A 114,022-nucleotide genomic window follows, 5' to 3' on the forward strand; every position below is an offset into this window, starting at 1 on the left:
TGCGCACTGTTGGCGCCCACCGAGGTGCTGGCCGCCCAGCACGCCCGGTCCGTGCGGTCGGTGCTCGGCCCGCTGGCCACCGCGGGGGAGCTCGGCGCGCCCGACGGTGCCACCCGGGTGGCGTTGCTCACCGGATCGATGTCGCCACAACAGAAGCGTCAGGTGCGTGACGAGATCGCCACCGGCGCAGCGGGTATCGTCATCGGCACGCACGCGCTCATCCAGGAGTCGGTGGAATTCCACCAGCTCGGCTTGGTGGTCGTCGACGAGCAGCATCGATTCGGGGTGGAGCAGCGGGACCGGTTGCGGGCCAAGGCAACCGGCGGCATCACGCCGCACCTGTTGGTCATGACGGCCACCCCGATCCCGCGGACCATCGCGCTGACGGTGTTCGGTGACCTGGAGACCTCGACGCTGCGGGAGCTGCCGCGGGGCCGTCAGCCCATCGTCACCAATGCCGTGTTCACCAAGGACAAACCGGCCTGGCTGGACCGGGTGTGGGCCCGGATCCGCGAAGAGGTGGCCGCCGGCCGGCAGGCGTATGTGGTGGCCTCCCGCATCGACGAGACCGAGAAATCGGCCAACGAACAGGGCCCGCCGCCCATCACGGTGCTGCAGCTGCTCGACTTCCTGCGCGGCGGCCCGCTGTCGGACCTGCGGCTCGGTCTGATGCACGGCCGGCTGCCCGCCGAGGAGAAGGACGCCGTGATGAGCGCCTTCCGGGCCGGCGAGATCGATGTGCTGGTGTGCACCACCGTCATCGAGGTCGGGGTCGACGTGCCCAACTCCACCGTCATGGTGGTGATGGATGCCGAGCGGTTCGGGATCAGTCAGCTGCACCAGCTGCGGGGTCGGATCGGCCGCGGCGAGCATCCCAGCCTGTGCCTGCTGGTGTCGCGCACCCACGAGTCGAGCAAGGCCGGCGAGCGGCTGCGGGCCGTGGCCGGCACCCTGGACGGTTTCGCGTTGGCCGATCTGGACCTGCAGGAGCGCAGGGAGGGGGATGTGCTGGGCTACAGCCAATCCGGCAGGCGGATGACCCTGCATTTCCTGTCGCTGGCCGATCACCGGCAGCTCATCGAAGAAGCACGCGAATTCTGCCAGAGCGCCTACGAGGCCAATCCGCGCCGACCGGGGCTGGACGTGCTGGCCGCCCAGTTCACCGACACCGAACGCGTGCAGTACCTGGACATGTCGTGAAGCGGTGGGGGCCGCTGGCCGCGGGGGTGGTGCTGGCGGTCGTCGTCGCCGTGCAGGTGCTCACCCAGCCCGACGGTGAGCGCCTGGCGCGCGCCGACATCCCCACGGTGGCTCCGGGTGTCGACGTGCTGGCCGGGATCCCGGAAATCCCGGTCCGGGTGCGCGGGCACGACTACCGGCGGGCCGCCTTCGGTGACGCCTGGGATGACGACAACGGCGCCCCCGGCGGCCACAACGGGTGCGACACCCGCAACGACATCCTCGATCGCGACCTGGTCGACAAGACCTACGTCGCGATCACCCGCTGCCCGACGGCGGTGGCCACCGGGGTGCTGCACGACCCGTACACCGATGCCACCGTCGCGTTCGTCCGCGGGAACCAGATCGGTGCGGCGGTGCAGATCGACCACATCGTCCCGCTGGCATTGGCCTGGGACCTGGGCGCCCGGGACTGGCCGCAGGCGCAGCGGCTGCGCTTCGCCAACGACCCGGCCAACCTGATAGCCGTTGCGGGACAAGCTAATCAGGACAAGGGTGACGCCGAGCCCGCCCGGTGGATGCCGCCCAACCACGCCTTCTGGTGTCAGTACGCGGTGCAGTTCGCCGCGGTGCTGCGCGGTTACCGACTGCCGGTGGATGCGCCGTCGGCCGCCGTGCTGCGCGAGGCGGCCGGCACCTGCCCTGCCGGCTGAGGTTTACGGCGGGAAGACCTGCTTGATGCTGCCGTCGGGATTGACCTGCATGAAACCGGTACCCGGTGCCGTCGAATGGACGGCGAGCTCCAATCCGCCCCCTGTACCAGCCCCCGTCGCTTCGCTCGCCCCGGTGCCTTCCACGATCAGATACACCCCGCTGCCGTCCGGGGCGCCGAGTTTCTGGGGCGCGTCGGCCAGCGTGGCGGCCACCCCCGGCACGTTGATGGCGCCGAGGTCGGCGAGCACGTCGAACGAACTGGTGCTGGTCGCCGAACCCCACTCCTGCCAGCCGTCGCCGCGGTACATGAAGCTGTGCTCGACGTGCGAGTTGGTCGGATCGACCCGGTCCAGGATCGCGTAGGTGGGATAGACCACCAACTGGAAGCCCATGGTGTCGGCGAATTTCGCGCGGATGGTGTCCAGCAGCGCGGCCAACCCGTCGGCGGTCTGCAGTTGCGACGGCTTCTCGGCGGCCTGGGTCGCGGTGGGCACGGTGGGCGAATACGTCGGGGAGGCAGTCGGTTTGGGGCTTGCTGCGGTGGAGGTGCGCGACCCGGCGGTGGGTGCGGCGACCTGCTGACCGGAATCCTGCGACCGCGCGTTGAGCACGAGCACGACGGCGACCGCGGCGACACCGAGCATGCCCAGCAGACCGATCGGGATGAGGATCGCCGGTCCGCGCCACCACGGCTGCGTGGTGGGGGCGGGTTGCCAGGCCGGTGCCGGCGCGGCGGGCCACTGCTGGTGGGACATCGGCGGGGTGGCCGGATAGGGGACCGGGGGCGGTGGCGGTGGCCAACTGCCCGCGGCGGTCGGTTGATCGTGAGCGGCGGGCGCCGGTGCGGCGGGTGCGGTCAAGGCGGCGCGGGCGGCCGCGGCCAGATCCCTGGTGGTGGCATAGCGGTGGTCGGGGTTCTTGGCCATCCCGGTGGCGACGACCTGATCCATTCCGGGCGGCACCCCGGGCCGCAGCGTCGACGGGCGCGGCGGCGGCAGGCTCAGATGGCCGGCGACCTGGCGTTCCATGCTGTCGCCGGGAAACGGCTGCACCCCGGTCAGGCATTCGTGCAGCACACAGGTCAGCGCGTAGATGTCGGCGCGGGCGTCCGAGCTGTCGGTGGACAGCCGCTCCGGGGCCATATAGGCCAGCGTGCCGATCGTCGAGCCGGTGCTGGTGAGCTTGGTGGCCCCGGCCGTGCGGGCGATGCCGAAATCGATCAGGTAGGCGAAGTCCTCGTCGGTCACCAGGATGTTCGACGGTTTCACGTCGCGGTGCACCAGCCCGACCCGGTGCGCGGCGTTGAGCGCCGCGGCGATCTGCTCGACGATGGCAACGGCGCGCTGGGGCGACAGCGGGCCGTCCTGCAGCAGCTCGTGCACGGTCTTGCCCTCGATCAACCGCATGGTGACGTACAGCCGGCCGTCGATCTCGCCGAAGTCGTGGATCGGGACGATGTGCGGCTCGTCCAGGCCGGCCGCCATCTGGGCCTCACGGCGGAACCGCCGCTGGTAGGTGTCGTCGTCGGCGAGGTTGGCCGGCAGCACCTTCAGCGCGACCACCCGGTTCATGGTGGTGTCGAAGGCCTGCCACACCTCGCCCATGCCGCCCCGGCCCAGCACCCTGACCAGGCGGTACCGGCCGAACGGCGTTCCATCCACGGGCTAACCATAGGAGGCAATCGGCTCGGCTGCCAGCAATCGCTCAGGGTGCGGTGTCTTCGCCTTTGGTGCTGTAGCCCTTGGTCATCCAGTACACGGCCCGGTCCAGGGTGGGCAGGATGTCGGTGATGGCGATCTCGCCGGCGGTGTACCGGCCGATCAACCCGTGCACCAGGCTCAGCAGCACGGCATCCAGGTCGGCGATGAAGTCGGCGTCGACCCCGGCGAGCAACTCCATGCCCGCGGGGACCACGACGTCCAGGCCCCGGCGCAGCAGCCGCTGGCCACCCGGTGCCGAGCGGGCCCGGAAGAAGGCCCGCAGCATTCCCGGATGCTTCTCCCACGGCTCGAAAATGGTTCGCAGCAGGTGCATTTGCGCTTCGTAGAGGGACTCGTCGGGGGCGCGGCGGTGCGGCGTGATGCCGGCGTAGCGGTGTTTCTCCAGCCAGGCCTCCAGCGCGGCCAGGATGAGCTCGTCGCGGGTGGGGTAGCGCTTGTAGATGGTGGCCAGCGATGTCTTGGCCCGCCGCGCCACCTCGCGCAACTGGACGGCGTCGTAGCCGTCGGTTTCCAGCATGGCCGCCACGGCGCCCAGGATCGGATCTAGTCCGGGATCGTCCACGAGAACCCCCTTGCCGCCACTGAGTAACCAGGTTACCGTACCGGGTGTAACACGGTTACTGGGCAATGAAGCGAGGGATCGATGGGCACTCTGGACGGCAAGGTCGCGTTCATCACGGGGGTGGCACGCGGCCAAGGGCGAAGCCACGCGGTGCGGCTGGCCGCCGACGGTGCCGACATCATCGGCGTGGACATCTGCGCCGACATCCCCTCCAACGGCTACCCGATGGCCACCCGGTCCGAGCTGGACGAGACGGTGGCACTGGTTGAGGCGCAGGGCGCCAAGATGATCGGTGCCGTCGCCGATGTGCGCGACTTCCACGCGCTTAAAGCCGCGCTCGACGACGGGGTGGCCCACTTCGGGCGGCTCGACATCGTCTGCGCCAACGCGGGGATCGCCGCCATGGCGTTCCGTGAACTGACCGACGACGAGGACCTGCAGATGTGGTCCGATGTCGTCGGCGTCAACCTGATCGGCTCCTACCACACCGCCAAGGTGGCCATTCCACACCTGATCGCCGGCGGGCGTGGCGGGTCCATCGTCTTCACCAGCTCCACCGCCGGGCTCAAAGGCTTCGGCGGGATGCAGGGCGGTGGCCTCGGTTATGCGGCATCCAAGCACGGCATCGTCGGCTTGATGCGTACCTTGGCCAATGCGCTTGCGCCACACAGTATCCGGGTCAACACCGTGCACCCGACGGCGGTCAACACCATGATGGCCGTCAACCCGGCCATGACGGAGTTCCTGGAGAACTATCCCGGTGGCGGTCCACACCTGCAGAATCCGATGCCCGTCTCGCTGCTGGAGCCCGAAGACATCAGCGCGGCCATCGCCTACCTGGTGTCCGATCAGGCGAAGTACGTCACCGGGATCACCTTCCCGGTCGACGCCGGCTTCTGCAACAAGCTGTGAGAGCCGCCGGTAAGCGCGTCCTGATCACCGGCGCGGCCCGCGGTATGGGGCGTAGCCACGCGATCAGGCTCGCCGAAGAGGGCGCGGACGTGATTCTCGTCGACATCTGCGCATCCCTGCCCGATATCGAGTACCCGCTGGCCACTCCCGACGAATTGGCCGAAACCGCCCGGCTGGTCGAACAACTCGGCCGCCGCGCGGTCAGCCACATCGTCGATGTGCGCGACGCCGACGCGCTGGCCGCCGCGGTGGCCGACGGTGTCACCCGGTTGGGCGGGCTGGACGCCGCGGTCGCCAATGCCGGCGTGCTGACCGCCGGAACCTGGGACACCACCACCGCACAACAGTGGCGCACCGTCGTCGATGTCAACCTGATCGGCACCTGGAACACCTGCGCCGCGGCGCTGCCGCACCTGGTCGACCACGGCGGGAGCCTGGTGAACATCAGCTCGGCCGCCGGGCTCAAGGGCACCCCGCTGCACACCCCGTACACCGCGACCAAACACGGCGTCGTCGGACTGAGCCGGGCGCTGGCCAATGAGCTGGCCGCCGTGAACGTCCGGGTCAACACCGTGCACCCGACCGGGGTGGCCACCGGGATGCGACCGGATTCGCTGCACCACCTGCTGGCCGAGCAGCGCCCCGATCTGGCACCGCTGTTCGGCAACGCCCTGCCGATCGTGATGGCCGAGGCCGTCGACATCAGCAATGCAGTGCTGTATCTGGTGTCCGACGAGTCGCGGTATGTCACCGGCATGGAGTTCAAGGTCGATGCGGGGGTGACGCTGCGATGACCGAACAGGGCCGGCGTGCCTTCGCCGATGTGATGACGTTTCCCGCGCCCGAGGAAACCAGCCCGGCCACCGAGGGCCTGCTGGACTACGTCTATGCCCAGGTGTGGCAGCGCCCGGAGCTCACCAGACGGGACCGGCGGTTCGTCACGCTGGCGTGCGTGGCGGCGGCCGACGCCGAGGGTCCGCTGCGTGATCACGTGTACGCCGCACTCAACAGCGGCGACGTCACGATCACCGAAATGCAAGAAACTGTCCTGCATTTCGCGGTGTACGGGGGCTGGCCCAAGGCCTCGCGATTCAACATGGTGGTGGACGAACAATGGGAGCGCATCCACCGCGAGCGCGGTGAGACGGTGCCGCCGCCGCAACCGTTGCTGCCGTTGGGTACCCCGAGTGACCCGGAAGCCCGGCTGGCGGTGGGCGAGCAGGCCTTCCGCGAGATCAACTGTCTGCCGTTCGCGCCGACCCGGGACAATCCGTACCAGGGGGCCGGCATTCTGAACTTCGTCTTCGGCGAGATGTGGCTGCGGCCCGGGCTGGGCATGAAGGAACGCAGGCTGGTGACGGTGGCCTGTGTGGCGTGGCAGGACGCGCCGTACCCGATCCTCAGCCACGTGTACGCCGCGCTCAAGAGCGGTGACGTGTCGTTCGACGAAATGGACGAGCTGGCACTGCACTTCGCTGCCTACTACGGTTGGCCCAAGGCCTCGCACCTGAACCAGGTGATCGGCGAGCAGAAACAACGGGTGCTCGACGAGTGGGCGGCCGAAGCCTCATGACCGTGCCGGCGGGCCTGCTGATCGGTGGTGACCGGGTGCTCTCGGACACGCTGTACGAGCACGTGTTCCCGGCGACCGGCCGGCCGAACGCGACGGTGGCGCTGGCCGGTGCGGCCGAGATCGACCGGGCCGTCGGCAATTCCTGGGATGCGCACCGCGAATGGGTGTCACTGACCGTGGACCGGCGTCGCGACCTGATGATCGACCTGGCCGATCTGCTGCACGAACACCTCGAGGAGATGGCCCTGCTCAACGTGCAGGACTATGCCGTGCCGATCTCGTACGCCGGCACGGCGGTGCTGTTGGAGCGGTTCCTGCGGCACTTCGCCGGCTATGCCGACAAACCGCACGGCCTCAGCACGCCGGTCAACGGATGCTTCGACGTCAACCTCGTGGAGCGAGAGCCCTACGGTGTGGTGGGCGTCATCGCCCCGTGGAACGGTGCGCTGGTGGTGGCCGCATCCTGTGTGGCCCCGGCACTGGCCGCCGGGAATGCGGTGGTGTTCAAACCATCCGAGCTCGCCCCGCTGGCCGCACTGCGGTTCGGCGAGCTATGCGTGCAGGCCGGGTTGCCGCCCGGGCTGGTGAACGTGCTGCCCGCCGGCCCGGCCGGCGGGGACGCGCTGGTCCGCCATCCCGGGGTACGCAAGATTCATTTCACCGGCGGCGGCACGACCGCTCGCGCGGTGCTGCAGTCGGCGGCGGTCAACCTCACCCCGGTGGTGACCGAATTGGGCGGCAAATCGGCCAATATCGTGTTCGCCGACGCCGATCTCGATGCGGCCGCGCAGATGTCGGCGCATCAGGGTCCGCTGATGCAGGCCGGGCAGAGCTGCGCGTGTGCCAGCCGGATCCTGGTGCACGACTCGGTCTACGACGAGTTCGTCGAGAAGTTCCTCGCCGTGGTGACGGCCGCCCGCATCGGGGACCCGTTCGACCCGGCGGTGCGGATGGGCCCGGTCGTCAGTCAGCACGCACTGACCCGGATCCTCACCGCCATCGACACCGCCGTCGCCGAACCAGCAGGCGAGTTGCTGGTCGGTGGCCGGCGCCTGGGCGGGGCACTCGCGGACGGCTTCTTCCTGGAGCCCACGGTGTTCGGCGACGTCGACAACGCGTCGCAACTGGCCCGCACCGAGACCTTCGGGCCGGTCGTCTCGATCATCCGGTTCGGCACCGACGAGCAGGCGGTGGCGTTGGCCAACGACACGCCCTACGGCCTGAATGCGTTCGTGCACACCAGGGATCTGCAGCGGGCGCATGTGACGGCCCGCCGGCTGGAGTCCGGCTCGGTCTGGATCAACACCTTCAGCGAGATCGCCCCGCAAGGCCCCTATGGCGGCTACAAGCAGAGCGGGTTCGGGCGCACCGGCGGGGTGGACGGCCTGCACGAATTCCTGCAGACCAAGAACATCCGGATCGCCATGCCGCGCTGAGCCCGCCGCTGTGGCCCCGGCCGAGGGACGGGGTGTTCGGGGCGGCGTGCGGGCGCGACAGTCCGTATCGGTCCTACACCTGGGAAACGCTGTCGCTGTTGACGCGCAACGCACAAGCGCGGCTGGACGCGCTGGGCATGCCCACGCATGTGGCCGAAACCCGCTCGCGCATCGCGCTGGCCGCGTTCCAGGGATTCATCATCGAATACTTCACCGCCGACGAGCCGTCCGTCGTGGACGAGACCTTCGCCCGCTTCGTCGACGAGTTCCTGCTCGCGCCTTTCGGCCCGTCAGCGCCCGACCGTGGACGTGGGTGAACCAGGTTCTCCGACGTCGGTGTCGGCTGGGACGGATCCGACCGTTTGTGGATTGGCCGATCCGGGGTATGCCGAGGGGGCAGCCGTCTGCCGCTCGAGAGAGGGAAGACCCGAATGACCGAAAAGTATGCGACCACCGATGCCGGTGCCCCGGTTCCGAGCTTCGAACACTCACTGACCGTCGGACCGGATGGGCCGATCCTGCTGCAGGACCATTATCTGATCGAGCAGATGGCCAACTTCAACCGCGAGCGCATCCCGGAACGCCAACCGCACGCCAAGGGCGGCGGCGCGTTCGGCTCGTTCGAGGTGACCCACGACGTCAGCGCGTTCACCCGGGCGGCGTTTCTGCAGCCCGGCACCAAGACCGACATGGTGGCCCGGTTCTCGACGGTGGCCGGTGAGCGTGGCAGCCCGGACACCTGGCGCGACCCGCGCGGTTTTGCGCTGAAGTTCTACACCTCCGAGGGCAACTTCGACATGGTCGGCAACAACACCCCGGTGTTCTTCGTCCGGGACCCGATGAAATTCCAGAACTTCATCCGGTCCCAGAAACGCCTGCAGTCGAGCAACCTTCGCGACCATCACATGCAGTGGGACTTCTGGACCTTGTCGCCGGAGTCCGCGCACCAGGTCACCTGGCTGATGGGGGACCGCGGCATCCCCAGAACGTGGCGGCACATGAACGGCTACTCCAGCCACACCTACAGTTGGCTCAACGCCGCCGGCGAGTTGTTCTGGGTCAAGTACCACTTCAAGACCGACCAGGGCATCGAGTTCCTCACCCAGGAGGAGGGCGACGAGATGGCCGGCGTCGACGGGGACGCCCATCAACGTGACCTTTTCACCTCGATCGAGGGTGGCAACTTCCCGAGCTGGACCCTGCACGTCCAGATCATGCCGTTCGAGGATGCGAAGACCTACCGGTTCAATCCCTTCGACCTGACCAAGGTCTGGCCGCACTCCGACTACCCGCTCCACGAGGTGGGTCGAATGACGCTGAACCGCAACGTCACCGACTACCACGCCGAGATCGAGCAGGCCGCCTTCGAGCCGAACAACCTGGTTCCCGGCACCGGACTGAGCCCGGACAAGATGCTATTGGCCCGCGGTTTCTCCTACAGCGACGCACACCGACACCGGCTCGGCGTGAACTACAAGCAGATCCCGGTCAACACGCCGAAGGTGGAGGTACACAGCTACTCCAAGGATGGCGCGATGCGGATCCGCAACGTCACGGATCCGGTGTATACGCCGAACTCGATGGGTGGCCCCGGCGCCGACCCGGCACGCGCCGCGGAGGTGCACTGGGCCGCCGACGGGGGCATGGTCCGCACCGCCTACGCACTACGCGAAGAGGACGACGACTGGGGCCAGGCCGGCACGCTGGTGCGCGAGGTGCTCGATGACGACGCCCGGGAGCGCTTGGCGCACAACATCATCGGGCACGTCTCCAAGGGCGTCAAGGAGCCGGTGCTGTCACGGGTAGTCGAGTACTGGCGCAACGTCGACCCCGATCTCGGCAAAAAGGTCGAGGAGGGTGTGCGCGGCGGGCCTACCGGTTAGCTGCCGGTGTAGGTGGCGGGGTCGGGACGGTACCGGGTGCCGTCATCGAGAGCGCCGAGGGCTTCCATGTGCGTGGCGGTCAGCTCGAAATCGAACACGTCGACGTTCTGCGCGATGCGCTCCGGTGACGACGAGCGGGGGATCACCACGTTGCCCAGCTGCAGGCTCCACCGGATGAGCACCTGCGCCGGGGTCTTGCCGTATTCGGCCGCGATGGCCGTGACGGCCGGATGCTCCAGCAGCTTGCCGACCCCGAGCGGGCTGTAGGCCTCGGTGACGATGTTGTGCTCGGCGTTGACGGCCCGCAATGCCGCCTGGTTCAGCAGCGGATGCAGCTCGATCTGGTTGATCACCGGGCTGACATAGGTCAGGTCGATGATGGTGGACAGCTCCTCGGCGCCGAAGTTGCACACCCCGATCGACTTGGTGAACTTCTCGGCCTGCAGCCGCATCAGGCCGCCCCAGCTGTCGACGTACTTGCTGGTGTCCCCGCCGGGCCAGTGGATGAGATACAGGTCCAGATACTCCAGCCCGAGGCGCTCCAGGCTGGCCTTGGCGGCGTCCTGGCTGGACTGGAAGCCCTGGTCGGCGGTGGCCAGCTTGGTGGTGACGAAGATCTCGGCGCGCGGCACACCCGATGCCGCGATGGCCCGCCCAACGCCCGCCTCGTTGCCGTACGAGGCGGCGGTATCGATAAGGCGCACACCGATTTCCAGTGCGGCCGATACCGCACGCTCGGCATCGGCGTCGGAGAGTTCTCCCACACCGACGCCCAGCGCCGGGATCGTGTTTGCATCGCTGAGCCCGATGTTGGGCACCGCAGCGGCCGAGGTCATGTCACCTACCCTGTGAAATTGAACGTGCGTGGATCGGGTCCCAGCCGCGTCCCGTTGTCGAGCGTGGCGATGGATGCGATGTCGTGGTCTCCGAGTTCGAAATCGAACACGTCGAAATTACTCGCGATCCGGTCCGGGTTCACCGACTTCGGGATGACGATATTACCCAGCTGGATGTGCCATCTGATGAGTACCTGGGCAGGTGTTTTACCGTGCGCTTCGGCGATCGCGGTGACCACGGGATCGGACAGCAATCCGCCCTGGCCCAGCGGGCTCCATGCCTCGGTGGCGATGCCCAGTTCGGCGTGCAGGTCGCGCAGCTCCTGCTGGGGCAACCGCGGGTGCAGTTCGATCTGGTTGACCGCGGGGACGATCCCGGTCGCGTCGATGAGGGTGCGCAGATGTTCGGGCGCGAAGTTGCTCACGCCGATCGACCGGACCCGGCCCTGCTCGCGCAGCTGGGCCAGCGCCTTGAAGGACTCCACGAACAGGTTCGCCTCGGGCACCGGCCAATGGATGAGATAGAGGTCGACGTAGTCGACACCGAGCCGTTGGGCGCTCGTGTCGAACGCCGCCAGCGCCTTGTCGTAGCCCTGGTCGGCGTTCCACAGCTTGGTGACGACGAAGATGTCGTCGCGTGCCACGCCGGACGCTTCGAGGGCGTGGCCGACCTCGGTCTCGTTGCCGTACACGGCCGCGGTGTCGATGTGGCGGTAGCCCGTCGCCAGGGCCGCTTCGACGGCGCGCTGCGTCTCATCCGGCGGCGTCTGCCAGACTCCCAGACCGACGGTGGGAATCGAGTTGCCGTCGTTGAGCGCAATCGTGGGTTGGGTAGGGGAAGTCATGACGCAGAGTCTGCCAGCACGTCGCGATCCGGGGCGGGTCAGGCTGATCACCGCCAGTGCCATGGGGCGCATCGGGATACCGGTGATGGCTAGAATTCCCGACCCGGTCAAGCGGCTGCTGCTCGGGCGCCGCATGGTCACCGTCGACGGCAACACGCTCGACACGTCACTGCAGCTGATGCTCACCGCGCAGCGGCTGTCCAAGGTCTCCGGGCTGGTCGCCAGTTCCGACGTGGCCGTCTCGCGCAGCCAGCTGAACCGGGCCAGCAAGGCGTTCCGCTCACCGATCGTGGTCGCGGCCCGCGACTTCACCATCGCCGGCCCGGCCGGGGCGATCCCCGTGCGGCATTACCGGGCCGCCGACGGCGCCCCGCTGCTGGTCTTCTATCACGGCGGCGGCTTCGTCCTCGGCGGCCTGGACAGCCACGACGCGTTGTGCCGGCGGATCAGCCGCGACGCCGGCGTGCACGTGCTGAGCGTCGACTACCGGCTGGCGCCCGAACACAAGGCGCCCGCGGCGGCCGAGGACGCCGACGCCGCGTATCGCTGGGCACTGGAGCACGCGGCCGAGCTCGGCGCCGATCCCGACAAGGTGGCCGTCGGCGGGGACAGTGCCGGCGGCAACCTGGCCGCGGTGGTCACCCAATCCGCCCGGGCCGACGGGGTGCGGCTGCCGGCACTGCAGTTCCTGCTCTATCCGGTCACCGATTTCGGTGCCACGACGGTGTCCAAGACGCTGTTCGCCGAGGGGTACTTCCTGAGCAGGGCCGATATGGACTGGTTTCACAGCCACTACCTGGAGGGCGCGGCGGTCGACGGCTCCGCTCCGCGGGTGGCGCCCCTGCTGGCCACCGACCTGTCCGGGCTGTCGCCGGCGCTCGTGGCCACCGGCGGTTTCGACCCGCTACGCGACGAGGGCCGGGCGTACGCGGCGGCCCTCGCGGCGGCCGGGGTGCCCGTCGACTGGCGTGAGTACGGCTCGCTGGTGCACGCCTTCGCGAATTTCTTCCCGCTCGGAGGTGGTAGTGAGGCGGCGATCGCCGATCTGACCTCGGCGCTGCGGGCCCATTTGAGCCGGTAGGCTGCATCCGTGGCGAACAAACCCAAGAAGCAGGCCAGTTACGACCTCAAGGCCGCCGACCGCAAGCGCAATCTGCTCATCCAGATCGGATTGACCTCCGTGGTCGTCGTGTTCGCCGTCGCGCTGGTCCTCTACATCGTGATGTCCGGTGACAAGAAGCCGCCGGCCGGTGAGGCCAAGTCCATCCGGGTGACCTCGAGCAAGCTCATCACCAAGGAGGGCACGTCCGAGCCCAAGGCCGTGCTGTCCATGTACGAGGACTTTCTGTGCCCGCACTGCGGCGCGTTCGAGAAGCAGTTCGGCCCCACGGTGAGCAAGCTCATCGACACCGGTGCGGTGGCCGCCGACTACTACATGGTCGCGATCCTGGACGCGCCGAGTAACCAGAACTACCCGTCCCGGGCCGGCGCTGCCGCCTACTGTGTCGCCGACGAATCGATCGACGCGTTCCGCCGCTTCCATGCCGCGATGTATGCGCAGCAGCCCAACGAGACGGCGTCGAGCTTCCCGACCAACGAGCAGATCATCGAGACCGCCCGCCAGGCGGGGGCCGCCGGTAAGGTGCCCGACTGCGTCAACAAGGGCAAGTACGTCGACCTGGTGCAGGGCTTGGCGCAGGCGACCAAGATCAACTCCACCCCGACCATCCGGATCAACGGCGAGGACTACCAGTTCAGCACGCCGGACGCGCTGGTCGCCAAGGTCAAGGAGATCGTCGGCAACGTGCCGGGGCTCTGATGACCGCCGCAGCTGCTACTGACGAGACCGACGTCGAGGTACCCGACGACCGGGTCCGCCCCGCGAGCGCCTGGTGGGTGCTCATCGCCGGCATCGTCGGACTGACGGCGGCGCTGACGCTGACGATCGAGAAGATCGAGATCCTGATCAACCCGGCCTACGTGCCGTCCTGCAGCATCAACCCGGTGCTGTCCTGCGGATCGGTGATGATCACCAAGCAGGCCTCGGTGTTCGGCTTCCCGAACCCGCTCATCGGCATCGGCGCGTTCAGCGTCGTGGTGGTGACGGGGGTACTCGCGGTCGCCAAGGTGCGCCTGCCGCGCTGGTACTGGATCGGGTTGACGATCGGCAGCGCGCTGGGCGTGGTGTTCGTCCACTGGCTGATCTTCCAGAGCCTGTACCGGATCGGCGCGTTGTGCCCGTACTGCATGGCCGTCTGGGCGGTGACCATCCCGCTGTTCGTGGTGGCGGCGTCCATCGCCGGGCGCGGGGAGACCGCCACCGGCCCGGCCCGGCTGCTCTACCAGTGGCGGTGGTCGCTGGTGGCGCTCTGGTTCACCTCACTGGTGTTGATGATCCTGGTGAGGTTCTGGAATTATTGGTCAACCCTTTTGTAACACCGGGGTTACGGCGAGAAAGTTAGGGTTCACCTCGTGATTTCCAAACTCTTGGTAGCCAACCGCGGTGAGATCGCGATCCGCGCGTTTCGCGCCGCGACCGAACTGGGCATCGCCACCGTGGCGGTGTATCCCTTCGAGGACCGTAATTCACTGCACCGGCTCAAGGCCGACGAGTCGTACCAGATCGGGGTGGAGGGTCATCCCGTCCGGGCGTACCTGTCGGTGGATGAGATCATCCGGGTGGCCAAGCACGCCGGCGCGGATGCGGTGTACCCCGGTTACGGCTTCCTCTCGGAGAACCCGGAGCTGGCCTCGGCGTGCGCCCGGGAGGGGATCACGTTCGTCGGCCCCAGTTCCGAGGTGTTGGAGCTGACCGGCAACAAGGCGCGTGCGATCGCGGCGGCCAAGGCGGCCGGGCTGCCGGTGTTGGCGTCGTCGGAGCCGTCGTCGTCGGTGGCCGAGCTGGTCGCCGCGGCGGCCGATATGGAATTTCCGCTGTTCGTCAAGGCGGTCTCCGGTGGCGGGGGCCGCGGTATGCGTCGGGTTGCCGAGCCGGGCGCGCTGGCCGAGGCGGTCGAGGCCGCGTCGCGGGAGGCTGAGTCGGCGTTCGGCGACGGCCGCGTCTACCTGGAGCAGGCGGTGATCAACCCGCGGCATATCGAGGTGCAGATCCTGGCCGACGGTGCCGGCAACGTCATGCACCTGTTCGAGCGCGACTGCAGTGTGCAGCGCCGCCATCAGAAGGTCATCGAGTTGGCCCCTGCGCCGAATCTGGATCCGGCGCTGCGGGCGAAGATCTGCGCCGACGCGGTGGCGTTCGCCCGCCAGATCGACTACACGTGCGCGGGCACCATCGAATTCCTGCTCGATGAGCGGGGCCGGCACGTCTTCATCGAATGCAATCCCCGGATCCAGGTGGAGCACACGGTCACCGAAGAGATCACCGATGTGGACCTGGTGTCCTCGCAGCTGCGCATCGCCGCCGGCCAGACGCTCGAGGAGCTGGGCCTGAGCCAGGACAGCGTCGCGATCCGCGGCGCGGCCATGCAGTGCCGGATCACCACCGAGGACCCGGCCAACGGTTTTCGGCCCGACACCGGCCGTATCACTGCCTACCGGTCCCCGGGTGGTGCGGGTATCCGGTTGGACGGCGGCACCCACACCGGTGCCGAGATCTCCGCGCATTTCGACTCCATGCTGGTCAAATTGACCTGTCGGGGAAGGGATTTCGGCATGGCGGTGGCGCGGGCCCGGCGCGCGCTTGCCGAGTTCCGGATCCGCGGCGTGTCGACGAACATCCCGTTCCTGCAGGCGGTGCTCGACGATCCGGATTTCCGGGCCGGTCGGGTGACGACGTCGTTCATCGACGACCGTCCGCAGTTGCTGACCGCCCACACGCCGGCCGACCGCGGTACCAAGATCCTGAACTACCTGGCCGATGTGACGGTCAACAAGCCGCACGGGGAGCGCCGGTCGGCGGTGTACCCGCAGGACAAGCTGCCCGATATCGATCTGTCGGTGCGCCCGCCGGACGGTTCCAAGCAGAAGCTGACCGAGCTGGGCCCGACGGGGTTTGCCGACTGGTTGCGCGAGCGCCCGGCTCTGGGCGTCACCGATACGACGTTCCGGGATGCCCACCAGTCGCTGCTGGCCACCCGGGTGCGCTCGTCCGGGCTGCTGCGGGTGGCGCCGTATGTGGCGCGGATGACCCCGCAATTGCTGTCGGTGGAGTGTTGGGGTGGCGCGACTTACGATGTGGCGCTGCGGTTCCTGAAAGAGGACCCGTGGGAGCGGCTGGCCGCGCTGCGCGAGGCGATGCCCAATATCTGTCTGCAGATGCTGCTGCGGGGCCGTAACACCGTCGGCTACACCCCGTACCCGGAACTGGTCACCACGGCGTTCGTCGAAGAGGCCACCGCGACCGGAATCGACATCTTCCGGATCTTCGACGCGCTGAACAACGTCGATTCGATGCGCCCGGCCATCGACGCGGTGCGCGCGACCGGCACCGCCGTTGCCGAGGTCGCGATGTCCTACACCGGTGACCTGTCGGACCCGGGCGAGGATCTCTACACCCTCGATTACTACCTGCGGCTGGCCGAGCAGATCGTCGAAGCCGGGGCGCACGTGCTGGCCATCAAGGACATGGCCGGGCTGCTGCGGCCGCAGGCCGCCACCAAATTGGTCGGTGCGCTGCGTGCCCGGTTCGACCTGCCGGTGCACGTGCACACCCACGACACTCCCGGCGGGCAGTTGGCCACCTATCTGGCGGCGTGGACGGCGGGCGCGTCGGCGGTGGACGGGGCGGCCGCGCCGCTGGCGGGCACCACCAGCCAGCCGGCGCTGTCGGCCATCGTGGCCGCCACCGCGCACACCGAGTTCGACACCGGTCTGGATCTGGGTGCGGTGTGCGAGCTGGAGCCGTACTGGGAGGCGCTGCGCAAGGTGTATGCGCCATTCGAATCGGGGCTGCCAGGGCCGACGGGGCGGGTGTATCACCACGAGATCCCGGGCGGTCAGCTGAGCAACCTGCGTCAGCAGGCCATCGCACTGGGGCTGGGCGACCGGTTCGAGGAGATCGAGAACGCCTATGCCGGTGCCGATCGGGTGCTGGGCCGGCTGGTCAAGGTCACCCCGTCGTCGAAGGTGGTCGGCGACCTGGCGCTGTCGTTGGTGGGTGCGGGTGCCACCGCAACCGAGTTCGCCGCCGACCCGGATCGGTTCGACATCCCCGACAGTGTGATCGGATTCCTGCGCGGGGAGCTCGGCGACCCGCCGGGGGGCTGGCCGGAGCCGTTGCGCTCCAAGGCGTTACAGGGTCGCGGGGAAGCCAGGGCGGAGACACCGCTTTCGCCGGAGGACGAGGCGCTGCTGGCCGCGCCCGGCCCGAAGCGCCAGGCCACCCTCAACAGGTTGCTGTTCCCCGGCCCGACAAGGGAATTCGAGGCGCACCGCGAGGAATACGGTGACACGTCCTCGCTGAGTGCCAATCAGTTCTTCTACGGGCTGCGCCAGGGCGAGGAACACCGCGTCGAGCTGGAACGCGGCGTGCAGCTGCTGATCGGGTTGGAGGCCATCTCCGAGGCCGACGAACGCGGTATGCGCACGGTGCTGTGCATCCTCAACGGGCAGTTGCGCCCGGTGCTGGTGCGCGACCGCAACATCGCCACCGACATGCCCGCAGCGGAGAAGGCCGACAAGGCCAACCCCGATCACGTGGCCGCACCGTTCGCCGGCGTGGTCACCGTCGGGGTGAGCGCCGGCGACACCGTCGAGGCGGGCCAGACCATCGCGACGATCGAGGCCATGAAGATGGAGGCCGCGATCACCGCGCCCAAGGCCGGCACCGTCGCCCGTGTCGCCGTCAACTCCACCGCACAGGTCGAGGGTGGGGACCTGCTGGTGGTGTTGGGCACGGCGGGCAGGAGCGAAGCGACCGGGGGATCAGCCTGACCCGGATCGTCGCGGGGCGCTACGGCGGGCGCCGAATCACGGTGCCAGTCAAGGGCACCCGGCCCACCACCGACCGGGTCCGCGAGTCGCTGTTCAACGTGCTGGCCGCGCGGATGGATTTCGACGGCGCCGTGGTGCTCGACCTGTACGCGGGGTCGGGTGCCCTCGGCCTGGAGGCGCTGTCCCGCGGGGCGGCCGGCGCGGTGTTCGTCGAATCGGATCGCAGGGCGGCGGCGGTGATCACCGCCAACATCGCCGCGTTGCTGGCCCCCGGTACGGTTCGGTGCGCGCCGGTGGCCAAGGTGCTCGCCGGCGCCCCGGCCCGGCGGGTGGATCTGGTGTTCGCCGACCCGCCGTACGACGTGCCCGCCGCCGAGGTGGAGGCGCAGCTTGCCGCGTTGCTCGGCAACGGTTGGGTGTCGCCCGGAGCGCTCGCCGTCGTCGAACGCGCCGCGGGCGGCCCGGCGCTGCGCTGGCCGGACGGTTGGGAACGCGTCGACGAGCGGCGCTATGGCGACACCCGGCTGGAGTTCGGCATCGCGTAACGTCACCGAGCATGAGTGGCGCCGTCTGCCCCGGATCCTTCGACCCGGTCACCCTGGGCCATATCGACATCTTCGAGCGGGCCGCGGCCCAGTTCGACGAGGTGGTGGTGGCGGTGCTGGTGAACCCCAACAAAACGGGCATGTTCAGCGCCGAGGAACGCATCGAGCTGATCCGCGAGTCCACCACGCACCTGCTGAACCTGCGGGTGGAATCCGGCACCGGCCTGGTGGTCGACTTCGTCAAGCAGCGGGGCCTCACCGCCATCGTCAAGGGTCTGCGCACCGGCACCGATTTCGAGTACGAGCTGCAGATGGCGCAGATGAACAAGCATGTCGCCGGGGTGGACACGTTCTTCGTGGCCACCACGCCGCGCTACTCCTTCGTGTCGTCATCACTGGCCAAGGAGGTCGCCGCGCTCGGTGGCGACGTCAGTGACCTGCTGCCGGAGCCGGTCAACGTGCGGTTGCGGGCCAAGCTGCACGGTTGAGCCCGGGCAGCGGCGGGTAAGCCTGGGGTGACGCACAGCCCAGCGCGTCATACCCGATCCCGACCGTTTACGGAGGTTATGCCCGTGGTCGAAACATTTGTCCAGTCGACCGATGACGTCGTGCGGTTCCTCAAGGATCAGCACAACTTGATCAAGGATCTGTTCGAGGAGGTGCTGTCCGCCTCCGAGCCCAAAGCCAGGGAGCGCGCCTTCACTGACCTGCGGCAACTGCTCGCGGTACACGAGACCGCCGAGGAGATGGTGGTGCATCCGCGGGCCCGTCGCGAGGTCACCGGTGGTGACGCGATCGTGGACGCGCGGCTCAAGGAGGAGCACGGTGCCAAGGAGCAGCTGTCCAAGCTGGAAGGCATGGACGTGGCCTCCGACGAGTTCCTCGAAGAGCTGACCCTGTTCCGTGCGGACGTGATCAAGCACGCCGAGCGGGAAGAGACCGAGGAGTTCAGCCGGCTACAGCGCAAGCTGAGCGCCGAGGATCTGGGCCGGATGGCCAAGGCGGTGCAGGCGGCCGAGGCGATCGCGCCGACGCGCCCGCATCCCGGTGTCGAGTCGCCGGTGCTGAACTACGTGGTGGGACCGTTCGCGTCGATGCTCGACCGCGCCCGCGACGCCCTGGCTTCGGCGATGCGGTAGTCGGCGACGCGACACACCGCAACAAAACTCCAGTCACAGGCGTAACACCAGGCACACTGGTCACTAACAACTACGCCTGGAGGGTGTTGCCGTGTACCGAGTGTTTGAGGCGCTTGACGAACTCAGTGCGATCGTGGAGGAAGCACGCGGCGTGCCGATGACGGCCGGTTGCATGGTGCCCCGTGGTGACGTCCTGGAACTGCTCGACGACATCAAGGACGCCATCCCCGGCGAACTCGACGACGCCCAGGACGTGCTCGACGCCAGGGACGCCATGCTCAACGAGGCGCGCGAGCACGCCGATTCCACGGTGGCCTCCGCCAACGCCGAGGCCGACTCACTGCTCAACCACGCCCGCAGCGAGGCCGACCGGATGATGGCCGAGGCCAAGTCGCAGGCCGACCGGATGGTCGCCGAAGCCCGCGCGCACGCCGATCGGATGGTCACCGAGGCCCGCGACGAGGCCTCCCGCATCGCCGCCGCGGCCAAGCGTGAATACGAGGCCAGCACCAGCCGCGCCAAGACCGAAGCCGACCGGCTCATCGAGAACGGCAACATCTCTTACGAGAAGGCCGTGCAGGAAGGCATCAAGGAGCAGCAGCGGCTGGTGTCGCAGACCGAGATCGTGCAGACCGCCACGGCCGAGGCCACCCGGCTGGTCGACTCCGCGCACGCCGAGGCCGACCGCCTGCGCGGTGAATGCGATATCTACGTCGACAGCAAGCTCGCCGAGTTCGAGGACTACCTCAACGGCACGCTGCGCTCGGTGAGCCGCGGCCGCCACCAGTTGCGGACCGCCGCGGGCACGCACGACTACGCGACGCGGTAGCTCGCCTTCGCTCGTATCCGACGAAATGGTCGCCCTCCCGCGGTGGAGGCGACCATTTCGTCGGTTTTCAGCTCGTTGCGATCCTCACAGCTGGCCATGCCGGGGCGGTTTCGTCCCCGACAGCGTGTAGCGGCCGATGTGCTGCACCTTCCACCGCGTGGCGTCGTGCAGCGTGTGGGTGCGGGCATCGCGCCAGTACCGCGACAGGTTCGCCGAACCGGAGGCGCTGCGGGTGCCACCGAGTTCGAACAGTGTGCTCGACGCCTCCAACGACGCCCGGGTGGCCGCCACCTTCGCGACCGCCACCGCGATGGAGGCCTCGGCCGCGCTGTCCGCGTCCAGGTGTGCGGTGGCGTGGTCCACGGCCCGGCCGGCCTCGGCCAGCAGGGCCAGCGCGCCGCGAACCGTCACGGTGAGATTCCCGGCGATCTGGATCAGCGTCGGATCGTCCACCGCCGCCGGTTGTTCGGCCTCGAAATGTGCCCGCGCCCGTGCCGCTTGCCTGACCCCCTCGGCAAGTGCGGCGGTAGCGATCCCGGCGTCCAGGGCGGTGTGGAACAGCTGAGCGCGGGCGCCGTACACGGTGGGCTGCGCGAAGATCGGCGTGAACGGTATGACCTGGGCGGCCGGCACCGCCACCTCGTCGAGCGTCACCGTGCCGGAGGCGGTGGTGCGCTGACCCATCCCGTCCCAGTCGTCCACGACGGTCAGGCCCGCAGTGCCCGCCTCGACGAAGGCCAGGGCCTTCGGCGTCGACGAGGTGGGTGTCTGCGCCGGATCCTCCGGGCGGGACGCCCGCACGATGACCCAGTCGGCGAAAAGCGCGCCGGTGGAATAGTACTTGCGTCCCGACAACCGGTAACCGCCGTCACCGGCGGGCAGCAGGACCGTGGTGTCGACGTCGATACGGCCGGAGCGCTCGGACTGTGCGTTGGCGAAAAGCGCTCCGTCGAGCACCTTCTCGTAGAAGAACTCCCGCTGCTCCGGAGTGCCCTGCAGCCGGACCGCCTCCAGGAAGGTGTAATGCGAGTGCGGGATCTGCGCCAGCGAGGCGTCGGCGTGCGCGAGCAATCGGAACACCTCGGCGATCACCGAAGCCGGAGCGTCGATGCCACCGTGCTCGACGGGAACCGACAAGGCAAGCAGCCCAGCCTCTTTGAGCGCCCGCACCAGCTCGTGCGGCAGCTCGCGGCCGGCATCGCGGGCCGCGGCCCCCGCTGCGAACACGTCGGCCAGCTCGGCCGCGACGGCCAGCGCCTGGTCGGCGTCGACGATGCGCGCAGCCGGGGCGAGCGACGTCACCGCGCCGAGCCCACGAACGGGATCGACACGCTGGGCGCCTCATCGGCCCCGGCGTTAAAGAGACCGCGCCGGCGCAGGATCGGCACCACGCCCTCACCGAACCAGAACAATTCCTCCAGGTGCGGATAGCCGGAGAAGATGAACTCGTCGATGCCGATCTCGGCGTACTCGGCGATCCGGTCGGCCACCTCGGTGTGGCTACCCACCAGCGCGGTGCCCGCGCCGCCGCGCACCAGACCCACCCCGGACCACAGATTCGGCGCGATCTCCAGGCTGCGGGCATCGCTCCAGGTGCCGTCGGCGCGGTTGGCCTCGTGCAGCGCCAGCATGCGTTTCTGGCCCTCGGACTGGCTGCGGGCCAGCCCCTCCTGGGCCTTGCGCACGGTGTCCTCGTCCAGTGCGGCCACCAGCTTGTCGGCCTGCGCCCACGCCTCTTCGGAGGTGTCGCGCGAGATGGTGTGCAGCCGGATCCCGAAACGCAGCTTGCGACCCTGCTCGGCGCCCAGCGCGCGGATCCATTCGATCTTCTCGCGCACCGCGGCCGGCGGTTCACCCCAGGTGAGGTACACGTCCGAATGCCGCGCGGCCACCGGCCCGGCCGCCTTCGAGCTGCCGCCGAAGTACAACGGCGGCACCGGGTTCGGAGGCACGGCCAGGGCGGCCTCCTCGACGTCGAGGTACTCGCCCTTGTGCGTGACGGTTTCTCCGGCCCACAGCCGGCGCACCACATCGAGGAACTCGTCGCACCGCGCATAGCGCGCGTCCTTGTCCAGGTGATCACCGAAGGCGCGCTGCTCGTGCGCCTCGCCGCCGACGACCACGTTGAGCAGGATGCGCCCCGGTGCGTGCCTGGCGAAGGTGGCGGCCATCTGCGCCGACAGCGTGGGGCTGACCAGACCGGGGCGGAAGGCCACCAGGAACGCCAGCGACGTGGTCTCCCGTGCCAGCAGCGCCGCGGTGACGAACGCGTCCTCGCACCAGGCGCCGGTGGGGATCAGGGCACCGGTGAAACCGAAGCGCTCGGCGCTGCGCACGATCGAGGCGAGATAGTCGATGGTGGCCTCGCGGTCACCGCCGGCGGCGCCGGCCGGTGTGCCATGGCCACCGCCGACGATCAGGCGGCTGTCGCCGTAGGTGGGCAGGAACCAGTGCAGCTTCACAGTCACGCGTCGAGTATCGGCGCCCGCGGCGCCGGAAACCGTCACGTCCGCCGGCGGCGGCCCGGCGCGACCGACCTCACCGGCCACGGCGTCGCCGCAGAATAAAAATCTCGGTGATCGAGTTTGCGCCCCGGTCGGCGGCCATCGGGGCCGAAGTAGGATCGGCGCTATGGCCCGATCGAATCCGCTCGTCATCGACATCTCGCGGTTGGGGCGCCGCCCCGGGTCGATGATCACCGTGCACCAGACGGTCCCGGCGCCGTCGCGCATCGGACTCGACCTCATCAGGATCGAGGAGGGTGCCCCGGTGGAGCTGGATCTGCAGATCCAATCGGTGTCCGAGGGTGCTCTGGTCACCGGCACCGTCTCGGCGCCCACCGCCGGTGAATGCGTGCGCTGCCTGGAGCCGATCACCGGAGACGTCAGTATCGACCTCACGGAGCTCTACGCCTATCCCGGCAGCGCCACCGAGGAGACCACCGAGGCCGACGAGATCGGCCGCGTGGTCGACGATCAGGTCGACATCGAACAGCCGATCGTCGACGCGGTCGGGCTGGCGCTGCCGTTCACCCCACTCTGCGGACCGGATTGCCCCGGATTGTGCCCCGATTGCGGTGTCCCGCTCGCGTCGGCCGAGCCGGGACATCAGCACGAGAAGATCGATCCGCGCTGGGCGAAGCTGGCCGGCCTCAAGGAGGATCTGGACGGGCCCGGAGCCAAGGCGTGACCGTCGACCGCGGCCCGTTACTCGCCGCGCTCGGCGTCCCACTGTCCGACGATCTGCTGACGGTGGCGCTGACGCACCGCAGCTACTCCTACGAGAACGGCGGGCTGCCGACCAACGAGCGCCTGGAGTTCCTCGGCGACGCGGTGCTCGGGCTGACCATCACCGAGGAGCTCTACCACCGGCACCCGGACCGGGCCGAGGGTGATCTGGCCAAGCTGCGCGCCAGCATCGTCAACACCCAGGCGCTGGCCGACGTCGGCCGCGGGCTCGGTGACCGGGGGTTGGGCGCATACCTGTTGCTGGGCAAGGGCGAGGAGAGCTCGGGCGGCGCCGACAAGTCCAGCATCCTGGCCGACGGTGTCGAATCCCTCTTGGGCGCAATCTATATCGAGCACGGCAACGTGGTGGCCCGGGAGGTCATCCTGCGGCTGTTCGGCGAACTGCTGGACACCGCGCCCACGCTGGGCGCGGGGCTGGACTGGAAGAGCAGCCTGCAGGAACTCACCGTCGCCCGCGGGCTGGGCGCCCCGTCGTACGCCGTCACCTCCGAGGGACCCGATCACGACAAGGAGTTCACCGCCGTCGTCGTGGTCGCCGGCTCGGAGTACGGCAGGGGTGTGGGGCGCACCAAGAAGGAAGCGGAGCTGAAGGCCGCGGCGGCGGCCTGGAATGCACTCAAGGATGCCTGAGCTCCCCGAGGTCGAGGTGGTGCGGCGCGGCCTGGACGCGCACATCGTCGGCCACCGCATCGCCGAGATCCAGGTGCTGCATCCGCGGGCGACCCGGCGGCACGAGCTCGGTCAGGCCGATCTGGAGGCGCGCCTGCGCGGCAGCCGCATCGTCGGCACCGGCCGGCGCGGTAAGTACCTGTGGCTGACGCTGGACAGCGGCGACGCCGTGGTGGTGCACCTGGGGATGAGCGGGCAGATGCTGCTGGGCCCGGTACCGAATCCCGGACACCTGCGGATCGCCTCGATCCTCGATGACGGCACCGAGCTGAGCTTCGTCGATCAGCGCACGTTCGGGGGCTGGATGGTGACCGAGATGGCCGGTGAGGTTCCGTTGCCGGTGGCACATATCGCGCGCGACCCGCTGGACCCGGCCTTCGACCGCGACGGTGTGGTGACGGTGTTGCGGCGCAAGCACTCCGAGATCAAACGGCAGCTGCTGGATCAGACCGTGGTGTCCGGGATCGGCAACATCTACGCCGACGAGGCGCTGTGGCGGGCCCGCGTGTACGGCGGCCGGCTGGCGTCGGGGCTGCCGCGCAAGCAGTTGGCCGAGGTGCTCGACGCGGCCGCCGAGGTGATGACGGCCGCACTGGCCCAGGGCGGCACCTCGTTCGACTCGTTGTACGTCAACGTCAACGGCGAATCCGGCTACTTCGACCGGTCCCTGGATGCCTACGGGCGGGTGGACCTGCCGTGCCGGCGCTGCGGCGCGGTGATGCGGCGGGAGAAGTTCATGAACCGCTCGTCGTTCTACTGCCCGAAGTGTCAGCCGCCGCCCCGGGCGCGGCGGTCGGCTACTGCCGCTTGTTGAACTCGCTCGCCGCCGACATGCACACCTTCCACTGACCGGATTCCTTGCGGAAGTAGGCCGTGTCGAACGGGCCACCCGCGTTCATGTGGGCCGAGGCCACGTCGCCCTTCACCTTGATGTCGGTGGCGGTCACCTCGGTGTTGGGGGCCGCGCTGGGCACCTCGATGCCCTGCAGGATCTCGCCGAGCTGACCGAGCGCGCCGAACATCCCGGCCTCGGCCTTGCAGAAGTACTGCGCCAGATCGGTGAACTTCCCGGAGCTGCCCGCGGCGTTGAAATCCTGGACCAGTTGCTTGATCTCGCGTTCGTCCTTGGACGCCTGCGACGTCCCGCCCGAGCGCAGCAACAGCACCCCGCCGACCACCAGGACGGCGATCATCAGCACCGCGGCGATGCCGCCGCCGATGAGCCAGCCGCGGTTGCGGGCCGGTCCCGGCGGCGCCGGGTAGGGGTAGGGATAACCGCCCTGTGCCGGGACGCTGTAGCCGCCCTGTGGCGGATAGCCGTATGGCGGGTAGGCCGGGTAGGGCACGGCGGCCGGCGGCTGCTGCGGGTCCCAGGGACCCGGCTGGCCGTAGGGATCCGGCTGCTGTCCAGGCTGGGAGGGCGGGTAGTACGTCACGATGTCGGCTCCTGGAGGTGTTGCACTTCACCCTAACGCGGGGTAGGGGCGGCAGCGCGGAACCGCACGTAGGGGGTAGGAATGACGTCATGACAGAACTGTGGGTCGAGCGCACCGGGGTGCGCCGCTACACCGGTCGTAGCTCGCGGGGTGCCGAGGTGCTGGTCGGATCCGAGGACGTCGAGGGTGTGTTCACCCCTGGCGAGCTGTTGAAGATCGCGCTGGCCGCGTGCAGCGGGATGAGCAGCGACCAGCCGCTGCGCCGCCGGCTCGGTGACGACTACCCCGCTACCATCCGGGTGTCCGGTCCCGCCGACCGGGAGCAGGAGCGCTACCCGCTGCTGGAGGAGAAGCTCGAGGTCGACCTGTCCGGGTTGTCCGAGGACGAGGTGAAGCGGCTGCTGGTGGTGGTGGAGCGGGCCATCGACCAGGTGTGCACGGTGGGCCGCACGCTGAAGTCGGGCACCGAGGTGAAGTTCGAGATCGATACCCATGAGCGACGATCCTGATGTCCGCCTGAACGCCTGGGTGCACGGGCACGTGCAGGGCGTCGGCTTCCGGTGGTGGACCCGGTCGCGGGCCCTTGAACTGGGCCTGACCGGGTTCGCCTCCAACCGGCCCGACGGCCGGGTGTACGTGGTCGCCCAGGGCCCGCGGGCCGCCTGCGAGCGGCTGCTGGAACTGCTGCGCGGCGGTGACACCCCCGGCAGCGTGGACACCGTGGTGGTGGATTGGGCCGACGCGGGGGAGCAGATACCGGGCTTCACCGAGCGTTAACGCGCGCGACGGTAGGGTTACCCGTCATGCATTTGAAGAGTCTCACGCTGAAGGGCTTCAAGTCCTTCGCCGCGGCGACGACTCTGCGCTTCGAACCGGGCATCACCTGCGTCGTCGGGCCCAACGGGTCGGGCAAATCCAACGTCGTCGACGCCCTGACGTGGGTGATGGGGGAGCAGGGCGCCAAGACGCTGCGCGGCGGCAAGATGGAGGACGTCATCTTCGCCGGCACGTCCTCCCGGGCGCCGCTGGGCCGCGCCGAGGTCACGCTGACCATCGACAACTCCGACAACGCGCTGCCCATCGAATACTCCGAGGTGTCCATCACCCGGCGGATGTTCCGTGACGGCGCCGGCGAATACGAGATCAACGGCAGCAGTTGCCGTTTGATGGATGTGCAGGAGCTGCTGAGCGACTCCGGCATCGGCCGTGAGATGCACGTCATCGTGGGGCAGGGCAAGCTCTCCGAAATCCTGGAGTCCCGCCCCGAGGACCGCCGTGCCTTCATCGAGGAGGCCGCCGGTGTGCTCAAGCACCGCAAGCGCAAAGAGAAGGCGGTGCGCAAGCTCGACTCGATGCAGGCCAACCTGGCCCGGCTCACCGACCTCACCACCGAGCTGCGCCGCCAGCTCAAGCCGTTGGGCCGCCAGGCCGAGATGGCGCGCCGGGCCCAGACCATCCAGGCCGACCTGCGCGATGCCCGGCTGCGGCTGGCCGCCGACGACCTGGTCACCCGGCAGACCGAGTTCAACGACACCAACCAGGCCGAGACCACCCTGCGCCGCGAACACGACGAGGTCAGCACCCGGTTGGAGGCCGCCACGCTGGAGCTGACCGCTCACGAGTCGGCCGTCGCCGAGTTGTCCCAGCGCGCGGAAGCCGCCCAGCAGACCTGGTTCCGGTTGTCCGCGCTCGCCGAGCGGGTGAGCGCCACGGTGCGTATCGCCACCGAGCGCACCCAGCTGCTGGATTCGGCGCCAGAACCGACACCCGGCCGGGATCCCGACGCGCTGGAAGCCGAGGCCGACCTGGTGGCCGAGGAGGAACGCCAGCTGCTCGAGGAGCTGGAGGAGTCGCGCTACGCGCTGGAGGCGGCCCGTGCCGAGCTGGCCGAGCGCGAGCGGGTGGCCGCCGAGGCCGAACGGGCGCAACGGGCCGCCGCCCGTGCCGAAGCCGACCGCCGGGAGGGCCTGGCCCGGTTGTCCGGACAGGTCGACACCATGCGCACCCGCGTCGAATCGACCGACGACGGCATCGCCCGGCTGACCGCCCGGATCGAGGAAGCGGCGGCCCGGGTCGAGCACGCCCAGGCCGAATTCGAACTGGTCCAGGCCAAGGTGGGTGAACTCGACGAGGGCGAGGTCGGCCTCGACGATCACCATGACCGGTCGGTGGCCGCGCTGCGGCTGGCCGACGAACGGGTCGCCGAATTGCAGGCCGCCGAGCGCAGCGCCGAACGCCAGGTGGTGTCGCTGCAGGCCCGCATCGACGCGTTGTCGGTGGGCCTGGAGCGCAAGGACGGCGCCGCCTGGTTGGCCGAAAACCATGGCGACAACGGACTTTTCGGCTCCATCGCCAAGCTCGTCCGGGTGCGCGAGGGGTTCGAGGTGGCGGTCGCCACCGTGCTCGGGTCGGCCGCCGACGCGCTGGCCGCCGAGAACCCGGGCGCCGCGCGTGCCGCGGTGGCCGCGCTGAAGGAGGCCGATGGCGGCCGGGCCGCGATCGTGCTGGGCGACTGGCCGGTGTCGGCGCGGCCCCATTCCGGCGCACTCGACCACGACGGGCGCTGGGCGTTGGATCTGGTCGAGGTTCCCGACCGGCTGCGCGGCGCGATCACCGCGCTGCTGGCCGACGTGGTGGTGCTCGACGACCTGTCGCACGCCTTGGATTTCGTTGCCGCGCAACCACATCTGCGTGCCGTCACCGTCGACGGTGACCTGGTGGGTGCCGGCTGGGTGAGCGGCGGTTCGGACCGCAAGGTGTCGACGCTGGAGATCGCGTCGGAGATCGAGAAGGCCCGCACCGAGCTGACTGCCGTCGAGCGGCAGAGCGCCGAGCTGACGGCCGCGCTGGCCGGGGCCATGCAGGAGCAGCGGGCCCGCCAAGACGCCGCCGAGCAGGCGCTGGCCGCGCTCAACGAGTCCGACGCCGCCATCTCCGCGATCTACGAGCAGCTCGGCCGGCTGGGCCAGGAGGCCCGCAACGCCGATGCGGAGTGGCAGCGCCTGATCAAGCAGCGTGACGAACTGGAGGCCGGCCGCGCCGCGGCCGTCGAGGAGCTCACCGAGCTGGAGACCCGGCTGCACAACGCGCAGCAGGAGCCGATGTTCGAGGTCGAGCACGTCGATCGGCAGGAGACCACCGTCGCCGCCGACGCGGCGCGCGCCACCGAGGTGGAGGCCCGGCTCGCCGTGCGTACCGCCGAGGAACGCGCGAATGCCGTTCGGGGCCGGGCGGATTCGTTGCGTCGGGCCGCCGCCGCCGAACGGGAGACGCGGGCCCGGGCGCTGCGGGCGCGGGAGGCCCGCGAGTACGCCGCGACCGTCGCGGCCGCGGTGGCCGAATCGGGCCGGCTGGTCGCCGCCCGGCTGGGCGCCACGGTGACCGCGGCCTCCCGGATCCGCGACGAACTGGCCACCGAACGCCGGCTGCGCGCCGAGGCGCTCAGCCGCGCGCGCACCGAGGTCACCGAGCTGAGCGCCAGGATCACGGCGCTCACCGATTCACTGCACCGCGACGAGGTGGCCAAAGCCCAAGCGGCCCTTCGCATCGAACAGCTGGAACAGCAGGCCCTCGAGCAGTTCGGTCTGGCCGCCGCCGATCTGATCGCCGAGTACGGTCCGCACATCCCGCTGCCGCCGACGGAGCTGGAGCTGGCCGAGTACGAGCAGGCCAAGGAGCGCGGTGAGCAGGTGACCGCCCCGGCGCCCATGCCGTTCGACCGGCCCACGCAGGAACGCCGTGCCAAGAAGGCCGAGCGGGAACTCGCCGAGCTGGGCCGGGTCAACCCGCTGGCGTTGGAGGAGTTCGCCGCGCTGGAGGAGCGCTACAACTTCCTGTCCACCCAGCTCGAAGACGTCAAGGCGGCCCGCAAGGACCTGATGGACGTCATCGAGGAGGTCGACGCGCGCATCCTGACGGTGTTCGCCGAGGCCTACGCCGACGTGGAACGCGAGTTCACTCAGGTGTTCGCGTCGCTGTTCCCGGGCGGTGAGGGCCGGTTGTTGCTCACCAATCCGGAGGACATGCTCACCACCGGCATCGAGGTGGAGGCCCGCCCGCCGGGCAAGAAGGTCAAGCGGCTCTCGCTGCTGTCCGGTGGCGAGAAATCGCTGACCGCGGTGGCGATGCTGGTGGCCATCTTCCGGGCCCGGCCGTCGCCGTTCTACATCATGGACGAGGTCGAGGCCGCGCTCGACGATGTGAACCTGCGCCGGTTGTTGGGCCTGTTCGAGCAGCTGCGGGAGCGCTCGCAGCTGATCGTCATCACGCACCAGAAACCCACCATGGAGATCGCCGACGCGCTGTACGGCGTCACCATGCAGGGCGACGGCATCACCCAGGTGATCTCGCAGCGGATGCGCGGCGAGCAACTGGTCACCCAGTAGCGCTGACCCCGATCTCGCGCAAGCCGGCGAGGTCGGCGGCGCCGCAGCCGTGCAGGCAGATGCGCAATTCGGCGATGAACCGTTGCAACCAATCCTGGACGGCGGCAGCGGATTCGATCGCGGGCACCAGCAGCGGCCGGGCGACGGCCACCACGTCGGCGCCCAGCGCGATCGCCTTGGCGGCGTCCATGCCGGTGCGGATGCCACCGGAAGCCACCAGCGGCATGCCCGGCAACGTGCGCCGCACCTCGACCAGCGCCTGGGCGGTCGGGATACCCCATTCGGCCAGCTCGGGGTCGTTGATCCGGCCGTAGCGCACGAACTGTTCCACCCGGGCCCACGAGGTGCCGCCGGCGCCGGCCACGTCGACGGCCGCGATCGGCACATCGGTCAGCTGCGCGGCCGCGGCCGCCCCGATGCCGTGGCCGACCTCCTTCAGCAGCACCGGGTAACCGATGGCCGCGGTCAGTTCGCGCAATCGGTCCACCGACCCGGTGAAGTCGGTGTCGCCGCCGTGCTGCATCGCTTCCTGCAGCGGGTTGGTGTGCACCGCAACGGCATTCGCACCCACCTGGCCCAGCGCCGCCCGCAGGTCGGGCACCACGTCGGGCCCCAGCTGGGCCAGCCCGATATTGCCGACGAGCAGCACGTCCGGTGCCACCTCCCGGACCCGGAAGGTGCTGTCGGCATCGCCGAGCATGACCCGCTGTGAGCCGAGCATCATGCCGATCCCCAGCGCCTGGGCCGCGCTGGCCAGGTTGCGGTTGATGGTGCCGGACAGTTCCGAACCACCGGTCATCGACCCGATCAGCACCGGCGCCCGCAAACCGACCCCGAGGAAATCGGTACTCAGGTCGATCTCGCCGAGATTGGTCTGGGTGAGCGCGTTGTAGGGCAGCCGGTAGCGCTCCAGACCGGTGCGCACGGTCTGATATTCGACCGGCTCGGACAGGCAGACGTCGATATGGCGGCGTTTGCGCACTTGGATGGCGTCGGCGGGGGTGCCCGCGAAGCCGGGGCCGATCGTCATCGGGCCGCCCTGAGACAATGGCGGCGTGTCAGATGCCTTATGGATCGCACTTGCGGTCATCGCCGTTCTGGTCGTCGCTGCGCTGGTTGTCGGGCTGGTGCGCTACCGGCGCCGGCAGATCAGCCTATCCAAGCAGGACACCCCCACCGGAATCGATCGTTCCGGCGGATACACCGCGGCATCGGGCATCACCTTCGCCGAATCGACGAAGGCGCCCGCGCAGACCCCTGAGCAGACCGCTGAGCCCACTTCGACGGGCACTGGTGCGCCCGGCGTCGGTGATGACGCCGCGGTCCCGCGTGACGCACCCAAACGCACCATCGCCGACGTGCAGCTGCCCGAGCCGCCCGTCGAGGTGGCCGAGCCGCCCGTCGAGGTGGCCGAGCCCGAGCCGAAGCCGGCACAACCGGCGCCCGAGCCGCAGCCGGCGCAGCCGGCAACTGAGCCGAAGCCGGCACAGCCGGCACCCGCGCCGGTCGTCGAGGAGATCGCCCCCAGTGAAGGCCGCCTGGAGCGGCTGCGTGGCCGGCTGGCGAAATCGCAGAACACCCTCGGCCGGGGCATGCTGGGCCTGCTCGGCGGCGGTGATCTCGACGAAGAGTCGTGGGAGGAGATCGAGGACACCCTGCTGATCGCCGACCTCGGCCCGGTGGTCACCCAGTCCGTGGTCGCGGCGCTGCGCGAGAAGATGGCCAGCGCCGGCGTGCGCACCGAGGCCGATGCCCGCGCCGTGCTCAAGGAGGTGCTGGTCGCCGAGCTGCACCCGGAGCTGGACCGCTCGATCAAGGCGCTGCCGCACGCCGACAAGCCGTCGGTGCTGCTGGTCGTGGGCGTCAACGGCACCGGCAAGACCACCACGGTGGGCAAACTGGCCCGCGTGCTGGTGGCCGACGGCCGCCGGGTGGTGCTGGGCGCCGCCGACACCTTCCGGGCCGCCGCGGCCGACCAGCTGCAGGCCTGGGCGTCGCGGGTGGGTGCCGAGGTGGTCCGCGGGCCGGAGGGCGCCGACCCGGCGTCGGTGGCCTTCGACGCCGTCGACAAGGGTGTCGCCGCCGGCGCCGACGTGGTGGTGGTCGACACCGCCGGCCGGCTGCACACCAAGACCGGCCTGATGGACGAGCTCGGCAAGGTCAAACGCGTCGTGGAAAAGCGCGCCAAGGTCGACGAGGTACTGCTGGTGCTGGACGCCACCATCGGCCAGAACAGCCTGCCGCAGGCCAAGGTTTTCGCCGAGGTCGTCGACATCACCGGGGTGGTCCTGACCAAGCTCGACGGAACCGCCAAGGGCGGCATCGTCTTCCGCGTGCAGCAGGAACTGGGTGTGCCGGTGAAGCTGGTCGGCCTCGGTGAGGGACCCGACGACCTGGCCCCGTTCGAGCCCGCCGCGTTCGTCGACGCACTGCTCGTCTAGACCCTCTTCTTCGGGACCCGCCGAGGGTGAACACGCAGCGTGTAACACCGGTGAAACGAAACCGGCCGATCCGTTCACGCGCACGAAACGCAGGCGCGTCGTAGGCGAAACAACTACTCAGCAGAGTTCCCTACCAGGTCAACGGTGCCTGACCGTGGCATGTCGAAGGAGGAAGCTGGGAGTGGACGGATTTCCGACGATGGGTATACCGGACACCGGTGATACCGCGTGGATGCTCGCGAGTGCCGCACTCGTGCTGTTGATGACGCCGGGCCTGGCGTTCTTCTACGGCGGCATGGTGCGGGCCAAGGGCGTGCTCAACATGATCATGATGAGCATCAGTTCCATGGGTGTGGTCACGGTGCTGTGGGTGCTCTACGGTTACTCGCTGGCCTTCGGCAACGACAAGTTCAACTTGTTCGGCGACCCCACCCAATACTGGGGGCTCAAGGGCCTGATCGGGGGCACCTACCTGCAGCTGCACCCGGAGGACGCCGCGGTTTCCATCCCGCTCGCCGGCACGATTCCGCAGACGGTGTTCGTGGCCTTCCAGGCAATGTTCGCCATCATCACCGTCGCGCTCATCTCGGGTGCGGTGGCCGATCGCCTGAAGTTCGGCGGTTGGCTGCTGTTCGCCGGTCTGTGGGCCACCTTCGTGTACTTCCCGGTCGCGCACTGGGTCTTCGCCTTCGACGGTGTCACCGCCGAGACCGGTGGCTGGATTGCCAACAAGCTCAAGGCAATCGACTTCGCGGGTGGTACGGCGGTGCATATCAACGCCGGTACGGCGGGCCTGGTGCTGGCCATCATCCTCGGCAAGCGCATCGGCTGGCCGGGTAGCCCGATGCGCCCGCACAACCTGCCGTTCGTGATGCTGGGTGCCGGTCTGCTGTGGTTCGGCTGGTACGGCTTCAACGCCGGTTCGGCCGTGGGCTCCAACGGTATTGCCGGTGCCACGTTCATCACCACCACGGTGGCCACCGCCGCCGCGATGCTGGCCTGGCTGCTCACCGAGCGCATCCGGGACGGCAAGGCCACCTCGCTCGGTGCCGCCTCGGGCATCGTCGCCGGCCTGGTCGCCATCACCCCGTCGTGCTCCTCGGTCAACGTGCTGGGCGCGTTGGTCATCGGTGTCGTCGCCGGTGCGGTGTGCGCGCTGGCGGTCGGCCTGAAATTCAAGCTGGGCTTCGACGATTCGCTCGACGTGGTGGGTGTGCACCTGGTCGGTGGTCTGATCGGCACGCTGCTGGTCGGGCTGGTCGCGGCCCCGGAGGCACCGGCCGCGGTCGCGGGCCTGTTCTACGGCGGCGGCTTCGATCAGCTGATCAAGCAGGCCATCGGGGCCGGCGCGGTTCTGGCGTATTCGGCCATCGGTACGGCTATCTTGGCGTTGATCGTGAAATACACCGTGGGTCTGCGTCTGGACAAGGAAGAGGAGGCATCCGGCATCGACGAGTCCGAGCACGCGGAAAGCGGGTACGACTTCGTGGCTGTCGGAACCGGTTCTGTCCTTGGTCGGCACGGCGCGGAGGGATGAGGAAAATGAAGCTGATTACTGCGATCGTCAAACCGTTCACCCTGGAAGACGTCAAAACCGGTCTGGAGCAGACGGGCATCCTCGGGATGACCGTCAGCGAGGTCCAGGGTTACGGGCGGCAGAAGGGCCACACCGAGGTGTACCGCGGTGCGGAGTACTCCGTTGACTTCGTGCCGAAGGTGCGCGTCGAGGTCGTCGTCGACGACTCTGCCGTCGACAAGGTGGTGGACGTCATCGTCCAGGCCGCCCGCACCGGCAAGATCGGTGACGGCAAGGTCTGGGTCAGCCCGGTGGACACCGTCGTCCGGGTGCGCACCGGCGAGCGTGGGGCCGACGCCCTTTGACCCGGCGATGAGCTGAGGGGGTGCTCTCCCGGCCGATGCAGTTGATTGACCGAATGAAGTAACGGCCGGGGGAGGACCGAGATGACAGAGCAGACACCAGATCCCGCCACTGGGGCCGCCCGTTGGGAGGCGCCGGTGGCGGGATCGCTGCGTCCGGCGACGGATCTGGCCAAGGCGTCCGAACAACTGCTGACCACCGGGAGTCGCCAGCTGGACTCCGCCGCACTGCGGGCGGCGCTGCTCGACCTCAACGAATTCTGGCTCACCACAAAGGCGAGCGAGATCGGCATCACGGCGACGAGCGGCTTCGCCATCGTGGCCACCGGCGGCCTGGGCCGCGGTGAGCTGCTGCCGTACTCGGACCTGGACCTGATGCTGCTGCACGACAACATGCCCGCCGAGATCGTCAGCCAGGTCGCCGAATTGCTGTGGTACCCGTTGTGGGACGCCAACATCCGCATCGACCACAGTGTGCGCACGGTGCCCGAGGCCCTGAAGGTGGCCGCCGAGGACGTGGCCGCCGGCTTGGCGATGCTCGACGCCAGGCATATCGCCGGCGATCAGGAGCTGTCGTCGCTGTTGATCGGCGGCGCGCGCCGGCAGTGGCGCACCGGGATCGCACCCCGTTTCGACGAACTCGTGGCACACGCCAGGGACCGGTGGGAGCGCAGCGGGCAGATCGCGCACCGGGCCGAACCGGACCTGAAGAACGGCCGCGGCGGGCTGCGAGATGTCCAGCTGCTCAACGCGTTGGCCATCGCCCAACTCGCCGACGTCTACCCCAGCCGGATGCTGGCCTCGCCCACCGGCACGCTCGGTGGGGCGCACCTGGCGCTGCTGAACGTCCGCACCGAACTGCACCGGATCTCCCGGCGCGGCCGCGAACAGGTGCTCGCGCAGTACGCCGACGAGATCGGCGCCTCGCTGCGCATCGGGGACCGTTTCGATCTGGCCCGGATGCTCTCCGACGCCGCCCGCACCGTCAGCTACTACGTGGACGCGGGTATCCGCACCGCGGGTAATGCGTTGCCGCGCCGCGGTTTCGCCGCGCTGCGCCGGCCGGCGCGCCGCCCGCTCGACGAGGGGGTGATCGAGTTCGCCGGTGAGGTGATCCTGGCCCGCGACGCCCGCCCGGAACGCGATCCCGGCCTGATCCTGCGCGTCGCGGCCGCCTCGGCCACCACCGGGTTGCCGATCGCGGCGTCGACGTTGAGCCGATTGGCCGGTGCGGCACCGGAACTGCGCGCACCGTGGCCGCGGGCCGCGCTCAAGGACCTGTTGGTGATGCTGTCGGCCGGGCCGGCCGCGGTGGCCACCGTGGAGGCGCTGGACCGCACCGGGCTGTGGGGCCGGTTGTTCCCCGAGTGGGGGGCGGTGCGCGACCTGCCGCCCCGGGACGTCGTGCACATCTGGACGGTGGATCGTCACCTCATCGAGACGGTCTCTCGGGCAAGCGCGTTCACCACCCGGGTGGCGCGGCCCGATCTGCTGGTGCTGGGCGCGCTGCTGCACGATATCGGCAAGGGCCGCGGGGGCGATCACAGCGTCATCGGCGCCGAGCTGGCCACCCAGGTGGGCACCCGGCTGGGGTTGTGGCCCTCGGATATCGAGGTGTTGTCCAAGATCGTCCGGTATCACCTACTGCTGCCCGACACCGCGACACGGCGGGATCTGCAGGATCCCAAGACCATCGACACGGTGGTGGACGCCCTCGGCGGTGACGCGGTGCTGCTGGAACTGCTGCAGGCGCTGGCCGAGGCCGATTCGCTGGCCACCGGTCCAGGGGTGTGGGGGGACTGGAAGGCGTCCCTGATCGGCGACCTGGTGCGGCGGTGCCGGCTGGTGATGGCCGGTGAACCGTTGCCGCAGCCCGATCCCGTTGATCCGCACTACCTTTCGCTGGCAGCCGACGGTGGGGTGCATGTCGAGCTGGCGGCCGGCGACGGGGCGCACATCCACAACGTGACGATGATCGCGCCCGACCGCCGCGGCCTGTTGTCCAAGGCGGCCGGCGTGCTGTCGCTGAACTCGCTGCGGGTGCACTCGGCCTCGGTCAACAGCGCCGACGGTATGGCGATCAACACCTTCGTGGTGTCACCGCGGTTCGGGTCGCCGCCGGCGGCCGAACTCCTGCGCCAGCAGTTCATCCTGGCCCTCGGCGACGAACTGGATGTCGTCGAGGCGCTCGCGCGCCGTGACCGGGAGGCGGCCGGTACCGCCCGCGTCGGCGAGGTGGCGTCCGCGGTGCCGGTCAATCAGGTCAGCGCGCCGCCGCGCATCCTGTGGTCCGAGGGCTCCGCGCCGGGCCGGTTCATCGTGCAGGTGCGAGCCGCGGACCGCGCCGGGCTGCTGGCCCGGCTCACCTCGGTGATCGAACGGGACGGTCTGGACATCGAATGGGCCAAGGTCACCACGCTGGGATCGGCCGTGGTGGACGTGTTCTGCATCGCGGTGCCGGCGCTGGCCGGCGGTGCCGACGGCGCCCAGGCGGCCGTCGTGCGCGCCGAACTCGAGCGCGACCTCTACGCCGTGCTGCCTACACCACCGAAACCGGTGTCCGAAGCCAGTTAGCCGGCCAGTTCGCCGGTGTGGCGCAGGTCCGGGCGCGTAAAGCAGCTCTCGGCCAACTCGTCCAGTGACAGCGGCAGCACGCGGGCCAGTGCGGCGATGGTGCTGAACGCCGGTGTGGCGAGCCGGCCGGTCTCGATCTTGCGCAGCGTCTCGGGCGAGATCGCCGCCGCCTCGGCCACTTCGGCCAGGGTGCGGGCGCCGCGGGCGTGGCGGAGCTGCTCGCCGAGACGCTTGCCTGCGGCGAGTTGTTCTGCGGTCAGGGGGAGGCGCACCATGCGGCCAGCGTACCCCGGGTCGGTATGAAAATACCGCGCGTCTGCGCTACGTTGGTATTTTCATACCGCTGAGGAGATATGCCGTGTTGGAACTGAAGACACCCCGCGAGATCGCGGCGATGGACGTCACCGGGACGTTCATCGCCGAGCTGCTCGACGATCTGGCCGGGGGCGCCAGGCCGGGGGTGAACCTCCTCGAGCTCGAAGCCCGCGCCAGGGAACTGATCGCGCAGCGTGGCGCCCAGTCCTGCTACTGGGACTACGCACCGTCGTTCGGCCGCGGCCCGTTCCGCAACGTCATCTGCCTGTCGGTGAACGACGCTGTGCTGCACGGACTTCCGCACGACTACACCTTGGCCGACGGAGATCTGCTCACCATGGACATCGCGGTGTCGATCGAGGGCTGGGTCGCCGATTCGGCCCGCAGCATCATCGTCGGGACCCCGCGTGCCGATGACCGGCGGCTGATCACCGCCACCGAGGAGGCGCTGGCGGCCGGTATCGCGGCGGCGGTGCCGGGGAACCGGCTCGGCGACATCTCCGCCGCGATCGGTAGGGTCGCCGCGGACTACGGGTATCCGGTCAACACCGAATTCGGCGGGCACGGCCTGGGCCGCACCATGCACGAGGACCCGCACGTGCCCAACCTGGGCAGGCCCGGCCGTGGTCTGAAACTGCGGCCCGGGCTGACATTGGCGCTGGAACCGTGGTTCGCGGCGGGCACCGATCGCATCGTCTTCGACCCGGACGGGTGGACCATCCGCTCGGCGGACGGGTCCCGCACCGCGCACAGCGAGCACACCATCGCGATCACCGACGGTGCCGCGCTGGTGCTCACGTCGCGGGAGCGGGTCACCGCCGGCGTCTGAAGTCAGGCGCCGGTGACGGCCACCCAGGTGTTGTTCACCGCGGCGGTCCCGGTGAACGCGTCCACCCGGTGCGGGTCGTGCAAGGTGTTCACATTCGCCCCTGGCAAGGTGTTCGCGTGCCGCCAGCCGGTATCGCGGTGGCCCCAGCCGTGCGGGACGGCCACGGTGCCGCGCCGGATGTCGTCGCTGATGTCCAGGGGCACTTCGATTTCGCCCACCGCCGAGGTGACCCGGACGGCGGCGCCCTGACTCAACCCGCGGGCTCGGGCGTCGTCGGGATGCATGAGCACCGTGCACTTGTTGTTGCCGCCGGTCATCGTCGGCACGTTGTGCAGCCAGGAGTTGTTGCTGCGCAACTGGCGCCGCCCGATGAGCTGCAGGTCGTAGTGGCCTTCGGCGGCGTCGGCCGGCTTACGCAGGTATGCCGCTGCCGCCTCGACGAACTCGTCGGGGGCCAGTGTCACCAAGCGGTCTTCGGTGGCGATGACCTTCGCCAGCCGCGGCTGCAGCGCGCCCAGATCCAGGCCACCCGCACTGGCCTTCAGCTGGCGCATCGTGATTCCCTTGCGGCCCTTGCGTAATCGGCCGTAGGGGCCGGTCAGCAAGGCCAGGGCGGTCATCCGCAGCGGGTTGGCAAAGGCGATCAGCCGGTTGCGCACCGGCGCGAGCAGCTGCCGGAGCGGAGCCGGCAGCAGCTCGGCGGTCAGCCGGCTGAGGATCTCCCAGTCCTCCAACGCGGCGGCGGGCGGATCGAAGGACCGGTGCTGGAACCGGATGTTGTTGCGCACGCTGAAGATCGTCGTGAGCAGCGCGACGTCCTCGCGCTCCAGCGGCGACACCGGGGGCAGGATGAAGTCGGCGTGCCGGGTGGTCTCGGTGACGTACATGTCCACCGCCACATACAGATCCAGGCCCGCGAGCGCTTGGTCGAGCCTGCCCTTCTGCGGGATCGACGACACCGGATTTCCCGCGTAGGTGATCATCGCGCGGATCTGTCCCTGGCCGGGCGTCAGGATTTCGTCGGCCATGGCGACGGCGGGCAGTTCGGCGCGGAAGGACCGGTACCGGCCGGAGCGATCCGACCACGCGGCGTGCCCGACCGGGACATACCGCGCCGCGCGGGGAAGGTCGGCGAAGGGGGTGGAGAACATCGTCCCACCGGCCCGGTCCAGATTGCCGGTCACCGTGTTGAGCACCATCACCAACCAGCTCACCAAGGTCCCGGTCTCCTGCTGGCAGATGCCGATCCGGGCGTAGACGGCCGCCGATTCGGCGGCGGCATGGTCGCGCGCCAGGGTCCGGATGGTGTCGGCGTCCACGCCGGCCCGCTCGGCGACCGCCTCCGGTGTCGCGCCGGCGACCAGGGCGGTCAGCCGATCCCAGCCCGACGTCTGCTCGGCGATGGCCGCGCGGTCGCACAGGTTCTCGGCGACCAGCACGTGCAGCATGCCCAGCAGCAGATACACGTCGCCACCGGGGCGCACCGCGACGTGCTGATCGGCCAACCGCGCCGTCTCGGTGCGGCGCGGATCGATGACCACCACCGCGCCGCCACGGTCGCGGATCGCCTTGATGCGCCGCTTGGCGCCGGGCATCACCGACAGCGAGCCGTTGGACACCGCCGGGTTGGCACCGATGATGACCAGCCGCTGGGTGCGGTCGATATCGGTGATCGGCACCAGCATGTTGGAGCCGAACACCCGCCAGGCGGCGTACTCGTGCGGCATCTGGTCGATGGACGACGCCGAGAAGAAGTTCGGGGTCATCAGGGCCAGCCGCAGCATCAGGCCGTAGAACGCGCCGGAACTGTGCGCGGCCGGGTTGCCCAGATACATGCCGAGCGCGCGGGCCCCGTGCTCTTTGCGGATCCGGCGCAGTCGGGTGCCGATCTCGGCGAACGCCTCGTCCCAGCTCACCGGCTCGAACCGGTCACCGACTCGTCGCATCGGGGTGCGCAGCCGGTCCGGGTCGTGGTGCAGGCCGCCCATCGCGGTGGCCTTCGGGCAGATGTAGCCCTTGGAGAACACGTCGTCGGGATTGCCCTCGATCCGGCTGACCTTGCCGTCGGTCACGGTCACGTGGATGCCGCAGTGCGCCTCGCACAGGGTGCATTGACTGATGTGAGTGCATTGACCGCTGTGGGTGGTGCCGGGCGCGGCGCCGGTCTGGTTGCGCACCCGGGGAAGGGGGACGTCGATCGCGCTCATACGGGCCTCCGGCGGCGATATCAGTCAATATGCGTTGACAGATTAGCCCGGCCGACTCGGCTGAGACCAGAGTTCACCGCGACCGTTAGGCTTACCAGGTGTTTGAATCGCTGTCTGACCGCTTGACCGGTGCACTGCAGGGCCTGCGAGCCCGGGGTCGGCTGACCGACGCCGATATCGACGCGACCGCGCGCGAGATCCGCCTTGCCCTGCTCGAAGCCGACGTCTCGCTGCCCGTGGTGCGCGCCTTCGTCGGCCGCATCAAGGACCGCGCCAAGGGCGCGGAGGTTTCCGGCGCGCTCAACCCGGCCCAGCAGGTCGTCAAGATCGTCAACGAGGAGCTCATCGGCATCCTCGGCGGCGAAACCCGGCAGATCGCCTTCGCCAAGACCTCGCCGACGGTGATCATGCTGGCCGGTCTCCAGGGTTCCGGTAAGACCACGCTGGCCGGCAAGCTGGCCAAGTGGCTCAAGGCCAAGGGCCACACCCCGCTGCTGGTGGCCTGCGACCTGCAGCGTCCCGGTGCCGTGCATCAGTTGCAGATCGTCGGCGAACGCGCCGGCGTCTCGGTGTTCGCGCCGCACCCCGGGGTCTCCCCGGACGGCGTCACGATCGACCAGATGACCACCGGTGACCCCGTCGCGGTGGCCGCCGCGGGGCTGGCCGAGGCCAAAGCCAAGCTCTTCGACGTCGTCATCGTCGACACCGCCGGGCGCCTGGGTATCGACGAGGAGCTGATGGCCCAGGCCGCCGCCATCCGCGATGCCGTGCAGCCCGACGAGACGCTGTTCGTCCTGGACGCCATGATCGGTCAGGACGCGGTGACCACGGCCGAGGCCTTCCGGGCCGGTGTCGGCTTCACCGGCGTGGTACTCACCAAGCTCGACGGTGACGCCCGCGGTGGTGCCGCGCTGTCGGTCCGCGAGATCACCGGTGTGCCGATCCTGTTCGCCTCGGCAGGGGAGAAGCTGGAGGACTTCGACGTCTTCCACCCGGACCGGATGGCCAGCCGCATCCTGGGCATGGGCGACGTGCTCACCCTCATCGAGCAGGCCGAGCAGGTCTTCGACCAGCAGAAGGCCGAGGAGGCCGCCGCCAAGATCGGCTCCGGCGAGCTGACCTTGGAGGACTTCCTCGAGCAGATGCTGGCCATCCGCAAGATGGGGCCGATCGGCAACCTGCTGGGCATGCTGCCCGGCGCCGGTCAGATGAAGGAGGCGCTGGCCGCCGTCGACGACAGCCAGCTCGACCGCGTCCAGGCCATCATCCGCGGTATGACGCCGGCCGAGCGCGCCGACCCGAAGATCATCAACGCGTCGCGCCGGTTGCGGATCGCCAACGGGTCCGGGGTCAGCGTCGCGGAAGTGAACCAGCTGGTGGACCGGTTCTTCGAGGCCCGCAAGATGATGTCGCAGATGGCCGGTCAGATGGGAATGCCGTTCGGCCGCAAGAACTCGGCGCGTAAGGCCGCCAAGGGTAAGAACAAGCAGGCCGGCAAGAAGAAGGGCCGCCAGACGGGGAAGGGCCCGACGCCGCCCAAGAATCCGCTGGGCGCCGGTCTGCCGGCCGGTTTCCCGGACCTCACCGGGATGCCCAAGGGACTCGACGAGCTGCCCCCGGGCCTGGCCAACATCGACCTGTCCAAGCTGAAGTTCCCCGGCCAGAAGTAGCCGCATGGGGGCGCTGCACGTCCGCGGCCGGAGCCTGCCCGACGGCGAGCAGGTGCAGTGGTGGATTGTCGATGAGGGCTCGCCCGAAGAGCATGGGCCGCACGGCGTGCTCTCGGCCGAGCCGATCGCCCATGCCGACACCGTGTTCGACGGTGGCTGGATCATCCCCGGTCTGGTCGACGCGCACTGCCACGTCGGCCTCAAACCCGGTGGCGCCACCACCTACGACGAGGCCGTCGAACAGGCCGAAACCGAGCGCGCTGCCGGCGCCCTGCTGCTGCGCGACGCCGGCTCCCCGGTGGACACCCGCAGCTTCGACGATCGGCCGGACCTGCCGCGGATCATCCGGGCCGGCCGGCATCTGGCCCGGCCCAAGCGCTATCTGCCGGGCCTGCCGATCGACATCGAGGACGAGTCGCAGCTGCCCGCGGCGGTCGCCGAGCAGGCCCGCTGGGGCGACGGCTGGGTGAAACTGGTCGGCGACTGGATCGACCGCGGGATCGGCGACCTGGCTCCGCTGTGGTCCGACGACATCCTCGCCGCGGCCATCGACGCCGCCCACGCCAACGGCGCCCGCGTCACCGCGCACGTCTTCGGCGAGGATGCGCTGCCGGGGCTGATCAACGCGGGCATCGACTGCATCGAGCACGGCACCGGGATCACCGAGGATGTCATCGATCTGATGCTTGAGCACGGCACCGCACTGGTGCCCACGCTCATCAACATCGAGAACTTCCCCGGAATCGCCGATGTCGCAAGCAAATACCCGACCTACGCCAAGCACATGCGCGAGCTGTACGCCTCCTGCCATCGGCGCGTCGGCGCCGCGCATGAGGCCGGGGTGCCGATTTATGCGGGTACCGACGCCGGCGGCATGATGGCGCACGGCCGTATCGGCGACGAGATCGCGGCGTTGCGCACCGTCGGCCTCAGCGCCACCGACGCGCTGGGCGCGGCGTGTTGGGATGCCCGGTCCTGGCTGGGCCGGCCCGCGCTGGAGCACGGTGCCTCCGCCGACCTGCTGTGCTTCCGCGAGGACCCGCGGGAGGTCGGCGTGCAGCACCCGGACCTGGTGATGCTGCGGGGGCGGGTCTACTAGTACACGTCGCGCACGTAGCGGTGGTTCTTGATCAGGTCGTTGACGTAGGCGTGGGCGGCCTCGGCGTCCATCCCGCCACCGCGGGCCACCACCTGGTGCAGCGCGGCGTCGACATCCCTGGCCATCCGGTCGGCATCACCGCACACGTACACGTGCGCGCCGTCGGCGAGCCAGCCGAACAGCTCGTCGGCGTTCTCCGACATGCGGTGCTGCACATAATCTTTGGCTTCCTGGTCCCGCGAGAACGCAAGGTCCAGCCGGGTCAGGGTGCCGGCGGCCAGGAAGTCCTCGAGTTCGTCGCCGTAGAGGAAGTCGGTGGCACGATGGCGGTCACCGAAGAACAGCCAGGACCGGCCGGGCGCGGCGGTGGCGCGGCGTTCCTGCAGGAAGGCGCGGAACGGGGCGATGCCGGTGCCCGGCCCGATCATGATGATCGGCACATCGGGCGCGGGCAGCCGGAAGTTGTGGTTGGGGCGCAGGTGTACCCGGACCCGGTCGCCCCGATCGGCCAGGAAGGTCGACGCGACGCCACCGTAGTCACGGTCGCCGCGGCGGTACCGCACGCTCGCCACGGTCAGGTGGATGCGCCCCGGATGCACCACCGGGCTGGAAGCGATCGAGTAGTCACGAAAAGTCAACGGGCGCAACGTGTCCAGCAGCTCCTCGGCGCTCAGCCTGGCACGCCGGACGAGGTCGAGGACATCCTCACCGTCGGCGGCCGGTCCGGCCAGGTCCTGCAGCGCCCGCGACGGGGTGCGGATCTCCAGGCGCTCGGTGAGCAGCACGCCGAGCGGCTCGTCGTGATCGGGCACGCTGTGATCGGGCCCGACCCCGAGTTCGGACAGTATCGACGACACCAGCGCGGGGTCGTTGACGGCATGCACCGCCAGCGAATCACCGGCCTGGTACGCCATCCCCGACCCGGCCAGGTCCACCTCGTAGTGGCGGACCTCCTTACTGGATCCGGCGGCGGTCAGCAACCGGTTGACCGCCACCTCGACCTCGACCACCTCGTGGCGCTCGCGCGGCGGCGCAACGACCGCCTGCGCCGGGGCGGGCGCCCTCCGCTCGGCGGTCAGCACCTTCACCACGTCGGTGGTCCAGGCCTTGGCGGGTTGTTCGTAGTAGCCGTCGACGTCCACCCGGTCGACCATCCGGGTGGCCCCCAGTGCTTCGAGCCTTCCGTCGAGCAATTTGCCCGCGTTGCAGAACATCTCGTAGGAACTGTCGCCGAGGGCGAGCACGGCGAAATGCAGGCTCTCCAGGCGCTCGCTGCTGGCCTGCAGGGCTTCCCAGAACAGCGTGGCGGTGTCGGGGAATTCGCCCTCCCCGAACGTCGAGACGACGGCGACCAGGTGTGTCGCCGACTGCAGTTCGGTGACGTCGACCTGGTTGAGTTCGACGGCTTCGGCCGCGATGCCGATGGCCGTGACGGATTCCGCGAAGGTCATGGCGGCGTCCTCGGCATTGCCCATGTCGGTGCCGTAAGCGACGATCAGCGACAACTCTTCCATGCCGGTTCCCTCCAACGAGCGCGCCCAAAATTAGGGTTACCTTACTGGTAGGGTGGGCCGGGTGGGGGCCTCCCTACGCCGAGCGGCTGAAGCCCCAGTCCAGCAGGCTGATGGCTTGCCCGTAGAGGTCGCCGTTGCCGTACATCTGGACCACCACCAAGCGGCGATCACCCCGCTGGGCGGCGCCGACATAGGTGTGCTGAGCCAGATTCGTGTACCCGGTCTTGCCACCGAGGTCCCCGGGGTAGCGGCGCAGCAACTCGTTCTGGTTGGTCAGCGTCCGGCCGGGGAACTGCGCCGACGGCTGTCGCATGATCGCCGCGATCAGTGGATAGGCCAGGGCGGCCCGGAAGATCACCGCCAGGTCGTGCGGGGTGGTCACCGATTCCCAGCCCGGACCGTCCAGTCCGGAGGGCGAGGACGCCGTCGTGTGCCGCGCCCCCAACTGCCGTGCCTTGGCGTTCATCCGGGCCACCGCCACCCGCTGCCCGCCCAGCATGTCGGCCAGCATGTTCGCGGCATCGTTGCCCGACACCATCAGCAGCGCTTCCAGCAGTTGCCGGGTGGTGTACGCCTGCCCGGGTTGCAGGCCCACGCACGAACATTCGACCGTGGTGTGCGAGGTGTTGGCCCGCGCGAAGTTGTCCGGCCGCAGATTGTCCAGCACGACGGTGGCGAGCAGCACCTTGATGGTGCTGGCGGGCGCATAACTGCCGTAGGGGTCTTGCGCGGCGAGCACGGCGCCGGTGTCCAGGTCGGCCAGCAGCCACGCCTTGGCCGGGCCGTTGGTGAACGCCTGCACCCCGGCCAGCTCGGTTCCCGGCTGGGCTTCCGAGCGCGGGGAGACCACGCCGAGCGTCATCGTCGCGGTCACGACCAGCGCGGTGGCCGTCAGCAGTCTTCGCACGCGCGACGAGATTACGGAGCGCAGGACTCGCTGCGTGCGCGATCAGATTGCCGTTCGGCATCAACTGCGGTTCACAGCGCCCCGACGGCGGGCCCCCGGTCGTCGGCGGCGAAGCCCCAGTCCAATAGAGCCGACGCCTGATCCCAGTACGTGGGCCCGCCCTCGCGGACCAGTCCGTGCATCAGCACGACCACCAGCCGCCGCCCGTCGCGTTGCGCGGCCCCGACGAAGGTCTTGCGGGCCAGGTCGGTGAAACCGGTCTTGCCGCCGAGCATGCCGGGGTAGCGGGCCAGCATCTCGTCCTGGTTGACCAGCACCCGGTCGCCGGTCCGGCCCGGGATCACCGCGGTGGGCTGCGCGGTGATCTCGGCGAACACCGGGTGGGCCAGCGCGGCCCGGAAGATGGCCGCCAGGTCGTGCGGGGTGGTCCAGACGTCGATCCCGGGGCCGTCCAGCCCGGACGGGCTGCCCGCGGTGGTGGCGGTGGCGCCGACTTCCACCGCTTTGGCGTTCATCTTGGCGATCGCCGCCTCGCGGCCGCCCAGCATGGTGGCCAGGGTGTTGGCGGCGTCGTTACCCGACACCAGCAGCAGGCCCTCCAGCAGCTGACGCGTGGTGTAGGTGACGCCGGGCGCGATGCCCGCGCAATTGCACTCGACCTTGGTGTCGGCCTCGTCGGCGACCACGGTGGCATCGAGGGCGAGTTCGTCCAGCGCGGTGAGCGCCAGCAGCACCTTGATGGTGCTGGCCGGGGCGTACCGGCCGAACTCGTTGCGCGCGGCCAGGACGGCGCCGCTGTCCAGATCGGCGACCAGCCACGCCTCCGCCGGTCCCTCCGGTGTGGGCGCCGCGCCGGCCGGCACCGCCACATCGGCCAGGGCCCGCGGCGCGGCGAGGGTCAACAGGACGGCCAGACAGGTCAGCAGGACGGTGCCGAATCTCCCCATGGGATCTGCAGCCTATCCGGCATGCCTGCCGCTGTGACATCGGTCGCGTTTGGAAGTGCCCCCTGCGGGTATCCCTGCTCGCGGGCGACGTGCCCGGAACATCCGGGCGGCGTCGCCCTCAATCGAGGAAGAGGTGGTTCACACCATGTGCGGCATCGCCGGCGAGATCGCTCGCGGACGGGCAGCAGACATCGGAGCCATCGCGTCGATGGCCGACACCATGGTCCCCAGGGGCCCGGACAGCGGCGGGGTGTGGGGCAAGGACGGCGTGGCCTTCGGCCACCGGCGCCTGGCCATCATCGACCTGTCCAGTCACGGCCACCAGCCGATGCACGACCCTGAGTTACATCTGACGGTGGCCTTCAACGGCTGCATCTACAACTATCCGCAGCTGCGCGACGATCTGATCGCCAAGGGCTACCGCTTCTTCTCCCACAGCGATACCGAGGTGGTGCTGAAGGGATTCCACGCCTGGGGTGAGGGCGTGGTGGACCGGCTCTACGGCATGTTCGCCTTCGCGGTCACCGACACCGACAGCGGGCAGGTGCTGCTGGCCCGCGACCGGCTCGGCGTGAAACCGCTGTACTGGGCCGAGGTGGGCGACGCGTTCCGGTTCGCCTCCACGCTGCCCGCGCTGCTGGCCGGTGGCGGCGTGGACACCTCGATCGACCCCGTCGCCCTGCACCACTACCTGAGCTTCCACTCGGTGGTGCCCGCACCGCACACCATCCTGCGCGGGGTGCGCAAACTGGCCCCCGGCACCGTCATGCGGATCGAGCCGGACGGGCGCCGGGTCGAGCGGACCTACTGGAACCCGGTGTTCGAACGTGTCCCGGAGCGCGGCTCCTGGTCGGACCGGGATTGGGAAGACGCCGTGCTGGCGTCCCTGCGCACCGCGGTCGAACGGCGGCTGGTCTCGGATGTGCCCGTGGGCTGCCTGCTGTCCGGCGGTCTCGACTCCAGCCTCATCGTCGGCCTGCTCGCCGAGGCCGGACAGCATGGGCTGCAGACCTTTTCGATCGGCTTCGAGGCCGCCGGCGGCGAAGAGGGCGACGAGTTCAAGTACTCCGACGTCATCGCCCGGCACTTCGGGACCGATCACCACCAGATCCGGATCGACACCGCGCGCATGCTGCCCGCGCTGTCCAGCGCGATCGGCGCCATGAGCGAGCCGATGATGAGCCACGACTGCGTGGCGTTCTACCTGCTGTCCGAAGAGGTGAGCAAGCACGTCAAGGTGGTGCAGTCCGGTCAGGGCGCCGACGAGATCTTCGCCGGGTACCACTGGTACCCCCCCATGGCGCACGCCGCCGACGATGACGTCGACGCCGCCGTGGCCCGGTACCGGGCGGCCTTCTTCGACCGCGACCATGCCGCCGTCAACGCCCTGCTGGCGCCGCAGTGGCGCCTGGACGCCGATATCGCCGGCGATTTCGTCCGCGACCGGTTCGCCGCGCCCGGGGCGGCCACCGCGACCGACCGGGCGCTGCGGCTGGACACCACCGTGATGCTGGTCGACGACCCGGTCAAACGGGTGGACAACATGACCATGGCCTGGGGACTGGAGGGCCGCGTGCCGTTCCTCGACCACGAGCTCGTCGAACTCGCCGCGACCTGCCCGCCGCACCTTAAGACGGCGCACGACGGCAAGGGCGTGCTGAAAGAGGCGGCCCGCCAGGTCATTCCGAGCGAGGTGATCGACCGGCCGAAGGGGTACTTCCCGGTCCCGGCGCTCAAACACCTGGCCGGTCCGTACCTGGACCTGGTGCGCGATGCGCTGCACAGCGACGCCGCCCGCGCCCGCGGGCTGTTCACCGCCGACAGCGTCGAGCGGCTGTTCGCGGACCCGAACGGCAATCTCACCCCGCTGCGCGGAAACCCGTTGTGGCAGATCGGTTTGCTGGAGATGTGGCTGGCGCAGCACGTCGACGGAGGTCGGGCGTGACCATGGCGGAGACTCGGGACGACACCGGAGTGGTGCAGGACCTGGGGTGGGGGCGGCTGGTCTTCGGCCAGACCTTCGACGATCCCGAGGAGTTCGGCACCGCGTTGCGGGCCGAGGCCAGCGGCCGCCGCGATATCGGCATGTATTTGGACGCGCCGCACGTCTTCGTCGCCCTGCACCCGCAGGAGTTCTTCATCGACCCCAGCTTCACCTACCGGCTGACCTTCGCCGAGCGCGGCGACTACTGGCCCGATGACGTGCCGGGAGTGGTGGTGCGCCCGGTGCAGTCGATCCAGGACTGCGAGGCGATCAACGAGATCTACGTGCGCTGCCGGATGGTGCCCGCCGACATCGAACTCATGTGGAGCAACGTCCAGCGCGAGCCGCACATGGTGTACCTGGTGGCCACCGACGAACACACCGGCGCGCTGATCGGCACCGTGACCGGCATCGATCACCGGCAGCTGTTCGGGGACCAGGAAAACGGTTCCAGCCTGTGGTGCCTGGCGGTGGACCCGGCGGTGTCGCGGCCCGGGGTCGGCGGGCTGCTGGTGCGCTCGCTGGTGGAGGAGTTCATCCGGCGTGGCCGGGCGCAGATGGACCTGTCGGTGTTGCACGACAACGAGGGCGCGATCGCCCTCTACGAGCGGATGGGCTTCCAGCGTGTGCCGGCGCTGGGCATCAAGCGCAAGAACGCCATCAACGAGAAGCTGTTCGCCCCCGTCCAGGAGGAGGAGGGCCTGGCCGAGCTGAATCCGTACGCCCGGATCATCGCCGACGAGGCCATCATGCGCGGGATCCACGTCGAGGTGCTCGACGGCAAGGGCGGCTATATGCGGCTCACCCACGGCGGCACCAGCGTGGTGACCCGGGAATCGTTGTCGGAGTTGACCAATGCCGTCGCGATGAGCCGCTGCGACGACAAACGCGTGGCCCGTCGGGTGGTGTCCGAGGCCGGCATCCGGGTGCCGCGCGGGCGGACCGCGACGTTCGACGACGACGATTACGGGTTCCTGCGCGAGGTGGGCTCGGTGGTGGTGAAGCCGGCCCGCGGCGAGCAGGGGGCCGGTATCACCGTCGGGGTCACCAAACCCGACGAACTGGACCGCGCGCTGCAGTGGGCGGCCAAACACTGCCCCGATGTGCTCATCGAAGAGCGCTGCGAGGGTGAGGATCTGCGGCTGGTCGTCATCAACGGGAAGGTGATCGCCGCCGCCGTGCGGCGCCCGCCCGAGGTGCTGGGCAGCGGCAAGCACACCATCCGCCAACTGATCGAGACGCAGAGCCGCCGGCGGGCGGCGGCCACGCAGGGCGAATCGGTGATCCCGATCGACGACGTCACAGCCGACACCGTGCGGGACGCCGGCTGGGACCTCGACGACGTGCTGCCCGTCAACGAGCGGCTGGTGGTGCGGCGCACCGCCAACCTGCACACCGGGGGCACCATCTGCGATGTCACCGACGACGTGAACCCGAAACTGGCCAGGGTGGCCGTCGATGCGGCCGACGCGATCGGGATCCCGGTCACCGGGATCGACCTGATGGTGCCGTCGGTCCGCGGTGAGGAATACGTGTTCATCGAGGCCAACGAACGACCCGGGCTGGCCAATCACGAACCGCGCCCGACGGCGCAGGCTTTCGTGGATCTACTGTTTCCTCGTACCGCGGCCACACCGTGGGCCTGGCAGCCCGACCCTGTCGACCAGGGTTAGCGCCGGGCCGGCGCGCCGAGCGCTGCGTAATTCGAATGCGGGAGTGAGGAGACATGGTGCCCGAACGTGCGGTGATGCCGGAGGCGACCCGGGCGTGGATGATCGACACGCTGCTGGGGCTGCTGCAGACCCCGAGCCCGTCCGGGCGTACCGATGCGGTGATGCAGCTGATCGGCGACATCCTCGACGACCTCGGGGTGCCGTTCATGCTGACCCGGCGCGGGGCGCTGACCGCCGAACTGCCCGGCGAGTCCAAGACCACCGACCGCGCCGTCGTGGTGCACGCGGACACCATCGGTTGCATGGTGCGGGACCTGAAGGACAACGGCCGCCTCGAGGTGGTGCCGGTGGGGACGTTCTCGGCGCGGTTCGCCACCGGGGCGCGGGTCCGGATCATGACCGACGATCCCGACCAGTTCTTCACCGGAACCGTGATGCCGTTGAAGGCGTCCGGGCATGCGTTCGGCGACGAGATCGACACCCAGCCCACGGACTGGCCGAACGTGGAGGTGCGCATCGACCGGCAGGTCGGCACCCGGGGCGACCTGGAACGGCTCGGATTCCACGTCGGTGACTTCGTCGCGCTGATCGCCGCCCCGGAATTGACCTCCGACGGCTTCGTCGTGTCGCGGCACCTGGACGGCAAGGCCGGGGTGGCCGTCGCGCTGGCCCTGGCCAAGACCATCGCCGACGACCGCATCGTGCTACCGCACAAGACGACGATCATGGTGACGATCACCGAGGAGGTGGGTCACGGCGCCAGCCACGGCTTGCACCCCGATGTCGCCGAGCTGGTCTCGGTGGACAACGCGGTGTGCGCGCCGGGTCAGCATTCCATCGAGGACGGGGTGACCATTCCGATGGCCGATCTGCACGGGCCGTTCGACTACCACCTCACCCGCAAGCTGTGCCGGCTGGCCAAGGAACGGCGAATTCCGCACGCGCGCGACGTGTTCCGGTTCTACCGTTCCGACGCGGCCGCGGCCATCGAGGCGGGCGCGAACACCAGGGCCGCGCTGGTGGGCTTCGGGCTGGACGGCAGCCACGGCTGGGAACGCACGCACGTCGACTCGCTGGAAGCCGTGTACAACCTGCTGTTCGCGTGGTTGCAGACGCCGCTCACCTTCGCCAAGTGGGATGCCGAACCGTCGGGCAAACTGCGCGATTTCCCGTCGTCGAAACAGCCGGCGCCCACCGAACAATGGGTGCCGCTGTCCCGCGGTGAACACGGCGAACCGGGGGAGTGGTCCGGCGAGCACTGGCCGCCGTCGGAAGGGCCGGTGGGCCCGCAGGCGTAATGGTTCAATCGAGGCGTGCTGAGCATCGAAGAGATCTCTGACCGCCTGGAAATCCAGGATCTGCTGATCGCGTACTCGACGGCCATCGACACCCGCCGGTTCGACGACCTGGATCGGGTGTTCACCCCGGACGCCTATATCGACTATCGCGCCATGGGCGGGGTGGACGGTCATTTCCCCGAGGTCAAGGCCTGGTTGGCTCAGGTGCTGCCGAACTTCCCGGCGTACGCGCACATGCTGGGCAACGTCGACATCCGGCTGGCCGGGGACAGCGCGACGTCGCGGACGCTGTGCTTCAACCCGATGGTCCTCGGAGCCGCCCCGGCGGCGACCTCGGGCGCGGGGGTACCGGCGGACTCCGGCGGGGAGCAACCCCAGGTGCTGTTCTGTGGTCTCTGGTACGAGGACGAGTTCGTGCGCACCGCGGACGGCTGGCGGATGAGCCGGCGCGTCGAGGTGAAGTGCTTCGATCGGGTGGTGTAGTCGGCCCCACCGACGCGTGGTCTGAATTTGGGGCCGCACCGGCCGCTCTGGCACAATAGGCGGCTGTCTGTCGCGCGACACCGTTAGATGCGCTGCGCGCCGGTCACACACGTAAGGCAAAACCGGATCCCGGCAACCCGCCGGAGATCGCCGAATTGCAGCGTGGCAAATACAGGAGAGAACGCTTTCACATGGCTGTCAAAATCAAGCTGACCCGTCTCGGCAAGATCCGCAACCCGCAGTACCGCATCGCCGTCGCCGACGCGCGCAACCGCCGCGACGGCCGCGCCATCGAGGTCATCGGCCGTTACCACCCCAAGGAAGAGCCGAGCCTGATCGAGATCGATTCGGAGCGCGCGCAGTACTGGCTGGGCGTCGGTGCGCAGCCCACCGAGCCGGTCCTGGCGCTGCTGAAGATCACCGGTGACTGGCAGAAGTTCAAGGGCCTGCCGGGTGCCGAGGGCACGCTGAAGGTCAAGGAGCTCAAGCCGTCCAAGCTGGACCTGTTCAACGCGGCCCTGGCCGCCGCCGACAACGCCCCGACCGGCGAGGCCACCCAGCTCAAGAAGAAGAAGGCTCCGGCCAAGAAGGACGACGCGGCCGCCGAGGGCGAGACCGCCGAGGCCACCGACGCCGCCGCTGAGCCCGCCGCCGAATGAGCTCCGTAGTCGTCGACGCCGTCGAACACCTCGTTCGCGGGATCGTCGACAACCCCGACGACGTCCGGGTCGACCTGGTGACCAATCGTCGCGGCCGCACGGTGGAGGTGCACGTGCACCCCGATGATCTGGGGAAGGTCATCGGCCGCGGCGGTCGCACCGCCACCGCGCTGCGCACCCTGGTCGCCGGGATCGGCGGCCGTGGCATCCGCGTCGACGTGGTCGACACGGATCAATAGCAGCCCGGTAGTCGTTCAGATCATGGACCTCGTCGTCGGTCGGGTGGTGAAGGCCCACGGCATCGGCGGCGAGGTCGTCGTGGAGGTCCGCACCGACGATCCGGACGCCCGGTTCAGCCCGGGCGCCCGGCTTCGTGGTGCCAAACGCAATGCGCCGCAACGCGAATTCGTCATCGATTCGGTGCGCGAACACGGTGGGCGGCTGCTGGTGCGGCTGGCCGGTGTCAGCGACCGCAACGCCGCCGACGAGATTCGCGGCACGCTGTTCGTGGTGAACACCGACGAGCTCCCACCGATCGAGGACCCCGACGAGTTCTACGACCACCAGCTCGAAGGGCTGGCGGTGCGGACCGTGGACGGCACCGCGGTGGGGACGGTGGCCGAGGTGCTGCACACCCCGGCGGGGGAGCTGTTGTCGGTCAAGACCACCGAAGGGGCCGAGGTGCTGGTGCCGTTCGTCTCGGCGATCGTCACGGCGGTGTCGCTGGACGACCGGCTGGTCGAGATCGATCCCCCCGACGGTCTGCTCAACCTCGAAGACCTCTAGGTCACCATGCGGATCGACGTCGTCACGATCTTCCCCGACTATCTGGAACCGCTGCGCCAGGCCCTGCCCGGTAAGGCGTTGGAGGCCGGGATCTTCGACCTCGCCGTGCACGATCTGCGGCGGTGGACCCACGATGTGCACAAATCGGTCGACGACGCGCCCTACGGCGGCGGACCCGGCATGGTCATGCGGGCGCCCATCTGGGGCGCGGCACTCGACGAAATCTGTTCGGCCGAAACACTTCTGGTGATCCCGACGCCGGCTGGCCGGCTGTTCACCCAGGCCACCGCGCAGCGCTGGAGCGCCGAAGAGCACCTGGTGTTCGCCTGTGGCCGCTATGAGGGCATCGATCAGCGCGTCGCCGAGGATGCCGCCCGCCGGATGCGGGTGGAGGAGGTCTCCATCGGCGACTACGTGCTGGCCGGCGGGGAGGCCGCGGTGCTGGTGATGGTGGAGGCCGTGGTGCGTCTGCTACCCGATGTGCTCGGCAATCCGCAATCGCATCAAGAGGATTCGCATTCCGACGGTCTGCTCGAGGGGCCCAGCTACACCCGGCCGCAGGTGTGGCGCGATCTGGAGGTGCCACCGGTGCTGCGCTCGGGTGACCACGCCAAGATCGCGGCGTGGCGGCACGAGCAGTCGCTGCAGCGGACCCGGGAACGCCGGCCCGACCTGCTTGCGGGCGAGCGAAGCGACGGGGGAAATGGCTAGATGCGCCCGCCGGGGAAGATCGTCGACACGGCGGCGGTGATGGTCTGGCGCGCCTCGTCGGCATCGGCGGGCTGCATGGAGCTGATCGCCATCACGTAGCGCCGGTCCGGGCCCACCACGCCGGTGGACAGGTGCATCCAGTCCGCGCCGACACAGCACATCCAACCTTGTTTCACCGCAACGGGTTCGGCGTACAACCCTTCGGGGATGCCGAAGCGCTGTGGGTAGACCCCGCCGGGCACCATCCCGTCGGGTGCGGTCGGGGTGGACTCGGCGAGATCGGCCAGGATGATGCTGGCATCGGCGGGCGGCAACCCGCCCTTACCCGAGAGCAGCATGTCGTAGTAGCGCACCAGGTCGGTCACCGTGCTGGTGGTGTTGTACCAGCGGCCGTTGCCCGGGGCCCGGGTCGAGGACAGGCCGTAGCGGCTGACCACCCGGTTGACGATGGCGCTACCGCCGCTGCGATTCCAGAACACCTCGGCCGCGCTGTCGTCACTGGAGCGCAGCATGACGTCGAGCATCCGGCGGTCGTCGGGGCTCAGCGTGGTCTGCCCCTTGGCCTCCTGCAGTAGCAGGTCGTCGGCGATGAACAGTTTCACCACCGAGGCGATGGCGATGGTGTCGATGGCGCCGCTGGTGACCAGTTGACCGGTGTTGCGGTCCAGGATCGCCACGGTGATGTCGGCACCGTCCGCCGACGCGGCGGTCACCGCCTGCCGGATACGCATGTCCAGCCCGGCGAAGGCGGCTGCCGGCTGATCGGGCGGTGCCTCGGGCAGCGGCGCGGAGTTCCCCAGCGGGGCGATGACGGTCAGCTGCGGTGACTCGGGCGGCGGGGGTGGGGTTCCGTAGACCTTGGCCTCACAGCCCGAGACCAGCGCGCCGGTGCAGAGCACCGTGGCAGCCACCGTCATGAGCTTCGACGGCCGCGCCCGCATAGCTCTCCTCCTGGCATGCCTGTCACCAGTCTGCTCAACAACCTGCTCGAACAGCCCGGTGAAGCACTGTGTGAACCATTGAGTCGGCCGGAACGCCCGACCTTCGACGCGGTCGTAGCAGGTGGCGCTGACCCGTGTGTAGCCTAACGGTTGACGGCCGTTGTCGCTCGCCCGGCGCGGTGGTGTTTTGCGGCCGGATGTGCCGATTTCGTCGGATGAACACCATCTGGCACAATTGAGCAGTTGTCTGCGCACGGCCCCGCCGCAAGGGTGGAGCCTGCTGCGTGACGCAGAACCCGATAAGCCCGAATACCTCGGCTCGGCCGCGCACTGCGCGGTCCCGCAGGAGCCGCTTACTAGCAAGGAAGTGTCACCGATGAACACGCTGGACTTCGTCGATCAGACGTCGCTGCGCGACGACATCCCGGCCTTCAGCCCCGGCGACACCGTCAACGTGCACGTCAAGGTTATCGAGGGCTCCAAGGAGCGCATCCAGGTCTTCAAGGGTGTCGTGATCCGGCGCCAGGGTGGCGGCATCCGGGAGACCTTCACCGTGCGCAAGGAGAGCTACGGCGTCGGTGTCGAGCGGACCTTCCCGGTGCACTCGCCCAACATCGACCACATCGACGTCGTCACCCGCGGTGACGTGCGTCGCGCCAAGCTGTACTACCTGCGCGAGCTGCGCGGCAAGAAGGCGAAGATCAAGGAGAAGCGCTGACCCTGGTTCCGGCACGCCTGCCGGAACGGTCAGCAATGCTGATTACCCTGATGCCGTGACCGAGGACAAAGAAGGTACGGCGGCCGCGGACGGGTCGGATTCGGACCTAGAAGATGGCGTAGAGGATTCCGTCACCGATACCGTCGAGGACCAGGAAACCGACGAGCCCAAACGCAAATCGGGCGCGGTGCGTGAAGGGGTCATCCTCGTCACCATCGCGTTGGTCATGTACTACGTGGTGCTCACTTTCGTGGCGCGGCCGTACCTGATCCCGTCCGAATCGATGGAACCCACCCTGCACGGGTGTGCCGGCTGCGTGGGCGACCGGATCATGGTCGACAAGCTGACGTACGACTTCTCCAAGCCCGAGCCGGGTGACGTGGTCGTGTTCAAGGGCCCGCCGAACTGGAACATCGGCTACAAGTCGATCCGTTCGGACAATCCGGTGATCCGTTTCGCGCAGAACGCGTTGTCCTTCGTCGGTTTCGTGCCGCCGGACGAGAACGACTTGGTCAAGCGGGTCATCGCGGTGGGCGGTCAGACCGTGGAGTGTCGCGCCGCCACCGGGTTGACCGTGGACGGCAAGAAGCTCAACGAGCCCTATCTGGATCCGGCGACGATGATGGCCGACACCAACGTCTACCCCTGCCTGGGCAATGAGTTCGGTCCCGTGAAGGTGCCCGAGGGACGGTTGTGGGTGATGGGGGACAACCGCACCCATTCGGCGGATTCCCGCGCGCACTGCGCCAACCTGCCTGCCGACGCGCAGAAGGGGCTGCTGTGCACGGGTGATCCGGTGCCCGGCACCGTGCCGGTGGACAATGTCATCGGTAAGGCCCGGTTCATCGCGTGGCCGCCGTCGCGGTGGGGCGGCGTGCACAGCGTGAACCCGCAGACGGCGCCCGCATCTTAGGAGTCCTGGCGTTGGCGGCGAGCTGGCCACCGCGGACCGTGATCCGCAAATCCGGTCTGCGCACCCTGGAGTCCGCGCTGTATCGCAGCGGGCTCGGACCCGTCGCGGGTGTCGACGAGGTGGGACGCGGCGCCTGTGCCGGACCGCTGGTGGTGGCGGCCTGCGTGCTGGGCCCGAACCGGCTGTCCAGCCTGGCCGCGCTGGACGATTCCAAGAAACTCACCGAGGCCGAGCGGGAACGGCTGTTCCCGCTGATCCGCCGCTACGCGGTGGCGTATCACGTGGTGATCATCGAATCGACCGAGGTGGACCGGCGCGGCGTGCACCACGCGAACATCGAGGGGATGCGCCGGGCGGTGGCCGGTCTGCCGGTCCGACCCGGCTACGTGCTCTCCGACGGCTTTCGGGTACCCGGTCTGACGGTGCCCTCGCTGCCGGTGATCGGCGGTGACGCCGCCGCCGCGTGTATCGCCGCGGCGAGTGTGTTGGCCAAGGTCAGCCGCGACCGGCTGATGGTCAGCATGGACAGTGAACACCCCGGATACGGCTTCGCCGAGCACAAGGGCTACGGCACCCCGGGCCACACGGCCGCGCTGGAGCGGCTCGGTCCGTGCAGCCAGCACCGGTTCTCGTTCGTCAACATCGCACGCGTTGCCGGATCGGTGCGACGGGACGCCACGGCGTGCGGAATGATGGAGCCCAACCTAGACGAAGGACAGCAGAGCAGATGAGTGCCGAGGATCTCGAGAAGTACGAAACCGAGATGGAGCTCTCGCTGTATCGCGAGTACAAGGACATCGTCGGCCAGTTCAGCTACGTCGTGGAGACCGAACGCCGGTTCTACCTGGCCAACAGCGTCGAATTGGTGCCGCGCAACGCCGACGGCGAGGTCTACTTCGAGCTGCGGCTCGCCGATGCCTGGGTGTGGGACATGTACCGGCCGGCGCGGTTCGTCAAGCAGGTCCGGGTCATCACGTTCAAGGACGTGAACATCGAAGAGGTCGAGAAGCCCGAACTGCGGCTGCCCGACTGACCGGGCCGGTCGCCGCTACGTCCGCAGGTGCTCGTCGAAGAAGGCGAACACCCGGGACCAGGCGTCCGCTGTGGCGGCCTCGTCGTAACCGAACCCGGTGACCCGTAGCAGCGGCTGCGCGGGCAGCTGATTGGCGAAGCTGTGCCCCGCCTTCGGATAGACCTTGATATCGGCGGTGATGTTGCGGGCACCGGTGGCCCGCCGCAGCTTCTCCGGTGCGCCGATCCCCAGCGGGTCGCGCCGGCCGAAGCTGGCCACGATGGGGCAGGCGCCGGCCAGCGTGCGGTCCAGGTCGCGCGGCAGCGGCGTGCCGTAGAACGGGGCGGCCGCGCCGAATCCCTTGGGGGACAGGATCAGCGCGAACTGGCCGCCCATGCAGAAGCCCGCGATCCCGACGGTACCCGTGCATTCCGGCAAGCCCAGCAGGTGATCCCTGGCGGCCAGGATGTCGTCGAGCGATCGGCCACGCTGGGTCAGCGCCTCCCGCATCACCCGGGTGATACAGCGCGCCCGGCCGCCGCGGGCGTACAGGTTCGGGGTCAGCGCCAGATACCCGGCATCGGCGATACGCCGCGACACCGCCTCGTTGTCGGGCCGGTAGCCGACGGCGTCGTGCACCACCACCACACCCGGCCACGGCCCGGAGCCGGTCGGGGTGCCCAGCAGTGCGTCGATCGGACCGGCGGGGGTGTCGAGCGTGATCGAGGCCACGCCAACAAACTAGCCTGTGGGGCCATGGCCTGTCCGGTCGAATTGTCCGCCGAGGTGCACGACGCGCTGCGGGCGATGCGCGACGCCGGGGCCGTGCCGGCACGCTGCCACAAGGGAGCCCTCCGATCGGCGATCGCGGCCGCGGTGGACGGCCTGCTCGGCGCCGACCTGCCTCGGCGGGTGCGGCCCTGGGACCTTGCCGCGCTGCGGCGCGGTCTGCCGCTGGACGTCACGTCGGCGTGTGCGGTGCACGTCGACGCCGAGGTGCTCGTCGCGCGGCTGGCGCCCAGCGGCCGACGGATCCTGCTGCGCGGCGTGCAGGACGGCTGGCGGCTGGTGCGGTTCGTCGACGCCGGTGACGACCTCACGCTGCGGCCGGAGACCAGCAGGCAGGTCGAGCTGACGGGGTGGGGACCCGATGCGGTGCTGACGGCGCTCGGCATCACCAAACCCGACGATGTGCCGCTCGACGTCCACGTCGAGGACCTCGGGCAGGGCGAGACGGCAACCAGCCACCGTTACCTGTGGCGGGACGGGACCCGGACCGTGCTCGCCGAGGAGGTGACGACCGAGATCTTCGACGGCGCCACGCCCTACCGCACGCGCCTGCGCGGGGTCGTGATCGACGGGCCCGGCGGCACGTTGCTGACCGGTTCGGGGGACACCGCGCTGGTCGTCGAGGGCTGACCGGGGCGAGCGCAGCCACGGCAGATGCACCTGCCTATCGTGAGCGGGTGACCGACACACCCCAGCCCGTCCCGCCGCTGTCCGGTGTCCGCATCATCGAGATCTCCAGTTTCGTGGCCGTCCCGCTGGCCGGCATGACCTTGGCCCAGTTGGGGGCCGAGGTGATCCGCGTCGATCCGGTGGGCGGGGCGGCCGACTATCACCGCTGGCCGGTGACCGCGGCCGGCGACAGCATCTACTGGGCCGGCCTGAACAAGGGCAAGCGGTCGGTGGCGGTGGACATGCGCTCCGAGCAGGGGCAGCAGCTGGTCTGCCGGCTGATCGCCGATGCGGGCGTGCTGATCACCAACGCCGCTGGGCGGCAATGGCATTCGTATGAGGCGTTGACGGCGCACCGCCCCGATCTGATCCATGTGGAGATCTCCGGCCGCGCCGACGGCGGGACCGGTGTGGACTACACCGTCAACGCCGGGCTGGGGTTCCCGTTGGTGACCGGGCCTGCCGGTCTCGACGTTCCGGTCAACCACGTGCTGCCCGCGTGGGACGTCGCCTGCGGCCTGTACGCCGCGCTGGCCGTCACCACCGCGCTGCGGCACCGCGACGGTACCGGGCAGGGGCAGCGGATCTCGATTCCGCTGGAGAACGTCGCGCTGGCCACCGCCGGGAACCTGAGCTTCCTGACCGAGGTGATGGTCAACGGCGACGACCGGCCCCGGATCGGCAACGCGATCTACGGTCAGTACGGCCAGCAATTCACCAGCGCCGACGGTGCCGCGTTCATGATCGTCGCGCTGACCGGCCGGCATTTCCGGGACCTGGCCGAGGTGACCGGTAACGCCGAAGCCGTTGCCGCCCTTGCCCGGTCGCTGGGTGCCGATTTCGCCGACGAGGAGCAACGCTACCGTCACCGGGACGCGCTGACCGGGCTGTTCACCCCGTGGTTCAGCGCGCACACCGCCGAGCAGATCACCGCCACGCTGTCGGGTACCTCGATCCTGTGGGAGCGCTACCGCAGTTTCGCCGAGGCCGCCGCCGACCCGAAGGTCACCGACAATCCGCTGTTCAGCACCCTGGACCAACCACGCATCGGCAGCTATCTGGCGCCCGGGCTGCCGATCGCCGTCGACGGCGTCTACCCGCGCGCGGTGCCGGCCCCCGCGCTCGGCGATCACACCGCGCAGGTGCTCGCCGAGGCGTTGGGGCTCGGCGCCGACGAGATCGCCGTCCTCACCGAGGCGGGCACGGTGGCATGAGCGATCTCGCCGCGCTGTTCGCGCTGACCGAAATCGGCCACGACGCATGGACGGGGCCGGCCAGCGGGCCGGAAGGCAAACGCGCCTACGGCGGATTGATCGCCGCGCAAAGCCTGGCGGCGGCATGTCACGCCGTCGATGCGGACTATCAGCCCACCAACATGCATCTGCAGTTCCTGCGCGGCGGGGACGCGGGCGTGGCGCTGGATCTGCGGGTGGACCGGGTGTACGACGGTCGCACCGCCGCGGCGCGGCGGGTGGAGAGCCGGCAGGCCGGACGGCTGCTCACCGCGGGTACGGTGTCCTTCACGGTGCCGTTGAGCGGCCCCGAACACGGTGTGCGGCAGGCCATGCCGACACATCCGGACCGCCTGCCGCGGACCGGTCCGCCCGGCCCGGCGCCGTCGCTGCCGATGGCGGAACTCGACATCCGCATCGAGGACATCGGATCGGGCGCCGATTTCGTCCGGCGGATGTGGTGGCGGGTGACGGCGCCGCTGCCGGATACGCCGTTGCTGCACACCCTGATCGCCGTCTACATCACCGACCTGTACGGGGTCGACCCCGCCTCACACGTGCACGGGTCGGCGATGCGTGAGCGCGTGCACCGCACCGGCACAACGGATTCGTCGATCTGGCTGCATCAGTCGGTGCGCGCCGACGAGTGGAACCTGCTGGAGTCGTCCTCGCCCGCGGCGGCGCGGGGCCGCAGTGTGATCACCGCCAGCCTGCTGCGCGCCGACGGCACCATCGCCGCCACGCTGGTCCAGGAGGGGCTGTTCGCCGACCGGGACTGACGAATCCGCGTGCGGATCCAGCCGATCAGCCGGCTCAGCAGCACACCCGCCGCGATCGCGGCCAGCACCCCGAGCAGCCGGTGTTCGCCGAACAACGCATACACCTGGAAGTGCGTGAGATAGGTGTACAGCGACGCCTCGGCGATCGCACCCGCGATCACCGCCAGCCGCGCCGGGCACCGCACCGCCGGCAGCCAGATCAGCAGCGCCAGTCCGGTGAACACCAGCACCTCGCGGCCGGTGGTGCCGAAATACCCGTGCAGCCCGGCCGCGAGCACCACGGTGACCGCCAGCCGTTGCCATACCGAGGTGGCCTTCGCCGCCGCCCAGCCCGCCGCGAAGAACCAGAAGGCCAGCATGGAGAACCACGCGTCGCGGCCGGGGAATTCGAAGCGCAGCACCAACCCGACCGCCAAGAACGTTGCGGCGAAGGCAAACGGATGGCGTCGTTCGGCGCGGTCGGCCAGCCAGCACAGCGCGGTCAGCCCCACCAGCACCCACACCAGCACCTCGACGAACCACAGCCGGCCGGCCGTCATGCTGTCGGCTGGACCGAGAAACTTGTTGGCCAGCAACAGGTTCGTGCCGTGATAGTCGTCGGTGATGAGCAGGGCGATGGCCACCCAGGCGATCGCGGGCACCGCGATCGCACCGATGGTCTGGCCGAGGTGGCGGACCCGGTCACCGCGCGACACCGGCGTCAGGCAGAACCGGCCGAAGTTGTAACCGGCCACGCCGAGCAGGATGTGCGCGCCGCCCCACAGTGTGAACAGTTCGGCGTGAGATCCGACGATCAGGACGATGGCCAGGGCGCGCAGCGCGACGCTGGTTTCCAGCACGGTGCCACGGCCGGCCGGCGGTGGGCCGTCCTCCAGATCGCGCAGCGGGATGCGCTGCCACTGCCGGGGCAGCCGGCCGATGAGCTTCTGCAGCCGCACCGACATCGCGACATAGGTCAGGGAGTTGCCGCCCAGATCGACGAAACTGGCGCCCGGGTCGATGCTCGCGGGATCGAGATGGAGCACCTCGCCGAACAGCCCGCGCACGGACTGGGCGGCCGGCGGCGGTGGCGCCAGCGCCCGCACCGCGGGATAGTCCGGTTTCCCCGAGGGCAGTACCGGCAGCTCGTCGACCCGGACGGCCCGGACGGCGCCGGCCGGTACACCGGTGCCGGTGGCCACGGCGTCGCGTGCCCGGTCCGGGTCGCCGAGCGTGGCCACCACGAGCGTGTCGTCGTCGGCGGTGCACAACGCGATGATGCCGCGGTCGCGCAGCGTTCCCTCCAGCCGCTGCAGGTCGATCCGCAGCCCGAACATCTTGACCATCCGGCTGGCCCGGCCGACCACCTCGTACAACCCGTCGCCGAGGTGGCGGGCCAGGTCGCCGGTGCGCAACACCTCGACGGTGCGGCCCAGCGCGAGATCGCCGGCATCGTGGGCGTAGCCGAGCATCACGTTCGGTCCGCGGTAGGTCAGTTCGCCGACCTCGCCGTCGGGGGCGTCGACCGCCAGTTGCCCGCCCGGGATCGCGCGGCCGATGGCGCCGGGGCGACGCGTGGCCAGGTGCGGCGGCAGGTAGGCCATCCGCGCGGTGGCCTCGGTGGCGCCGTACATGACGAACAACTCCCAGCCGCGGCGCCGGCCCAGTGCGGCGATGTCACGGACCCGATGCGGTGCCATCCGGCCGCCGGCCTGGGTGACGTAGCGCAGATCGGGCAGGTCCATGTCGTCGAAGCCGATGCGCTCCAGCAGATCGAAGGTGTAGGGCACCCCGGCGAACGTGGTGGCGCGGTGCCGGCGGAACAGCGCCCAGAACTCGTCGTCGGTCACCGACAGGTCGGTCAGCAGCAGGGCGGCCCCGCGCAGCAGATGACTGTGGACCACCGACAGTCCGTAGCAGTAGGACATCGGCAAGGTGGTTGCCGCGCAGTCGGTTTCGCGGATGTCGAGGTACTCGCCGATGGCCGCGGCATTGGTGAGCAGGTTGGCGGCGGACAATCGCACCAGCTTCGGGGACCCGGTGCTGCCCGATGTCGACAACAACAATGCCAGTTCCGGGTGCAGGCGATGCCCCTGGTGACCGCGGTGGTGCACACCATCGGCGTCGATGATGACGTCGGGCCGGTAGCACTCCACGAGGTCGCTGTGGTCACGGCCGGGTGGCACCGGCAGCGGAACCTGCCCGGCCGCCAGGGCGCCCAGGTAGTGCACCAGCGTGGCGGTGTCGTTGTGCACCTCGATCAGCACGATGCCACGGCCGGTGCCGAATTCGGTTGCGGCGCCGGCGACCCGGTCGGCCAGTTCCCGGTAGGTCAGCGTCACGCCCGCGCAGTGCACCGCGGGCCGGTCGCCGAACTGGTTCAGATGGTCGATCAGCGGGCTCACCGGAAAACCAAGCCGCTTCCGACGATGTCGATGCGTACCTTGGCGTTGACCGGTGGCGGGTCGACGCTGTGCTGGCGGACGGTGAACGCCGGGGTGTCCCCACCCGGGTCGATGGTCAACAGCACCTCGTGTCCCAGGAATTCGCTGCCGACGACGGTGCCCAGACCGGCGCCGTGGTCGGCGTCGGCGGCCACGGTGGCGCGCAGCTGTTCGGGCCGCAGCATCAGGGTGCCGGGGCCGTCGTCGGCCGCGGCGGGGACCCGGCCCAAGGCGCTTTCGGCGCTCCCGCCGCGCACCGTGCAGGGCAGCAGCACGCAGTCGCCGAGGAACTCGGCGGTGAACCGATCCGCCGGATGGCGGTAAACCTGTTGCGGGGTACCGACACCGGTGAACCGGCCAGCGCGCATGACGGCCACCTGATCGGCGATCGACAGCGCCTCGGCCTGGTCGTGGGTGACCAGCAGCGTGGTGACACCCGCATCGCGGAGCACCTGCATCACCGCTTTGCGGGTGGCGGCGCGCAGGCCGGTGTCCAACGCCGAGAACGGCTCGTCGAGCAGCATCAGCACCGGACGGCGGGCCATCGCACGCGCCAGCGCCACCCGCTGCTGCTGGCCGCCGGAGAGTTCATGGGGGCGCCGGTCGGCGAATGACCGGTCCAGCGACACCGTGTCCAGCAGCTGTGCGACGCGCTCGCGCACCGCGGCGCTGTGGGCCCGGCCCGGCAGGCCGTAGGCGATGTTCGCGGCCACGCTCAGGTGCGGGAACAGCGCGCCGTCCTGGGCGACGTAGCCGACGGACCGACGGTGCGCGGCGACGCCTCGGCCGGGGCCGGCGACCTGGGTGCCGTCGATGGTGACGGTTCCCGCGTCGGGATTCTCGAACCCGGCCACCAGGCGCAGCAGCGTGGTCTTCCCGCAGCCGGACGCGCCGACCACCGCCGTCGTGCTGCCTGGTGCCAGGGTGAGATCCACCGCATCGAGCACCCGTGCCGTGCCGAAGGACTTCGAAAGTGCGCTGACCTCAAGGGTGTTCACAGGGCCGCCGCCTTGGTGGACTGTTTGAACAGCAACACGGTCACCGGGATCGAGAGCAGCACCAGCAGCATCGCGTAGGGCGCGGCGGCCGCGTAATCCAACTCGCTGGACAACGACCAGAACCGCATGGCCAGGGTGCGGGTGCCGGTCGGGGCGAGCAGCAGGGTGGCCGTCAGTTCGGTGGCGACGGCCACGAACACCAGGCACGCGCCGGCGGCCGCGGCGGGGGCGGTCAGACGCAACGTCACATGGACGAAGGTATGCGCCGGGGACCGGCCCAACGACAGCGAGGCCTCTTCCAGCGCGGGCGGCACCTGGGCCAGCCCGGACCGCAGGCTGACCAGAGCGCGGGGCAGGAACATCAACACGTAGGCGGCCAGCACCAGGGCGGTGGTCTGATAGAGCGGCGGGGCGAACCGGATGGCCACCGTCACCAAGGCCAGCGCGGTGACGATGCCCGGCATGGCGCTGGTGATGAAGTTGGCGCCCTCCACTGCCCGGGCCAGCGGGCCGCGAAAGCGCACGGCCAGCCAGGCGAACGGGAACGCCAGCACCGTGGTCAGTGCCGCCGCCACCGCCGCCAGGCTCGCCGTCTGCAGCAGCGCGGTGCCCAGGTCGGCGACCGACCAGACCTGCCCGCCGCCGATCCACAACCAGCGCAGCAGCGTCCACACCGGCACGCCGAGGGCCAGTGCGGTCAACGCCGCGAGCGCCACCATTGCCGGTAAACCCATGCCGTGCAACGGGATCGGGCTGATCGCCCGCGGTGCGCCGGAGCCGATCCTGGCGAACCGGGCGGTGCCGCGCAGGGCCGCCTCGGTCAGCAGTAGCACCAGGCACAGCGTCACCAGGATCCCGGCCAGGGTGGCCCCGGCCGCACCGTCGAACGTGGCCTGGAACTGCTCGAAGATCGCCGTGGTGAAGGTGGCGAAGCGCAGCATGGCGAACGCGCCGTACTCGGCGAGCAGATGCACGCCGATCAGCAGGCCGCCGCCCAGCACCGCCAACCGCAGCTGCGGCAGCACCACCCGGAAGAACACGCCGAGCGGACTGGAGCCCAGCGCGCGGGCGGATTCCTCGATGGCCGGATCCAGCCGGCGCAGCGTGGCCGCGGCGGGCAGATAGACGAACGGGAAATAGGACAGTGCCGAGACCAACACCCCGGCACCGAAGCCGTGCAAGGCCGGCCAGACGCTCACCCAGGCGTAGCTGTTGATGAACGCCGGTACGGCCAGGGGAGCCACCAGCAACGGGCGCCAGATCGTGCGGCCCGGCACGTCGGTGCGTTCCACCAGCCAGGCCGCGCCCACGCCGACGGCCAGGCAGATCGGCACCGTCACCACGACCAGCCCGACGGTGTTGACCAGCAATTCCCCGACCCGGGGACGGATCACCAACTCATAGACCCGGGTCGGTCCGGTGCTGGCGATGGCCCAGCCCACATAGCCGAGCGGGATGAACGTCAGTGCCACCAGCAGCGCCACGGTTGCACTCAGCAGCGGCCCAGGCCCGCGCCGGGTGCTGCGTGGCGCCTCGGTGGTGACCACCTACAGCAGTCCCGCGGCGGTCATCAGGTCGGTCACCTTGGCGGCGTTCAGGTCGGACGGGTTCACCCGGGGCGCCTGCAGGGTGTCCAGTGCGGGCAGCGCCGGATTGGCCGCGACGTCGCTGCCGACCGGGTATTCGAACGAGGTGCCCTTCTGCAGCACTTCCTGGCCGGCCTTACCGGTGATGAACCGCAGGAACTGCTGGGCCTGGTCCTTCTTCTTGCTGGAATTGAGGACACCGCCGCCGGAGATGCTGATGAACGCCCCCGGGTCCTGGTTGCGGAAGTAGTGCAGGGCGGTGTTGGCGCTGATGTCCTTGGTCTTGGCCTGGTCGCGGAACCAGTAGTAGTGGTAGATGATGCCGCCGTCGACCTGACCGTCGTTGACCGCGCGCAGGGTGGCGATGTTGTCCTGGAAGGTGGTCGCGTTGGTCTTCATCCCGGCCAGCCAGCCGGCGGTGGCCGGTTCGCCGGTGAGGGCCAGCATCGCGGCCACGATGGCCTGGAAATCGGCCTTGGCCGGCGGGGCGCCCCAGCGTCCCTTCCACGCCGGCGATTGCAGGTCCATGATCGACTTCGGCAGCTGGTTCTCCTGCAGCCGTGTCTTGTTGTAGACGAACACCGTGGTGCGCGCGGCGACACCGGTCCACTTGTTCGACGCCGGGCGGTACTGCGCGGGCACCTGCTGCTGGACGGTCGGGTCGACATCGGCGAACAGTCCGGCCTTCTCGACCGCGGCCATCGCCGGGGAGTTCTCGGTGAGGAAGACGTCGGCCGGCGACGCCGCTCCCTCGGCGATGATCTGGTTGCCCAGTTCGGTGTCCCCGCCCTGCCGATAGGTGACCTTGATTCCGGTCTCCTTGGTGAACGCGTCGATCCACTCCTTGGTCAGCGACTCGTGCTGAGCGTTGTAGATCAGCAATTCGTCGCTGGGCTTGCCGGATGAGCAGGCCGTGGCGGCGAGCGCCAGGGCCAGGACCGACAACAAGGCGGTGAATCGACACCATCGGGCGCGCATCAAGGGGATCCTCTCGTAGTTGAGGCTGCCCTTAGAAGATACCGGTGCCGGTGCGGCTACCTTCGCGGTTCGATGGACGACGGCGGTGCGGGGGCGGGTGCGCCCGTCCGCGGCGGGCATGCTTCGGTGTTGCGGGGTAAGCGGATTCGTGGGTCCACCCACTGCACGGTGCCGCCGCGGTAGACGAAAAAGTCGGATGTGCCGTATCCCGGGGCACGGTCGCGCGCCAACCGCGGGGGCAGCGGCAACCGATACAACCCCGCACCGGTCCCGTCGGTGTCGACCGGCTGCGCGCCCGAACCGATGAGTTGTTCGAAAGTGAAGTAGCGCAACGCAATCGAACGCTGATCGGCATTGCGCAACCCGGCGATCTGCTCGATCGTCATCTGCCGGCCGACGATCCGGTGATAGACCGGCTCGTCGAACTCGGTGCCGTGCAGATAGAAGATGCCAGATCCGTCCGACCATTCGATGGCCGGGCGGCCGCTGTCGTCGTGCAGGACGGTGTTGGCACCGCTGGCATCGGGTGCGGCGTAGCGCACCGTCGGCATCGGCACGAGCAGCACCTCGCGGTGGATCGGCACGATCCAGCCCAGCCCCAGATCGCGCGCGGTGCGCATCGACTGCGAGAACCGCGCCCAGCGGCTGACGGAGACCACGCTGATCGGCGGCAGCCAGCGGGCGTCCGGCAGGGCGGCGACGAAGCGGCTGTAGAGGATGTCACGCAGATCGTTGCGGATGACGCCGGGCACGTCGCCCGCGTCGTCATTGCCCGACCACCGGGCGATCCGGGTCCAGCGCTTGTCCGGCCCGATCAGCGCGGCGATCTGCAGCGCCCGGTCGAGCTGCGGGACGATCGAGTATTTGGTGCCCAGATGCACGTCGCGGGACACACAGAACTCGATCACCAGGTCCATGGCCGTATCGGCGTCGAAGGAACCCAGGCCCGGGGAATGCCGTGCCGGCAGGTCGAGGTCGACGTAGGACTCCATGTCGAAAGTCATGGCGCGAAGGTAGCGCTGCGGTCCGACAAGTCCGCGACGCGCGCGGTCCGCTGCGCGCAAAGGCTGCGCATAGTCGCAGCCAATCCATAGGATCGAGCGATGAAGCCGATTGCCATCCTCCTGTTCAGCGCGTCCGCCGTCTTCGCGACCGTCGCCGCCCCGACCGCAGCCGCCGCTGATCCGTGCTCGGCGAGCGGCCTGGCCACCACCGCCAGCGGTGTGCTCAGCCAGGCGGGGGCCTACCTGGACACCCACCCCGGCGCCAACGATGTGCTGACCGCGGCCGGCAATCAGTCGACCCCCGACGCCACCGCTGCGATCAGGGGCTACTTCGTCGGTCACCCGGGCGAGTTCCTGGACCTGCAGAACATCGCCCGCCCGTTGACGTCGCTGCGCGGCCAGTGCGGTGTCGCCGTGTCGCCCAGCCAGTTGGCGGCGCTTTTCGACGCGCTGGCCTGACGGCCAGACGGAAGTTCGACGCGCCGGCCTGAGAGCGAGTACCCGCTTACTCGTTGCCGGCGGGACCGATCGCCCTACGTTTGGTCGCCATGACGACGTGGGCCCTCTCCATCGAGACCGCGGCCCGTGGCGCACTCGGTGAGCAGCACGACGCGCTGCTCACCGCGGTGCGGCCGTTCCTGCACTCGCTGCCCCGCCGACGGGCCCGGCGTGCCGGCAATGTGTTGTCCTGCGAGCTGCTCAGCGCCGGGGAAGTCCGGGAAACGAACAGCTACCTGGTGCTGATCGACGTCGACCTGCCTTCGGCCCGGGCGTTGCGCCGGCTGGCGGGGGAACTGGCCGAGGTGCTCCCGGCCGGGGCGACCGTATCGACTCTGGGTGAGTTCGACTCCCTGGTCCGATTCCCGGAGTCACAGGTGATCGCCTGGCAGACAGGGCTTTTCGGGCTCTGCGACGCCGTCGCCTGTGGATGAACCCGCGATTGTGGATAACTGCGCTTGGCGAGAGCTGACCCGATCGATTCTGTCGGGGGTGCTGACGACTCTGTGATTCATGGAGACATGGAGTCGCGCCGAGATCGGGGCGTTGGGGGAGCGGTTGGCGGTTGAGCATCTGCAGTCGTTGGGTTTGCGGGTGTTGCAGCGTAATTGGCGGTGCCGGTATGGCGAGTTGGATGTGATTGCCGCCGAGGGTGCCACGGTGGTGTTCGTGGAGGTCAAGACCCGGACCAGTGATGCGTTCGGTGGGGTGGCTCAGGCGGTGTCGCCGGTGAAGGTGCGGCGGTTGCGGCGGTTGGCGGGGTTGTGGCTGGCCCAGCAGGACCGCAGCTGGGCGGGTGTGCGCATCGATGTGATCGGGGTGCGTATCGGGCGGACCCGGGTCCCGGAGCTGGCGCATCTGCGGGGGGTCGGCTGATGGCGCTGGGGCGGGCGTTTTCGGTGGCCATCCGTGGGGTGGAGGGTGTCATCGTGGAGATCGAGGCCGATATTGCCTCGGGTCTGCCGGGGGTGCATCTGGTGGGTTTGGGGGATGCGGCGTTGCAGGAGTCGCGGGATCGGGTGCGGGCGGCGATCACCAACTGCGGTAACGAGTGGCCGATGTCGCGGTTGACGTTGGCGTTGTCGCCGGCGACGTTGCCCAAGAACGGTTCGGCCTATGACCTGGCGTTGGCGGCGGCGGTGCTCTCGGCGCACGGCAAGAAGGAGTGGCCGCGGCTGGAAAAGACGCTGCTGCTGGGCGAATTGGCCCTCGACGGTCGGGTGCGGCCGGTGACCGGGATCCTGCCGGCGGTGCGGGCCGGCAAGCAGGAGGGTTGGCCGGTGGCGGTGGTGCCCGAGGAGAACTTGCCCGAGGCCAGTTTGGTCGAGGGGATCGAGGTGTGGGGCGTGCGCAGCTTGGGTCAGTTGCAGGCGTGGCTGGCGGGCAAGGGTGGGTTGGCGGGCCGGGTGGATGCGGTGGCGCCGGCGCCGCGCGCGACGGTGGATCTGGCCGATGTGGTGGGGCAGACGCAGGCGCGTTATGCGGTGGAGGTGGCTGCGGCCGGTGCGCATCACTTGTTTCTGAGTGGGCCGCCGGGGATCGGGAAAACGATGCTGGCGCAGCGTCTTCCGGGGTTGTTGCCGCCGTTGTCGGAGGAGGAGGCGTTGGAGGTCACCGCGATTCATTCGGTGGCGGGGTTGTTGACCGGGGCGACGCCGTTGATCACCGAGCCGCCGTTCATCGCCCCGCACCACACGTCGAGTGTGGCGGCGATGGTGGGCGGCGGGTCGGGCATGGCCCGCCCGGGCGCGGTCAGCCGAGCACATCGCGGTGTGCTGTTCCTCGACGAATGCGCGGAGATCGGCACCAGCGTGTTGGAAGCCATGCGGACCCCGTTGGAGGACGGCGAGATCCGGTTGGCCCGCCGCGACGGCGTGGCGCGCTACCCGGCCCGCTTTCAGCTGATCCTGGCGGCCAACGAGTGCCCATGCGCACCGGCCAATCCGCGTGACTGCGTGTGTCCGGCCGCGGTGAAACGCCGCTACCTCGGCAAGCTGTCCGGGCCGTTGATGGACCGGGTCGACCTGCGGGTGCAGATGCATCAGGTACGTGCCGGGGCGTTCGCCGACCAGGTCCCCGAACCGACGGCCGTGGTGCGCGAGCGAGTCGCGAACGCCCGCGCGGCGGCGGCGCAGCGCTGGCAACCCGTCGGGGTGCGCACCAATGCCGAGGTACCCGGGCCGGTGCTGCGGCGGGCGTTTCGGCTCAGCCGCACGGCGATGGAACCGCTGCGCACCGCGCTGGATCGGGGCACGCTCAGTATCCGGGGCGTGGACCGCACCTTGCGGGTGGCGTGGTCCATCGCCGACCTCGCCGGAAAACAGTGCCCGACGATCGAGGACGTCTGGACGGCATTGAGCTTTCGTGACGTGGTGGTGCACGATGGCCGATGACCGCACCCGGCAGGCCTGGGCCTACCTGTCCCGGGTCGTCGAACCGCCCTGCCCCGCCCTGGCCGAATACGTCGGCCGGCACGGCGCCCTCGAGGCGGCCGCGAGGATCCGCGCGGGCGATGAACCCGAATACCTGACCGATGTGGTCGCGCCCCGACGCGAATTGGACTGCGTGGCAGACGATCTGGAGGTGCTCGACCGCCGGGGCGGCCGGTTGATCACCCCGGACGACGACGAATGGCCCCATCTGGCGTTCGCCGCGTTCGGCAACGACGCGGTGCGCAAGAAGCAGGACGGGCACGTGCCGATGGTGCTGTGGGCGATCGGGCCCGCGCGCATGGACGATGTCGCCGACCGCGCCGCGGCCATCGTCGGCACGCGCGCGGCCACCGCCTACGGCGAGCATGTCGCTGCCAGCCTGGCCGAAGGATTGGCCGAACAGGATGTGGCGGTGGTCTCCGGCGGCGCCTACGGGATCGACGGTGCGGCACACCGCGCGACCCTGGCGGCCGACGGCTGCACGGTGGCGGTGCTGGCCGGCGGCATCGACGTGCCCTATCCCAGCGGGCATTCGGCGTTGCTGCACCGCATATCGCAGAGCGGATTGGTGGTCACCGAGTATCCGCCGGGGGTGCGCCCGGCGCGCTTCCGTTTCCTGGCCCGTAACCGTCTGGTGGCCGCGCTGGGGCGCGCCACCGTGGTGGTGGAGGCCGGATTGCGCAGCGGGGCCGCCAACACCGCGGGCTGGGCTGCTGCGATGGGCCGGGTGGTGTGTGCGGTGCCCGGGCCGGTGACGTCATCGGCGTCGGCGGGCTGCCACGTGTTGCTGCGGGGTGATGCGATCTTGGTCGACCGGGCCGCCGAGTTGGTCGAAATCGTCGGTAGAGCAGGGGAGTTCGCCGACATTCCGGTGCATCCCGCGGCGAAGCTCGATGCCTTGTCGCGGCCCGAACGGGTGGTGTATGAGGCGCTGCCGGCCCGCGGCTACCGCAGTGTCGAGCAGATCGCGCTCGACGCGGCGCTGGCGCCCGAGTCGGTACTCGGGCCGCTGGCGCTGTTGGAGGCTTCCGGATTGGTGCAACGCAAGGACGGGAGGTGGCAGATCACGCCCCGGTGACGTTTCGACATCGGCGACTGCGGGCGGGTGTAGCCGACCGCGGGCAGGCGAGCGCTCGTACAGTGGTCCCGAGATCGATCGACAGAAATGGGGGTCCGCCATGGCGGGACGTCCGGTCCACACTTTCGAGGTGGTCAGCACCACGCAGCTGACCCCGCACATGATCCGGCTGGTGCTGCGCGGGAGCCAACAGGGGCAGGGCTTCGACACCTTCACGCCCAGCCCGTTCACCGACTCCTACGTCAAGGTGGTCATCGTTCCCGACGGGGTCGACGTCGGCGCGCTGCCCCGGCCGCTGACCCTGGACAGCTTCGGCGAGCTCCCCGAGGACCGCCGCCCGACGGTACGCACCTACACCGTGCGCCGGGTGGACGCCGAAAAGGGCGAAATCGCCATCGATTTCGTCGTCCACGGCGACCAGGGCGTGGCCGGCCCCTGGGCCGCGGCCGCCGAACCGGGGCAACCGGCCTACCTGATGGGCCCGAGCGGCGCCTACGCGCCGGACCCCGCCGCGGACTGGCACCTGCTGGCCGGTGACGAAGCCGGGCTGCCCGCGATCAGCGCCGCCCTGGAGGCAATGCCCGCCGACGCCGTCGGGCAGGTGTTCGTGGAGATCGCCGGCCCCGAGGACGAGCTGGAGCTGGCCGCCCCGGCCGGCGTCACGGTGCACTGGATCCACCGCGGAGGCCGCGCCGACGAGGTGCCCGACTCCCAGGCCGGTGACAACGCGCCGCTGGTGGCCGCCGTCCGCGGCGCGCCATGGCGGCCCGGGCAGGTGCAGGCGTTCGTGCACGGCGAGGCGCAGGCCGTCATGCACAATATCCGGCCCTACCTGCGCAAAGAGCGCGGCGTCGAGGCCAAGTGGGCGTCCATCTCCGGCTACTGGCGGCGTGGGCGCACCGAGGAGACCTTCCGGCAGTGGAAGGCCGAGCTGGCGAAAGCGGAAGCGGGCCAGCCAGACTGACCCTCATGGCATTCGGCGACTTCCAGTTCGAGATCTACCTGCAGGGCCTGTCCGGTGTGGTGCCCTCCCTCCCGATCGGCTACGCCGAGTTGGAAGAGCGCGCCGAAAAGGCGATGTCCGCGTCGCTGTGGTCCTATGTGGCCGGCGGCGCCGGTGACGAGCGCACCCAGCGGGTCAACGTCAGCGCCTTCGACAACTGGGGTCTGATCCCACGCATGTGCGTGGGGGCCACCGAACGGGACCTTACGGTCGAGCTGTTCGGGCTCACGCTGCCTTCGCCGTTGTTCATGGCGCCCATCGGGGTGATCGGGCTGTGCGCGCAGGACGGGCACGGTGATATCGCCACGGCCAGGGCGGCCGCCCGCACCGGGGTGCCCATGGTGGTGTCCACTCTGACCACCGATCCCCTGGAAGCCGTCGCCGCCGAATTCGGTGACACCCCGGGCTTCTTCCAGCTCTACACCCCCAAGAACCGGGACCTGGCGGCCAGTTTCGTGGCACGCGCCGAAGCCGCCGGATATCGCGGCATCATCGTCACCCTCGACACCTGGGTGCCGGGCTGGCGGCCCCGCGACCTGAGTACCTCCAATTTCCCGCAGCTGCGCGGGCACTGCCTGGCCAACTACACCAGCGATCCGGTGTTCCGGGCCGGGCTGGCGCAGCCGCCCGAGGAGAACCCGCAAGCGGCGACCCTGAGCTGGGTGCAGACCTTCGGTCAATGCGTCACCTGGGACGACCTGGCCTGGTTGCGGACGCTGACGAAACTGCCGTTGCTGGTCAAGGGCATCTGCCATCCCGACGACGTGCGGCGGGCCCGCGACGTCGGCGTCGACGGCATCTACTGCTCCAACCACGGCGGCCGCCAGGCCAACGGCGGCCTGCCCGCCATCGACTGCCTGCCCGACGTGGTGGCCGCCGCCGACGGGATGCCGGTGCTGTTCGACTCCGGGGTGCGCAGCGGCGCCGACATCGTCAAGGCGCTCGCCCTGGGTGCCACCGCCGTCGGCGTCGGGCGCCCGTATGCCTACGGTCTGGCGCTCGGCGGGGTCGACGGGGTGGTGCACGTCCTGCGTTCGCTGCTCGCCGAGGCCGACCTGATCATGGCGGTCGACGGCTACCGGTCACTGGCTGATCTCACCCCGGACACGCTGCGGCGCGTCACCTAGACAGCCCGTCCGCGGCGCAGCACGGTGGGGGAGTGCAGATCGAGCCCATCCTCGAGGAATTCGACACCTACCTCGCCCTGCAACGCGGCCGCTCCGAGCACACCCGCCGCGCCTACCTGGGTGATCTGCGGTCGCTGTTCGAGTTCACCGGCGGTGGGCTGGAAAGCCTGAGCCTGCTCACGCTGCGGTCCTGGCTGGCGGGGCAGGCCGGCGCCGGCGCGGCGCGCACCACGCTGGCCCGGCGCACGTCGGCGGTCAAGACGTTCACCGCCTGGGCGTGCCACCGGGGACTGTTGCGCACCGATCCCGCGGCCCGGCTGCAAACCCCGAAATCGCACCGCACCCTGCCGGCGGTGCTGCGCCAGGACCAGGCCCTCGATGCGCTCGACGCGCTGAATTCCGGTGCCCAACAAGGCGATCCGCTGGCACTGCGGGACCGGCTGATGGTGGAGCTGCTGTACGCCACCGGGATCCGGGTCAGCGAGCTGTGCGGCCTGGACATCGACGACGTGGACAGTTCCCGCCGGGTGCTGCGGGTGCTGGGCAAGGGCAACAAACAGCGCACGGTGCCGTTCGGGGAGCCGGCCGCGGCGGCCCTGCAAGCCTGGCTGCGCGACGGACGCCCGAAACTGGCCACCGCGAAGTCCGGTCCCGCGCTGCTGCTGGGTGCCCGCGGCGGCCGCGTCGATCAACGCCAGGTCCGTACCGTCGTGCACGACACCATGGCCGCCGTGGACGGCGCACCTGACCTGGGCCCGCACGGTCTGCGGCACAGCGCCGCCACCCACCTGTTGGAAGGCGGGGCCGACCTGCGCATCGTGCAAGAGCTGCTGGGCCATTCCAGCCTGGCCACCACACAGCTCTACACCCATGTCACGGTGGCTCGGTTGCGGGCGGTGCACGACCAGGCACATCCCCGGGCCTAGCCAGCGGCTTGAGCCGGATCGGGGTATCGGCGACCAACCCCAGCGGGTCCACATAGTCGGCCCGGGCCGCCGCACCCCACATCGCGCCCCAATGCAGGCAGGCCGGCGCCGGACAGCCGGGGTGACCGGCGAGCAGCACTCCGAGCGGGCTGCCGGCTTGCACGAATTGCCCGGCCCGCACCGTCGGGCGCACCGGTTCATAGCTGGTGCGCAGACCGCCGGGATGGGCGATGGATACCAGCGGGCGCCCGGCCAGTTCCCCGGCGAACACCACGGTGCCCGGCCCGGCGGCATACACCGGCCGGCCGGGGGCGCCGGCCAGGTCGACCCCGCGGTGGCCGCTGTTCCAGCGGGCGGCGGGCGCGTCGAAAGCGCGGGTCACCATCGGCTCGGGCCGCAGCGGCCAGCGCAGCCGCGGGGAGTCCGCATGTGCCGGTGCCGCGAACAGCAGCACCACCGCCAACACCGCCGGGACTCTCATCAGCCCAGCTCAGCCCGTTGCCGACGAGTTGGAAACCCGTCGGCGGGGAAATGTGGACAAAGTCGCGACTGTGCACAACTGCGGTGGTAAGAGCACCTGTGTCCACGGTGTAAACTGCTATCCGCAGCTCACATCCGTGGGCTGACTTCGCGCGCCTGCCCCGCAACCCCGCTCGATACGGGTTGCACCCAGCATGCCGGGCGGTCCTGGTTCGGGAAACCGAAGCGGGTCCGGCAGCTGCAGACGCCAGGGTCCGGGATCGACCGATTCCGGACGACAACCGACACAAAGGAATCACGGACTCATGGCTGTTGTAACCATGAAGCAGCTGCTCGACAGCGGCGCACATTTCGGGCACCAGACCCGTCGTTGGAACCCCAAGATGAAGCGGTTCATCTTCACCGACCGCAACGGCATCTACATCATCGATCTGCAGCAGACGCTGACCTACATCGACAAGGCCTACGAGTTCGTCAAGGAGACGGTGGCCCACGGCGGCACCATCCTGTTCGTCGGCACCAAGAAGCAGGCCCAGGAATCCATCGCCGACGAGGCGACCCGGGTCGGCATGCCGTATGTGAACCAGCGCTGGCTGGGCGGCATGCTCACCAACTTCTCCACCGTGCACAAGCGCCTGCAGCGCCTCAAGGAGCTCGAGGCCATGGAGCAGACCGGTGGATTCGAAGGCCGCACCAAGAAGGAAATCCTCATGCTCACGCGTGAGAAGAACAAGCTGGAGCGCAGCCTCGGCGGTATCCGGGACATGCAGAAGGTGCCCTCGGCGATCTGGGTCGTCGACACCAACAAGGAGCACCTGGCCGTCAACGAGGCCATCAAGCTCGGCATCCCGGTGATCGCCATCCTCGACACCAACTGCGATCCCGATCAGGTCAACTACCCGGTCCCGGGTAACGACGACGCGATCCGGTCGGCCGCACTGCTCACCAAGGTGATCGCCTCCGCCGTGGCCGAGGGCCTGCAGGCCCGTGCCGGCGCAGGCAAGACCGAGGCGGCCGAAGCGGCCGAGCCGCTCGCCGAGTGGGAGCAGGAGCTGCTGGCGGGCGCCACCACCGGTACCGCCGACAGCACCGGCGCTGCCGACACCACCACCGACGCTTCCTAAATTTTTCAGGAGAAGGCTTTCATGGCTAACTACACCGCTGCCGACGTCAAGCGCCTGCGGGAGCTGACCGGCGCCGGCATGCTCGACTGCAAGAACGCGCTCACCGAGACCGACGGCGATTTCGACAAGGCCGTCGAGGTGCTGCGCATCAAGGGCGCCAAGGACGTCGGCAAGCGCGCCGAGCGCGCGACCGCCGAGGGCCTGGTGGCCGCCAAGGCCGGCGCTCTCATCGAGCTGAACTCCGAGACCGACTTCGTCGCCAAGAACGACGAGTTCCGGGCCGTGGCTGACCAGATCGTCACCGCCGCCGCCGAATCCAAGGCGACCGACGTCGACGCGCTCAAGGCCGTCAAGGTGGGCGACACCACCGTCGAGCAGCTGATCGCGGACCTGTCCGCCAAGATCGGCGAGAAGCTGGAACTGCGCCGGGTGGCCTACTTCGACGGCCAGGTGGAGACCTACCTGCACAAGCGTGCCGCGGACCTGCCGCCGGCCGTGGGTGTGCTGGTGGAGTACACGGGGTCGGACGAGGGCGCCGCGCACGCGGTGGCCCTGCAGATCGCCGCGCTGAAGGCCAAGTACCTCACCCGTGACGAGGTGCCCGCCGATGTCGTCGCCAACGAGCGTCGCATCGCCGAGGAGACCGCCAAGGAAGAGGGCAAGCCCGAAGCCGCGCTGGCCAAGATCGTCGAGGGCCGGCTCACCGGGTTCTACAAGGACGTGGTGCTGCTGGACCAGCCGTCGGTGTCGGACAACAAGAAGTCCGTCAAGGCGCTGCTGGACGAGGCCGGGGTGACCGTGACCCGGTTCGTCCGGTTCGAGGTCGGTCAGGCCTGAGCAAGACCGCACAAGAACCCCGCGTCGCTCGGCGACGCGGGGTTCTTTGCTCTGGGTGACCGCCCAAAACTTTGGTACGTGCTGGTACCGTCGGGCGTATGACACGTGTGCATGCCTTCGGCGACGACGCCCTCGGTGACCTCGACGCGGTGGCGCTGGCTGCTGCCCTGCGCGCCGGCGACGTCTCGCAGGCCGAACTGGTCGACGCCGCCATCGCCCGCGCGCAAGCCGTCAACCCCGCCCTCAACGGGCTGGCTCACGAAGGCTTCGAGCGGGCCCGCGCCGCTGCGCCCCGCGCCGGCTTCTTCGCCGGCATCCCGACGTTCGTGAAGGACAACGTCGACGTCGCGGGAATGCCCACGATGGACGGCACCGACGCCTGGGCGCCGCGCCCGGCCGCCGCCGACGGCGACTTCGCCCGCGCCTACCTCGGCACCGGCCTGGTCGCACTGGGCAAGACCCGGCTGTCGGAGTTCGGGTTCAGCGCCTCGGCCGAGCATCCCCGGCTGGGGCCCGTCCGCAATCCGTGGCACACCGACCACACGGCCGGGGCGTCGTCGTCCGGATCGGGTGCCTTCGTCGCCGCCGGGGTGGTGCCCATCGCGCATGCCAATGACGGCGGCGGGTCCATCCGCATCCCGGCCGCGTGCAACGGGTTGGTTGGGCTCAAACCCTCCCGTGGCCGGTTGCCGCTGGACAAACAGATGCGTCAGATGCCGCTGCGCATCGTCGCCAACGGGGTGCTCACCCGATCGGTGCGCGACACCGCGGCGTTCTACCGCGAGGCCGAACGCCTGCGGCGCAATCCGAAGTTGCCCCCCATTGGCGATGTCACCGGACCGGGTGGCACCCGGCTGCGCATCGCGGTGTGCACGGAATCGATTGCCCGCCAAGCCAGCCCGGAAGTCCGGGACCTGACGATGAAGACCGCGGTGCAACTGGAGGGTCTCGGGCACCGGGTCACCGAGATCGCCAACCCGGTGCCGGCCTCGTTCATGGACGACTTCCTGCTGTACTGGTCGCTGCTGGCCTTCGCCCTGGTGCGCGGCGGGCCGCGCACGTTCGGCCCGACCTTCGACAAGACCAAGCTGGACAACCTCACCGTCGGCCTGGAAGAACTGGCCGGGCGCAACCTGCACCGGATGCCGCTCGTGATCGCCAGGCTGGCCCGAACCCGCCGGATCGTCGCGCGGCTGTCCGCCTCCTACGACGTGCTGCTCACCCCGACGCTGGCCGAGGTGACACCTCCGATCGGGCACCTCGACCCGACCGCGCCCTACCAACAGATCATCGACCGGCTGGTGGACTGGGTGGCCTTCACGCCGCTGCAGAACGCCACCGGCGATCCGGCGATCTCGCTGCCGCTGGGCCGTTCCGCGCAGGGGCTGCCGGTCGGGATGATGTTCAGCGCGCCGCAGGGTCAGGAGCGATTACTGCTCGAATTGGCCTACGAAATCGAAGAAGCGCAGCCGTTTCCGCGGATCCAGGACTGAAGTGGCAACGAAATCCGTTGTCTTGCGACATATCGTTGTAATCGCAACCACCACCCGTTAACGCGCCCGATACCACAGACTCGATCGGGCGAAACACCGCGGTTCGACTATTCCCCTCGTGGAGTCCGCTGCACCACCCACGATCACCCGTCCACCGGAGATCGCCGCCGCACCCGGTAACACCTTCTGGTGCCTGATCCGTTTCGCCCTGGCCAATATCAAACGCCGGCCCGAGCGGTTCGTGCTGTCGGTCCTGGGCATCGCGCTGGCCATCGCCTGCGTCACCGTCGTGCGCACCATCGCCGCGAGTTTTGCCATCACCGGCGAGGATTCGGTCACCGACGTGATCGGCGATGCACAGTTGTGGGTGGTACCCGCCGCCGGCGTGCACTACGACAACGAGGCCCAGGCACTGGTGGCCACCGGCCCCGCCCCGGCCATCACCACCGTGCCGGACGGCTGGTCCGCGGTCCGGACGCTGTCGGGCACCACCACCGTCAACGGCAGCACGGTCTCGGTCCGCGGCGTTGACACCGTGCCCGCGGGTCATGCCGCCGTCGGCGAACAACTCGCGGCCCGGCTGGGCGTACGCCCGGGCGACCACGTGACGATCGGCGGCCAGAACCTGACGGTGGACGTCGCCGGATCTGGCCAATCCGCTTCCATACCAACGGAACTGGCGCACAGCGTGGTGGGCGACAACGGATGGTGGACCATCACCGCTCCGGCCGGTCAGGAGAAGCGTCGGGACCTGGCCCAGGTGTTCGGCGCGGCGACCGGACTGCCCGCCACCACCGATCCGTCGGTGCAACCCGAGGCCGGCGGACAAGGCCTGATCTACGACACCGTCGGCGGCGTCGGCCCACTGAGCTTCCAGCAGAACTACTCGGCGTTGTTCTCCGGCAAGGTGACCGGTTCCACCCTCGGTCTCATCTCGACGATCGGCCTGATCCTCGGATTCGTCATCGCGGTGTCCTCCTTCCTGGCCGCCGTATCGGAACGCAAACGCGAATTCGGGATCATGTCGAGCATCGGCCTCGCCGACGAGGTGCTGTACTTCTTCCTGGTCGAGTCGGCCATCGTCTTCGTGGTCGCCTACGCCGTCGGTGTCCTGGGCGCGGGAGCCGCTGTGGCCCTGGTGATTCCGGGCATCGCGACGGTGACCGCCTGGGCGCAGGCCGCCGGCATGGTCGCCGCGTTCATCCCCGCCATGGCGATCGTCGGCGCCCTGATCCCCGTGCACCGGCTGCTGCAACAGCGGCCGGTCGAGCTGTTGGGTGGCCGATGAGCGCCTGCGCGAAGAGGAAAGGGAACGGCTAGCCATGCGTTACGGACTGTCCTACGGCTGGCTGGCGGCGCGCCGCCGCCTCTCGGAGATGATCCTGCCCGCCATCACGACGGCCACCGGCGCCTTCCTGGTGGTCCTCGTGTTCGGGATGTCGGAGGGTATCCGCGCCCAGTCCGCGTCGTTGGGTCACGCCGACGAGATCAGGGCCGCGGTGGTGCTCATCGCCGTCACGGTGCTGCTGGTCGGCGTGGTCGAGGTGGCGGTCGCCACCACCAGAACGGTGGCACAGCGGACCAGGGAACTCGGTGTGCTGGGCGCCAACGGCATTGCCCGCACCCCGGTGGTGGTCGCCTTGCTCGTCGAACCCGTCATCGCCGCCGTGCTGGGTGCGGCCGGCGGGGCGCTGCTGGCCGTCATCACCGGACTGGTGCTCGGCGCCCTCGGATTCGTGCCCACCGGCGTCGCGGTCGGCGGTCTGGTGGCAGGAACCGTCATCGCCGTCGTCGTCAGCATCGTCGCGGCGTTGGCCACCAGTGTCGTGCCGACCTGGAACGCCGCATCCCGCCCGCCCATCCGATCACTGAGTTCGGGATAGGAACACATGACCGCCATCAACGAATCGGCGACCGCGTCCCGCGAATCCGACACCGCCGCAGGTGAATCGGGCAGCGTCGCACCCGTCATCGAGATCTCCGACGTGTGGAAGTTGCACAAACTCGGCGACGAGGTCGTCAAAGCCCTCAAGGCCGTGGAACTGCGGGTCATGCCGGGGGAATTCGTGTGCCTGATGGGCCCGAGCGGCAGCGGCAAGTCGACACTGCTGAACATCATCGGCGGGCTGGACCGTCCGACGAAGGGCATCGTCCGCGTCGCGGGGCAGGACACCTCGACCATCTCGGAGAGCCAGTTCGCCGCGCTGCGGCACGACACCATCGGCTTCATCTTCCAGAGCTACAACCTGATCCCGTTCCTGTCCGCCGTCGAAAACGTCGAATTGCCACTGATGTTCGAGCCTTATGACCGCAAGGCGTTGCGCAAGCGGGCCATCGAACTGCTCGAGCTGGTCGGCCTGGGGCACCGGGTGCACCACCAGCCCACCAAGATGTCGGGCGGTGAGCAGCAGCGCACCGCGATCGCGCGGTCCCTGATCAGCAATCCGACACTGGTGCTGGCCGACGAGCCGACCGCCAATCTTGATCACCGCACGGGGGAGACGGTGGTGCGCATGCTGCGCGACCTGTGTTCGACGCTGGGCGTCACGGTCGTCGCGAGCACCCACGACCCCACGGTGGCCGACGAAGCGAGCCGTGTTGTCCGGATGCGAGACGGACAGATCACCAACTGATCCAACGGTAATGGAGGCGTCATGACGCAAGAACTGACGCATTCGGCGACCGCCGAACGCGACAAACTGATGGCCACCGAGCTGGTGCCCGAACAGATTCTGCCCAAGGTGATGAGCACGTTCGGGCTGACCGCCGCCTACGTGTTCATCATCTGCTGGATCACCGGCTCGTCGGTGATGGCCACCGGCGGCTGGACGGCCATCCCGATGTGGATCCTGGGCATCCTCACCTTCCTGGTGCCGGCCGGTATGGCCGTCGTCGAACTGGGCAACCTGTGGCCCGGTCAAGGCGGGGTGTACATCTGGGCCACCAGAACCATGGGGGAGACCTGGGGTTTCATCGGCGGCTACCTGTCCTGGGTGCCGGTGATCCTCAACGCCGCGTCCTCACCGGCGGTGGTGCTGTCCTTCCTGCTGCTGGCCTTCCACGCCGAATTGGGGGTGATGGCCAGCGTCATCCTGCAGCTGGTGATCATGTGGGTGGTGGTCGGGTTGGCGCTGGCCAAACTCGCGGCCAACCAGCGGATCATGAACGTCGTCTTCGTGGTGTTCGGCGCGTTGGCGCTGACCATCTTCATCTGCGGTCTGCTCTTCGCGGTGAAGCACGGCTCGGCGACACCGTTCAGCTGGCACGACGCCGTGATCCCGAACTTCGCGGTGTCGGGCTTCCTGTACGGCACCGTGCTGCTGTACCTGCTCGGTGTGGAGACCCCGTACAACATGGGTGCGGAGTTCCTGTCGGTGCGCAAGAGCGGACCGCGGATGATCCTGTGGGGTTCGACGGCTCTGGTTGCGATCTACCTGCTGACGACACTCGGCACCATGATGGCACTGCCCACCGACCAGATCGACGCCGTCACAGGCGTGATCGGCATGCTGGGTGTGTCGGGATTCCCCGGGCTGATGGAGATCTGCGCTGTCGTGCTGGCGTTGATCATCGTGGTGGCGCTGATGACCTACCAGGTGGCCTACTCCCGGCTGATCTTCGTCTCCGGTCTGGAGCGCCACCTGCCGCGGATCTTCACCCATTTGAACCCGCGGACCCGTAACCCGGTGTCGGCCATCCTGATCCAGGGCGTGCTGTCCTCGTTGCTCATCGTCGGGTTGTACTCGCAGAGCAGCCTGGTCAATACGACGATCTTCCTGCAGGGCGGCTTGTCGACGGTGTGGCTGCTGTCCGGGTTCTTCTTCCTGATCCCGGTCGTCATCGCCCGCAAGAAGTACGCCGATCGCTACGCCAACGAGACGTTCTGGCGTATCCCGGGCGGCATGGTCGGGGTCTGGATCACCGTCGTCGTCGGCACGCTGGGCACCATCGCCGGCGTCTACTACTCCTTCGCCAAGTCCTGGCTCAGCAGCGCCGGTGTCGGGGACGGCGAATGGATGGCCTGGGTCGGCAGCATCAGCGTCGGCATGTTCGCGCTCGGCCTGATCGTCTACATCTTCGGCCGCCGCTCGGCGCACAAGGTGTCTCAAGACGACGCGCTGGCCCATCTCGCGGTGTTCGATCTCACCAAGGAAGCAGAGGAAACAGCCAAGTGACCATGGAGGACACCGTGCCCGGCACGGGCACCGCCGCACCCGCCACCCGCTACCCGCTGGACCCGCTCAGCGGCGCCGAGATCGAGGCCGCGGCCGCGATCATCACCGCATCCGAATATGCCAGCCCCACCCTGAAATTCGTGATGATCCAGCTGGCCGAACCGGAGAAGACGCCGGATCTGACCTTCCGCACCGACGTGCCGCGGCGAGCGTTCGCCAGCATGTACGACGCGGCGGCGAAGATGATCTACGAGGCCGTCGTGGACCTGGGTGCGCGGGTCGTCGACTCGTGGACCGCGGTGCCCGGACGCTTCCCGTCCTACCTCGTCGAGCACATGACGGGCGTGGAGGAGAAGGTCCGCGAGGACCCGCGCTGGCAGGAGGCGATGCGCAAACGCGGGGTCACCGACTTCAGCCTGGCGATGATCGATCCTTGGCCGGCAGGCTATTACGGCGCGGGCGACCACTACGACAACTCCCCGCTGATCTGCCGTCCGCTGACCTTCATGCGGGCCGCGCCGTCCGAGCACGGCTACGCCCGCCCGGTCGAGGGACTGATCGTCACCTTCGATCTGGACGCGATGGAAGTCATCGACATCGAGGACCACGGCGTGGTCCCGCTGCCGCCGACCGCGGGCAACTACTCCGAACAGTTCATGTTTTCGCCCGACAACCGGCCGGCGTTCACCCAGTTCCGCGACGACGTGAAGCCCATCGAGATCACCCAGCCCGACGGTCCCAGCTTCACCGTGGACGGCTGGAAGGTGCAGTGGCAGAAGTGGTCCCTGCGCATCGGCTTCAACCCGCGGGAGGGCATCACGATCCACGAGGTGACCTATACCGACCGGGGCCAGACGCGGCCGATCCTGTATCGCGGGTCGCTGTCGGAGATGGTGGTGCCCTACGGTGACACCTCGCCGACGCACTGGAACAAGAACGTGTTCGACATGGGCGAGGTCGGCATGGGGTTCTCGGCCAACCCCTTGACGCTGGGCTGCGACTGTCTGGGCGAGATCCACTACTTCGACGGGACGGTCAACGACTCCGACGGCAACGCGGTGACCATCCCGAACGCGATCTGTATGCACGAGGAGGATTTCGGGATCTCCTGGAAGCACACCGACTTCCGCACCGGGGAGGTCGAGGTGCGCCGGTCACGCCGGCTGGTGGTCTCGATGATCTGCACCGTCGGCAACTACGAGTACGGCTTCTTCTGGTACTTCTACAACGACGCCTCCATCGAGGTCGAGGTGAAGTTGTCCGGCGTGCTGACCACCGGTGCCGTCGCCGACGGCGAGACCCCGCGCTGGGGCAAGATGGTGGCGCCCGGCATCTATGGCCCGAATCACCAGCATTTCTTCAACTTCCGGCTGGACATGAGCATCGACGGAGCCGGAAACAGTGTGTACGAGGTGGATTCGGTACCGGAGCCGGACCCGGCGCTCAACCCGCACCGCAACGCCTGGATCACCCAGGACACCTTGGTCGCGTCGGAGGCCGAAGGCGCGCGGGACTGGAACTGGGAGACCGGGCGGTATTGGAAGGTGACCAATCCGTCCAAGGTCAACGAACTCGGCGCACCCGTCGCCTACAAGCTGGTGCCCAAGGAGATCGTGCCGGTGATGGTGCAGGAGGGCTCCTATATCTACGACCGGGCCCGGTTCGTGCAGCACAACCTGTGGGTGACCCGCTACGACCCCTCCGAGATGTACGCCGCGGGCGACTACATGTACCAGTCGGCCGACATGCAGGGGCTGCCCGAATTCGTCGCCGACGATGCGCCGTTGGAGGACACCGATGTGGTGCTCTGGTACACCCTGGGCGCCCATCACGTGGTGCGGCCCGAGGACTGGCCGGTGATGCCGTGTGCCTACACGGGTTTCCACCTCAAGCCGCTCGGCTTCTTCGACGGGAACCCGGCGCTGGATCTGCCGCCGTCACCGCCGAAAGCGTGCCACCACCACTAGTTCCGCGGGTAGCGTTACCGCTCGTGTTCAGCATGAAGATCGACGCCGTGTTCGTGATCAAGCGGCGCGGTGTCGTGGTGACCGGGCGGGTGGATGCCGGTGAGGTCCGCGTCGGGGACACCCTGTGGGTCGCCGACCGGACCTTCCGCGTCGACGGGATCGAGGCGTTCCGTAAGTCGCTGGACAGCGCGTCGGCGGGCGACACCGTCGGCCTGCTGTTCCGGACCGCGGAGAAGGCGGACTTCAGCAAGGGTTCGGTGTTGCGGGACAGCCCCGGTGACGGCACGCAGGCACCGGCCACGTTCGTCCTCTGACCGCAGGTACCCGCGGCTATGCGTGGCTATTCGGTGACGGTGGCCAGCATGCGTTTCAGCTCCGAACGCTGACGTTCCCCGAGGTGCCCGAGCACCTTGAGCTCGGCCGCCCGCACGCCGGCGTCGGTGCGCTTGAGCAACGTCACCCCGTCACGGGTGAGTTCGGCGGGCAGCGCCCGGCCGGAGGGCACGGTGGCCGGCCGGGATACCAGGCCGATCTCCTGCAGGCCCCGCACCACCATGTTCATCGCCTGCGGCGAGACGTTGGCCTCGCGCGCCAGTTCGGCGTTGGAGCGGCCCGGCTGGAACGACAGCAACCGCAGGCAAAGGTATTGCGCGAAGGTCAGATTCAGCGGATCCAGCACGGTGGTGATCACCTCGGCGCGCAGCGCGGTGGCCGCCCGGTGCAGCAGGTATCCGAGGGGCAGGTCATCGACGGTGTCGGCCACATCAAGAATATTGACACATATCAAGCACGTTGATATACCGGAGTCATGACCACACCGCAGGAGATGTTCGAGTCGGCGTACCGAGGAGAGGCCCCCAACCTCGAAGGCGTCAAGCCGCCGTGGAGTATCGGAGAACCGCAGCCCGAGATCGCCGCCCTCATCGACGCCGGACGGGTGCACGGCGAGGTACTGGACGCCGGCTGCGGGGAAGCGGCCACCGCCCTCGAGCTGGCCGCACGGGGGTTCACCACCGTCGGTCTGGACTCGTCGCCCACCGCCATCGAGTTGGCCCGCGCCGAGGCCGGCCGGCGCGGCCTGACCAACGCCAGCTTCGCCGTCGCCGATATCAGCACCTTCACCGGGTACGACGGCCGGTTCGGCACCATCATCGATTCGACGCTGTTCCATTCGATGCCGGTAGGGCTGCGGGAGGGATATCAGCAGTCCATCGTGCGGGCGGCCGCGCCCGGCGCGTCGTACTTCGTCCTGGTCTTCGACGCCACGGGAATGCCCACCGATGGCCCCGTCAACCCGGTCACCGCCGACGAACTGCGGGACGTGGTCGGCAGGTATTGGCAGATCGACGAGATCCGGCCGGCCCGCATCCACGCCCAGGTGCCCCCAGAGATGACCGACTTCGGTGCCTTCGCCGGCGCCGACGTCCGGGATGAGGCCAACGGCCGCAAATCGGTCGGCGCCTGGCTGCTGACCGCGCACCTCGCCTGACCGAAATCCCTGGAAACGCCCCGGCCACCCCGACGTGGCCGGGGCGTCGTCATGAGGCAGGATTGGATATCGCAAGCGTGTCGGAAAGTGCCGCAACGAAGGAGTCTCATGGCGGAAGCTCAGATCCGGCCGGCGTACTCGCGCGTGCTGCTCAAACTCGGCGGCGAGATGTTCGGTGGTGGAGAGGTCGGCCTGGACCCCGATGTGGTCGCGCTGGTGGCCCGGCAGATCGCCGAGGTGGTGCGCAGCGGCGTCCAGGTCGCGGTGGTCATCGGCGGCGGCAACTTCTTCCGCGGCGCCCAGCTGCAGCAGCGGGGGATGGAACGCACCCGTAGCGACTACATGGGCATGCTCGGCACCGTGATGAACAGCCTGGCGCTGCAGGATTTCCTGCAGAAGGAGGGCATCGACACCCGGGTGCAGACCGCCATCACGATGGGACAGGTCGCCGAGCCCTACATCCCGCTGCGCGCCCGCCGGCATCTGGAGAAGGGCCGCGTGGTCATCTTCGGCGCCGGTATGGGACTGCCGTACTTCTCCACCGACACCACCGCGGCCCAGCGCGCCCTGGAGATCGGGGCCGAGGTGGTGTTGATGGCCAAGGCCGTCGACGGGGTGTTCACCGCGGATCCGCGCGAGGTGCCCGACGCCGAGCTGCTGACCGAGATCACCCACCGCGAGGTGATCGACCGCGGCCTCAAGGTGGCCGACGCCACCGCGTTCAGCCTCTGTATGGACAACGGCATGCCGATGCTGGTGTTCAATCTCCTCACCCACGGCAATATCGCGCGAGCGGTCGCAGGTGAGAAGATCGGAACGCTGGTCACCAGCTGAGCGCGCCTTTAAGGAGATAGACACGTGATCGACGAAACGCTCTTCGATGCCGAAGAGAAGATGGAGAAGGCGGTGGCGGTGGCGCGGGACGACCTGGCGTCGATCCGCACCGGACGCGCCAACCCCGGCATGTTCTCCCGGCTGAACATCGACTACTACGGTTCGCCGACCCCGATCACCCAGCTCTCCAGCATCAACGTGCCCGAGGCCAGGCTCGTGGTGATCAAGCCCTACGAGGCCAACCAACTGCGCAATATCGAGGACGCCATCCGCAACTCGGATCTGGGCGTCAACCCGTCCAACGACGGCAACGTCATCCGCATCTCCGTCCCGCAGCTGACCGAGGAGCGGCGCCGCGAACTGGTGAAGCAGGCCAAGTCCAAGGGGGAGGACGCCAAGGTGTCCGTCCGCAACATCCGCCGCAAGGCGATGGACGAGCTGGCCCGCATCAAGAAGGACGGCGAGGCCGGCGAGGACGAGGTGGCCCGCGCGGAGAAGGATCTGGACAAGACGACCGGCACCTACGTCGCGCAGATCGACGAACTGGTCAAACACAAGGAAGGCGAGTTGCTGGAGGTCTAGGTGACCTCCCAGCATCCCCGAACCGTGGCACAGACCGAGCCACCGAAGAAGACATCGCGCGCCGGACGCGACCTGCCCGCCGCCATCGCGGTCGGCGCCGTGCTCGGCGCCATGGCCATCGGCACCCTGCTGTTCGCGCCGATCTGGTGGCTGCCCTTGCTGGCGGCCGCCATCGGCATCGCCACCCACGAGGTGATCCGGCGGCTGCGCGAACACGGCTACGACCTGCCCACCCTGGCGCTGCTGGCCGGTGGCCAGGCGATGATCTGGCTGACCTGGCCGTTCGGCGTCGCCGGCCTGCTGGGCGCCTATGGCGGGACGATCGTCGTGTGCATGGTCTGGCGCCTGGTCGGCCAGGGGCTGGACCGGCAACCGGTGAACTACCTGCGCGATATCGCGGCGACGGTGCTGCTGGCCACCTGGGTGCCGATGTTCGCCGCCTTCACCGCGCTGCTCATCTTCGCCGACCACGGCGGCGTCCGGGTGTTCACGGTGATCGCGACCGTGGTGTTCGCCGATATCGGCGGCTACGTGGCGGGCGTGCTGTTCGGTAAGCACCTGCTGGCTCCGGCGATCAGCCCCAAGAAGTCCTGGGAAGGTCTGGGCGGGTCACTGCTGTTCGGTGTCACGGCCGCAGTGCTGATCGTGGCGTTCCTGCTGGACAAGCCGGCCTGGGTGGGTGTTCCGCTCGGCGTGCTGCTGGTGATCACCGGCGTGCTGGGCGACCTGGTCGAATCTCAGGTCAAACGCGATCTGGGCATCAAGGACATGGGCACGCTGCTACCCGGCCACGGCGGCATCATGGACCGGATCGACGCGATGCTGCCGTCCGCGGTCGTCGGCTGGATCGTCCTGACGCTTCTTGCTTGATCCCGAGTCGCTTCGCTCCTGCCCGCCGAGCACGCTTGATCCCCCCTCGCTTCGCTCGACCCCCGAGGACCCTGATCCCCCCTCGCTTCGCTCGACCCCCGAGGAACTTGATCCCGACGCGTTCAGCCAGCAGGCCAGCGCCCCCAACGCCAACCCCACGGCGATCCCCAGATTCACCCGCTCGCCGAGCATCAGCCAGGACAGCGCACCCGCGACCGCGGGAATGACGCAGAACAGCATCGCCACCGACGACGCGCCGTACAAGCCGATCGCCCGCACGTACAGCGACACCCCCAGGGTCGCGTTCAGCAGCACCACCCCGGCCACGGCCAGCACGGCATGCGTCGCGTTGTGCACCTGGAACGGGGTGGTCAGGGTCAGGGCCAGGGCGGGCACGAAGGCCACCGCGTTCTGCACGGCGGTGGACGCCCGGAAGTCGACACCCACGCAGAACCGCTGCTGATACACCCCACCGGCGGCCAGTCCGAGCAACGCCACCAACAGCAGGCCCACCACCGGGTCCACCCCGCCGGTCGCGATGAGCCGGGTGGCGCACGCCGCGAGCACCGCAGCCACGCCGAGCACCAGGGCCACCACCCGCCGCGCGGTGAGCCGATCTTTCAGGACGGCCGCGGCCAGCAGCGCCGTGGCGACCGGGTTCATCGCGATCACCACCGCGCACAGCACCGCGGGCGCGCCGTGCTGGATCGCGACGTAGAGCGCGCAGAACTGGACGGCCTGCATCAGCAGACCGGCCACCGCGACGTGCACCAGCGTGCGCCCCGTCGGGAACCGCACCCGGGCCAGCACCGCCCACCCACCGAGGATCGCACCGGCCAGGCCGAACCGGAAGGCGAGCACCGCCATCGGCGACAGGGCGTGCACCGCCAAGTTGCCGATCGGGTAGCCCAGGGCGTAGAAGAACGTCACCGTGGTTGCGGTGCGTAACGGCATGGCCTGCGTCATGACCTCATGGTCGACGGCGTGGCGGGGCCCGGTCCAACGAATATCGGCTATCGCAACCGATCGCAAACGCTGATCAAATTGCCGGAATAAGTGCACGTCTACCCAAAACAGCCTGGTTTTTGATCGTTGCTGCTGATCGGAGTACGTTGGCCGGGTGGGTCAGGTGCTGGATATCGCCCCGCTGCGCAGCGTCGTGGCGGTGGCCGACTGTGGCGGGTTTCACCGCGCGGCCGCGGTGTTGCATATGACGCAGTCCGCCGTCAGCCAGCACGTCCGGCGGATCGAGGCCGTCGTCGGCGGGCCCGTCGTCGAACGGTCCGGTCGCGGTGTCGCGTTCACCGAACTGGGCCACCGGGTGCTGGGGCATGCCAGGACCATCCTGGCCGCCCACGACGCGGCGCTGACCGACCTGGGCGCCGCCGAAGAGCGGGTGTTGCTGATCGGGGCCACCGAGCACGGCGCCGACGTCATGTTGCCCGCCCTGACCGCGGCCCTGGGCCGGCGGCTGCCCGACTGGCGACTGCGGTTCCGGCTGGACCGCAACGTCATGCTGGCCGACGCCATCGAGCACGGCCACCTCGACCTGGCGGTGATGCTGGACGGCTCCGGGCTGGATCCCGCCCACGCCGCCGGAATGCTTGCGCTGAAATGGGTTTCGGGCCGGTCCTTCGCCACCCCGGCGGACGCCCCGCTCCCGGTGGTGATGTTCTCCGAACCGTGCACCCTGCGCGAACCCACCTTCGCCACCCTGGAGCGCATGGGCACCGACTACCGCATCGCCGCCGAGTCCGCCGACCTGTCCGGGTTGTTCGCCGCCGTGCGGTCCGGCCTCGGAGTGGCGCTGCTGCCGATGATCGGCCGGCTGCCCGACGGGCTGTGCCTGGCCGAGGGACTGCCGCCGGCCAGCCGGGCGTCGGTCTTCGTGCGCGGCCGGACCGGCATCGACGCCGCGATCCTGAACACCGTCGAGCACACCGTGCGTGACGTTCTCGCCGGACAAGCCTGATACTGGAACGGAACATGAAGCAAGAACTGGTTTTCGAAGCCCCCCGTCGCGGTATGCCGCCGCGGCATCTCGCCGACCTCGACGAGGCCGGCCGGGTGGCCGCCGTCACCGAGCTCGGGTTGCCGAAATTCCGGGCCAAGCAGCTGGCCAATCAGTACTACGGCCGGCTGATCGCCGACCCGCAGCAGATGACCGACCTGCCCGCCGCCGTGCGTGACCAGGTGTCCAGCGAGCTGTTCCCGACGCTGATCACCGCGGCCCGCGAGATCCAGTGCGACGCGGGGGAGACCCGCAAGACGCTGTGGCGCGCGCAGGACGGCACCACCTTCGAATCGGTGCTGATGCGCTACCCGCAGCGCAACACCGTCTGCATCTCGTCACAGGCCGGCTGCGGGATGGCCTGCCCGTTCTGCGCGACCGGCCAGGGTGGGCTCAAACGCAACCTGTCGACCGCCGAGATCCTGGAGCAGGTGCGGGCGGCGTCGTTCGCCATGCGGGAAGACCATGACGGCCGGTTGTCCAACATCGTCTTCATGGGCATGGGCGAGCCGCTGGCCAACTACAGCCGGGTGGTGGCGGCCGTCCGGCGCATCACCGCACCGCCGCCGGAAGGGTTCGGGATCAGCGCCCGCTCGGTGACGGTGTCCACCGTCGGCCTGGCACCGGCCATCCGCAAGCTGGCCGACGAGAAGCTCGGCGTGACCCTGGCGTTGTCGCTGCACACCCCCGACGACGATCTGCGCGACACCCTGGTCCCCGTGAACAACCGCTGGAAGGTCGACGAAGTACTCGACGCCGCACGCTATTACGCCGACGCGACCGGCCGGCGGGTATCGGTGGAGTACGCGTTGATCCGCGACGTCAACGACCAGCCCTGGCGCGCCGACCTGCTGGGCAAGAAACTGCATGCCAAGCTGGGGCCGCTGGTGCACGTGAATTTGATCCCGCTCAACCCGACGCCGGGCAGCCAGTGGGATGCCAGCCCCAAACCGGTCGAGCGCGAGTTCGTCAAACGCGTTCAGGCCAAGGGTGTTTCGTGCACCGTGCGGGACACCAGGGGGCGGGAGATCGCCGCCGCCTGCGGGCAGTTGGCGGCCGAGGGCTGATCGGCCCGGGTTGCAGACCGCGCGGCGGGTCGGCCCGCCGCGGTCAATCGGTGTCGGTCTGGCGGATGCCCACCGCGTGCCGTAGCTGGGCCAGGAACTGTCCCTCGTCATCGCTGCGCACGATGTAGTGCGATATCGCGACCCGGATGGCGGTGGCCGCCCGCACCGGCCCGTTGGGCCCGGGCATCAGCTTGAGCAGCCGCGCCCGCATCAGCGGGATGATGTGCGACAGCTGCTTGATCACCACTTCCGGCTCGATGTCGACCACCCGCACGCCCGAATAGGCCTGTTGATATTCGACGATGAATCGCAATGCGGCATCCAACTTTTCGGTACCGCGCAGACCCGCTGTGGCCTGGCTGATGCCGGTGTCGAACATCTGGCGTTCGTACATGCCGAACGCCGCGAGCAACTCTTCCTTGGAGGCGAACCACCGGTACAGCGTGGGCCGGGAGACGCCGGCTTGGAGCGCCACCTCGGACAGGCTCAGCTTGGTCTGCCCGCTGCGCCCGAGTACCTCTGCCGTGGCCACCAGAATCCGCCGTCGCGTCGAGGTGTCCTCGCCCGCATCGGCGGTCAATGGCTGTTTCACATCCATGATGGTAGTAGTTCCACCGTTACAGATCGGCCTGCAGTGTCTTGACCGTGTCGAGCGCGGGGATGGCACGTCCGGTCAGGTGGGACATCCGTCGAGGTTGACAAAGCACCGGACATGTTCTCCTGCCTTTCAGGAGTCGCGGTGCGCGTTCATCCGGATCAGCAGCGCCTCAAGGTCGTCCCGGGTGAACCGGCCACCGCTGAACCCGGCCAACCGCTCCAGCGGCAGAGCGCCGATGAGGTCGAGCATGCCGGCCGGTTCGGTTCCCCCGCCGGACAATTCGGCCATCGCCGCGGTGAGGATGGGCGTGGCGACCGGATCGGCCAGCACTTCGCCCAACGTGGATTCGCGGGTGAACGGCTCGGGTGCGTCGTCGCCGGTGAGTGTCACCGTGGTGCGCAGCCGCAGGTCGCGGCTGGATGCGGCGGCCCACAGCATGTACTCGCCGCTCTCCACCACCCAGCGGTCCGCCCAGTGCGCGAGGTCGGTGCGGGACACCGGGATCTCGACGACGCCGGTCGTGCCGGGCTCCAGGGTCAGCGACCCGAACCCGACCAGCCAGCGTGTCGGCCGGTCCACCCGGGACGCCGTCATGCCGGCATAGATCTGCACCACCTCCCTGCCGCGCCGGTCGCCGGTGTTGGCGACGGTCACGGTGACCGTCAATCCGTCGTCGTGCTCGGCCACTTCCATGCCGCGGTAGTCGAAGGTGGTGTACGACAGGCCATGCCCGAACGGGTACGTGACGGCCAGGTCCCGCGCGTCATACCAGCGGTAGCCGACGAAGATGCGCTCGCCGTAGATGGTGTGACCGCGCTCGGACGGAAAATTCAGGTACGCGGGCACGTCCTGGAGCCGCGCCGGCACCGTCTCGGCGAGCCGCCCGGACGGGTTGACATCGCCGAACAGCACATCGGCGATGGCACCACCACCGGCCTGCCCGAGCAGCGCGCCGTCCAGGACGGCCGGTGCGAGCGCAGCCACCTCGTCCAAGCGGACCACGCCGCCGTGCGAGAGCACCACCACCGTGCGCGGCTGGAGCGACACGGCCTCCCGCAACAACTCGATCTGCTCGGCCGGCAGGCCGATATGGGGACGGTCGAAACCCTCGGATTCGGCCTCGGCGGGCAGGCCGAGGAAGACCACCGCGGTGTCGGCGGTCGCGGCGAGGCGCGCGTCATCGGCATAGGTCACCTCGTGATCGCCGGCGAGCCTGCGGATCTCGTCCAGTGCCGTGTCCAGCCGGGTCGGGTTGACGTGCGAACTGCCGCCACCCTGATACCGCGGTTGGGTCGCGAAGCGGCCGATCACCGCGATCCGGGACGGGCGCAGCGGCAGGAGGTCGCCGTCGTTCTTGAGCAGCACGATCGCGCGCGCAGCCGCCTCCCTGGCCAGCAGGTGATGTGCGTCGGCATCGAAGGACGGTGGCGCACCGGAACTTTGCCGGGTTCGATCGGCCAGGCGCGCCACCCGGCCGGCGGCCGCGGCCACCGCGGCACGCGGCAGGTCACCCCGTTCGACTGCCTCGACGACGTCCCGGTCGGAAACCCCACCGGTGCCCGGCATCTCCAGGTCCAGTCCGGCGGCCACCGCCGCCACCCGGTCGGCCACCGCGCCCCAGTCACTGACCACCAGGCCGTCGAAACCCCATTCGCCGCGCAGCACATCGGTGAGCAGCCAGCGGTTCTGCGCCGCGTATACCCCGTTGATCCGGTTGTAGGAACACATCACCGACCACGGCCGAGCGGTCCGCACCACGTGCTCGAAGGCGCGCAGGTAGATCTCGCGCAGTGTGCGCTCGTCGACGTCGGAACTGGCTCGCATCCGGTCGAATTCGGCGTTGTTGGCCGCGAAGTGCTTCAACGAAGCGGCCACGCCGACACCCTGCACGCCGCGTACCCAGGCCGCCCCGAGTGCGCCCGAGAGCACGGGATCCTCCGAGAAGTACTCGAAGTTGCGCCCGCACCGGGGATCACGCTTGATGTTGATGCCCGGACCGAGCAGGACGTCGACACCGAGCACCCGGCTCTCCCGGCCCAGGGCGGTACCGACCCGCTCGACCAGATCGGGATCCCAGGTCTGGCTCAGTCCCACGGCGGGCGGAAAGCACGTCGCCGCAGCGCTGTGCCCGGTGACCAAATGTTCGGTGCTGCTCTCGATCTGCTTGCGCACTCCGTGCGGGCCATCGGTGAGCACCATGGACCGAACCGGACCGACGGCCTTGGTGGTCCAGAAGGTGGCACCGCTGCCGAGTGCGGCTTGTTCGACCAGGTCGAGATCTTCGGTGTCGGCCATGGCGCCAGGCTACCGACGGCCGCCGCCCGACCGACCGGATGCTTTACAAATCATCGATAAACTGTCACGCTGTGTCGATCCCGACACCGTGGTCGCCTGCCCCAGGAGGGAACCTCCGTGACCCGCGAATACTGCCCCTTGGACATCACGTCGCACGAATTCTGGAGTCAGCCGTTCGCGGTGCGGGATCAGGCGTTCGCCCGGCTGCGGGCCGCCGACGGACTCAGTTGGCATCAGCCGCTGTCGACGTTGTTCGACATCACCGAGCCCGGTTTCTGGGCGCTGACCCGGCGAGCCGACATCCAGTTCGCCAGCCAGCATCCCGAGCTGTTCACCTCGGCGCACGGGGTGGCGCTGGACCCGATGCCCGCCGAGGTGCAGAAGTTCGCCTCCTTCTTCCTGATGATGGATCCGCCCAGGCACACGGTGTACCGCAAGCTGATCAGCTCGGCGTTCACCCCGCGCCACGTCCGCGAGATCGAGGAGCAGATCCACCGCAACGCGGTGGCGGTGGTCGACGACCTGATCGGCGCCGGTGATGTCGATTTCGTCGAGGCCTGTTCGGCCCGGCTGCCGATGATCACCATCATGGAGATGCTCGGCGTGCCCAGCGCCGACCGGCCGGCGGTCGCCACGGCCGCCGAGAAGCTGTTCAGCATGAGCGACGACGAGTTCTCCAGCCTGGAAGAGCGCGCCACGGCGACCATCAACGAGATCATGCTGCTGAACAACACCGGGGTGGAACTGGCCAAGTTCCGCAGGGCTCACCCCGGCGACGACCTGATGACCAGCATCGTCAACGCCGAGGTGGACGGGCACCGGCTCACCGACGAGGAGATCGGGGCGTTCCTCATCCTGCTGGCGTCGGCCGGTAACGACACCACCAAGCAGACCACCACTCACGCGATGATGGCGCTGGCCGCGCACCCCGAACAGAAGGATTGGCTGCTTACCGATTTCGACGGCCGGATCGGTATCGCCGTCGAGGAGTTCGTCCGGTGGGCCACACCCGTGCTGCAGTTCGCCCGCTTCGCGACCGCCGACGTCGAGCTCGCCGGCCAGACGATCAGCGCCGGCGACAAGGTGGGGCTGTTCTACTGCTCGGCCAACCGGGACGAAACGGTGTTCGCCCAGGCGCAGCGTTTCGACCTTTCCCGATCACCCAACCCGCACGTCGGATTCGGCGCCGGGGGACCGCACTTCTGCCTGGGCAACCAACTGGCCAAGACCGAACTGCGGAACCTGTTCCGCGAGTTGCTCACCCGGCTCACGACCGTCGAGTTCGGCGAGCCGGACCACCTGTACAGCTCGTTCGTGCACGGCATCAAACGCGTGCCCGCGCACATCCGTTGACCGAGGAGACCCGCCATGCTGCTGAGCAAGCCGTAACCGATTGTCGCGCAGCAGCATTGCGGGCAACGCCGCGGCCCCTCGGCCCCGGGCCGGGCGGTCACGACGCCCACGGCACGTTTCCCGGGCGATGCGGTGATGGTCAGGTGTGGCAGCCGCCGCCGGGCAGTTCGGCGAGCACCTCGGCGCGGGTCTCGTCGAAACTCAGCATCCCGCGGATCGGGCTGGACTCCGGCAGCGGGTCGTCGTAACTCCAGGCCACGTCGGCCACCGTAACGTCGTCGATGACCGCAGACCAGTAGGTGGCCTGTCCCTTGTAATTGCAGTAACTGGAGGTCTCCGACCGGCGCAGCAGCTCGGTACGTACGTGCGCCTTGTCGACGTAGAGCCGTGGCGGCAGCGCGGTTTCGAACAGCACCACCGTGTCGGTGGTGTCCACCAGCACGGTGCCCGCCACGCTGACCCGCAGGCCGCGGTGCCCGGGCCGGCAGTCCACCCGGTGATACGGATTGGGTGGGTAGTGCACCAGCACGCGGCCTTCCTCCAGCCAGGTGTCCACGGCGTCCCACCGGACGTGCAGATAGCCCGGTTGTTCGGGCAGCGCCTCGGTGGGCAGTCCGCTCACCTCGGCCGCGGGGAACGCGTACCGCAGCGGTTGGTCGCGCCGGTGCACCAGGAGCGCGTGCTCGGTGTCAATGACGGTGTGGCCGTTGAGCACAGCCTGGATCCGGCGTGGGTGTGGCTCGACGAACACCGCACCGTCGGGCAACGGGGGATGAGCCCAGCCGGCCGGGTCGCGGCCGAGCGGGCCGTGTCCGGCGCACAGGCTCATGCGAGAGAGCTTTACAGAAAGCGTCGAAAATGTCACGCTGTCTGTGACATGGCGTGCCGGTGCGGCGTCCCGTTCGGCCCAGTGAGGAGTGAGACGGCATGAAGGCGAACTCATTTCACTTCGACGTGGACCGCGGCGTGGGTGTGCGCGCCTCGGCCGCGACGCTGCTGTCCTACGAGCTCAACGTGTTCGCCGAAGACCCGCTCGACGCGGTCCGGCACGCCGGCGGCTGGATGTGCGACCGGGTGCGGGCCGGCTGGAAGGTGACGGTGGTGCTGCCCACAGACACCCGCGGCGCCGGCGACGACACCCGGGCCCTGGACATCCTCGGCGTGCGTACCCGAACCGCGGCAGCCGAGTTCGGCGAGTTGGTGCAGGCACCCGCGCTGGCGTTGTCGGCGCGGCTGCTGGCCGCCGATCCGCGGTTGCAGCGCGCCGTTCGGTATGCCCTGGAACGGGCCGGTGCGGAGGTGACGTTGTGGGGTGACACCGGCGGCCGGGCGGCCGATCTGCGGGTCGCCGACGTCCGTTATCCCATGACGCCCGCGGCGCGGGCGTTCAAGGCCCAGGCCATGCTGGTGGTATCAGGGGCGGCCGAACCCGGGGCCGCCGAGCACTTCCACAGCTGGGCGCCCTGGTATCCGTTGGACGGGCCGGATCTGGTCTCGATCAGATAGTCAGCGGTACCAGCCGGAGCGACGGGCCCACCAGTCGCGGAACACGACGCCGAGGATGGCCACCGCGAACACGATCAGGAACACGTCCTCGACGTGACCGACGTGGTTACCGCGCAGCATGCACAGCAGGAAGATGACCGACAGGATGCCGCCGATGTGGATCCAGGTGTGGTTTTCCTTCGACCAGCCCCACGCGGCGGACGGAACATCTTCCACATCGACACCGTTGTGACGCTCGACCTCGGTGTTGGCCACGGCTGCTCCTCTTCCGTCCAGGTCGGTCCAGACTTTCTGCGCGTCATTCTGGCACACCCGTGCGATCTCGCCCGACCGGCCACCCGATGTGGGTACTTTCCGAGGATGGCAGGCAGTCGCGTCAAGTCCGTCGAACAGTCCATCGCCGACACCGACGAGCCGGGCACCCGGTTACGCAAGGACCTCACCTGGTGGGACCTCACGGTGTTCGGCGTGTCCGTCGTCGTCGGTGCCGGCATCTTCACGGTGACGGCAAGCACCGCGGCCAATATCACCGGGCCGGCCATCTCGGTGTCTTTCGTGATCGCGGCGGTCACCTGCGGGCTGGCCGCACTGTGCTACGCCGAGTTCGCCTCGACCGTGCCGGTGGCCGGCAGCGCCTACACGTTCTCCTACGCCACCTTCGGCGAGTTCACGGCCTGGATGATCGGCTGGGACCTGATCCTGGAGTTCGCGATCGGGGCGGCCGTGGTGGCCAAGGGCTGGTCCAGTTATCTGGGCACCGTGTTCGGCTTCGGCGGCGGCAGCGCCGAGATCGGCCCGCTCACCCTGGACTGGGGCGCGTTGCTGATCGTGGCGGTGGTGGCCACCCTGCTCGCCTACGGCACCAAGCTGTCGTCGCGGTTCAGCGCCGTCGTCACCACCATCAAGGTGTCGGTGGTGCTGCTGGTGGTGATCATGGGCGCGTTCTACATCAAGGCCGCCAACTACACACCGTTCATCCCCGCGCCGGAATCCGGATCCGACGCCGGAACGGGCCTGGATCAGTCGGTGTTCTCCCTGTTCACCGGGGCCACCGGCAGCCACTACGGCCTCTACGGCGTGCTGGCCGGGGCGTCCATCGTGTTCTTCGCGTTCATCGGTTTCGACGTGGTGGCCACCACCGCCGAGGAGACCAGGAGCCCGCAGAGCGACGTGGCCAAGGGCATCCTGGCCTCGCTGGCCGTGGTCACCCTGCTCTACGTGTCGGTTGCCGTGGTGCTGACGGGCATGGCCTCGCACGCCGAGCTCAAGCGTGCCGGTGGCGGGCATCCCAACCTGGCCACTGCCTTCGAGCTCAACGGCGTGCACTGGGCGGCCAAGGTCATCTCGGTCGGCGCCCTGGCCGGGCTCACCACGGTGGTGATGGTGCTGCTGCTCGGCCTGTCCCGGGTGCTGTTCGCGATGGCACGGGACGGGCTGCTGCCGCGACGGCTGGCGCACACCGGTGCGCACGGAACGCCGGTGCGGATCACCATCCTGGTCGCGGTGCTGACCGCCGTGGCGGCCGCAGTGTTCCCGATCGGCAAGCTGGAGGAGATGGTCAACGTCGGCACCCTGTTCGCCTTCGTCCTCGTCTCGGCCGGCGTGCTGGTGCTGCGCCGCACCCGGCCCGATCTGCAACGCGGATTCCGCGTCCCGTGGGTGCCGCTGCTGCCGCTGGCCTCGATCGCCGCGTGCCTGTGGCTGATGCTCAATCTCACCGGTCTGACGTGGTTGCGGTTCGGGATCTGGTTGGCCATCGGGGTGGTGGTCTACCTGGCGTACGGCCGCCGGCATTCGCTGCTCGGCCGGCGCGAGGCGGCGTTGCGCTGAGGCCGTCATCGAGATGCGATGACGCGGGGTGGCATGCGACATTAGCTCCGTGAGCGAAGCTTGCGGAGCGAAACATGGCTGACGCCTACCCGCGCGACATGATCGGCTACGGACCCCACCCACCCGACCCGCGATGGCCCGGCGGCGCCAGGATCGCCGTGCAGTTCGTGCTCAATTACGAGGAGGGCGCCGAGAACTCGGTGCTGCACGGCGACCCGGGCTCGGAGACGTTCCTGTCCGACGTGATCGGGGCGCAGGCCTTCCCGAATCGGCACCTGAGCGTGGAGTCGCTGTACGAGTACGGTTCCCGCGCCGGGCTGTGGCGGGTGCTGCGCGTGTTCGACCGGCGCGGTCTGCCGTTGACGGTCTTCGGGGTGGCGATGGCCCTGGCCCGCAATCCCGAGGCGGTGGCCGCGTTCACCGCGCGCGGCGACGAGATCGCCTGCCACGGACTGCGTTGGGTGAGTTATCAGCTGGCCGACGTCGAGGTGGAACGCGACCACATGGCCCAGGCCGTCGCGCTGCTGACGGAGCTGACCGGGGCGCCCCCGCTGGGTTGGTACACCGGCCGGGACTCGCCGCACACCCGGCAATTGGTGGTCGAACACGGCGGGTTCCTGTACGACTCGGACTCCTATGCCGATGACCTGCCGTATTGGACGCGGGTGGGGGAGCGTGACCACCTGGTGGTGCCCTACACGCTGGACACCAACGACATGAAGTACGTGTCGACCAGCGGATTCCCGAGTGGCACAGCATTTTTCGACTATCTGCGGGATGCTTTCGACGTGCTCTACGCCGAGGGCGCGGCAGGTGCGCCCAAGATGCTGTCGATCGGTCTGCACTGCCGGCTGGTGGGCCGGCCCGCCCGCATCGCCGCGCTGGAGCGGTTCCTCGACCACGTGCAGGGCCATGACGCGGTCTGGGTCACCCGCCGGGTCGACATCGCCCGGCACTGGATCGAGCACTTCCCGCCGGGTCAGTGATTTGTGGAGCCGCACCCGTAATGGTTACGGGTGCGGCTCCACGAATCGCAGTTCGAACACCGCCAATCGGCCGGCCAGCGCCTCGAACTCGTCGGGGGTGCCGTCGGTGACCAGGCCCGAACGCTTGGCGAACCCGACGCCGACCGGCACCTTCTCGGCGAAGGCGCGCAACACCGGCCGGGACTGGTCGACGGTCAGTTCCACGATGCGCACCCGGCGGGAGCGCCGGCCCCTGGTCAGCACACCGGTCCCGGCGGCGCGGGCGTTCGCCGCCCAGTCCGCGCCCGGGTAGCCCGCGACGGTGTACAGCGCCCCGCCGTGTTCGAACGGTGTCATGGGTGTGCTGCGCGGCTGCCCGGTTTTGCGGCCCGGCACCGTGAGCACCTGAGACGGCCCGGCCGGCACCCCCAGCCTGCCGAGGGCGACCACCAGTTTGTTCATCGGCTTGAGCCAGGTCGGGGGCTTGAGATCGTCAGACATGGTGGGTTCCTTGGTATTCGGTGAACAGGGATCGGTTCTCGCGCACCCACTGCGCGAACGTCGTGGCCGGCCGGCCCAGGATGCGCTGCACCTCGCCGGTGACCGTCGCCGGACGGCCCAGCCCGGCCTCGAGCAGGCCGAGGTAGGCATCGGCGAATGCCGCGGGGAACCCGATGGCGGCGAAGCGGTCGCGCACCGCGGCCGGCGGCAGCTCCGCGTAGCGCAGGTCGCGCCCGAGCACCGTGCCGATCGTCGCGACGAGTTCGGTGTTGGTGAGCGACTGGGGGCCGGTGAGCGGGATGCGCCGGCCGTCGAGCCGATCGGTCAGCAGCGCAACCGCGGCCACCGCGGCGATATCGGTTTCGGCGACGACGGCGGTGGCGGCCCGCGCGTACGGCCCGCTCACCACGTCTGCCGCCCGGATCTGACCGGCCCACATGCCCGCGAAATTCGAGGCAAACACGGTGGGGCGCAGGCTCACCCAGTCCACACCGGAGGCCATCGCCAGTTGCTCACACTCCCGGTTGCGGTCGCCGCGCACCCGGGACGGCTGGCGGGCGTCGTCGTCATCGGCGTTGATGGCCGAGAGCGCCACCACCTTGCCGACACCGCACGCCCGCGCGAGCTCCACGGTGGCGGCCAGCTCGCCGACGAGCGCGCGGGAGTTGAGGAACACCGCGTCGGCGCCGGGCATCCCGGCCGCGGCGGTGGGCACCGCGGTCACCAAGGGAGTCACCGATGGCGGGAACGGTGAGGCCGAGCGGGTGACGGCACGGACCTCGGCCCCGGCATCGAGCAGATGTGTGACGAGGGGGCGGCCGATATTCCCGGTCGCCCCGGTGACCAGAATTGTTGTCATGCCATCAAGGACGGGCCACCGTCGGGAAAAGTTACCCGTAACTTTTCCCGGCGCGGGATCGTCATAACACCATGACCGGATCGATCGACACCGCGTGGCGGGCGCACCACGCCTACCTGGTGAACCTGGCCGACCAGATGCTCGGCGATGTCGGCGACGCCGAAGACATTGCCCAGGAGGCGTTTCTGCGGTTGGCCCGGGCCGGTGAAACCGTCGACGACGTCCGCGCATGGCTGACGGTGGTGGCGGGCCGGTTGTGCCTGGATCTGTTGCGCTCGGCACGGGTGCAACGGGTTCGGCCCGACGGTGACGTTGCCGCCGCGACGCTGCCCGACCCGGTACCCGGTCCGGCCGACCGGGTCACCCTCGACGACGAGGTCAGCGCGGCGCTGCTGGCGGTGCTGCGCACCCTCAGCCCGGCGGAGCGGGTGGCCTTCGTGTTGCACGACGTGTTCGGCACGCCGTTCGAGGAGATCGCCGCCACCGTCGGCCGGCCGGTCGGGACCTGCCGCCAGCTGGCCCGGCGAGCCAGGACCAAGATCGCCGGTGCCGGGCCCGGGCCGGCCGCGGTGACCCGGGCCGAGCACCGCCGCGCCACCGAGGCCTTCATCACCGCCTGCGCCAACGGCGATCTGGCCGCGTTGACGGCGGTGCTCGATCCGCAGGTCTGGGGCGTGGGCACGGTGTTGCACCAGCACCGGCAGCAGGTCAATCACGGTCCGCACGATGTTGCGGTGAATCTCTTGCGTTACCTGGGGCCGGGCGCCACCGTGGTCAGCCCGACCGAATCGGTGCTGCTGGCCTTCGATCGCGGCCGGGTGTTCGCGGTACTGATGCTGACCTTCCGCGGCGAGCGGGTGCTGAAGATCGAGGCCACCGCCGACCCGGCCGCCCGGCAGCGGTAGCCGGACGAAGTGGGGGGACGAGCGGCGCCCCGCGCGCTGCGGGGGTGATGCGCGGCCAGGGCGCCGCTCGTGGTTCTGTTGTGGCGCAGGCGATTACGCCGGGGGCATCAACACGGTGTCGATCATGTACACCGTCGCGTTGGCGGTCTTCACCCCGCCGCACACCAGTCCGGCGTTGTTGATCTTCAGGTCGGGACCGGCGCCGGTCACCGTCACGGTGCCGCCCTGCAGGGTCTTGTGCTCACCGGCGACCTGCATGGGTCCGGCCTGCCCCTCGACCACGTGGTAGGTCAGGATCTTGGTCAGCAGATCGGAATCGGTCTTGAGCTTGTCCAGGGTGGCCGCATCGATCTTGGCGAATGCGTCGTCGGTGGGCGCGAACACGGTGAGCCCCGGGTTGCTGTCCAGCGTCTCGACCAGGTTGACGTTCGGGTTCAGCTTGCCGGACAACGCCGCGGTGAGCGTCGTGAGCATGGGGTTGTGGGAGGCGGCGACGGCGACGGGACCCTGTGCCATGCCGGCGACCGAACCCGGGCCGGTGGGCACCTGCTGGGCGTAGGCGGCGCAACCGTTGCCGACCAGACCGGCGGCCGGATCGGCCATGGCCGACGTCGGACTCGCCGCCATGCTCGTCGACGTGCCGGTCTCCGGAGCGGCTGTCGCACTGGTGGACGAATCCTTCGAACACGCGATGCCCGCGAACAGGGTGAGCGCCGAAAGTCCGGTCACTGCGAGGGTTTTCGATTGAGCTCTGTTCATCACTGTCATTACTCGAATCTGTCGTGGAGCGGTCTCCTGGGCCGCCCTCACCGATGTATTCGGTGCGCCGGGCCGCCCGGATGGGTACCGGACGAATCGGTGCCGGGATGCGGCATCCGGCGTCGATGCCGTCATCGGCGCACCGGCGCGGCACAATGGATCGGTGAGCGGATACGGCGGGCAGGAGCACAGCGACCGGGGAAGGTCCGAGCGTGTCCGGGTTCTGCTGCTGGGCAGCACCGGTTCCATCGGGACCCAGGCGCTCGAGGTGATCGCCGCCAATCCGGACCGTTTCGAGGTCGTGGGGCTGGCCGCCGGCGGCGGCAACGCCGACCTGCTGGCCCGGCAGGCCGCCGAGATCGGTATCCGCAATGTCGCCGTCGCCGACCCGGAGGCGAATATCGAGGCGGCGTATCGCGGGCCCGATGCGGCCACCCGCATCGTCGAGGACACCGAGGCCGACGTGGTGCTCAACGCCCTGGTCGGGGCGCTCGGCCTGAAACCCACCCTGGCGGCCCTGCACAGCGGGGCCCGGCTGGCCCTGGCCAACAAGGAATCGCTGGTGGCCGGCGGCCCGCTGGTGCTGGCCGCCGCCGCGCCCGGGCAGATCGTCCCGGTGGACTCCGAGCATTCGGCGCTGGCGCAGTGCCTGCGCGGCGGCAGCCCCGACGAGGTCGCCTCGCTGGTGTTGACGGCGTCGGGCGGACCGTTCCGCGGCTGGACCGCCGACGCCCTGGAGGGTGTCACCCCGGAGCAGGCGGGGGCGCACCCGACCTGGTCGATGGGACCGATGAACACCCTGAATTCGGCATCGCTGGTCAACAAGGGCCTGGAGCTGATCGAGACGCACCTGTTGTTCGGTGTCGACTACGACCGCATCGAGGTGGTGGTGCATCCGCAGTCCATCGTGCATTCGATGGTGACCTTCACCGACGGCTCCACGCTGGCGCAGGCCAGCCCCCCGGACATGAAGTTGCCGATCGCGCTGGCGCTGGGTTGGCCGGACCGGGTGCCCGGGGCCGCCCCGGCCTGCGCCTGGACCACCGCGTCGACCTGGACGTTCGAGCCGCTGGACGCGTCGGTGTTCCCGGCGGTGGAACTGGCGCGCAGCGCCGGGCGACGGGGCGGCTGTCTCACCGCGGTGTACAACGCGGCCAACGAAGAGGCGGCCGAGGCGTTCCTGGCCGGTCGTATCTCGTTCCCGTCGATTGTGCGAACGGTTGCCGACGTGCTGCACGCCGCAGACCAGTGGGCCGCCGAACCCGCTACCGTGGAAGAAGTACTCGACGCGCAGGACTGGGCACGAGCCGCGGCCCAGCGCCTGATCCGCACCGCACCGACGCAGGAGGTCACCGCAGCCCGATGATGTTTGCTATCGGCATCGCGCTGTTCGCGCTGGCCATTCTGGTCTCGGTGGCCCTGCACGAATGCGGGCACATGTGGGTGGCGCGCGCCACCGGCATGAAGGTGCGCCGCTACTTCGTCGGCTTCGGCCCCACGCTGTGGTCGACCATGCGGCCGAACAAGCTCGGCTACACCGAGTACGGCCTCAAGGCGGTACCGCTCGGCGGGTTCTGCGATATCGCCGGGATGACGTCGGTCGAAGAACTGGCCCCCGACGAGCGGCCCTATGCGATGTACCGGCAGAAGGTGTGGAAGCGGGTTGCGGTGCTGTTCGCCGGGCCTGGCATGAACTTCCTCATCGGCCTGGTGCTCATCTATGCCATCGCCGTCATCTGGGGCCTGCCCAATCTGCATCCGCCGACCACCGCGATCGTCGGCGAAACCTCTTGTGTCGCACCGCAGATCAGCAAGGGCGGGGACAACCCGTTCGGGCCGTGCCCGGACCCGGGGCCCGGGCCTGCCGCGGCGGCCGGTATCCGGCCCGGGGACACCATCGTCAAGGTCAACGGCACCGATGTGGCGACGTTCGCCGACATGGCCGCCGCCATCCGCAAGCTGTCCGGCCCCATCCCGGTGGTCTACGAACGCGACGGGCAGCGGTTGGCCACCGTCGTCGACGTCGCCCGGACGCAGCGGTACGCGGACAAGGACGCCACCGGCACGGTGACCGTCGGCGCCATCGGCGTCAGCGCGGCCGCGCCGCCGGGACCCACCCAGTACAACCCGCTCACCGCGATCCCGGCCACCTTCACCTTCACCGGTGACCTTGCCGTGGAACTGGGTAAGTCGCTGGCCAAGATCCCCACCAAGGTCGGCGCCCTGGTGAACGCCATCGGTGGCGGTGAACGCGACCCCGAGACCCCGATCAGCGTGGTCGGCGCCAGCATCATCGGCGGCGACACCGTCGACCACGGGTTGTGGGTGGCGTTCTGGTTCTTCCTGGCGCAGATGAACTTCGTGCTGGGTGCGGTGAACCTGATCCCGCTGCTGCCGTTCGACGGCGGCCACATCGCGATCGCGGTGTTCGAGAAGATCCGGAACATGATCCGCGCGGCCCGCGGCAAGGTCGCCGCGGCACCGGTGAACTATCTGAAACTGATGCCGGCCACCTACGTGGTGCTGGTGTTCGTCGTCGGATACATGTTGTTGACCGTCACCGCCGACCTGGTCAATCCCATCAGACTGTTCCAGTAGTCGGGACCCTGAAGTTTGGAGATGAAGTGACTTCCATCGGTCTGGGCATGCCGGCCCCGCCGGCACCCACCCTGGCTCCGCGTCGTAAGACCCGCCAGCTCAAGGTCGGCGACGTGGGGGTGGGCAGCGACTCGCCGATCTCGGTGCAGTCGATGTGCACCACCAAGACCCACGACATCAACGCGACGCTGCAGCAGATCGCCGAGTTGACCGCGTCGGGCTGCGATATCGTCCGGGTGGCCTGCCCGCGGCAGGAGGACGCCGACGCGCTGCCGATCATCGCCAAGAAGGCGAACATCCCCGTCATCGCCGACATCCATTTCCAGCCGAAGTACATCTTCGCCGCGATCGACGCGGGCTGCGCGGCGGTGCGGGTGAATCCGGGCAACATCAAGGAGTTCGACGGCCGGGTCAAGGAGGTGGCCAAGGCCGCGGGCGCGGCCGGCATCCCGATCCGGATCGGGGTGAACGCCGGCTCGCTGGACAAGCGGATGCTGGAGAAGTACGGCAAGGCCACCCCGGAGGCACTGGTCGAATCCGCGCTGTGGGAGGCCTCGTTGTTCGAGGAGCACGGGTTCGGCGATATCAAGATCAGCGTCAAGCACAACGATCCGGTGGTCATGGTCGCCGCCTACGAGCAGCTGGCCGCCCAGTGCGACTACCCGCTGCATCTCGGTGTCACCGAGGCCGGGCCCGCCTTCCAGGGCACCATCAAGTCGGCCGTGGCGTTCGGGGCGCTGCTGTCCAAAGGCATCGGCGACACCATCCGGGTGTCGCTGTCGGCGCCGCCCGCCGAGGAGGTCAAGGTCGGCACCCAGATCCTGGAGTCGCTGAACCTGCGGCCCCGCGGTCTGGAGATCGTGTCCTGCCCGTCGTGCGGGCGGGCCCAGGTGGACGTCTACACGCTGGCCAACGAGGTGTCGGCCGGGCTGGATGGGCTGGACGTGCCGTTGCGGGTCGCGGTGATGGGCTGCGTGGTGAACGGCCCCGGTGAGGCCCGCGAGGCCGACCTGGGGGTGGCCTCCGGTAACGGCAAGGGCCAGATCTTCGTCAAGGGCGAGGTGGTCAAGACGGTGCCCGAGGCGCAGATCGTGGAGACGCTCATCGAGGAGGCCATGCGGATCGCGTCGGAAATCGACGGCGCGGCCGGCGCGGAAGGAAGTCCCTCCGGTCCGCCGGTTGTCACCGTAAGCTGAAACCTGGCGCTGTGAGCGGGGTCACCCGCGGGACAGGTTTGCCACTCGGTTCGGGAACGTTTCAGAAAGAAGCTCCATGTCGGCTCCGCCCCTGTACCGCCTCACCGACGAGCGCCGCGTCACGGTGGTGCGCGACCTGGATTCGGTGCGGGAGGTCCTCGACGCGGATCCCGTCGGTGCGTGCATGGTGGCGTGCCGGGTGCTCGACCACGGCGTCGACCCGAACGCGATCGGCGGTGAGCTGTGGACGCGCGGCCGGGCCGCCGAATCCCTGTGCTACGCAGGGGCCAACCTGATCCCGCTGCGCGGCGGGCTCGACGACATCGCCGCCTTTGCCGACAAGGCGCTGAGCGCACCGCGGCGGTGTTCGTCGTTGGTCGGGCGGGCCGAGTTGGTGCTACCGCTGTGGCGGCGCCTGGAGGCGGGCTGGGGTGCGGCCCGCGACGTGCGTGACGATCAACCGTTGATGGCGCTGTCCGGTCCGCCCCAGTGCGCCCTCGATCCCGCGGTGCGACCGGTGCGGATGGACGAACTCGACGCGTACCTGGTGGCCGCCATCGAGATGTTCATCGGGGAAGTGGGGATCGACCCGCGGATGGGCGACGGCGGCCGCGGGTACCGGCGCCGGGTGGCCGGCCTGATCGCGGCGGGCCGGGCCTGGGCCCGCTTCGAGGGCGGTGAGGTGGTGTTCAAGGCGGAGGTCGGGTCCCAGTCGCCGACGGTGGGCCAGATCCAAGGGGTGTGGGTGCACCCGGATTGGCGGGGCCGCGGGCTGGGTGCCGCCGGCACCGCCACGCTGGCCGATGCCGTGCTGCGCGGCGGCCGGATCGCCAGCCTCTACGTCAACGGCTACAACCACGTCGCCCGCGGCACGTACGCCAAGATCGGCTTCACCCAGGTGGGCACCTTCGCGACCGTGTTGCTGGACTGAGCGTTGCTGGACTGAGCGGCGGATCACGGTTCGGTCTCGGTGCGCCTCCACCGCCTACGGTTGTCACATCTTTAACATTTGCCTCAATGGCAACGATCACCTCATCAGTCTCGCGCGTGGCCGCGGCCGTCATGGCCGTCGTCGCGACCGCCGCAACCTTGAGCGCCTGCACACCCAAACCGAACGGCCCCGAACCCACCGCGGAAGCGTTCTTCGCCGCGTTGGCCACCGGAAACACCACGGCGGCAGCGGATTTGGCCGATCACCCGGCCCAGGCCCAGGCCGCGCTGAACGAGGCATGGTCCGGCTTGCAGGCCACCCGGCTGGACACCCAGATCCTGGGCTCCAAATACGCCGAGGACACCGGCACCATCAAGTACCGCTACAGCTGGCACCTGCCCAAGGACCGGGTGTGGACCTACGACGGCGAACTCAACATGATCCGCGACGAGGGGCGCTGGCAGGTCCGGTGGAGCGCCACCGGACTGCACCCGCAGCTCGGTGAGAACCAGACGCTGGCCCTGCGCGCCGACCCGCCGCGGCGGGCCTCGGTCAACGAGCGCGGCGGCACCGACGTGCTGGTCCCGGGCTATCTGTACCACTACGCCCTGGACGCGCGGGTGGCCGGCGCCGACCTGATGCCGACCGCCCGGGCGGTGGTCGACGCGCTGCGGCCCTTCGACGACACCCTGGACCCGCAGCGGCTGGCCGAGGAGGCGAGCTCGTCGACCAAGCCGCTGGATCTCATCACGCTGCGCAAGGACGACAACGACCGGGTGTCGGCGGCCATCGGGACCCGGCCGGGCGTGGTGATCACCCCGCAGCCCGAGATGATGCCCACCGACGAGCACTTTGCGCCGGCCATCATCTCGGAGGTCAAGAAGGCGGTCTCGGCCGACCTGGTGGGTCAGGCCGGCTGGCGGGTGGTCAGCGTCAACCAGAACGGGGTGGACGTCGACGTCCTCAACGAGGTCCCCGGGAACCCGGCCCCGTCGGTCACCATCAGCCTGGACCGCACGGTGCAGAACGCCGCGCAGGATGCCGTCAACATGGTCGGCAAGAAGGCGATGATCGTCGCGATCAAACCGTCGACCGGGGAGATCCTGGCGGTCGCCCAGAATCCCGCCGCCGACGCCGACGGACCGACGGCCACCATGGGGCTCTACCCACCGGGATCGACGTTCAAGATCGTCACCGCGGGCGCGGCGATCGAGCGCGATATGGCGACCCCCAACACGCTGCTCGGCTGCCCCGGCACGCTGGAGATCGGCCACCGCGTCGTCACCAACTACAACGCCTTCGACCTGGGCACCGTGCCGATGTCACGGGCGTTCGCGAACTCGTGCAACACCACCTTCGCCGAGCTGGCCAGCACCATGCCACCGCGCGGCCTGACCCAGGCCGCCGCGCAGTACGGCCTCGGCTCGGATTTCGTGGTGGACGGAATCCCGACGGTCACCGGGTCGGTGCCGCCCACCGTCGACCTGGCCGAGCGCACCGAGGACGGTTTCGGTCAGGGCAAGGTGCTGGCCAGCCCGTTCGGCATGGCGTTGGTGGCGGCCACCGTCGCGGCCGGGAAAACCCCGGTGCCTCAACTCATCCTGGGCCGGCAAACGCAGGTGACCGGCGCCGGGACGCCCATCTCGGCCAAGATGCTGGACGCCGTGCGGCCGATGATGCGGCTGGTGGTGACCAACGGCACCGCCAAGGAGCTCAACGGGCTCGGTGACGTCCGCGGCAAGACCGGGGAGGCCGAGTTCAACGGCGGCTCGCATGCCTGGTTCGCCGGGTACCGCGGTGACCTGGCGTTCGCCGCCCTGATCGTCGGCGGCGGCAGCTCGGAGTACGCCGTCCGGATGTGCCGGGACATGCTCAACGGCCTGCCGCCGGACTATCTGGCCTGACCCCCGGGTCGGGGCGCTCGGTTAGCCTGGTTCTCGGAGGAACCATCATGACAGGCCTTGACGATCACGCGCCGCTGCGCGTCTCCGACGCCGACCGCAACGGCACGCTGCGTCGGTTGCACAATGCGGTGGCCCTGGGGCTGATCGACATCGGCGAGTTCGAGGAGCGCTCGGCGCTGGTCTCGGCGGCCCGGTTGCATTCCGATCTGGACCAACTCGTCGGTGATCTGCCCGGGCCGGGTGCGATCGTGACCTCGGCGGCCGACCGGGTCGAGCTGCGCGGCGTGCTGGGTTCGCTGAAGCGCCAGGGGGAGTGGGTGGTGCCCAGCCGGCTGTCCCTGCACCGCCGGATGGGGTCGGTGGATCTCGACCTGACCCGGGCCCGGTTCGCGGGACCGATGATCGTGGTCGAACTCGACCTCAAGTTCGGCGGGCTGGACATCCGGCTGCCCGACGGGGCCAGCGCGTCCATCGACGATGTCGAGGTCGTCGTCGGCAGTGCCACCGACCATCGCAGGGACGCTCCCGCCGAAGGCACCCCGCACATCGTCTTCACCGGCAAGGTCGTCTGCGGATCGGTCGACATCCGCGGTCCGCGGCGCTCCTGGGTGCCGCCGCGGTTGCGCAACGTCAGCGGGGTTCGAGCACGGCGAAGGTGAGCGTGGCCCGGGCCGCCGGCCGATTGCGGTCCACGTCGGTGACGTCCACGGCCGTGACGATCAACCGCTTGCCCGCCCGCACCACCGTCGCCTCGGCGCGAGCCCGCCCCAGCACCGGCGCCAGGAAATGGATGTTCAGGTCGGCCGTGGTGACGTCGTAGCCCACCCCGGTGTGCCGCCCGGCCAGGATGCCCGCGGCGATGTCGATCAGCGTGGCCACCAGCCCGCCCTGCAGCGCGCCGCGCACATTCGCCAGATCGGGACGGTTGTCCATCTCCAGGACCAGCCGGTCCCGGGTCGATTCCACCTCGACGTACTTGAGCCGATCCAGGATGTGCTCTGCGCTCATCGCCGTACGGTAACACCATTACCAGTGCCGGAGAACGGCACTCTTCCAGGTGTGTCTCGGCGGCCGCGCCCCGCGGCCGCACCACTACGCTGGGGACATGCCTGTACGCGCGCCCCTTCGGTCCGGTGAGTTGTCCCCGACCCTGCCGGTGCCCAAGTCCATCCCCCGTCCGGAGTACGCCTGGAAACCGACCGCGGTCGAGGGCCACGAGCCATGGGTGCAGACCCCCGAGGTGATCGAGAAGATGCGGGTGGCGGGCCGGATCGCCGCCGGCGCCCTGGCCGAGGCCGGCAAGGCGGTGGCCCCCGGCGTGACCACCGACCACCTGGACCGGGTGGCCCACGAGTACATGATCGACCACGGCGCCTACCCGTCCACCCTGGGCTACAAGGGCTTCCCGAAATCCTGCTGCACCTCGCTGAACGAGGTGATCTGCCACGGCATCCCGGATTCCACCGTCATCGAGGACGGTGACATCGTCAACATCGACGTCACCGCCTACATCGACGGCGTGCACGGCGACACCAATGCCACCTTCCTGGCCGGGGACGTGTCCGAGGAACACCGGCTGCTGGTGGAGCGCACCCACGAGGCCACCATGCGGGCCATCAAGGCGGTCAAGCCGGGCCGTCAGCTCTCGGTGGTCGGCCGAGTCATCGAATCCTATGCAAACCGGTTCGGCTACAACGTCGTTCGTGATTTCACCGGGCACGGGATCGGCACCACCTTCCACAACGGCCTGGTGGTGCTGCACTACGACCAGCCGGCCGTCGACACCGTGCTGGAACCGGGGATGACCTTCACCATCGAGCCGATGATCAACCTGGGCTCGCTGGACTACGAGATCTGGGACGACGGCTGGACCGTCGCCACCAAGGATCGCAAGTGGACCGCGCAGTTCGAGCACACACTGGTGGTCACCGCGGACGGCGCCGACATCCTCACCCTGGCGTGACCGGCGGCGCCCTGCTGGTCGCCGGTACCACCTCCGACGCCGGCAAGTCCATGGTCGTCGCCGGGTTGTGCCGATTGTTGGCCCGCAAGGGAATCCGGGTGGCGCCGTTCAAGGCGCAGAACATGAGCAACAACTCGGCCGTCACCGTAGAGGGCGGGGAGATCGGCCGCGCGCAGGCCATGCAGGCCCGCGCCGCGGGCCTGGCCCCCAGCGTCCGGTTCAACCCGATCCTGCTCAAGCCCGGCAGTGACCGCACGTCGCAGCTGGTGGTGCGCGGACAGGTCGCCGGAACCATGGCCGCCGGCGACTACTTCAGCCGGCGAACCGAGCTGGCCGCCGTCGTCGCCGACGAATTGGCTTCGCTGCGAACCGATTTCGACGCGGTGATCTGTGAGGGAGCCGGGTCGCCCGCGGAGATCAACCTGCGGGCCACCGACCTGGCCAACATGGGTCTGGCGCGCGCCGCCGGGCTGGCCGTGCTGCTGGTCGGCGATATCGACCGCGGCGGCCTGCTGGCGCACCTGTTCGGCACCGTCGCGGTGCTCGAGCCCGAGGACCAGAAACTCGTCAGCGGTTACCTGGTCAACAAGTTCCGCGGCGACCCGGCGCTGCTGGCCCCGGGGTTGACTGAGCTGCAGGACCGGACCGGCCGGCCGACCTACGGCGTGATCCCGCACCTCGACTCGCTGTGGCTGGACACCGAGGACTCGCTGTCGGTGACCGCCGGAGCCACCCTCGGTGACCCGGTGGCGCCCCTGGGGCGCCAGTGGCTGCGGGTGGCGGCGGTACGGCTGCCCCGCATCTCGAACTCGACCGATGTGGAGGCCCTGGCCTGTGAACCCGGCGTGCTGGTGCGCTGGGTCGCCGAGCCGGCGGATATCGCCGACGCCGACGTGGTGGTCCTGCCCGGCAGCAAGGCCACCGTCTCGGATCTGGCCTGGATGCGGGACCGGGGCCTGGCCGAGGCGGTGCTGACGCATGCGCGGGCCGGACGTCCGGTGCTGGGCGTGTGCGGCGGGTTCCAGATGCTGTGCCGGCGTATCGACGATCCGGTGGAGTCGCGGGCCGGGGCGGTGGACGGCCTGGGTCTGCTGGACGCCGACATCGTGTTCGAGCCGCAGAAGACCTTGCGGCACTGGGAGACCCCGCTGCACGGTTACGAGATCCACCACGGTCAGGTGCGCCGCTCGCAGGCGCAGGACTGGCTGGGCATCGGCATCCGCGACGGTGCGGTGTTCGGCACGCACTGGCACGGGCTGCTGGACAACGACGACGTCCGCCGGGCCTGGCTCGGCGAGGTGGCGGCGGCCGCCGGATGCACCGGCTTCGTGGTGGCCGCCGACACCGACGTGCGGGCCCGCCGCGACGCCCAGTTGGACGTGATGGCCGATGCGCTGGCCGCGCACACCGACCTCGACGCGGTGCTCGGGCTGCTGGACGGGCCGCCGCGGCGCCCGGTCATCTCCTCGACCACCCTCCCCGCCTGACCGCACCGGCGTTTGGGCCCCATGGGCACCGGGTAGCTCAGGAGGGGAAGGAGTTGCCATGCGGTCGCCTGAGGACCCGCTGGATCATGCGCGTACGACGCGCCCCCATGCGGGTGAGTCCATGAAGGACAACAAGAATTTCCCGGCACTGGTGCTACTGGGTGTTGCCCTGGTGGCCTTCGTCAGTTGCCTGGCGGCGTTCGCCACCGCACATGCCGGCACGGGCACGGTCCTGGCCGTGATCGCCGCCGTCGTGTTCGTGGTCTCGATGAGCTGGTTCGCCATCGAGCACCGTCGGGTGCGCCGGATGGAGGACGCGCGGCCCGACTCCAGTAGCTGAACCCACGGGAGGTGGTGCTGTGCACCGGAACACCGAAGTCGACGCCGGATTGTGGGAGGAATTCCACCGCGTCGTGAACATGTCGTCGCGGGAACTGTCGGATTGGTTGCGAACGGTGGCCTCCGGCGAGACCGCCGAGCGGTTTCCCGATGAGGCCGCGCCCGTCTACGGGCGCCGGGTGCTCGCGGTGCTGCAGAAGCGCCGCTCCGACCTGACCG

General features: G+C 69.2%; 111 protein-coding genes and 2 pseudogenes (2 of these 113 running past the window's edge). 82 read left to right on the forward strand and 31 right to left on the reverse strand.

Features of this window, described 5'->3' with window-relative positions:
- Together recG and BN977_RS26830 are read left to right on the forward strand one after the other, a co-directional pair.
- A protein-coding gene (gene recG / locus BN977_RS26825; protein ID WP_036402839.1) for an ATP-dependent DNA helicase RecG crosses the window boundary here: on the forward strand, positions 1–1,200 show its 3' portion. The gene continues 1,017 nt to the left of window position 1, outside the view; the window shows 1,200 of its 2,217 coding nt (coding positions 1,018–2,217); the start codon falls outside the window, past its left edge; the stop codon is at positions 1,198–1,200.
- Positions 1,197–1,892, forward strand: a complete 696-nt coding sequence (locus tag BN977_RS26830) for an HNH endonuclease family protein (protein ID WP_036402841.1) — start codon at positions 1,197–1,199, stop codon at positions 1,890–1,892. Before recG ends, BN977_RS26830 begins: the two co-directional genes overlap by 4 nt.
- 3 nt (positions 1,893–1,895) lie before the next feature.
- On the opposite strand, the gene BN977_RS26835 is transcribed toward BN977_RS26830, so the two are convergent.
- Positions 1,896–3,554, reverse strand: coding sequence for a serine/threonine-protein kinase (locus tag BN977_RS26835; protein WP_036402843.1), 1,659 nt, complete (start codon positions 3,552–3,554; stop codon positions 1,896–1,898).
- A 43-nt stretch (positions 3,555–3,597) separates the two neighbouring features.
- A complete protein-coding gene (locus tag BN977_RS26840; RefSeq protein WP_024450425.1) occupies positions 3,598–4,176 on the reverse strand; it encodes a TetR/AcrR family transcriptional regulator in 579 nt (192 codons plus the stop codon).
- 81 nt (positions 4,177–4,257) lie between these two features.
- Between BN977_RS26840 and BN977_RS26845 the strand changes: the two genes are divergently transcribed.
- The 6 genes from BN977_RS26845 (at position 4,258) to BN977_RS26870 (ending at position 9,980) form a co-directional block, all read left to right on the forward strand.
- Positions 4,258–5,088, forward strand: a complete 831-nt coding sequence (locus BN977_RS26845; protein WP_024450424.1) for a mycofactocin-coupled SDR family oxidoreductase — start codon at positions 4,258–4,260, stop codon at positions 5,086–5,088.
- Complete coding sequence (locus tag BN977_RS26850; RefSeq protein WP_024450423.1) at positions 5,085–5,882, forward strand: mycofactocin-coupled SDR family oxidoreductase; 798 nt, start codon at positions 5,085–5,087, stop codon at positions 5,880–5,882. The genes BN977_RS26845 and BN977_RS26850 overlap by 4 nt, the downstream gene beginning before the upstream one ends.
- A complete protein-coding gene (locus tag BN977_RS26855) occupies positions 5,879–6,661 on the forward strand; it encodes a carboxymuconolactone decarboxylase family protein (protein WP_024450422.1) in 783 nt (260 codons plus the stop codon). Before BN977_RS26850 ends, BN977_RS26855 begins: the two co-directional genes overlap by 4 nt.
- Positions 6,658–8,097, forward strand: coding sequence for an aldehyde dehydrogenase family protein (locus tag BN977_RS26860; RefSeq protein WP_036402845.1), 1,440 nt, complete (start codon positions 6,658–6,660; stop codon positions 8,095–8,097). The genes BN977_RS26855 and BN977_RS26860 overlap by 4 nt, the downstream gene beginning before the upstream one ends.
- Positions 8,098–8,195: 98 nt before the next feature.
- Positions 8,196–8,414: a hypothetical protein gene (locus BN977_RS26865; RefSeq protein ID WP_234709672.1), complete on the forward strand. Its 219-nt coding sequence runs from the start codon at positions 8,196–8,198 to the stop codon at positions 8,412–8,414.
- A gap of 114 nt (positions 8,415–8,528) precedes the next feature.
- Positions 8,529–9,980 carry a catalase gene (locus BN977_RS26870; RefSeq protein ID WP_036402850.1) on the forward strand — a complete coding sequence of 484 codons (1,452 nt, stop codon included), beginning with the start codon at positions 8,529–8,531 and terminating at the stop codon, positions 9,978–9,980.
- On the opposite strand, the gene BN977_RS26875 is transcribed toward BN977_RS26870, so the two are convergent.
- Together BN977_RS26875 and BN977_RS26880 are read right to left on the reverse strand one after the other, a co-directional pair.
- Positions 9,977–10,816 carry an aldo/keto reductase gene (locus BN977_RS26875; RefSeq protein ID WP_024450419.1) on the reverse strand — a complete coding sequence of 280 codons (840 nt, stop codon included), beginning with the start codon at positions 10,814–10,816 and terminating at the stop codon, positions 9,977–9,979. The genes BN977_RS26870 and BN977_RS26875 overlap by 4 nt on opposite strands.
- Before the next feature lie 5 nt (positions 10,817–10,821).
- On the reverse strand, positions 10,822–11,661 hold the full coding sequence (locus BN977_RS26880; protein ID WP_036404538.1) for an aldo/keto reductase: 840 nt from the start codon (positions 11,659–11,661) through the stop codon (positions 10,822–10,824).
- Between BN977_RS26880 and BN977_RS26885 the strand changes: the two genes are divergently transcribed.
- The 8 genes from BN977_RS26885 (at position 11,660) to sepIVA (ending at position 20,066) form a co-directional block, all read left to right on the forward strand.
- Positions 11,660–12,742 (forward strand): alpha/beta hydrolase, encoded by a 1,083-nt coding sequence (locus BN977_RS26885; RefSeq protein WP_084172689.1) that lies wholly within the window; start codon positions 11,660–11,662, stop codon positions 12,740–12,742. The genes BN977_RS26880 and BN977_RS26885 overlap by 2 nt on opposite strands.
- A gap of 9 nt (positions 12,743–12,751) precedes the next feature.
- Entirely contained in the window at positions 12,752–13,480 is a 729-nt protein-coding gene (locus tag BN977_RS26890; protein ID WP_024450416.1) for a DsbA family protein, read from the forward strand.
- Positions 13,480–14,097, forward strand: a complete 618-nt coding sequence (locus BN977_RS26895) for a vitamin K epoxide reductase family protein (RefSeq protein ID WP_024450415.1) — start codon at positions 13,480–13,482, stop codon at positions 14,095–14,097. Before BN977_RS26890 ends, BN977_RS26895 begins: the two co-directional genes overlap by 1 nt.
- A 36-nt stretch (positions 14,098–14,133) precedes the next feature.
- The gene (locus tag BN977_RS26900) at positions 14,134–17,553 is read left to right on the forward strand and encodes a pyruvate carboxylase (protein ID WP_036402854.1); all 3,420 of its coding nucleotides are present in this window, start codon (positions 14,134–14,136) and stop codon (positions 17,551–17,553) included.
- Entirely contained in the window at positions 17,550–18,098 is a 549-nt protein-coding gene (gene rsmD / locus BN977_RS26905; protein WP_084172773.1) for a 16S rRNA (guanine(966)-N(2))-methyltransferase RsmD, read from the forward strand. The genes BN977_RS26900 and rsmD overlap by 4 nt, the downstream gene beginning before the upstream one ends.
- Before the next feature lie 11 nt (positions 18,099–18,109).
- Positions 18,110–18,586 carry a pantetheine-phosphate adenylyltransferase gene (gene coaD, locus BN977_RS26910; protein WP_036402859.1) on the forward strand — a complete coding sequence of 159 codons (477 nt, stop codon included), beginning with the start codon at positions 18,110–18,112 and terminating at the stop codon, positions 18,584–18,586.
- Between the two features lie 84 nt (positions 18,587–18,670).
- Positions 18,671–19,237: a hemerythrin domain-containing protein gene (locus tag BN977_RS26915; protein ID WP_024450411.1), complete on the forward strand. Its 567-nt coding sequence runs from the start codon at positions 18,671–18,673 to the stop codon at positions 19,235–19,237.
- Positions 19,238–19,328: 91 nt separating this feature from the next.
- A complete protein-coding gene (gene sepIVA, locus BN977_RS26920; protein WP_036402865.1) occupies positions 19,329–20,066 on the forward strand; it encodes a cell division protein SepIVA in 738 nt (245 codons plus the stop codon).
- Positions 20,067–20,150: 84 nt separating this feature from the next.
- On the opposite strand, the gene BN977_RS26925 is transcribed toward sepIVA, so the two are convergent.
- Both BN977_RS26925 and BN977_RS26930 read right to left on the reverse strand, forming a co-directional pair.
- Positions 20,151–21,368, reverse strand: a complete 1,218-nt coding sequence (locus tag BN977_RS26925; RefSeq protein WP_051561933.1) for an SfnB family sulfur acquisition oxidoreductase — start codon at positions 21,366–21,368, stop codon at positions 20,151–20,153.
- The gene (locus BN977_RS26930) at positions 21,365–22,534 is read right to left on the reverse strand and encodes an LLM class flavin-dependent oxidoreductase (protein ID WP_024450408.1); all 1,170 of its coding nucleotides are present in this window, start codon (positions 22,532–22,534) and stop codon (positions 21,365–21,367) included. The genes BN977_RS26925 and BN977_RS26930 overlap by 4 nt, the downstream gene beginning before the upstream one ends.
- A 163-nt stretch (positions 22,535–22,697) precedes the next feature.
- Between BN977_RS26930 and BN977_RS26935 the strand changes: the two genes are divergently transcribed.
- Genes BN977_RS26935 through mutM form a run of 3 tightly spaced genes read left to right on the forward strand, consistent with a single transcriptional unit; the run spans position 22,698 to position 24,797 of the window.
- Positions 22,698–23,255: a YceD family protein gene (locus BN977_RS26935; RefSeq protein WP_024450407.1), complete on the forward strand. Its 558-nt coding sequence runs from the start codon at positions 22,698–22,700 to the stop codon at positions 23,253–23,255.
- Entirely contained in the window at positions 23,252–23,944 is a 693-nt protein-coding gene (gene rnc / locus BN977_RS26940; RefSeq protein ID WP_036402869.1) for a ribonuclease III, read from the forward strand. Before BN977_RS26935 ends, rnc begins: the two co-directional genes overlap by 4 nt.
- A complete protein-coding gene (gene mutM / locus BN977_RS26945) occupies positions 23,937–24,797 on the forward strand; it encodes a bifunctional DNA-formamidopyrimidine glycosylase/DNA-(apurinic or apyrimidinic site) lyase (RefSeq protein ID WP_036402871.1) in 861 nt (286 codons plus the stop codon). The genes rnc and mutM overlap by 8 nt, the downstream gene beginning before the upstream one ends.
- Here the strand turns inward: mutM and BN977_RS26950 are convergent.
- The gene (locus BN977_RS26950) at positions 24,781–25,419 is read right to left on the reverse strand and encodes an Rv0361 family membrane protein (protein WP_036402873.1); all 639 of its coding nucleotides are present in this window, start codon (positions 25,417–25,419) and stop codon (positions 24,781–24,783) included. The genes mutM and BN977_RS26950 overlap by 17 nt on opposite strands.
- Positions 25,420–25,508: 89 nt before the next feature.
- On the opposite strand from BN977_RS26950, the gene BN977_RS26955 reads away from it, so the two are divergent.
- Genes BN977_RS26955 through smc form a run of 3 tightly spaced genes read left to right on the forward strand, consistent with a single transcriptional unit; the run spans position 25,509 to position 29,804 of the window.
- Positions 25,509–25,928, forward strand: coding sequence for an OsmC family protein (locus BN977_RS26955; protein ID WP_024450403.1), 420 nt, complete (start codon positions 25,509–25,511; stop codon positions 25,926–25,928).
- Positions 25,912–26,196 carry an acylphosphatase gene (locus BN977_RS26960; RefSeq protein ID WP_036402875.1) on the forward strand — a complete coding sequence of 95 codons (285 nt, stop codon included), beginning with the start codon at positions 25,912–25,914 and terminating at the stop codon, positions 26,194–26,196. Before BN977_RS26955 ends, BN977_RS26960 begins: the two co-directional genes overlap by 17 nt.
- 26 nt (positions 26,197–26,222) lie before the next feature.
- Entirely contained in the window at positions 26,223–29,804 is a 3,582-nt protein-coding gene (gene smc / locus BN977_RS26965) for a chromosome segregation protein SMC (protein WP_036402878.1), read from the forward strand.
- Here the strand turns inward: smc and fni are convergent.
- Positions 29,794–30,834 carry a type 2 isopentenyl-diphosphate Delta-isomerase gene (gene fni, locus BN977_RS26970; RefSeq protein WP_036402880.1) on the reverse strand — a complete coding sequence of 347 codons (1,041 nt, stop codon included), beginning with the start codon at positions 30,832–30,834 and terminating at the stop codon, positions 29,794–29,796. The two genes, smc and fni, sit on opposite strands and share 11 nt — an antisense overlap.
- Positions 30,835–30,859: 25 nt before the next feature.
- On the opposite strand from fni, the gene ftsY reads away from it, so the two are divergent.
- The 4 genes from ftsY (at position 30,860) to BN977_RS26990 (ending at position 36,697) form a co-directional block, all read left to right on the forward strand.
- Positions 30,860–32,245 carry a signal recognition particle-docking protein FtsY gene (ftsY, locus tag BN977_RS26975; RefSeq protein WP_036402882.1) on the forward strand — a complete coding sequence of 462 codons (1,386 nt, stop codon included), beginning with the start codon at positions 30,860–30,862 and terminating at the stop codon, positions 32,243–32,245.
- 199 nt (positions 32,246–32,444) lie between these two features.
- Positions 32,445–33,782, forward strand: a complete 1,338-nt coding sequence (locus BN977_RS26980) for an ammonium transporter (protein WP_081664222.1) — start codon at positions 32,445–32,447, stop codon at positions 33,780–33,782.
- 5 nt (positions 33,783–33,787) lie between these two features.
- On the forward strand, positions 33,788–34,126 hold the full coding sequence (locus tag BN977_RS26985) for a P-II family nitrogen regulator (protein WP_003881099.1): 339 nt from the start codon (positions 33,788–33,790) through the stop codon (positions 34,124–34,126).
- A gap of 81 nt (positions 34,127–34,207) precedes the next feature.
- A complete protein-coding gene (locus tag BN977_RS26990) occupies positions 34,208–36,697 on the forward strand; it encodes a [protein-PII] uridylyltransferase (RefSeq protein ID WP_036402885.1) in 2,490 nt (829 codons plus the stop codon).
- Here the strand turns inward: BN977_RS26990 and BN977_RS26995 are convergent.
- A complete protein-coding gene (locus BN977_RS26995) occupies positions 36,694–36,972 on the reverse strand; it encodes a helix-turn-helix domain-containing protein (RefSeq protein WP_036402888.1) in 279 nt (92 codons plus the stop codon). The two genes, BN977_RS26990 and BN977_RS26995, sit on opposite strands and share 4 nt — an antisense overlap.
- 83 nt (positions 36,973–37,055) lie before the next feature.
- Here BN977_RS26995 and map (BN977_RS27000) point away from each other — a divergent pair, with 83 nt between their 5' ends.
- On the forward strand, positions 37,056–37,841 hold the full coding sequence (map, locus tag BN977_RS27000; RefSeq protein ID WP_036402890.1) for a type I methionyl aminopeptidase: 786 nt from the start codon (positions 37,056–37,058) through the stop codon (positions 37,839–37,841).
- 2 nt (positions 37,842–37,843) lie between these two features.
- Here map (BN977_RS27000) and BN977_RS27005 read toward each other — a convergent pair whose 3' ends face one another.
- On the reverse strand, positions 37,844–40,048 hold the full coding sequence (locus BN977_RS27005; RefSeq protein WP_084172690.1) for a molybdopterin-dependent oxidoreductase: 2,205 nt from the start codon (positions 40,046–40,048) through the stop codon (positions 37,844–37,846).
- Between the two features lie 98 nt (positions 40,049–40,146).
- Here BN977_RS27005 and ffh point away from each other — a divergent pair, with 98 nt between their 5' ends.
- Both ffh and BN977_RS27015 read left to right on the forward strand, forming a co-directional pair.
- Positions 40,147–41,718: a signal recognition particle protein gene (ffh, locus tag BN977_RS27010; protein ID WP_036402893.1), complete on the forward strand. Its 1,572-nt coding sequence runs from the start codon at positions 40,147–40,149 to the stop codon at positions 41,716–41,718.
- Between the two features lie 4 nt (positions 41,719–41,722).
- Positions 41,723–42,817 (forward strand): amidohydrolase family protein, encoded by a 1,095-nt coding sequence (locus BN977_RS27015; RefSeq protein ID WP_036402895.1) that lies wholly within the window; start codon positions 41,723–41,725, stop codon positions 42,815–42,817.
- Here the strand turns inward: BN977_RS27015 and BN977_RS27020 are convergent.
- The 3 genes from BN977_RS27020 to BN977_RS27030 form a co-directional block, all read right to left on the reverse strand.
- Positions 42,814–44,331 carry a diflavin oxidoreductase gene (locus BN977_RS27020; RefSeq protein ID WP_036402897.1) on the reverse strand — a complete coding sequence of 506 codons (1,518 nt, stop codon included), beginning with the start codon at positions 44,329–44,331 and terminating at the stop codon, positions 42,814–42,816. The genes BN977_RS27015 and BN977_RS27020 overlap by 4 nt on opposite strands.
- Before the next feature lie 73 nt (positions 44,332–44,404).
- Positions 44,405–45,193 (reverse strand): D-alanyl-D-alanine carboxypeptidase family protein, encoded by a 789-nt coding sequence (locus tag BN977_RS27025; protein WP_109790356.1) that lies wholly within the window; start codon positions 45,191–45,193, stop codon positions 44,405–44,407.
- 116 nt (positions 45,194–45,309) lie between these two features.
- A complete protein-coding gene (locus BN977_RS27030) occupies positions 45,310–46,185 on the reverse strand; it encodes a D-alanyl-D-alanine carboxypeptidase family protein (RefSeq protein WP_036402903.1) in 876 nt (291 codons plus the stop codon).
- 145 nt (positions 46,186–46,330) lie between these two features.
- Here BN977_RS27030 and BN977_RS27035 point away from each other — a divergent pair, with 145 nt between their 5' ends.
- The 8 genes from BN977_RS27035 (at position 46,331) to trmD (ending at position 53,779) form a co-directional block, all read left to right on the forward strand.
- Entirely contained in the window at positions 46,331–48,130 is a 1,800-nt protein-coding gene (locus tag BN977_RS27035; RefSeq protein ID WP_024450388.1) for an N-acetylglutaminylglutamine amidotransferase, read from the forward strand.
- A gap of 2 nt (positions 48,131–48,132) precedes the next feature.
- The gene (gene ngg, locus BN977_RS27040) at positions 48,133–49,842 is read left to right on the forward strand and encodes an N-acetylglutaminylglutamine synthetase (RefSeq protein ID WP_036402905.1); all 1,710 of its coding nucleotides are present in this window, start codon (positions 48,133–48,135) and stop codon (positions 49,840–49,842) included.
- A gap of 53 nt (positions 49,843–49,895) precedes the next feature.
- Entirely contained in the window at positions 49,896–51,140 is a 1,245-nt protein-coding gene (locus tag BN977_RS27045) for an osmoprotectant NAGGN system M42 family peptidase (RefSeq protein WP_191262491.1), read from the forward strand.
- A 15-nt stretch (positions 51,141–51,155) separates the two neighbouring features.
- The gene (locus tag BN977_RS27050; RefSeq protein WP_036402907.1) at positions 51,156–51,623 is read left to right on the forward strand and encodes a nuclear transport factor 2 family protein; all 468 of its coding nucleotides are present in this window, start codon (positions 51,156–51,158) and stop codon (positions 51,621–51,623) included.
- A 191-nt stretch (positions 51,624–51,814) separates the two neighbouring features.
- Positions 51,815–52,282: a 30S ribosomal protein S16 gene (gene rpsP, locus BN977_RS27055; RefSeq protein WP_036402910.1), complete on the forward strand. Its 468-nt coding sequence runs from the start codon at positions 51,815–51,817 to the stop codon at positions 52,280–52,282.
- Positions 52,279–52,521 carry an RNA-binding protein gene (locus BN977_RS27060; RefSeq protein WP_024450383.1) on the forward strand — a complete coding sequence of 81 codons (243 nt, stop codon included), beginning with the start codon at positions 52,279–52,281 and terminating at the stop codon, positions 52,519–52,521. Before rpsP ends, BN977_RS27060 begins: the two co-directional genes overlap by 4 nt.
- 22 nt (positions 52,522–52,543) lie before the next feature.
- A complete protein-coding gene (gene rimM, locus BN977_RS27065; RefSeq protein WP_036402913.1) occupies positions 52,544–53,068 on the forward strand; it encodes a ribosome maturation factor RimM in 525 nt (174 codons plus the stop codon).
- A 6-nt stretch (positions 53,069–53,074) separates the two neighbouring features.
- On the forward strand, positions 53,075–53,779 hold the full coding sequence (gene trmD, locus BN977_RS27070) for a tRNA (guanosine(37)-N1)-methyltransferase TrmD (RefSeq protein ID WP_036402915.1): 705 nt from the start codon (positions 53,075–53,077) through the stop codon (positions 53,777–53,779).
- Here the strand turns inward: trmD and BN977_RS27075 are convergent.
- The gene (locus BN977_RS27075; RefSeq protein ID WP_036402917.1) at positions 53,776–54,720 is read right to left on the reverse strand and encodes a serine hydrolase; all 945 of its coding nucleotides are present in this window, start codon (positions 54,718–54,720) and stop codon (positions 53,776–53,778) included. The two genes, trmD and BN977_RS27075, sit on opposite strands and share 4 nt — an antisense overlap.
- A 376-nt stretch (positions 54,721–55,096) precedes the next feature.
- Between BN977_RS27075 and rplS the strand changes: the two genes are divergently transcribed.
- Genes rplS through BN977_RS27095 form a run of 4 tightly spaced genes read left to right on the forward strand, consistent with a single transcriptional unit; the run spans position 55,097 to position 57,384 of the window.
- The gene (gene rplS, locus BN977_RS27080) at positions 55,097–55,438 is read left to right on the forward strand and encodes a 50S ribosomal protein L19 (protein WP_024450379.1); all 342 of its coding nucleotides are present in this window, start codon (positions 55,097–55,099) and stop codon (positions 55,436–55,438) included.
- A 55-nt stretch (positions 55,439–55,493) separates the two neighbouring features.
- Positions 55,494–56,351 carry a signal peptidase I gene (gene lepB, locus BN977_RS27085; protein WP_036402919.1) on the forward strand — a complete coding sequence of 286 codons (858 nt, stop codon included), beginning with the start codon at positions 55,494–55,496 and terminating at the stop codon, positions 56,349–56,351.
- An 11-nt stretch (positions 56,352–56,362) separates the two neighbouring features.
- Complete coding sequence (locus BN977_RS27090; protein ID WP_024450377.1) at positions 56,363–57,082, forward strand: ribonuclease HII; 720 nt, start codon at positions 56,363–56,365, stop codon at positions 57,080–57,082.
- Entirely contained in the window at positions 57,079–57,384 is a 306-nt protein-coding gene (locus BN977_RS27095) for a DUF2469 domain-containing protein (RefSeq protein ID WP_024450376.1), read from the forward strand. The genes BN977_RS27090 and BN977_RS27095 overlap by 4 nt, the downstream gene beginning before the upstream one ends.
- A 15-nt stretch (positions 57,385–57,399) precedes the next feature.
- On the opposite strand, the gene BN977_RS27100 is transcribed toward BN977_RS27095, so the two are convergent.
- Positions 57,400–58,095 (reverse strand): dienelactone hydrolase family protein, encoded by a 696-nt coding sequence (locus BN977_RS27100; protein ID WP_036402922.1) that lies wholly within the window; start codon positions 58,093–58,095, stop codon positions 57,400–57,402.
- A gap of 24 nt (positions 58,096–58,119) precedes the next feature.
- On the opposite strand from BN977_RS27100, the gene BN977_RS27105 reads away from it, so the two are divergent.
- The 3 genes from BN977_RS27105 to BN977_RS27115 are packed head-to-tail and all read left to right on the forward strand — an operon-like array spanning position 58,120 to position 60,832.
- On the forward strand, positions 58,120–58,782 hold the full coding sequence (locus BN977_RS27105) for a hypothetical protein (RefSeq protein WP_036402925.1): 663 nt from the start codon (positions 58,120–58,122) through the stop codon (positions 58,780–58,782).
- 47 nt (positions 58,783–58,829) lie between these two features.
- Positions 58,830–60,035 carry a CoA transferase gene (locus BN977_RS27110; RefSeq protein ID WP_036402928.1) on the forward strand — a complete coding sequence of 402 codons (1,206 nt, stop codon included), beginning with the start codon at positions 58,830–58,832 and terminating at the stop codon, positions 60,033–60,035.
- On the forward strand, positions 60,032–60,832 hold the full coding sequence (locus BN977_RS27115) for an acyl-CoA thioesterase (RefSeq protein ID WP_036402930.1): 801 nt from the start codon (positions 60,032–60,034) through the stop codon (positions 60,830–60,832). Before BN977_RS27110 ends, BN977_RS27115 begins: the two co-directional genes overlap by 4 nt.
- On the opposite strand, the pseudogene BN977_RS33700 reads toward BN977_RS27115, so the two are convergent.
- The 5 genes and pseudogenes from BN977_RS33700 to BN977_RS27140 all read right to left on the reverse strand — a co-directional run.
- Positions 60,769–63,216 (reverse strand): annotated as a pseudogene (locus tag BN977_RS33700) (AMP-binding protein); the annotation flags it as partial. The gene BN977_RS27115 and the pseudogene BN977_RS33700 overlap by 64 nt on opposite strands.
- On the reverse strand, positions 63,213–64,253 hold the full coding sequence (locus tag BN977_RS27125) for an ABC transporter ATP-binding protein (RefSeq protein ID WP_036402932.1): 1,041 nt from the start codon (positions 64,251–64,253) through the stop codon (positions 63,213–63,215). The gene BN977_RS27125 and the pseudogene BN977_RS33700, both read right to left, overlap by 4 nt.
- Positions 64,250–65,800 (reverse strand): ABC transporter permease, encoded by a 1,551-nt coding sequence (locus tag BN977_RS27130; protein WP_036402934.1) that lies wholly within the window; start codon positions 65,798–65,800, stop codon positions 64,250–64,252. The genes BN977_RS27125 and BN977_RS27130 overlap by 4 nt, the downstream gene beginning before the upstream one ends.
- Positions 65,801–66,817: an iron ABC transporter substrate-binding protein gene (locus tag BN977_RS27135; RefSeq protein WP_036404552.1), complete on the reverse strand. Its 1,017-nt coding sequence runs from the start codon at positions 66,815–66,817 to the stop codon at positions 65,801–65,803.
- Between the two features lie 56 nt (positions 66,818–66,873).
- Positions 66,874–67,821 carry a DUF6745 domain-containing protein gene (locus BN977_RS27140; protein WP_131590225.1) on the reverse strand — a complete coding sequence of 316 codons (948 nt, stop codon included), beginning with the start codon at positions 67,819–67,821 and terminating at the stop codon, positions 66,874–66,876.
- Positions 67,822–67,920: 99 nt separating this feature from the next.
- Here BN977_RS27140 and BN977_RS27145 point away from each other — a divergent pair, with 99 nt between their 5' ends.
- The 8 genes from BN977_RS27145 to BN977_RS27180 all read left to right on the forward strand — a co-directional run bounded on the left by BN977_RS27145 (position 67,921) and on the right by BN977_RS27180 (position 74,885).
- Entirely contained in the window at positions 67,921–68,280 is a 360-nt protein-coding gene (locus BN977_RS27145) for a heme-binding protein (RefSeq protein ID WP_024450368.1), read from the forward strand.
- A gap of 89 nt (positions 68,281–68,369) precedes the next feature.
- Entirely contained in the window at positions 68,370–68,753 is a 384-nt protein-coding gene (locus BN977_RS27150; protein ID WP_036402936.1) for a hypothetical protein, read from the forward strand.
- A gap of 79 nt (positions 68,754–68,832) precedes the next feature.
- Positions 68,833–69,195, forward strand: coding sequence for a YraN family protein (locus BN977_RS27155; protein ID WP_036402937.1), 363 nt, complete (start codon positions 68,833–68,835; stop codon positions 69,193–69,195).
- On the forward strand, positions 69,195–70,712 hold the full coding sequence (locus BN977_RS27160; RefSeq protein WP_036402938.1) for a YifB family Mg chelatase-like AAA ATPase: 1,518 nt from the start codon (positions 69,195–69,197) through the stop codon (positions 70,710–70,712). The genes BN977_RS27155 and BN977_RS27160 overlap by 1 nt, the downstream gene beginning before the upstream one ends.
- Positions 70,702–71,829 (forward strand): DNA-processing protein DprA, encoded by a 1,128-nt coding sequence (dprA, locus tag BN977_RS27165; protein ID WP_036402939.1) that lies wholly within the window; start codon positions 70,702–70,704, stop codon positions 71,827–71,829. The genes BN977_RS27160 and dprA overlap by 11 nt, the downstream gene beginning before the upstream one ends.
- A 100-nt stretch (positions 71,830–71,929) precedes the next feature.
- Positions 71,930–72,793, forward strand: coding sequence for a siderophore-interacting protein (locus BN977_RS27170; protein WP_036402940.1), 864 nt, complete (start codon positions 71,930–71,932; stop codon positions 72,791–72,793).
- Between the two features lie 5 nt (positions 72,794–72,798).
- Positions 72,799–73,959 carry an alpha-hydroxy-acid oxidizing protein gene (locus tag BN977_RS27175; RefSeq protein WP_036402942.1) on the forward strand — a complete coding sequence of 387 codons (1,161 nt, stop codon included), beginning with the start codon at positions 72,799–72,801 and terminating at the stop codon, positions 73,957–73,959.
- Positions 73,960–73,997: 38 nt separating this feature from the next.
- Positions 73,998–74,885, forward strand: a complete 888-nt coding sequence (locus BN977_RS27180) for a tyrosine recombinase XerC (RefSeq protein ID WP_036404557.1) — start codon at positions 73,998–74,000, stop codon at positions 74,883–74,885.
- Here BN977_RS27180 and BN977_RS27185 read toward each other — a convergent pair.
- A complete protein-coding gene (locus tag BN977_RS27185; protein ID WP_051561937.1) occupies positions 74,833–75,366 on the reverse strand; it encodes a M23 family metallopeptidase in 534 nt (177 codons plus the stop codon). The genes BN977_RS27180 and BN977_RS27185 overlap by 53 nt on opposite strands.
- A gap of 304 nt (positions 75,367–75,670) precedes the next feature.
- Between BN977_RS27185 and rpsB the strand changes: the two genes are divergently transcribed.
- The 9 genes from rpsB (at position 75,671) to BN977_RS27230 (ending at position 85,275) form a co-directional block, all read left to right on the forward strand.
- Positions 75,671–76,489, forward strand: a complete 819-nt coding sequence (gene rpsB / locus BN977_RS27190) for a 30S ribosomal protein S2 (protein WP_036402945.1) — start codon at positions 75,671–75,673, stop codon at positions 76,487–76,489.
- A 21-nt stretch (positions 76,490–76,510) separates the two neighbouring features.
- A complete protein-coding gene (tsf, locus tag BN977_RS27195; protein ID WP_024452982.1) occupies positions 76,511–77,326 on the forward strand; it encodes a translation elongation factor Ts in 816 nt (271 codons plus the stop codon).
- Positions 77,327–77,424: 98 nt separating this feature from the next.
- Positions 77,425–78,819: an amidase gene (locus BN977_RS27200; RefSeq protein ID WP_036402947.1), complete on the forward strand. Its 1,395-nt coding sequence runs from the start codon at positions 77,425–77,427 to the stop codon at positions 78,817–78,819.
- Positions 78,820–78,928: 109 nt separating this feature from the next.
- On the forward strand, positions 78,929–80,107 hold the full coding sequence (locus BN977_RS27205; RefSeq protein ID WP_051561939.1) for an ABC transporter permease: 1,179 nt from the start codon (positions 78,929–78,931) through the stop codon (positions 80,105–80,107).
- A 34-nt stretch (positions 80,108–80,141) separates the two neighbouring features.
- Positions 80,142–80,702, forward strand: a complete 561-nt coding sequence (locus tag BN977_RS27210) for an FtsX-like permease family protein (protein WP_036402951.1) — start codon at positions 80,142–80,144, stop codon at positions 80,700–80,702.
- A 6-nt stretch (positions 80,703–80,708) separates the two neighbouring features.
- Positions 80,709–81,452 (forward strand): ABC transporter ATP-binding protein, encoded by a 744-nt coding sequence (locus BN977_RS27215; RefSeq protein ID WP_036402953.1) that lies wholly within the window; start codon positions 80,709–80,711, stop codon positions 81,450–81,452.
- Between the two features lie 21 nt (positions 81,453–81,473).
- Positions 81,474–82,994, forward strand: a complete 1,521-nt coding sequence (locus tag BN977_RS27220) for an APC family permease (RefSeq protein ID WP_036402956.1) — start codon at positions 81,474–81,476, stop codon at positions 82,992–82,994.
- Positions 82,991–84,961: a primary-amine oxidase gene (locus BN977_RS27225; RefSeq protein ID WP_036402958.1), complete on the forward strand. Its 1,971-nt coding sequence runs from the start codon at positions 82,991–82,993 to the stop codon at positions 84,959–84,961. The genes BN977_RS27220 and BN977_RS27225 overlap by 4 nt, the downstream gene beginning before the upstream one ends.
- A 32-nt stretch (positions 84,962–84,993) precedes the next feature.
- Entirely contained in the window at positions 84,994–85,275 is a 282-nt protein-coding gene (locus BN977_RS27230; protein ID WP_051562176.1) for an EF-Tu/IF-2/RF-3 family GTPase, read from the forward strand.
- A gap of 26 nt (positions 85,276–85,301) precedes the next feature.
- On the opposite strand, the gene BN977_RS27235 is transcribed toward BN977_RS27230, so the two are convergent.
- Positions 85,302–85,724 (reverse strand): MarR family winged helix-turn-helix transcriptional regulator, encoded by a 423-nt coding sequence (locus tag BN977_RS27235; protein WP_036402961.1) that lies wholly within the window; start codon positions 85,722–85,724, stop codon positions 85,302–85,304.
- Between the two features lie 45 nt (positions 85,725–85,769).
- On the opposite strand from BN977_RS27235, the gene BN977_RS27240 reads away from it, so the two are divergent.
- The 4 genes from BN977_RS27240 to BN977_RS27255 all read left to right on the forward strand — a co-directional run bounded on the left by BN977_RS27240 (position 85,770) and on the right by BN977_RS27255 (position 88,736).
- Entirely contained in the window at positions 85,770–86,450 is a 681-nt protein-coding gene (locus tag BN977_RS27240; protein WP_036402963.1) for a class I SAM-dependent methyltransferase, read from the forward strand.
- A gap of 108 nt (positions 86,451–86,558) precedes the next feature.
- Positions 86,559–87,284: a UMP kinase gene (pyrH, locus tag BN977_RS27245; protein WP_024452992.1), complete on the forward strand. Its 726-nt coding sequence runs from the start codon at positions 86,559–86,561 to the stop codon at positions 87,282–87,284.
- Between the two features lie 24 nt (positions 87,285–87,308).
- Positions 87,309–87,866 (forward strand): ribosome recycling factor, encoded by a 558-nt coding sequence (gene frr / locus BN977_RS27250; protein ID WP_024452993.1) that lies wholly within the window; start codon positions 87,309–87,311, stop codon positions 87,864–87,866.
- Positions 87,867–88,736: a phosphatidate cytidylyltransferase gene (locus tag BN977_RS27255; protein WP_024452994.1), complete on the forward strand. Its 870-nt coding sequence runs from the start codon at positions 87,867–87,869 to the stop codon at positions 88,734–88,736. It abuts the gene before it with no gap.
- A gap of 99 nt (positions 88,737–88,835) precedes the next feature.
- Here the strand turns inward: BN977_RS27255 and BN977_RS27260 are convergent.
- Positions 88,836–89,690: pseudogene (locus BN977_RS27260) on the reverse strand (DMT family transporter); the annotation flags it as partial.
- Between the two features lie 166 nt (positions 89,691–89,856).
- On the opposite strand from BN977_RS27260, the gene BN977_RS27265 reads away from it, so the two are divergent.
- Positions 89,857–90,708 carry a LysR family transcriptional regulator gene (locus BN977_RS27265; RefSeq protein ID WP_024452996.1) on the forward strand — a complete coding sequence of 284 codons (852 nt, stop codon included), beginning with the start codon at positions 89,857–89,859 and terminating at the stop codon, positions 90,706–90,708.
- Positions 90,709–90,722: 14 nt separating this feature from the next.
- Entirely contained in the window at positions 90,723–91,814 is a 1,092-nt protein-coding gene (gene rlmN, locus BN977_RS27270) for a dual-specificity RNA methyltransferase RlmN (RefSeq protein WP_036402965.1), read from the forward strand.
- Between the two features lie 43 nt (positions 91,815–91,857).
- Here the strand turns inward: rlmN and BN977_RS27275 are convergent, their stop codons facing one another.
- Both BN977_RS27275 and BN977_RS27280 read right to left on the reverse strand, forming a co-directional pair.
- Positions 91,858–92,412 (reverse strand): TetR/AcrR family transcriptional regulator, encoded by a 555-nt coding sequence (locus tag BN977_RS27275; RefSeq protein ID WP_165576376.1) that lies wholly within the window; start codon positions 92,410–92,412, stop codon positions 91,858–91,860.
- A 129-nt stretch (positions 92,413–92,541) separates the two neighbouring features.
- Positions 92,542–94,707 carry a glycoside hydrolase family 3 C-terminal domain-containing protein gene (locus tag BN977_RS27280; protein WP_036402967.1) on the reverse strand — a complete coding sequence of 722 codons (2,166 nt, stop codon included), beginning with the start codon at positions 94,705–94,707 and terminating at the stop codon, positions 92,542–92,544.
- A 117-nt stretch (positions 94,708–94,824) separates the two neighbouring features.
- Here BN977_RS27280 and BN977_RS27285 point away from each other — a divergent pair, with 117 nt between their 5' ends.
- Positions 94,825–96,060 carry a cytochrome P450 gene (locus tag BN977_RS27285; protein WP_234709673.1) on the forward strand — a complete coding sequence of 412 codons (1,236 nt, stop codon included), beginning with the start codon at positions 94,825–94,827 and terminating at the stop codon, positions 96,058–96,060.
- A 139-nt stretch (positions 96,061–96,199) separates the two neighbouring features.
- On the opposite strand, the gene BN977_RS27290 is transcribed toward BN977_RS27285, so the two are convergent.
- Positions 96,200–96,889, reverse strand: a complete 690-nt coding sequence (locus BN977_RS27290; RefSeq protein ID WP_036402972.1) for a DUF427 domain-containing protein — start codon at positions 96,887–96,889, stop codon at positions 96,200–96,202.
- A gap of 98 nt (positions 96,890–96,987) precedes the next feature.
- On the opposite strand from BN977_RS27290, the gene BN977_RS27295 reads away from it, so the two are divergent.
- The gene (locus BN977_RS27295) at positions 96,988–97,566 is read left to right on the forward strand and encodes a hypothetical protein (protein WP_036402975.1); all 579 of its coding nucleotides are present in this window, start codon (positions 96,988–96,990) and stop codon (positions 97,564–97,566) included.
- On the opposite strand, the gene BN977_RS27300 is transcribed toward BN977_RS27295, so the two are convergent.
- Positions 97,567–97,821, reverse strand: coding sequence for a DUF2631 domain-containing protein (locus BN977_RS27300; RefSeq protein ID WP_024453015.1), 255 nt, complete (start codon positions 97,819–97,821; stop codon positions 97,567–97,569). It lies immediately after the preceding gene.
- A gap of 105 nt (positions 97,822–97,926) precedes the next feature.
- Between BN977_RS27300 and BN977_RS27305 the strand changes: the two genes are divergently transcribed.
- The gene (locus BN977_RS27305; RefSeq protein WP_036402978.1) at positions 97,927–99,396 is read left to right on the forward strand and encodes an amino acid permease; all 1,470 of its coding nucleotides are present in this window, start codon (positions 97,927–97,929) and stop codon (positions 99,394–99,396) included.
- A gap of 74 nt (positions 99,397–99,470) precedes the next feature.
- Positions 99,471–100,382, forward strand: a complete 912-nt coding sequence (puuE, locus tag BN977_RS27310; RefSeq protein WP_234709674.1) for an allantoinase PuuE — start codon at positions 99,471–99,473, stop codon at positions 100,380–100,382.
- Between the two features lie 24 nt (positions 100,383–100,406).
- Here puuE and BN977_RS27315 read toward each other — a convergent pair whose 3' ends face one another.
- Both BN977_RS27315 and BN977_RS27320 read right to left on the reverse strand, forming a co-directional pair.
- Complete coding sequence (locus BN977_RS27315) at positions 100,407–100,862, reverse strand: nitroreductase family deazaflavin-dependent oxidoreductase (RefSeq protein WP_036402981.1); 456 nt, start codon at positions 100,860–100,862, stop codon at positions 100,407–100,409.
- Complete coding sequence (locus tag BN977_RS27320) at positions 100,855–101,721, reverse strand: NmrA family NAD(P)-binding protein (protein WP_036402983.1); 867 nt, start codon at positions 101,719–101,721, stop codon at positions 100,855–100,857. Before BN977_RS27320 ends, BN977_RS27315 begins: the two co-directional genes overlap by 8 nt.
- Before the next feature lie 71 nt (positions 101,722–101,792).
- Here BN977_RS27320 and sigI point away from each other — a divergent pair, with 71 nt between their 5' ends.
- The gene (sigI, locus tag BN977_RS27325) at positions 101,793–102,626 is read left to right on the forward strand and encodes an RNA polymerase sigma factor SigI (RefSeq protein WP_036402985.1); all 834 of its coding nucleotides are present in this window, start codon (positions 101,793–101,795) and stop codon (positions 102,624–102,626) included.
- A 93-nt stretch (positions 102,627–102,719) separates the two neighbouring features.
- On the opposite strand, the gene BN977_RS27330 is transcribed toward sigI, so the two are convergent.
- Complete coding sequence (locus BN977_RS27330; RefSeq protein WP_036402987.1) at positions 102,720–103,385, reverse strand: fasciclin domain-containing protein; 666 nt, start codon at positions 103,383–103,385, stop codon at positions 102,720–102,722.
- Between the two features lie 163 nt (positions 103,386–103,548).
- Here BN977_RS27330 and dxr point away from each other — a divergent pair, with 163 nt between their 5' ends.
- The 6 genes from dxr to BN977_RS27360 all read left to right on the forward strand — a co-directional run bounded on the left by dxr (position 103,549) and on the right by BN977_RS27360 (position 110,673).
- Positions 103,549–104,751 (forward strand): 1-deoxy-D-xylulose-5-phosphate reductoisomerase, encoded by a 1,203-nt coding sequence (gene dxr / locus BN977_RS27335; protein ID WP_051561940.1) that lies wholly within the window; start codon positions 103,549–103,551, stop codon positions 104,749–104,751.
- Positions 104,748–105,983, forward strand: a complete 1,236-nt coding sequence (locus tag BN977_RS27340) for a M50 family metallopeptidase (RefSeq protein WP_024453023.1) — start codon at positions 104,748–104,750, stop codon at positions 105,981–105,983. The genes dxr and BN977_RS27340 overlap by 4 nt, the downstream gene beginning before the upstream one ends.
- Positions 105,984–106,030: 47 nt before the next feature.
- On the forward strand, positions 106,031–107,179 hold the full coding sequence (gene ispG / locus BN977_RS27345) for a flavodoxin-dependent (E)-4-hydroxy-3-methylbut-2-enyl-diphosphate synthase (RefSeq protein ID WP_407661220.1): 1,149 nt from the start codon (positions 106,031–106,033) through the stop codon (positions 107,177–107,179).
- 76 nt (positions 107,180–107,255) lie between these two features.
- Entirely contained in the window at positions 107,256–108,110 is an 855-nt protein-coding gene (locus BN977_RS27350; RefSeq protein WP_036402992.1) for a GNAT family N-acetyltransferase, read from the forward strand.
- A gap of 131 nt (positions 108,111–108,241) precedes the next feature.
- Positions 108,242–110,014, forward strand: coding sequence for a penicillin-binding transpeptidase domain-containing protein (locus tag BN977_RS27355; protein ID WP_407661221.1), 1,773 nt, complete (start codon positions 108,242–108,244; stop codon positions 110,012–110,014).
- Between the two features lie 47 nt (positions 110,015–110,061).
- Entirely contained in the window at positions 110,062–110,673 is a 612-nt protein-coding gene (locus BN977_RS27360) for a DUF1707 SHOCT-like domain-containing protein (protein WP_024453027.1), read from the forward strand.
- Here the strand turns inward: BN977_RS27360 and BN977_RS27365 are convergent.
- Complete coding sequence (locus BN977_RS27365; protein ID WP_036402997.1) at positions 110,645–111,022, reverse strand: PaaI family thioesterase; 378 nt, start codon at positions 111,020–111,022, stop codon at positions 110,645–110,647. The two genes, BN977_RS27360 and BN977_RS27365, sit on opposite strands and share 29 nt — an antisense overlap.
- Before the next feature lie 97 nt (positions 111,023–111,119).
- Here BN977_RS27365 and map (BN977_RS27370) point away from each other — a divergent pair, with 97 nt between their 5' ends.
- The 4 genes in view from map (BN977_RS27370) to BN977_RS27385 are tightly spaced (at most 58 nt apart) and all read left to right on the forward strand, a layout consistent with a single transcriptional unit that may run on beyond the window.
- Entirely contained in the window at positions 111,120–111,977 is an 858-nt protein-coding gene (gene map, locus BN977_RS27370; RefSeq protein ID WP_036403000.1) for a type I methionyl aminopeptidase, read from the forward strand.
- The gene (locus tag BN977_RS27375; protein ID WP_036403003.1) at positions 111,974–113,464 is read left to right on the forward strand and encodes a cobyric acid synthase; all 1,491 of its coding nucleotides are present in this window, start codon (positions 111,974–111,976) and stop codon (positions 113,462–113,464) included. The genes map (BN977_RS27370) and BN977_RS27375 overlap by 4 nt, the downstream gene beginning before the upstream one ends.
- Before the next feature lie 58 nt (positions 113,465–113,522).
- A complete protein-coding gene (gene usfY, locus BN977_RS27380) occupies positions 113,523–113,804 on the forward strand; it encodes a protein UsfY (RefSeq protein WP_024453031.1) in 282 nt (93 codons plus the stop codon).
- A gap of 19 nt (positions 113,805–113,823) precedes the next feature.
- Positions 113,824–114,022, forward strand: the 5' portion of a protein-coding gene (locus BN977_RS27385) for a DUF3140 domain-containing protein (protein WP_024453032.1). Its footprint extends 143 nt past the window's final position; only the first 199 of its 342 coding nucleotides appear in the window; it begins with the start codon at positions 113,824–113,826; the stop codon falls past the right edge of the window.

It is taken from the genome of Mycolicibacterium cosmeticum, assembly GCF_000613185.1.
GTDB lineage: Bacteria > Actinomycetota > Actinomycetes > Mycobacteriales > Mycobacteriaceae > Mycobacterium > Mycobacterium cosmeticum.

Coding starts and splice junctions, on each gene's coding strand:
- BN977_RS27155 (WP_036402937.1), top strand. CDS start 68,833: ATGGAGACATGGAGTCGCGCCGAGATCGGGGCGTTGGGGGAGCGGTTG.
- BN977_RS27355 (WP_407661221.1), top strand. CDS start 108,242: ATGGCCGTCGTCGCGACCGCCGCAACCTTGAGCGCCTGCACACCCAAA.
- BN977_RS27060 (WP_024450383.1), top strand. CDS start 52,279: ATGAGCTCCGTAGTCGTCGACGCCGTCGAACACCTCGTTCGCGGGATC.
- puuE (WP_234709674.1), top strand. CDS start 99,471: ATGGCTGACGCCTACCCGCGCGACATGATCGGCTACGGACCCCACCCA.
- BN977_RS27365 (WP_036402997.1), bottom strand. CDS start 111,022: ATGAGCGCAGAGCACATCCTGGATCGGCTCAAGTACGTCGAGGTGGAA.
- BN977_RS27275 (WP_165576376.1), bottom strand. CDS start 92,412: ATGGATGTGAAACAGCCATTGACCGCCGATGCGGGCGAGGACACCTCG.
- BN977_RS27230 (WP_051562176.1), top strand. CDS start 84,994: ATGAAGATCGACGCCGTGTTCGTGATCAAGCGGCGCGGTGTCGTGGTG.
- BN977_RS27350 (WP_036402992.1), top strand. CDS start 107,256: ATGTCGGCTCCGCCCCTGTACCGCCTCACCGACGAGCGCCGCGTCACG.
- BN977_RS27160 (WP_036402938.1), top strand. CDS start 69,195: ATGGCGCTGGGGCGGGCGTTTTCGGTGGCCATCCGTGGGGTGGAGGGT.
- BN977_RS27220 (WP_036402956.1), top strand. CDS start 81,474: ATGACGCAAGAACTGACGCATTCGGCGACCGCCGAACGCGACAAACTG.
- BN977_RS26895 (WP_024450415.1), top strand. CDS start 13,480: ATGACCGCCGCAGCTGCTACTGACGAGACCGACGTCGAGGTACCCGAC.
- BN977_RS27280 (WP_036402967.1), bottom strand. CDS start 94,707: ATGGCCGACACCGAAGATCTCGACCTGGTCGAACAAGCCGCACTCGGC.
- BN977_RS27340 (WP_024453023.1), top strand. CDS start 104,748: ATGATGTTTGCTATCGGCATCGCGCTGTTCGCGCTGGCCATTCTGGTC.
- BN977_RS27045 (WP_191262491.1), top strand. CDS start 49,896: ATGGTGCCCGAACGTGCGGTGATGCCGGAGGCGACCCGGGCGTGGATG.
- dprA (WP_036402939.1), top strand. CDS start 70,702: ATGGCCGATGACCGCACCCGGCAGGCCTGGGCCTACCTGTCCCGGGTC.
- BN977_RS27020 (WP_036402897.1), bottom strand. CDS start 44,331: ATGGAAGAGTTGTCGCTGATCGTCGCTTACGGCACCGACATGGGCAAT.
- BN977_RS26980 (WP_081664222.1), top strand. CDS start 32,445: ATGGGTATACCGGACACCGGTGATACCGCGTGGATGCTCGCGAGTGCC.
- BN977_RS26870 (WP_036402850.1), top strand. CDS start 8,529: ATGACCGAAAAGTATGCGACCACCGATGCCGGTGCCCCGGTTCCGAGC.
- ispG (WP_407661220.1), top strand. CDS start 106,031: ATGCCGGCCCCGCCGGCACCCACCCTGGCTCCGCGTCGTAAGACCCGC.
- BN977_RS27175 (WP_036402942.1), top strand. CDS start 72,799: ATGGCATTCGGCGACTTCCAGTTCGAGATCTACCTGCAGGGCCTGTCC.
- BN977_RS27240 (WP_036402963.1), top strand. CDS start 85,770: ATGACCACACCGCAGGAGATGTTCGAGTCGGCGTACCGAGGAGAGGCC.
- BN977_RS26860 (WP_036402845.1), top strand. CDS start 6,658: ATGACCGTGCCGGCGGGCCTGCTGATCGGTGGTGACCGGGTGCTCTCG.
- coaD (WP_036402859.1), top strand. CDS start 18,110: ATGAGTGGCGCCGTCTGCCCCGGATCCTTCGACCCGGTCACCCTGGGC.
- BN977_RS27200 (WP_036402947.1), top strand. CDS start 77,425: ATGACACGTGTGCATGCCTTCGGCGACGACGCCCTCGGTGACCTCGAC.
- trmD (WP_036402915.1), top strand. CDS start 53,075: ATGCGGATCGACGTCGTCACGATCTTCCCCGACTATCTGGAACCGCTG.
- rpsP (WP_036402910.1), top strand. CDS start 51,815: ATGGCTGTCAAAATCAAGCTGACCCGTCTCGGCAAGATCCGCAACCCG.
- BN977_RS26885 (WP_084172689.1), top strand. CDS start 11,660: ATGACGCAGAGTCTGCCAGCACGTCGCGATCCGGGGCGGGTCAGGCTG.
- BN977_RS27030 (WP_036402903.1), bottom strand. CDS start 46,185: ATGGGGAGATTCGGCACCGTCCTGCTGACCTGTCTGGCCGTCCTGTTG.
- BN977_RS27170 (WP_036402940.1), top strand. CDS start 71,930: ATGGCGGGACGTCCGGTCCACACTTTCGAGGTGGTCAGCACCACGCAG.
- BN977_RS27295 (WP_036402975.1), top strand. CDS start 96,988: ATGAAGGCGAACTCATTTCACTTCGACGTGGACCGCGGCGTGGGTGTG.
- sigI (WP_036402985.1), top strand. CDS start 101,793: ATGACCGGATCGATCGACACCGCGTGGCGGGCGCACCACGCCTACCTG.
- BN977_RS26990 (WP_036402885.1), top strand. CDS start 34,208: ATGACAGAGCAGACACCAGATCCCGCCACTGGGGCCGCCCGTTGGGAG.
- BN977_RS27075 (WP_036402917.1), bottom strand. CDS start 54,720: ATGCGGGCGCGGCCGTCGAAGCTCATGACGGTGGCTGCCACGGTGCTC.
- BN977_RS27005 (WP_084172690.1), bottom strand. CDS start 40,048: ATGAGCGCGATCGACGTCCCCCTTCCCCGGGTGCGCAACCAGACCGGC.
- rplS (WP_024450379.1), top strand. CDS start 55,097: ATGAACACGCTGGACTTCGTCGATCAGACGTCGCTGCGCGACGACATC.
- usfY (WP_024453031.1), top strand. CDS start 113,523: ATGCGGTCGCCTGAGGACCCGCTGGATCATGCGCGTACGACGCGCCCC.
- mutM (WP_036402871.1), top strand. CDS start 23,937: ATGCCTGAGCTCCCCGAGGTCGAGGTGGTGCGGCGCGGCCTGGACGCG.
- BN977_RS27305 (WP_036402978.1), top strand. CDS start 97,927: ATGGCAGGCAGTCGCGTCAAGTCCGTCGAACAGTCCATCGCCGACACC.
- BN977_RS26935 (WP_024450407.1), top strand. CDS start 22,698: ATGGCCCGATCGAATCCGCTCGTCATCGACATCTCGCGGTTGGGGCGC.
- BN977_RS27150 (WP_036402936.1), top strand. CDS start 68,370: ATGACGACGTGGGCCCTCTCCATCGAGACCGCGGCCCGTGGCGCACTC.
- BN977_RS27015 (WP_036402895.1), top strand. CDS start 41,723: ATGGGGGCGCTGCACGTCCGCGGCCGGAGCCTGCCCGACGGCGAGCAG.
- BN977_RS27025 (WP_109790356.1), bottom strand. CDS start 45,193: ATGACGCTCGGCGTGGTCTCCCCGCGCTCGGAAGCCCAGCCGGGAACC.
- BN977_RS26955 (WP_024450403.1), top strand. CDS start 25,509: ATGACAGAACTGTGGGTCGAGCGCACCGGGGTGCGCCGCTACACCGGT.
- BN977_RS27210 (WP_036402951.1), top strand. CDS start 80,142: ATGCGTTACGGACTGTCCTACGGCTGGCTGGCGGCGCGCCGCCGCCTC.
- BN977_RS26995 (WP_036402888.1), bottom strand. CDS start 36,972: ATGGTGCGCCTCCCCCTGACCGCAGAACAACTCGCCGCAGGCAAGCGT.
- map (WP_036403000.1), top strand. CDS start 111,120: ATGCCTGTACGCGCGCCCCTTCGGTCCGGTGAGTTGTCCCCGACCCTG.
- BN977_RS26960 (WP_036402875.1), top strand. CDS start 25,912: ATGAGCGACGATCCTGATGTCCGCCTGAACGCCTGGGTGCACGGGCAC.
- BN977_RS27135 (WP_036404552.1), bottom strand. CDS start 66,817: ATGCGCGCCCGATGGTGTCGATTCACCGCCTTGTTGTCGGTCCTGGCC.
- BN977_RS26855 (WP_024450422.1), top strand. CDS start 5,879: ATGACCGAACAGGGCCGGCGTGCCTTCGCCGATGTGATGACGTTTCCC.
- BN977_RS27095 (WP_024450376.1), top strand. CDS start 57,079: ATGAGTGCCGAGGATCTCGAGAAGTACGAAACCGAGATGGAGCTCTCG.
- BN977_RS27185 (WP_051561937.1), bottom strand. CDS start 75,366: ATGAGAGTCCCGGCGGTGTTGGCGGTGGTGCTGCTGTTCGCGGCACCG.
- rlmN (WP_036402965.1), top strand. CDS start 90,723: ATGAAGCAAGAACTGGTTTTCGAAGCCCCCCGTCGCGGTATGCCGCCG.
- BN977_RS27360 (WP_024453027.1), top strand. CDS start 110,062: ATGACAGGCCTTGACGATCACGCGCCGCTGCGCGTCTCCGACGCCGAC.
- BN977_RS26985 (WP_003881099.1), top strand. CDS start 33,788: ATGAAGCTGATTACTGCGATCGTCAAACCGTTCACCCTGGAAGACGTC.
- pyrH (WP_024452992.1), top strand. CDS start 86,559: ATGGCGGAAGCTCAGATCCGGCCGGCGTACTCGCGCGTGCTGCTCAAA.
- BN977_RS27290 (WP_036402972.1), bottom strand. CDS start 96,889: ATGAGCCTGTGCGCCGGACACGGCCCGCTCGGCCGCGACCCGGCCGGC.
- BN977_RS27115 (WP_036402930.1), top strand. CDS start 60,032: ATGAGCGATCTCGCCGCGCTGTTCGCGCTGACCGAAATCGGCCACGAC.
- BN977_RS27315 (WP_036402981.1), bottom strand. CDS start 100,862: ATGTCTGACGATCTCAAGCCCCCGACCTGGCTCAAGCCGATGAACAAA.
- rpsB (WP_036402945.1), top strand. CDS start 75,671: ATGGCTGTTGTAACCATGAAGCAGCTGCTCGACAGCGGCGCACATTTC.
- smc (WP_036402878.1), top strand. CDS start 26,223: ATGCATTTGAAGAGTCTCACGCTGAAGGGCTTCAAGTCCTTCGCCGCG.
- BN977_RS27140 (WP_131590225.1), bottom strand. CDS start 67,821: ATGACTTTCGACATGGAGTCCTACGTCGACCTCGACCTGCCGGCACGG.
- BN977_RS27035 (WP_024450388.1), top strand. CDS start 46,331: ATGTGCGGCATCGCCGGCGAGATCGCTCGCGGACGGGCAGCAGACATC.
- ngg (WP_036402905.1), top strand. CDS start 48,133: ATGGCGGAGACTCGGGACGACACCGGAGTGGTGCAGGACCTGGGGTGG.
- tsf (WP_024452982.1), top strand. CDS start 76,511: ATGGCTAACTACACCGCTGCCGACGTCAAGCGCCTGCGGGAGCTGACC.
- BN977_RS26845 (WP_024450424.1), top strand. CDS start 4,258: ATGGGCACTCTGGACGGCAAGGTCGCGTTCATCACGGGGGTGGCACGC.
- BN977_RS27330 (WP_036402987.1), bottom strand. CDS start 103,385: ATGAACAGAGCTCAATCGAAAACCCTCGCAGTGACCGGACTTTCGGCG.
- BN977_RS27105 (WP_036402925.1), top strand. CDS start 58,120: ATGGCCTGTCCGGTCGAATTGTCCGCCGAGGTGCACGACGCGCTGCGG.
- BN977_RS27215 (WP_036402953.1), top strand. CDS start 80,709: ATGACCGCCATCAACGAATCGGCGACCGCGTCCCGCGAATCCGACACC.
- BN977_RS27145 (WP_024450368.1), top strand. CDS start 67,921: ATGAAGCCGATTGCCATCCTCCTGTTCAGCGCGTCCGCCGTCTTCGCG.
- fni (WP_036402880.1), bottom strand. CDS start 30,834: ATGACGATCGGCCCCGGCTTCGCGGGCACCCCCGCCGACGCCATCCAA.
- BN977_RS26875 (WP_024450419.1), bottom strand. CDS start 10,816: ATGACCTCGGCCGCTGCGGTGCCCAACATCGGGCTCAGCGATGCAAAC.
- rimM (WP_036402913.1), top strand. CDS start 52,544: ATGGACCTCGTCGTCGGTCGGGTGGTGAAGGCCCACGGCATCGGCGGC.
- BN977_RS27320 (WP_036402983.1), bottom strand. CDS start 101,721: ATGACAACAATTCTGGTCACCGGGGCGACCGGGAATATCGGCCGCCCC.
- BN977_RS26880 (WP_036404538.1), bottom strand. CDS start 11,661: ATGACTTCCCCTACCCAACCCACGATTGCGCTCAACGACGGCAACTCG.